Below are 115,343 nucleotides of genomic sequence, written 5' to 3' on the forward strand. Positions count from 1 at the left end.
AGAATTTAGTAATCGTAGAGTCGCCTGCTAAGGCGAAAACTATAGAGAAGTTTTTAGGAAAAGATTTTCAGGTTGAGTCTAGTTTTGGACATATTGCTGATTTACCCTCAAAAGAAATGGGGGTGGATGTAGAAAATAAATTCAAACCTAAATATGAAGTTTCTTCTGATAAAAAAGCTTTAGTAAAAAAACTAAAAGATTTGTCTAAAACCGCTGAAATGGTTTGGTTAGCTTCCGATGAAGACCGCGAGGGAGAGGCTATAGCATGGCATTTAGCGGAAGAGTTAAAATTAGATAGTACAAAGACCAAACGAATTGTTTTTCATGAAATTACTAAAACAGCAATTCAGAAAGCTATTGAAAATCCACGAAGCATTAATTACGACTTAGTTAATGCGCAACAGGCACGTCGTGTTCTAGATCGTTTAGTAGGATATGAATTATCACCGGTACTTTGGAAAAAAGTTAAAAGCGGTTTATCAGCAGGTAGAGTTCAATCTGTTTCAGTACGTTTAATTGTAGAGCGTGAACGTGAGATTCAAAACTTTAAAACTGAAGTAACGTATAGTATTTCTGCTGAATTTTCTAATGAATCAGGAAGAACATTCAGAGCTAAATTAGGTAAACACTTTGTTACAAAAGAAGAGGCTGGAAAGTTTCTAGAACAAAATATAGGAGCTACGTTTAAGGTGGCAGATTTAGAAACGAAACCAACAAAGAAATCACCCGCGGCTCCCTTTACAACATCTACTTTACAGCAAGAAGCAGCTCGTAAATTGTATATGCCAGTAGGGATTACTATGCAAGTAGCGCAGCGTTTATATGAAGCAGGGTTAATTACTTACATGAGAACAGATAGTGTAAACTTGTCTCAAGAAGCAATGATAGCAGCTCAAGACGAAATTTCTAATTATTACGGAAAAGAATTTAGCCAACCACGAAATTATGCAACGAAATCTAAAGGAGCACAAGAAGCGCATGAGGCAATTCGTCCAACAGATATGTCACGCCATAGTGTTCAGCTAGATAGAGATCAATCTCGTTTGTATGATTTGATCTGGAAACGTACAATTGCTTCTCAAATGAGTGATGCGCAATTAGAGCGAACGAATGTAAAGGTAGAGGCAGATACCCATAAAGAAATTTTTGGAGCAACAGGAGAAGTTATTAAGTTTGAAGGCTTCCTAAAGGTGTATTTAGAAGGGAATGATGACGAAGATGAAAAAGAAGAAGGAATGTTGCCTGCTCTTAAAATAAAAGAAATTTTAAAGAATAATTATATTACCGCCACAGAGCGTTTTTCAAGACCATCAGCTCGTTATACAGAAGCATCCCTAGTGAAAAAATTAGAAGAATTGGGGATTGGTCGTCCCTCTACTTATGCTCCTACTATTTCTACCATCATAAATAGAAATTATGTAGAAAAAGGAAATTTTGAAGGAGCTGAACGTAAATATAACCAATTGATTTTAAAAAATAATCAAATAAAATCAGAAGTATTGTCTGAAAATGTAGGATCAGATAAAGGAAAACTAGTGCCGACCGATATAGGGACAATCGTAAATGATTTTTTAGTTAAAAACTTTGAAACTATTCTAGATTATAATTTTACAGCAAAAGTAGAGCAAGATTTTGATGAAATAGCAATAGGTAATAAAGAATGGGAAAACATGATGGATGATTTTTATAAACATTTTCATCCAAATGTTCAAAATGTAGAAAAAAATGCAGAGCGAGAAAGCGGTGAACGAATACTTGGAATTGATCTTAAAACAGGCAAACAAGTTTCAGTTCGTTTAGGGAAATTTGGTCCTATGGTTCAAATAGGAAATGCAGAAGATGATGCAAAGCAATTTGCTAGTTTACGAACAGAACAAAATATAGGAACTGTTACTCTAGAAGAAGCGTTGGATTTATTTCTATTGCCTAAAATGTTAGGAGAGTATAATGGGGAAGAGGTCGAGGTAAATAATGGTAGATTTGGACCTTATGTAAGATTTGGTAAAACTTTTATATCCTTGCCAAAAGGAGAAGACCCTTTGGATGTAACGCTAGAAAGAGCAAAACAATTAATAGATGATAAAAATAAAGCCGATGCACCCATAGGCCAATATCAAGGAATAGATGTTCAAAAAGGAGTAGGACGTTTTGGCCCCTTTATTAAATGGAATGGAATATTTATAAATGTTAATAAAAAATATAATTTTGATCAATTATCATCCTTGGATATTACAGAATTAATAGAAGATAAACTGAAAAAAGAAAGTGAAAAATTAATTCATAATTGGGAAACAGAAGGAATTCGAGTAGAAAAGGCTAGGTGGGGACGTTCCGTGATTCTCAAAGGAAAGATCAAAATAGAATTGAGCAAGGATATTGATGCTGCTCAGTTAACTTTAGAAAAAGTACAAGAAATGATTGAAGCAAAAGCTCCAGTAAAGAAAACAGCTACTAAAAAAGCAACGCCTAAAAAGACAACTATCAAAAAAAATAAGTAATAATGGTGTTTGATTTTTTAAAACCCTTAGATGTTGATTTTTTAATTGATGTTTATAATTTTCCAGAAGCCTCTTTAGGAAGAAAAATCCAATTTAATACACATGAGGAATTTCCCGATTTAAGAAATGTATCAATTGCTATCGTAGGAGTGTTAGAAGAAAGAGGAGGAGGGAAAAATAATACAAACCTTGATTTGTCTTTAATAAGAAAATCCCTATATTCTTTGTATCCAGGGAATTGGAATGTGAATATTGTAGATCTAGGAGATATAATAGGAGGAGCAGAATTAGAAGACACCTATTTTGTGCTAAAAGGAATAGTAGAACAATTGGTAAAGAATAATATTATCCCAATAGTCATAGGAGGATCTCAAGATTTAACGTATGCTATCTATAGAGGTTATGACCGTTTAGAACAAATGGTTAATGTTGTAACAATTGATAGTCAGTTTGATTTTGCTAGAGATAATGGTCTTTTAGCAGATTCTTACCTGACCAAAATGATTGTTGATGAGCCTAATAATCTATTCAATTACAGTAATATTGGTTATCAAACCTATTTTAATTCACAAGAAGAAATTGATTTGATAGAAAAATTATATTTTGATTCCTATCGACTAGGAGAAGTAGCTCATGATCCTACTATTACGGAACCTGTTTTAAGAGATGCAGATTTAGTTTCTATAGATATGAAATCTGTTATGTCCTCTAATTCGGGAAACTTTGTAGATTTTATGCCTAATGGATTTTCAGGAAAGGAAATTTGCGCTTTTTCAAGATATGCAGGGCTTAGTGATAAGGTAACTACTTTTGGGATTTTTAATCATAAATACACTGCTTCTGAATCCGTTTTAATAGCCCAAGTAATTTGGTATTTCATAGAAGGATATCATTATCGCTCTAACGAGTATCCTTTTGGAACCAAAAGCAATTTTATAAAATATATAGTTCCTTTAGAAGAAGAACTTATTTTCTATAAGAGCGATAAAACAGGACGTTGGTGGATAGAAATACCTTTTTTGTCAAATTCTTATAATAAACTAAAAAAAAATACGTTACTACCTTGTACCTATGATGATTATTTAGATGCCTGTGAAGGTATAGTGCCCGAAAGATGGTGGAAAGCACAACGTAAAAATTTGTTGTAGAATTTTTTTTTGTAAGTTTTTTTAACGTTTTTTTGGTAATTAGGAAATAAATAAATAGGTTTACATTCTTAAAGTAAAAGTGAATACATACATAACCCAAATTTATATGAAGAAGTTCATTTTATCAGCAGTACTTGTTATGTTTTTATACAGCTGCGGTTCAAAAGACAATGGCCAGCTTGTTGGTGTTAAGGGAAAAGCTTGGCATCCTGAAAAGCCCTATGGAATGACATTGGTTCCTGGAGGTTCTTTTATCATGGGTAAATCAGATGATGATTTAGCTAATGTTCAAGATGCACCAACTAAAACAGTGACAGTACGTTCATTTTATATGGATGAGACTGAAATATCAAACAGTGAGTATCGTCAGTTCGTGCATTGGGTGAGAGATTCTATTGTTAGAACAAAGTTAGCAATAGCGGCTGATGAGTTAGGTCAAAAAAATGACGCAAAAAAATCCTCAAAAGGTGGTAGCATAGCAGATTATGCTTTCTTAGATGCCGATACAACTAAAATGTCAGTTTATGACAAGTATATGTATGATAATTATTACAGTATTGGTACAGGAGATGATCCATATTCAGGGAGAAAATTAAACAAAAAAGTTCCAATTAAATGGAAAACAAGTGAGTATCCTGATGCTTATTATACAGAAGTAATGGACTCTATGTATATCCCTGCGGCAGAAGCGTACAACGGATTGAGAACTTTGCGCTCTGAAAAATTAAAGTTTAAATACACTTGGATGGATATTCAAGCAGCTGCTAAAGCTAAAGTAGGGAAACGTAAGGAATTTATCAAACAAGAAGAAGTTACTGTTTATCCAGATACAACAGTTTGGATTAAGGATTTTGCTTATTCTTACAACGAACCAATGCACAATGATTATTTCTGGCATCAAGCTTACGGAGATTATCCTGTAGTAGGTGTTTCTTGGAAACAAGCAAAAGCTTTCTGTGCGTGGAGAACATTGTATCATAATGGAGCTAGAAAAAGATCTCATAAAGATAACGTAAACGCTTATCGTTTACCAACAGAAGCTGAGTGGGAATATGCAGCAAGAGGAGGTCTAGAATCAGGAACATATCCTTGGGGAGGACCTTATGCAAAAAATGATAGAGGTTGCTATTTAGCTAATTTTAAACCTTCTCGCGGAGATTATGCAGCAGATCAAGCACTATACACAGTAGAAGTAGACGCTTATGAACCAAATGATTATGGTCTGTATAATATGGCAGGTAATGTAGCAGAGTGGACAGATTCTTCTTATGATCCAACAGCTTATGAATTCTTGTCAACAATGAATCCAAATGTTTCAGACCAAAAAAATATGCGTAAAGTAACACGTGGTGGTTCTTGGAAAGACGTAGCATATTTCTTGCAAGTTAGTACTCGTGATTTTGAATATGCAGATTCTGCTAGAAGTTATATTGGGTTCCGTACTATTCAAGATTATATGGGGACAGAAACAACGGGTAATGTATCAAAATAAGATTTTTTAAATATATATTTTAAACAAATCATAATTATTAACTTAACTAAAAATTTATTATTATGGCAATTTTATCACCTAGAGTAATGAACTTCGCATACGGGTTTGGTGCGGCAGTAGTAATCGTTGGAGCTTTATTTAAATTAATGCACTGGCCAGGAGCAAGTGCTATGCTTATCGCTGGTTTAGGTACAGAAGCTTTAATTTTCGGTTTATCTGCTTTCGAAACTCCAGCTCAGGAGTTAGATTGGACTCTAGTTTATCCTGAATTAGCAGGAGGACAACCAACTGCTAAAAAAGCTAGAAAAGAAGAACCAGTTGAAGCGCAAGGAATACTATCTCAGAAATTAGATGCTATGTTAAAAGAAGCAAAAATTGATGGTGAATTAATGGCTAGCTTAGGGAATAGTATTAAAAATTTTGAAGGAGCAGCTAAAAATATGGCACCGACTGTAGATGCTATTGCAGGACAAAAGAAATATGCAGATGAAATGTTAGCTGCAGCTAATAATATGGCATCTTTAAATAATTTATACAAGTCGCAGTTAGAAAGTGCTTCACGTAATGCAGAAGCAAATCAAGAAATTGCAGAAAATGCAGCTAAATTAAAAGAACAAATGCAATCTATGACGACTAATATTGCAACATTAAACAGTGTTTATGGAGGTATGTTGTCAGCTATGAGTAATAGAGGATAATCTTCTTGTCTTTTTAAATAAATTTAATAACTAAAAAAATTCTAAAAGAATGGCAGGAGGTAATTTAAGTCCTAGACAGAAGATGGTGAACCTTATGTATTTGGTTTTCGTCGCTATGTTGGCAATGAATATGTCAAAAGAGGTCCTTTCAGCATTTGGTTTAATGAATGAAAGATTTGAAGGATCTAATCAATCAGCAAAGTCTACTAATGAGCAAATGTTAGCTTCTCTTGATCAGAAAGCAGCTGAAGCTAAAGGAGAATTTGCTATGGCAGCAGCAACAGCTCATAAAGTAGAAGCTGCCTCAAATAAGTTTTATTCTTTCGTAGATGGAATAAAAGCAGATCTAACAAAAGATATTGAGTTAGAAAATGGGAAGCTGCCTTATGAATCTATGGATAAAGGTGATAAATTAGATGAAACATGGTTTCAAGGAGAAAATTATACAGCTAAAGGAAAAGCCGTATTAGATGCCATAGAAACATATAAATCAGAATTAAAAAGCGCATTAGGATCTGAAAAGAAATACGCGCATATCTTAAATGAAGTTTTAAACAAATTTGATACTAAAGATGTTGTAAAAACAGATGGATCAAAAGATAAATTTTTAAACTATCATTTCAAAGGATTCCCTTCAATTGCATCCTTAGCTAAGTTGTCAGCTTGGCAAAACGATGCTAAAAAAGCTGAATCTGATGTAATTAGTGCAGCACTAGGTAAAGCAGCCGTACAAGCAGCATCTTATAGCAACTATCAAGCAATCGTAGTATTAGAAAAAAATGCTTATTTTCAAGGAGAACAAGTAAAAGGGAAAGTAGTATTAGGTCGTTATGACGAAAATACAAAACCAACATCATTCCAAGGTCCTGGACGTTTAGAAAATGGACAAGCTGTTATTTCAACCACTGCAGGTGGAGTAGGAGAACAAAACATTAATGGACAATTTACATTCTTAGAAGACGGTAAAACAATTCCATTAAAATTTGCAGGCTCTTATGTAGTAGTACCTCGCCCAAATTCCGCTACAATATCTGCAGACAAAATGAATGTAGTGTACCGTGGTGTACCTAATCCAATTTCAATCTCTTTTGCAGGTGTAGCTGATAATAGTGTAAACGCATCAGCTCCAGGTATGACTAAAACAGGAAATGGTAAATATATATTAAAACCAGGTCCAGGTGCATCATTAATGATTAATGTAAGTGCAAAATTACCTGATGGCAAAGTTGTTTCTGATAAAAAAGAATTCCGTATAAAAGGGTTACCTGCGCCTACAGGAAAAGTTCGTGGAGAAGTTTCTGCAAAAGGATCTAAGTCTAACTTAGAAGTGTGTACAGTAACTGCAGAAATGGAAGATTTTGACTTTCCAGTAGATGTACGTGTTACACAGTTTAATGTAAAAGTTCCAGGCCAACCAACCATAGTAGTTACTGGTAATAAAATGGATGCTAGAGCAAAAGGAGCTATTCAAAAAGCACAAAGAGGTGACGTGGTAGTAATTTCTGAGATTAAAGCATCTTTCTCAGGTATAGATCAAGTTGCTAAACGAGTATCATCTTGTACCTACGAAGTACAATAATAATTGCATAAATTTCGTTTAATTTTTAAACGCCTCAAATAGAAAAGTATGAATTGGAGAAATTTAGTATTAGCATTTTTTGTTAGTGGAAGTATATCAACTTTCGCTCAGTCAAATTTGTTGAATGCAAAAAAACCTCAACAAATAGGTTTGAAATCTGCAGCTCAACAAACTAAGGATAATGACAAGGCCTTAGACTATGGTTATGTAGATGATAGAGATATCTTGATGTCTAAGAAAGTATGGGAGATAATTGACTTAGATGAGCGTATTAATTTTTCTTTATACTATCCAATTGATACAATCAGTATAGGTTCTGATCGTCGATCTCTTTACGATGTATTAGTAAAGGGTATAAAATCAGGTAAGATTACTGAAGTGTACGGTGATAGTTATTTTAGAGAAAAGAAAACATTAAAAGACATTAGTGCATCGCTCACTAAGATTGATACTACTGATGCAGGTAGAGAAGAAATGAATTCAGATATCAATGCCTATAGAAGTAGAACTGTAGAAGTACCTGTATATGAAGGAACAGGAAAAAAACGTAAAAAAGTTGGTGTTGAAACAAAAGTAATCCCAGCTTCAAAGTTCATTTCTCCTGAATATATCAATAAAACAGATCTAGCTTCTATTGATGTTTCTGATTATAGAATAGTTGGATTGTGGTATTTTGATAAAAGACAATCCGATTTGCGTTATCGTATTTTAGGAATTTGTCCTGTTATTCCAGATGTTTACACCATTGGTAAATCAGAAGAAGAAAAAGATTATATTGATTTATTCTGGGTATTCTATCCAGATGCAAGGGAAATCCTACATGATGCGAAAGCTTTTAATGAAAAGAATACCTCTATGCCAATATCATTTGATCACTTATTAAATTCAAGAAGATTTAATTCAGTTATTTATAAAGAAGAAAATATTTATAATGATCGTGATATATCTAAGTATATGAAAGATAATTCTTTAATGCAATTAATAGAAGCTCAAAGAGTAAGAGATAAAATCCGTGACTTCGAACAAGATATGTGGACTTATTAATTATAAATTTCTCCAATTACATAAAAAAACTCCTGCCTTAAATAAGAAGGTAGGAGTTTTTTTATATTTTAAACTAAATTACGAATTGAAAATTCAATACAGATAAAAATGATTTTAAATTTAAAGAATACTTCATTTTTTGTATTCGATAAAGTAAAACTATAACTACTAAAAAGAATCCTTGTGTTTTACTTCTCTGTCTTTCTCATCTTCATCATAAAATCTGAGTTTAGATAATTATTTTCATTCCTGCATAAGAGCGCTTTCTTTAGTTTTTTGTTTAAAAATATGTTAAATTTGTTTTTTTATTAAAAAATAATAATCTATACTGTTATAACATATATAAATGAATAAAACTTATTTTTAGAAAAAGAGTTTTTTTATCTTTGTGCCATGATTGATTATTTAATTGTTGGTTCTGGTATAGCGGGTATTAGTTTTGCTGAAATAGTAAGAAATAATGGAAAGTCAGTGCGAGTTTTAGATGATTTTTCTACCAATTCTTCTAGAATTGCAGGAGGACTTTATAATCCTGTTATACTAAAAAGATTTAGCGAAGTTTGGAAAGCAAAAGAACAAATAGATTTTAGTTTACCTTTTTTAAAAACTCTTGAAATTAAACTAAAGACAAATTTTGTTTTTCCAATCCCAATTTTTAGAAAATTTGCTTCAATAGAGGAGCAAAATAACTGGTTTCAAGCTTGTGATAAACCTAATTTATCTTATTTTCTTTCTCCAAAAATTATTCATAAAGAATATGAAGAAATTACTTCTGACTTTGGTTTTGGAGAAGTGCTGTATACAGGTTATGTAGAAATTTCTCTTTTAATAGACACTTACATAAATTATTTGAAAAAAGAAAATGCTTTTATTAATGAGCGATTTGAGTATGATACTCTTGAAATTTTAGAAGAATATGTTATTTATAAAGGAATTTCTTATAAAAATATAATTTTTGCTGAGGGATATGGTTTAATTAATAATCCTTATTTTAATAATCTCCCTTTAGATGGGACTAAAGGAGAATTACTAATAATTAAAGCTCCAAATCTAAAGTTAGATGTAGTTTTAAAATCAAGCATTTTTATTTTACCTATAGGGAATGAATTGTTTAAGGTAGGAGCTACTTATAATTGGAAAGATAAAACAGATACTCCTACAGAAGACGCAAAACAAGAACTAGTTGAAAATTTGAAAGAATTAATTGATTGTGATTTTGAAATAGTTGAACATTTTGCGGGTGTTCGACCTACAGTGAAGGATAGAAGACCTTTGTTAGGAACCCATTGTATTTATAAAAAATTACATATATTAAACGGATTAGGTACTAGAGGTGTTATGTTAGGGCCTTGGTTAGCACATAATTTATTTAATTTTCTTGAAAAAGGAATAGAGTTAGATAGAAATATTTCTACAGAAAGATTTCATAAAAAAAAATTACTTTCATAGCCTGAAAACAAACTAAACTTTTTTATGTCCAAATCAAGTATCCTTATGGCTTTAGAGGGAACTTATCCCTTTCATGGTGGAGGTGTGTCAACTTGGGCGCATATATTATGTAATAAAATCAATAAATTTAATTTTAAGATTTATTCTGTAAATGCCTTCTACGAAACTAAACCTAAATATGTGCTTAATGAATCAGTTTTAGGCGTTGTTCAAGTGCCTATTTGGTACGCATTAGAACCTAAAGAAGTTATTAGGTTTGATGATACATATTATGATTTTATTATAAAAAAAGAGTTTCTTTTTATAGAAGACCTTGAAACAAAGTTTATTCCCCTTTTTAAAAGACTTTTAAAATGTATTTATTCAGAACATATTGATGCAGATGAATTAATAGAAGTTTTTATCGGAATGTGGTATTTTTTTCAAGAAAATGATTACAAACTTGTATTTAAAGATGAAAGTATATGGAATGTATTTAAAAAAGAGATTATCACTTATACAGAATATTATGGTATAAAAGAAATTTCTCTTTTAGATTTAACCTATGCAATGCGTTGGATATATCATTTTTTATTACCTATTTCTATTGATTTTCCAAAAACAGATATTATTCATTTAACGATATCTAGCTTTATAGTTTTACCTGCTATCATACAAAAATATCTCTATGGAACTCCTATTTTACTAACAGAACATGGTGTTTACATAAGAGAAAGAATTTTAGCTATTAGCCAATCTGATAGTTCTTACTTTTTAAAAGATTTTCTAATCCGTTTGTCTGAATGTTCCGCTAGAGCTTCTTATCATCAGTCGGATATTATTATGTCTGTTAATAAATTTAATTTCAAATGGGAATTGATGTATGGTGCAGAAGAAAGTAAATTAAGAGTAGTTTATAATGGAATCGATCATTTGCGTTTTAAACCTCTTGAAAAACCAAAAGAATTTGAAGGGATTCCAACTGTGGTTGCTATGGCTAGAATTTTCGAGTTAAAAGATATTTTAACAATGATTAGATCCTGTAGAGTTGTAGCTGATGTATTACCCAATGTGCAATACCGTATACATGGCGAAAATGATGCAGTACCTGAATATACTTCAAAATGTTTAAAACTAATAGAAGAATTAGGACTTCAAGAGAATTTTTTCTTTTTAGGACCTAATCCTAAACCTGAGGTTGTATTTTGTGAAGGAGATATTTCTATTTTAACTTCTATTTCAGAAGGGTTTCCTTATACAATCATTGAATCAATGAGTTGCGGTATACCTGTTGTATCCACTGACGTAGGTGGGGTCGCAGAAGCCTTAAATGAAGAATGTGGTATATTATGCAAACCTAAAGATCCTGAAGATATAGGGAGAGCCGTTATTAAATTATTACAAGACCATACTTTAAGAGGAAAAATGAAGATAGCTTGTAGAAAAAGAGTAGAAGAGTTTTTTACAATTGACAAATTTATTGATCAATACGAAGAAATATATGAAGAACTATTAGAAATGAGGAAATAATGGAAGAAGGAGTTAAAAGTGATAAAGTAGAACAACTGGTTTTTTTAGTTCAAAAACGAGTAGGGAAACCTATGAGTGTAAATGTTACACAAGCAATAATAGAATCTTTTGGAATTCGAGAAATAGATGTTCAAAATGATTATGGATTTCCTTCAATAGCTAATCTTTCAAAAGTAGTGTATAGCAAAATTTTAGAAAGATATAGTGATAAAGTACAAGTTGAAAAAAATGATATATTGTCAATTAAATTAACTAAAGAAGATATTAAAGATTTTTTTAAAGACTATTTAATAGGAATATTTTATGTATTTCCCATTTTTTTTCAAGTCTTTTGTGTTATAGTTTTTGGATATTCTTTGTGGGTATATTCAGATTTTAATATTTTACAATCTACTTCAGTGGTTATTGGAGTTATAACTAGTTTGGTGCTTACAGGAGGAGTTGTAACAGTTATTAGTAAACAAATTTCTTTTTACTGGAATCATAAAAACAATAAAATGGTTTTTCAAACCACTGTCCATTTAATTAAAATGGGGTTCAAACTTCTATTTTTTGTGAATGCTATATTTGTTTTATTGTCCTATTTATTAGAATTTTTTGCATTTCAGATGGCCATATTGAGTGGTATATATTCCATCTTTATCGGTTCTATGTTATTAATGATAGCACCTTTATATGTATTTAAAGAAAGAATTATAATTCCAGTTGTTATAATACTAGGTTCTGCTTTTTCTCTAGCGTTAAAAGTTTTTACACCTTTCTATATTTATTTTACCCATTGGATAGGATTAGGTTTTGTAGTTTTAATTTTATGGTTATACTTAGTTAGGTTTTTTAAGAAACATAATGCCTTTGATCCAAGTTACACAACAAAAGATATAAAAAGAGAGTTTATTATTTATAATAATTACATATATTTTTTTTATGGAATGTTGTTTTTTCTATACGTTTTTTTAGATCGAATTATAGCTTGGTCAGTACATGAAAAAGAACGTTTTTTATACTTTATATTCTTCGAAAAAGATTATGAAATAGGCATGGATATAGCGTTACTTACCTACCTTTTAGTAGCTGGTGTTTTTGAATTTGGGATTGTTAGGTTTGCAAAATTACTGGATAGATTACAGACTGAGATAACTCTTAATAGAATAGAAAACTATGGAAAAGGATTTATAGATAACTATTTGGGGAATTTTTTGCTATTATTAATTACAAGTTTTGTGGCTTTTGTGATAGAATTATTTATACTCTATTCCCCTCACGGATATGATGCTTTTTTTGAAATTAAATTAAATAACATTAATAAACAAGTTTGTATTATAGGTTCTTTAGGATATTTTTTCTTTTCATGTTCTGTGCTAAATGTTTTACATTTTTTTACATTAGGACAACCACAAATACCACTTAAAAGTATTTTGTATTCTTTTGTAATTAATTTAATTTTTGGATTATTTTTTAGCAGATTTTTCTCTTATGATCTTAGTGTTGTAGGATTTTTGGTAGGAAACATATTTTTTATGTTATTTACATCATACCATTTGTACAAGTTTTTTAAAAAAATGGATTATTATTATTATGCGTCATTTTAAACTCATTATGTTGTTTCTTTGTTTTTCTTTGAACTCTCATTCAAAGACTAAATTTTTAGTTTGTTATGGGAAATTTGATGTAACAAAAGTTTCTGGTTATGATTTACTCATTGTTGAATCCGCTCATTTTACATACAATGAGGTATCTTATTTAAAGAAAAATAATAAAAAAGTAATTGCTTATATAAGCCTTGGAGAAATAAATGAAGGAGCAAGGGACTATAAATTACTTAAAAGTGCTGTAAGTGAAAAAAATACAGATTGGAATAGTTACTATTTAGATATTGGATCATCAAAAATTCAAAAAATTCTTAAAAGCCGTATACAAAACATTTTTTATATGGGATATGATGGTCTTTTTTTAGATAATATAGATAATTATACAGAATATGGAGTACAACGTAATTTACAAGATAATTTAATAGCCTTCGTAAAAGATATTAAAAGAGAATATCCCAATAAAGTATTAGTCCAAAATGCAGGATTGGATTTAATAAAAAACTTATACCGAGAAGTAGATTATGTCTTAGTAGAGTCAGTCTATACAGATTATGATTTTAGAGAAAAAAAATATTTAATACGAAATAATGAAAGTTTTTCAGAACGTTTAGGTAGTATAAAAAAAGCTATGGATAAATACAAAATAAAGCCTTTGTTACTTGAATATGCAGTTGATGAAAATCAAATAAAAAAAATAAGAAAAAGAATTAAAAACCAAAATATAACTTACAGTATATCAGAAATATCCTTGCAAAAAATAAAAGATTAGTATGAATGTTTACACAGCTATAGGGGTAGGAATACTAAAAATTTTAATCATTGTTTTAATAATTTTATTTGCAACACGCAAGTACTTATTGTTGCGTCGTGATTTTAATTACTTACTAGATTGTATTATTAGAAAATATTTTGAGTACTTTAGTTTACTCATAGTAATCCTATTTATAACAATTAATTTAAGAATATACGATGGTTTGGTTGTTACAGGTTTACTTGTAGCTGTTGGATTATGTGATTATTTACGGGTTGTAAATCCTTTAAAATTACCAAGTATAATTGTTAATAAATTTAAAAGACGTTTACTCTTAGTATTAAAAAAAGTAGAAAATAACGAGTTTAATTGGAAGTTTGTTCTATCTAACGCCCATTTAAAATTAGAAAGAAGAAACGTTTATATTATATCGTCTCTTTTATTCTTATTGTTTTCAATTTGTCTTATTTCCTTTTACTTTATAAAGTTTGATCATTATCTTTTTTCAAGTAATTGGTTTGATACACTCGAAAAAGTAAAGGCAAAAGACATGAATAAATGGTTTACCGAAGAAATAAACCCAGAAGGAGTTTATGCTTTTGTAAGCTTTCTTTCTCATATAACAAATTCTTCTCTAGAAATAAGTATTTATGTATACTCTATTTTTCAGTTGTTATCAATGACCATTGTAGTCTTTTGGTTTATTCAAAAGATAACAAAATCTATGATCATTATTCCAATATTTGTAACAGTTTACTATATTTTAGGATTTACATTCCTTCCTTCAGATATTACAAATTTTTATCAAAGTTGCTCTCTTTTATTGTCATTCACACTAATTCTACCATTAGTGATTTATATGACAAAACTAAAGATGTTACCTTACACAAGAAGCGAACAATATTTTAAGTTCTTAATAGCTTTCATCGCTATAGGTTTGTTAGACTTATATGCGTTTCTTTTCTTATTACCTTTTTTAGTGCTTTTTTTAGTAATCGTGTATTTTAAAAAAAACAAATCATCGGTAGTACTTCAGATGTATATCCTTTCATCAATTATAGTTGTTTTTATTTATAAAACATTCTTGATTATGCACCAAGAAAAGTTATCAAATATTGTTAGAAGAACTCTAATTGATGTAGAACTATCCTTTTCAAATCCTTTTATAAGAATAGAAATAGACAGATTAATATTTTATTATCAAATTATATTTATAGTAGGTTTTATACTCAATTTATTATCAGCTATCTTTTTTAAAAAAGGTTGGAGAAAAAAAATTCTAGTTTTTTTGTTTGTAACAGCTATCTATTTGTTGACTCAAATAGATAACGAATGGATAGATAAAGATTTATTATTTAAAGTCTTGTCTATTTTTATCCCTATTTTAATGGGGATAAATATTGCAATTGTTTTAGATTTTCTCAAAATTTTTTCAGAAAATAGATACCATATATACGAAGGAGCATCTGTTGTCGTTTTTTCTATTTTTATTTTTGCTTATTTACAAAAAGCAGTATTGTTTCTACCAATGAATGAAACTAAAAAACTACATCAAGATATTTTGGCAGTCAATGAAATGATTCTTAGAAATTATCTAGATAGAACGTATGCAGTAGTCAATAAAGATGAATATTTTAATCTAAGTAGTGGAAGGCGTTATTTTGTTCCTTATAAAGATTTTCTTGCCGACCATTATATGAAAGTAGATTATATTTACGCTAAAAATATAAAAAGAAATAAATTTTTATTTAAACATCCAGAATTTATTTTACCCTCAAGTATTTTCGTCTTCAAATACAATGCTGACGAATATAAAGAATTAAATGTTGAAATATTAGATAGAATTGAACGTTTGAAATTGAGGAATAGAAAAATAAAAAAAATATTTGATAGTAATCAATTAGAAGTGTATGAAATTATTAATAAACCGTTTTCAAGTCAAATTTCCAATATGGTTTTTTAAAATTCTAATGTTTTGTTTGTCTTTTTCAATATTCTTTAGTTGTAACAGTCTTGACTCGCTTTACAGATTAAAAAATGATTATTTAAGAAACAAACAGCAGCATGATCTTTTATCTCCATACGAATCATCAAGCCTGAGTAAAAAACCTGTCGTAGAATATATATTAGATTCTAAAGACGATTTATCTGTGACCTATTATGAACATTTTCGAAAGATATGTGATTATACTAAGATACCTTTTAATTTTAAAATTGTAGATAGATTTAATGAACAATTAAAAATAGAAAGTTCAGCCAGAATATTAATTATCAATGATACAAAAAGATTAAATAACCAAACCATACCTGTTTTACTAAAATTTGTTAGTACAGGAGGAACTTTAATTTTTCCAAACATAGGAGAAGATCAACGTTTTCTGTTTTTCTGGGGAATGCGTTATGATTCAGATCTAAGTTATGATATTACATCTAAAGGAATCTGTCTGAATACCATTTCTTTAGGAGGTAAGAGACAAGTTAATTTGTATACTGATACCAAACATTTTGCTTTTGCTAAAGTAAACTTTAGAAAAGATTTGAATATAGGAATATGGTCAGATAATCAAATGACTATGCCCATATTAATAGAAAATAATATAGGTATGGGAAAAGTAATTTGCTGTAATTCCTCTAAAATGTTTGAAAAAAGAGATAGAGGGTTACTTTTTACATTTCTTTTAAGAGGGCTCTCAGGTATACCATATCCTTTAGCTAATACAAGTACTGTATTTTTAGACGATTTTCCGTCTCCGCTATACGATTCAAAACAAGAACCTATCAGGTCAGAATACAATTTGACAATGAATGAATTTGTATACAAAAAATGGTGGCCCGATATGAAAAAAATAGCTCAAAAGTATAACATTAAATATACGGCACTACTTGCTTTTGATTATGATGATATTAGACATGCTCCTTTTTCTTTTAAACAATGGGATTTTGCTAAAATGGAAGGAAAAGACAATACTAAAAGAGGAACTTCTAATTTTTTAACCCATGATTTACTTAAAGAAAATCATGAACTAGGATTTCATGGCTATAACCACGTATCTTTGTTAAAAGAAGAATGGAAAGATCCTGAAGATATATTCTTCTCATTAAAAGCAACTAAAAAAAAATGGTTAGTAAATGACTTTGGAGATTTTCCAGTTACCTATGTACCCCCTTCTAATTATATAGACCCTTATGGAATAAGTGAACTCAAAAGAGGAATGCCATCTTTGAAATATTTTTCAAGTTTGTACCTAGGAGACAAAAAGGAAGGAGGAGATAGAGAATTTGATTTTGATCCATATCATAAGGATTTATTTGATTATCCCAGAGTGTCCAGTGGATTTTATTTTAATGATGAAAAATATTATAATATATATTCAACTTATTTGTACACAGGAGTTTGGACGCATTTTGTTCACCCAGATGATGTTTTTCAAATTGGTAATAAAAAAGAAAAGAAAAAGAAAAAATACCATTATGAATTAAGAAATGATCTTGGTCTAAACTGGAAAAGAGGAAAAAAAACACTGTACAGCTGCTTTGATGATTTTTTGAACGAGTTCAAAGAAATTAATCCGCAAAGCGAATTTTATGCAGTAAAAGACGCTGCACCTATAGTTATGAAATGGAGAGAATCTAAATACGAACATTTAATAATAGGTGAAAAATATATAGTTAGAGAAGAAACCGATTTATTTACAGAAAAAGGAAATACTTGGGGGGTATACTTTGATGAATTAACCCCAAAAAACAAAGAAGAATTAGCAACTCAATCTAAAAACTATAGCATAACAGATTTTATGGGAGGCAAATTAGTATCTCTTAAATCAGCTAATAAATTGTCATTTACCCTTGAGAAAAAAATAATGGATGAAACTCAAATTTTTAACAAAGTATTAGAAGAATACAACCAATTTGGGAAAAATAGAGAACTCTTTTTATCTGGGAAATTAGGAGCTGAAGACTATTTTAAAAAATTAGAAGAAGAAAAACGAAGATTATTAGCTTTAATGCTAAGTCAACCAAAAATTAATTATGCTGTATGGAATAAGTATGCCACTTATATGTCTTGGGACGGTAAAGGAGATGAAGTTTGGAAGTTGTTAGAAAAACACTGCGATAAATATCCTTCAAAACATAATATCAATTATTCATTTGAATTATCTAATATATTAGGTTATTCTTCGGAAGAATTACATACAAAATGGATATGCAATCAATACCAGTGGAATAACGAAAAACTATCAGTACTAAAAGAATATCTATCAATTATTACAGCATCAGAAGATTATGATGAAATAAAAAAAGTACTATTCAAAATATTTCAATTAGAACCTAATTGTGAAAATCAAGAAGCCTATCTTTATCATGCCCTCGTATATGCAAAGGACGAAGCTTTTAAATATTTAGAAACATTAGACCCAGCAACCTCTTATTTTAATGAAAATCTAGTTTCAGATATTAGTTGGAGTTATGTAAACGAAAATGAAGATTATCAAAATGCTATTAATTGGTCAGAGTATACATCCCTAATAAGTGCAGATACTCGTCTTTCATGGATGTTTGAATTAAGACAATATGTAGAACTAGAACAATATTATCGCAAATACATAAGTCAAAATCCAAATGATGAATCTATGAAACAAAAAATGTTTCAGATATATGAAATATTAGGAAAATACGATGATGCGTGTGGAGTATTGTTACAAATAAAAGATCAAAAAATATTTGAAGAAATAAAAGAACATTTGAATGAACAAATTCTTTATTTTGATATAGAAACACAAGAAGAATTAATCCGTAAATATCCCACCATTTTTACACCTATCAATAAAGAAAAAATTGTAATGAAATTAAAAGATTTATACGGAGATTATCTTGATGCAAATTCAACCTTGAGTTATTTTGTAAATAAGAAAACTAATTTTCAAAACCATATAAAATACGCTCATTTTGACAAACAAAGAAATTCTCACGATTTCTATGTTAAACATAAAGAATTGTATAGTGTAGATCAAACATCTAATAATTTAGCGACTATCCTAGAACTGGCTTATGAGTTTAAAAGAAAGCAAACAGATCAGATTAATAAATTTTTCTATACTTACGGATTAGGATTAGAAAAAGATTGGAATGGCAAACTCTATTATAATGCAAAAGGAGGCATTAATCTAATAACAAGCAAATACAATCTAAGTACAAACTTAGAATACATCCCAGCTAATTTTTTGGAAGCTTACAAAGAAAACATATATCAGTTTCAATGGAATGGAACTTATAATAGATATTTAAAATTTTTAGAAGTAGATTCTTATTTTATAACTGATTACTATCCAAGTCTTTCAAATTTAAATTTTACATTAAGTTCGAAAATAAAAACAGCCTCAAATAGAGAAAAGAATTTTAAAATAAACCCCTATTTAGAAGTTTTATGTCAGTTTTCAAATATAGATGAGAAAGTGAAAGTATCACCAGTCTATTTGATAAAAAGTAGATACTTTGGAGGTGCCGGTGTAGAAGCAAATCTAGGAGATGATTATTCTAAATTTAAATTGCATACTTCGGGAGCTTACTATTTTGATTCTTTTGAAAATAACTTTATAAATTTCAGAGTAAATTCTCATTATAAAGTAATGAAAAAAAGTTATTTAAAAGTTTCAGCTGATATTAATTTTCAGTCTAAATATAACTTTAATACCTTTGGATTGGGATATAAGTATATCTTTTAAAAAAGGAAACGGTCCTAAAAAAATAATTTAGCTTTTAATTTGTTACTCAAATGCTAGATTGTAATTTTTTAGGACCGTTCATAAATGATTATTTTTTTGAATTTAATTGCCAATTTTTATCATAAGAAACAAAGAAACTAATCCAAATATTTCTAGAAAGTCTCATGATAACAGGCATAAAAATAACAAGAGTTAAACTAATGCCTATAAAAGCTGTTTTTAGGCTAGTTTTTAAAAATACATAACAAATGATAAATGCAGCCACACCAAACGCAACACCTAAGGCGTAACTAACATACATAGAACCATAAAAAAATGAAGGTTCCATTGAATACTGTAATCCACAATGTGAGCAATGTTCATTCATTTTGATTGTATACTTTGGGTTAAACAGGTTGCTTGATTTATACATGCTTTCTTGTTGACATTTAGGACAACTTCCTGTTAAAATGCTATTGATTTTCAATCCTTTTTTTAACATTTGCAAAAATTTTTTATCAAAGGTAGTTTTTTTATGCTTTTGAATATATAATTTAATTAACATTTTATGCTAAATATTCACAATTTATCAATTTCTTTTGGAGGAACTTTTTTATTTGAAGAAGTAACCTTTAGATTAGGCGCAGGTGATCGCGTTGGACTAGTAGGAAAAAATGGAGCAGGAAAGTCCACCCTGTTAAAAATTCTTTCGGGAGATTTTAAACCTGATTCTGGAGATATTGCAACGGAAAAAGACGTACAAATTGGTTTTTTGCGTCAAGATATTGATTTTGTGAAAGGCAGAACAGTATTAGAAGAAGCTTATATGGCTTTTGAAGATATTAAACGAGCAGAATTTGAAATTGATAGAATTAATCAAGAACTAGCCACTCGTACTGATTACGAAACAGAATCCTATACTGAATTAATAGAAAGATTAAGTGATTTTCAACATCGCTATGAAATTTTAGGAGGATATAGTTATGTAGGACAAGCAGAAAAAGTTTTATTAGGACTCGGTTTTAAACGAGAGGATTTTAATAGTCAAACGGATACTTTTTCTGGAGGGTGGCGTATGCGTATTGAATTAGCTAAATTATTGTTACAAACCAATGATATTTTGTTATTAGACGAACCTACAAACCATTTGGATATAGAAAGTATCATCTGGTTAGAAAGTTTCCTGAAAACTTTTCCAGGTGTAGTCGTTATCGTGTCACATGATAAAATGTTTTTAGATAATGTAACCAATAGAACCATAGAAATTTCACTAGGAAAAATATATGATTATAATAAGCCATATACACAGTATTTAGAACTTAGAGAAGAAATTCGTGAAAAACAACTACAAACCCAAAAAAATCAACTCAAAAAAGTTGAAGAAACAGAAAAATTAATTGAAAAATTCCGTGCCAAAGCCACTAAAGCATCAATGGCTCAATCTCTTATAAAAAAGTTAGATAAAATGGAAGTGATTGAGGTAGATGAAGATGATAACTCTGTTATGAATATTTCATTTCCTATTTCAGTAATTCCTGGTCGTGTGGTTATAGAAGCAGATAAAGTTACAAAAGCATACGGCGAAAAAACAATTCTAAAAGATATTTCCTTAAATATAGAAAGAGGAAGTAAGATTGCATTTGTTGGACAAAATGGACAAGGAAAATCCACTTTTATAAAAGCAATTGTCAATGAATTTCCTTATGAAGGAATAATTAAATTAGGACACAATGTACAATTAGGTTATTTCGCCCAAAACCAAGCAGACTATTTAGATGGCGAAAAAACACTTTTAGACACTATGATTGATGCTGCTACAGACTCAAACCGCTCTAAAGTACGCGATATGCTAGGAGCCTTTTTATTTCGAGGTGATGATGTAGAAAAAAAAGTAAAAGTGCTTTCAGGAGGAGAAAGGAATAGATTAGCATTATGTAAACTATTGTTACAGCCTTTGAATGTGTTAGTAATGGATGAACCTACAAATCATTTAGATATTAAGTCTAAAAATGTACTAAAAGCAGCTTTACAAAAGTTTGAAGGAACATTATTATTAGTCTCCCACGATCGTGATTTTTTACAAGGAATGGCAAATACGGTGTACGAGTTCAAAGATCAAAAAATTAAAGAATATTTAGGCGATATTAATTTCTTTTTAGAACAACGCAACGTAGATAATTTTCGTGAAGTTGAGAAAAAAGATGAGATTAAACCCGATTCAGGTCTTAACACTCAAACTAAAAATTTGAGCTATGAAGAACAAAAACTAAAAAAAATACTACAAAATAAGCTGTCAAAAATAGAAAGCCAAATACAAGAATTAGAAAAAAAAATACAAAAAGATGATCTTACACTAGCCGAAAATTATGAAAAATTATCACAAGACGCTTCCTTTTTTACGGCTTATGAAAACAAGAAAAAAGAACTAGATATGCTAATGGAAAATTGGGAAAATATACAAATAGAACTAGAAAGATAGTGCCTTAAATTTTTAGTAAGCAATATGCTGTTTTTATAACAAAAATATTGCTTACTCTTGTAGACTATTTAAAAGGATGACGTTCTTGCCATGAAATTTGAGGTTCTAAACGAGCAAATATTTTATTGATAAAGCGATTGATAATCGCGTTTCTATGATAAATAAAGCCAGACATAACAACGGGTTTTGCTCCTATAGAACTTTTGATCTCTAAAGCTGTTCGACCAAAAATGATCTTCTTAAACTGATTTTTAATGCCAAATTCAGTCATGTTGTACAACATATTTAAATACAACATCTTTTCTTTTTGTACATATTCATCATATCCCAAAAAATAGGTTTCTAATAATTCACCATTTAAAAGTAAGGTATGAAAACCAATTAAATCATCGTTCAAAAAATATCCCGTTAGTTTAAAACCATTACCGCATTGTTTTTTAAAAGTATAAAAATGATGTTTCGATAAGAAAAAGGTATTAAAAGGAGCATTTTTAGCTACATGATGATAAAGTTCATATATTCTTTCTTCATATATTTTAATTTCTTCTAAAGATAATTCGCGGGTAGTAATACCACTAAATTTTTTATGAGAACGTTTGTATTGATCTCGATATTTTTTTGACAAAGCAGCCATGTAATCCTCCTCCGTTTTCCATTCTGGATTTAACTCAAAAATCATGTTAGGTTGAATATTAAATTCAAAAAAATCCTTAAAAAAATATTTTTTCAATTCATTACTGCTACCCTCATAGAAATCTTTAAAAACAATAATATGTATATTGATATTTTGTTTTTTTAAATGTAAGATTACATGATTCTTACATTCTTGTAAAATTTGACTAATACAAGAAAAATTCATCTCTTTGTTAAACGCATATCCATTTTGTCCCGTAATCATATTGTTACCAATAAATAGAACATTAGAAGCAAAATGACGAAGTAAAAAATTTCTTGTGTAAATTCTAAAACATTTATCTCGATCGCCAAATGAAGATAATTGCTGTGATTGGATATATTGAGCTAGGACAACACCTATATGTTTATTGTTTTCATATATAGCAATATAAAAACATTGCATATTAACAGGAGAAGACTCTCCTAAAACAGATAAATAAGACGTTTGTAAAAAAGCATTGTCCTTCGCAATCGTATTCCATGTAACAGGAAGATCTTGGATTGCCTCGTGTATAGTAAACGTAATTGATTCCAAAATAAAAAAATAATCGCCTAAATATAAGGCGATTGTTTTATAAATAAATGTTAATGTTTTATTGTTGCATATAAATAATGATATACTTGATAAATTCTACACAAACTAATAAAAAATATAAATATATTACGGAAAAACGCTTAGAAAAATATCCATGATTAATAGTTTTTAGAACTCTAGAAAGAACCAACTACTCAAATTTTATATTTAATTGAGTTTTAAAAGGAACCCTTAAAATGTAAAAATAAATATTAATTGTTTAAAGAAGTTGATAATAAATTAAAACAAGGAGAAGTAATATCCGTTTTAGTAAAGTTTGGATTAGCAAATTTAGAATTTAAATTAGACGAAGTCCCTATAACAAATGAAAAATAGCCAGTATAACTTGATCCGTTCCAATTAGCATATAGATTATCAATCCCGTCTGGACAATAAAATATATTATCATTAAAATTTAAATTTGGTTGACTTAATTCAGCATAAACTAAATTACTGTTTGAATTTGTGTGAAAAATGTTATTTTTTATGATAGAGTTTTCACTATAAGATAAATATAATTCTCCGTTGCCAGAACTGGTAAAATCGTTTGAAAAACAAGTGTTATTTATAATGATTGAATTAGTAACCTTACCAGATCCATTTGGATAATCAAAACCTCCTAATGCAATTGCACAAACTTGATTGTTATGGAATATATTATTACGAATTATAATCCCATCAGTAGTTTTGCCAATATTTTCACAACCAATTTCAATACCATACCCATTATGATGTGATTCATTATTTTCAACGATGATTTTTTTGCCGCCATCTATATAAATTCCACCAGATCTAGCAGAGGGTGAAATACAATTATAAATGGTATTGTTTTTTACCAAACCATTTCTTGCTTGATCATTCCTAGAAAAAGAACACGTACCTTCATACCCAATTACGTCAATTCCAATATTTGTTAAATCATGAACAGTATTATTTATAACTTTAAAATTATCAACATTACCATTAATAGCAATTCCCTCACTATAACCAAGCCTACAATTGAATAATTGATTGTTTTCTATAACTAAATTACGTATTGCTTTAGTAGGATTGGTACCATAAACAATAATTCCTTGCGCATTAGTCGACGCATTTACAGGAGCATTTGGATTTGAAGAAAAATGAATATCATGAATTATACAATTTTTGATAGTTATTTCATTGCACAAACCCTCTATTAAAATACCTTGGGCATCATTTTGAATATTATTTCTTAATTCTAAACCATCTATTGTAATGTGTTTTTTGTTTAAAATAGAAATGATAGAATTTTTATTGGTAATACCCGTTGCATCAATAATAGGAAGAGTAGAAGTTTGATTTTTAATCGTAATATTATTAACTGGAATTTGAATTTTTTCATTGTAAACACCACTACCAACATTTAGTGTGCTATTAGCAGGCATATTATTTAAACTATGTTGAATCGTTTTCCAAGGGAAATCCTTCGTTCCAGGATTGGCATCATTGCCACTTGGCGATACATAGTAGTTAGTTGGAGATGCACAATAATTAACTTGATAAAAATAATTAATAATAAAAATGATTACTATTAGAGCAAACAATGTTATTGATATTCTTTTCATTTTTTTTTGTTTAAGGTGAAAAAATATTGTTAGATCTTTATTCATGTTCTGTCATTTTATTGATGGTGACAGAACCAATTAGCTTTTGTTTTTATTAAAGATAGTAGTTTGTAAGTAAAAAATCAATTTTAAATTAAGCTGAAATTTAATCCAGTAGACATTTGTTAACCAAAACTTTAGAAGGGGAATCAAACGTTATTTTGTAAAAATATTAAAATGATTAGTATGGTCACAAAAAATATTTAAAAATAAGATAAACAAAATAAAAAAAAGTTTTAATACCATTTAAACTTAAAATATACTGGATTAAAAAGTGAAATTCTCGATCTTTTTTATTTTAAAACAACTCTAACAAACGGTTGAGTATATAATTGAAATGATCGTTAGCTCGAGCGCGAAGCACATCGAGAATCAATACTAATTTCTATTGCTTTTGTAGGATAGTCTCTAAATCAAACATTATGTGATTTCTCCCTTTGGTCGAAATGAAAGATTGCGAACTTTTTGGACAGTTTCAAGGTTAAAAAAATAGTATTATGAGGAAATTTCAAAGTTTAAATGGTATAAAAACAATTATATATTGAAAATTTTACAGATAAAATAATTTTAAATTTTATAATATTAAGAAGAGTAATGTCTCCTGTAATAAAAATGTGTGCCAGAGATTGCACTGTCTCGAAATAGTTAGATACTATTTGGGTACACTTTTATAACTCGTTGATTTCTTTTTCGGATAGTCCTGTTAGCTTTATTATATCAGGAATTGAAAGCCCCATTGTTTTTGCTTGCTTAGCAATTTCAATTTTTCCTTCAATCTTTCCTTCAATCTTTCCTTCTTCTTTACCGTCATCAAAAGCTGTATCAATAATACTTTTTAGGTCTCTGTACACTTTTAAACTACTTTCGTATTTATCTAATTCCCATTGTCCAAAATTAGCTAATTCAGCTTTTTCAAAAGCTTGAGTAAAAACCTCATCTTTGAAAATGGTAGGTATATTTTGGAAGTCTTCTAGGTTTTTAATAAAATACAACCACTTGTCTAAACGGGAGTTTAAGTCGGTTTCCTGTTTTTTAAAGTTGGGCATTTCTAAATAAATATAGGTTAGTTTATCGTAAAAAACTTTTCCATTTTGGTTTTTTAGTTTAATGGTATGTACGACTTCGCTTTTTTCGGGTTCAGATTCGTAATCGTCAAAAGTAAAATCTAAAATACCTATACAGTAAACGGATTTGAGGTTATAGTTCCATTCTCCTTTTTCGGCTTGTTCTCTGATAGGAAAAGTGGCGTAATAAATGGTTCGTTCTTTAAAGAAATTTTGTTTTGCTTTTTGTAGTTCTACGATGAATTTTTCGCCTTTTTCATTTTGGCAATAGATGTCGTATATGGCTTTTCTGTCGAGGTCGGTAATTCCGAGTTGCTCGGTGTTTTTAAAAGAAAGTTCTTTAATTTGGTCGTGTTGAGGCAATAGTGTGTTAAGGAAGTCTATAAGCAAATTTTTGCTGGCTTCTTCCCCAAATATTTTTTTAAATCCAAAGTCGGTAAACGGATTGATGTATTTAGCCTTCATGATTCCAAATGGTTTGATGATTCAAATTTACAAAAAATATTTGACAGAGTGTTTTTAGCTGTCATATAGACAAACGACTAATAGAACTAGATTTTCAGTAGTTTTATGAAAGACTATTTTTAATAGAAATACTAAAAATAAATATTATGATCACAAAAACGTCGAAAAAAATAAGGAGAAATAAAAACTTTATTTACTCAAACAAGAGGTCTATTTTATATTTATTAAATTTTAGAATGGAGTATTTCATTATTGAGTCAGTAAGTATTTTTTAATAATTATACGCGTTATATAGTGAATATGATGCTCTTTTTACTTATTAAAGTAGGTTTGAGTAATTTCAGGATTTTAGTAAAATAACAGCAATAGATAAAAGGAGTTTGCCTATTCATTTTTAAAATTGGGTACCATAGAATATATACAAAAACAAAAATGATAAGCTTAAAGTATAGGGATCTCTTTTTCAAATGCAGAGCCAAAAGAGATGAATGAATCAGTACTTCCAACACCTTCAATGATATGAATTTTTTCGTATAAAATTTTCCTAAACTCTTCATTGTTAGTAGCTACAATTTTTAAAAATAAAGCATATTTGCCAGACACAAAATGACATTCTACAACTTCTGGAATCTCTTTTAGTCTTTCAGCAATAGAATAAGAATAACGAGCTTCTTTAGTAGCAATTCCTGTATAGGTAATAGTTTCGTAGCCCATAGCTTTTGCATCAAGCTTAATAGAAAAACCTTTGATAATACCTGCTTCTTGCATTTTCTTGATTCGTTGGTGAACTAATGAATTAGAAATGTTTAATTCCTTAGCCAATTCAGAATAGGCAAAACGACCATCTAAACTTAGCTTTTGAATTATTTTTTTGTTGATATAATCTATTATTTTATTTAACCCTTGTGACATTTTTATCCTTTTTTAACTTTGGTATTAATGAGAAAATAAGTAAAAAAATAATATTGATCTTTTTGCCTATTTTATATTGTTTTTAAAATGTTAAATTAACATAATTAGGAATCTATAAAAGTCAAATTTTAATAAATTTACTTAGATGTTGTAAATATACTTATAAATACACTAATTTTGTGTCACATTAAAAGAAAACAACACCATGGATAAAGATCAATTATTGTCAAAATTATGGGAGCAATACATCGCTATTACTCCATCTGCTCAAAAAATTCACGCATTATTAGCTGCTGAAGGAGAAATAATAGGAAATGATCATATAGCTATTCGTACATACGATGATAAACGTGTCGATATTTCGGTTTTAGAAAAACCTTTTATAAAAGCAGGTTATGAGCCAAAAGGCGAATATGTTTTTGAATCTAAAAAATTATTTGCAAAGCATTATGAACACGCTACAGATAAAAGCGCGCCACGCGTTTTTATTTCACAATTAGAATTAGCTAAATGTTCGGAATCATTACAAAAAACAGTAAAAGAAACTTTAGATGCTTGTGACCAATCAGTATTTGAAAAAGAAGATTTAATTTTAAGCGGTGCTGTATGGAATAATTCTTCTAACGCAATCTATTCCAATTTATTGGAAGAGTCAGAGTATGCAGCGTGGATGTATATTTATGGTTTCCGAGCTAATCACTTTACAATTAATGTGAATGCCTTAACCCAATTTCCAACATTACAGTCTTTAAACCAATTTTTAAAAGATAATGGTTGGAAATTAAATACTTCTGGTGGTGAAATTAAGGGAACTCCTGCTGAGCTACTAGAACAATCAAGTACATTAGCTGATTTATATACAGTAAACTTTGATGAAGGAGCTAAAGAGATACCTTCTTGCTATTATGAATTTGCGTTGCGTTATCCAATGGCTAATGGAGAGCTTTATTCAGGATTTATAGCTGCTTCAGCAGATAAAATTTTTGAAAGTACAGACGTGAAACTTCAAAATGAAGCAAAATAAGTTTTTATATAAAAAATAATACAGAGTTCTCTTGTGAAAATAAGAGAACTCTTTTTGTTTTAAAACAAAAAATTAAAAGAAACTAGCATGATTAAAAAAATTTTCCTATTGCTCATTTCTCTAACAGCAGGCGCGCAAACTATTCAAATAAAAAACGAAAAAGTAACTATAGATGGCGTTCCAGTTCTTCAGCTAAAAGTAATATCCAATCGCTTCAAATATGATCTATATGATCTGAATAATAATTTGATGCTTCATGCGAAAATGATACCTTGTAGAGGTTGTAAAGAAATAAATGAAATTCAATTTGAATTGATTAGCCCTAACTACTCAGATGTAAAAAGATTAAAAGTTTTAGAAGAATCCTTTAGTCGTTCCAGAGAATTTATCAAGATGCTATGTCAGTACCATGTATTGAATCAAAAAGGACTTGATTTAGAACGTCTTTTTACAATAGATGAAGAAAGATTAAAGTTAGAACCCATTGAAACGAAACCAATTGAAGAAAACATAAGTACTAAAGAATTTAAAATCGTAGCAAATGACTTACTCGTTCACGGAGAAAAAGTTGGTTTTTTTGAACAGAAACAAGAAAGTCTAAAATGTAAAAATTATCAACTAAATTATATTAAATACATCCTATTTGATTTAGATCGTAATTTAATTGCTTCTTATTGCACAATAGAAGATACCCTCCCTATGGACATCCTGATTTCTTCAGGATTTCAGAAGCTTTGCAAATCGATCGATTAGTCGTTCGAAACGGTGTGAATTATGTATATGACACACTGCCAAAAGAAGTAATAATGCAATTTTTAGCGACAAAGGCTTTTCAACAGAATTATCATTTGGGACATTTTATCAATAGGAACTATTCCCCTGTTTTGACCGATTCAGAACAAAATGAAGAAGTGAAATATATTGACAAAAGTTCTGAATATTTCTTGTGTAGACATGAAGATATTGTGGGAATAGGGACTTTTGATCTAGTAAAAGGATTTAATGATGACCCTAGTTTTAAGACTGGTAAACAACACATTTACTTTAAACCATTAGATACAGATTTGAAACCCTATGTTATTCATGGAAAATATGATGAAAAAGTAATTATAGAAAATCATTACGAATCCAATGCCTACATTGCTTTTGATGTAGTTAATAAAGATGTTTTTGAAATTTTTGAAACGATACAAAGTGCACAAGAATTAAGACCCGATTGGTCTGTATTTAGAAAAATAGTATATGAAAATCAAAAATTTTATATTGCATTAGATTTTAAACAATTCATCATAAAAGACAAAAGAAAAAATAAAGGCGTTCGGTTATCCAATAAAAAGGATAAAGCAAATAAACAAATCTTAAAATACTTAGATATAGACCCTCAAATCTTGAAAAAGTACGAATTAAAACATTTAGATGAATTAATTCAGATCGTTTCTGTAGCCAAGTAAATTCTTTTATTAATTTAGTTTTCAAATTATTAAAATACACTAAATCTGTTATGGCACAACGCAAAATCTTTATTTTCGATTTCGATAGTACTTTTATACAAGTAGAAGCACTCGATGAATTGTGTACTATTATTCATGGAGAAACACCTATAGCCGAAACAGTTCTAAAAACCATTCAAGAAATAACCAATCAAGGAATGGAAGGAAGTATTACCTTAAAAGAATCGTTATCAAAACGAATTCATTTATTACAAGCACATCGAGATCATCTAGAAGAATTAATAAAAAAATTAAAAGATAAAATTTCCACATCTGTTATTCAAAATAAAAACTTCTTTAAACTGCACAGCGAAGAAGTGTACGTTATATCAAACGGATTCAAAGAAATTATAGTACCTATTGTCCAAGAGTTTGGAATAAAACCCGAAAATGTATTAGCAAATACCTTCGTTTTTGACCATCATGGAAATATAGTAGGATTTGATGAAAAAGAAGAACTATGTGAAAACAAAGGAAAAGCATTAAAAATACAATCCTTAAAGTTAGAAGGTGAAGTAATCATGATAGGTGATGGCTATACCGATTATGAAACAAAACAATACGGAGTAGTATCTAAATTCTATGCTTTTACCGAAAATATAAAACGTCAAGTAGTATTAGATTTAGCAGAAAAAGTAGCTCCCTCTTTAGATGAGATCTTATACGATTTGTCCGTAAAAGCGTCCGTTTCTTATCCTAAGAATAGAATACAAGTCTTACTATTAGAAAACATTCACCCAGACGCAGTTGCTCAATTCGAACGCGAAGGGTATCAAGTTACAAGTTTAAAAGGATCACTATCAGAAGAGGAGTTGTGTGAACAGATTAAGGAGGTATCCATACTCGGAATTCGTTCTAAGACAACCGTATCAGCACGTGTTTTAGAAAACGCCCATAAACTGCATACAATTGGAACTTTTTGTATAGGAACCAATCAAGTAGATCTACAAGTTTGTAGCCAAAAAGGAATAGCTGTTTTTAATGCCCCTTATAGTAATACACGTTCAGTCGTAGAACTAGCAATAGGAGAAATGATCATGCTAATGCGTGCTACTTTTGAAAAAAGTCAAAAAATGCACCAAGGAATTTGGGATAAGTCGGCTAATGGTAGTGTAGAAATTAGAGGGAAAAAATTAGGAATTGTTGGATATGGTAGTATTGGATCTCAACTTTCTATTTTAGCTGAAGCCCTAGGAATGCAAGTCTACTTTTATGATGTGGTAGATAAACTAGCTTTGGGAAATGCTAAAAAATGCGCATCGTTACAAGAACTATTAGCAGTAGCAGATGTAGTGTCTTTGCATGTTGATGGAAGAGAAAGTAATGAACAACTGATGGATGCAAACGCATTTAGTGCGATGAAAAATGGAGTAGTATTCTTAAATTTGTCCCGCGGACATATAGTAGATATGGATGCACTAATCGTTAATTTAGACAGTGGTAAGATAAGAGGGGCAGCTATAGATGTTTTTCCTTATGAACCTAAAAATAATGATGAGGTATTCCTCTCCGCTCTGCGTGGAAGAGATAATGTCATACTAACACCACATATAGGAGGTAGTACAGAAGAAGCCCAACACGATATAGGAAATTATGTGTCAAGAAAAATAATACAGTATATCAATACAGGAACTACTTTTGGAAGCGTTAATTTGCCCGAAATTCAATTACCTGAATTTGATAATGCACATCGAGTAATGCACATACACGAAAACGTCAAAGGAATATTGGCACAAATTAATACAATATTTTCCAATGCAAATTGCAACATTTTAGGACAATATTTAAAAACAAATGAACAAATAGGGTACGTAATTACAGATGTAGATAGTTTTTATGATCCAGATTTAGAAAAACAATTAAAAATGATACCCAATACAATACGATATAGAATTTTGTATTAATCATTAAAAACATAACGTATCAAAAGAAATTAAAAATTTCTGTTTAAAAAGAATTAAAAAGTGAGCATGAAATTAGATGTTTTAGAACAATCATTACAAGGAAAGTTATACCATGATACAACCATGCGTACACTGTATGCCACAGATGCTAGTGCATACCGTGAAATGCCTATGGCTGTTGCGGTGCCAGAATCAAAAGAAGATATAAAGAAAATAATAGATTTTGCTCGTACAAATAAACTAAGTGTTATACCACGCGCTGCAGGAACTTCCTTAGCAGGTCAAGTCGTTGGGCAAGGTATTGTTGTAGATATATCCCAAAAATTTACATCTATTTTAAGTGTCAATAAAGAAGAAAAATCAGCCTGGGTACAACCAGGAGTCATTCGAGATGAACTTAATTTAGATCTAAAAAAATACGGTTTATTTTTTGGACCCGAGACATCCACCAGTAATCGTTGTATGATTGGAGGAATGGTAGGGAATAACGCTTGTGGTGCTCGTTCAGTTGTCTATGGTTCTACTCGTGAACATTTATTAGAAATCAAAGGATATTTAGCAGATGGAAATGAGGTTACTTTTGGAGAATTAACCAATGAAGAGTTTGAAGCTAAGTGTCAAGGAATAAATGTTGTAAGTGAATTAGAACAAAAAATTTATTTGCAAGCCAAAGAAATACTATCTAACCCCGTAAACCAAGAATTGTTTAATGCCAATTATCCCAAAAAAACAATTCCAAGGCGTAATACAGGATATGCTTTAGATTTATTAGCTGATACAGCACCTTTTGGAAACTTTCAAGAAAAATTTAATTTCTGTAAGCTTATTGCAGGTTCGGAAGGAACTCTATTTTTTGCTACAGAAATCAAGTTAAACTTAGTGAATGCCTTAAAACCTAAAGCGGGTTTAGTGTGTGTGCACTGCGATAGTGTCAATGCTTCTTTAAAGGCTAATTTAATCGCATTAGAATACAATCCAGATAGCGTAGAATTAATAGATCATTACATTCTAGACTGTACTAAAGAAAATATAGAACAAAGTAAAAATCGTTTCTTTGTTCAAGGCGATCCTAAAGCTATTTTAGTGATAGAATTTCTTCGTGATACAGTAGAAGAAATTCAGGAAACAGCTCAAAAAATGGAAGAGCAAATGCGAGCAGCAGGGTTAGGTTATCATTTTCCAATTGTTTACGGAGAAGATACAAATAAAGTATGGAATCTTCGTAAAGCAGGTTTAGGACTTTTGTCTAATATTCCAGGAGACGCTAAAGCAGTAGCCGTAATAGAAGATACAGCAGTAGCTGTAGAAGATCTACCTGATTTTATTGAAGATTTCAATCAGATTTTAGAAAGTAGAAATCTATTTTGTGTACATTATGCACATGCCGCTACGGGAGAATTACACTTGCGTCCTATAATTGATTTAAAAACAAAAGAAGGTACGGCTATGTTCCGTACGATTGCTACAGATATTGCACATTTAGTGAAGAAATACAAAGGTTCATTAAGTGGAGAACACGGAGACGGACGCTTACGAGGCGAATTTATACCATTCATGTTAGGCGAAGAAATTTATCAAATGTTTATCCAAGTAAAAAATACGTGGGACCCATGGGGAATTTTTAATCCAGGTAAAATTGTCAATACTCCTCCTATGGATACTTCCTTACGTTATCAAGCAGGACAAGTAACACCAATGCCAGAAACATATTTTGACTTTTCAGAGTTAAACGGATTTGTACGTTCTGCAGAAATGTGTAACGGTTCTGGAGATTGTCGTAAAACCGAGAAAAGCGGAGGGACCATGTGTCCTAGTTATATGGCTACTCGTAACGAAAAACATACCACAAGAGCAAGAGCCAATATTTTACGAGAAACCATCACACACTCTAAAAAAATGAACCCATTTGATCATGAAGAAATAATAGATGTTTTAGACTTGTGTTTGAGTTGTAAAGGATGTAAATCAGAATGTCCTTCAAATGTAGATATGGCTAAGTTAAAAGCAGAAGCCCTGCAACAGTATCATGATAAAAATGGAATAAAATTTCGTTCTAAATTAATAGGTCATACACCACGAGTAAACAAAATGTTTGCTCAAGTACCCTTTTTGTATAATTTGTCAACCAAAGGATTTTTAGGAACCCTAGTAAAGAAAACAACAGGATTTGCTACAGAACGCTCTCTTCCTGAAATGTATAAAATAACCTTTGAAAAATGGATTGCTAAATTTAATCAAGAAGGAACTTTTGAAAACGGAGAAGTTTATCTGTATAGCGATGAATTTTTAAATTATTTTGATGTAACTATTGGGCAAACAGCTGTTAAATTATTAAATAAATTAGGTTATAAAGTTAACGTTCCATCAATAGGAATCAGCGGTAGAACCTATTTATCGAAAGGAATGGTAAAAATTGCCCGAGAAATAGCCGAAAAAAATGTAGAAAAAGTATACGATTTGCTGCCTAAAGAGGCTGTTTTAATAGGAATAGAACCATCTGCTATCTTAACCTTTAGAGATGAATATCCCGATTTGTGTCGAAATGATTTAAAAAATAAAGCAAAGAAAATTGCTGAAAAAACTTTTTTAATAGAAGAATTTTTAGCACAAGAAATAGAAAAAGGAAAAATAACTTCTGATCATTTTACAGATAAAGAAGAACGTGTACGTATGCACGGACACTGTTTTCAAAAAGCCTTATCTTCCTTAGTGCCCTTGAAACAAATATTGTCATTACCTAAAAATTATACGGTTTTAAATATACCAAGTGGTTGCTGTGGTATGGCAGGTTCATTTGGGTATGAAAAGGAACATTATGAAATTTCAATGAATATAGGAGAATTAGTTTTGTTTCCAACTATTCGTCAAGAATCAAAAGAAACAATTATTTCGGCATCAGGAACAAGTTGTCGTCATCAAATTGCAGATGGAACTGGTAGAGAAGCACAACATCCAGTAGAAATTTTATATAAAGCATTGAAGTAAAAATAAACCGATTATAAAATGAAGAGGAGGGAGCCAAAAATCAACGTTTGGTTTGTTATTTTGGTTTTTTCGGACAGTCTCTTTTTTTGAAAAAAAGAAAACAATATCATTTTAACGATATATAAAACAAGTTGAAACCCAAATTAATCTAAATAATAAAATTAATTTGGGTTTCTTATTTTTGAGAGTCGAAATTTATTAGGATTTACCCTGTTGAATTATTTGTTATTTAGAGATTATTTTTGTATAATAATGTTTCGGTAGATTTAATTTCTAAATATAGGTTTTTTTATAATATAATATTCTGATAATATTATTTTTGTTAAAAAATAAACACAATGAGTAATCCCCATTTAGAAATCTCTCAGCAGTTACAACAATTATTATCACAAGTAGAAGATCGTACAAAATATTTTTTAGGATATCCAGTCTCTAAAGATTTTGATTATTCTGAACTACTTCCTTTTTTGCAATTTCCAATGAACAATTTAGGCGATCCATTTGTGAAATCAACCTACCAAGTAGATTCGCGAGAGATGGAACGAGAAGTCGTTCATTTTTTTGCAGAACTTTTTAGAGCCAATCCTGAAAATGTTTGGGGTTATGTGACAAATGGAGGTTCAGAAGGTAATTTATACGGTTTGTATGTTGCTAGGGAATTGTATCCTAATGCTATGGTTTATTTTTCTGAAGATACTCATTATAGTATTCAAAAAAATGTAACGCTTCTTAATATGGAATATGTTATTGTACGTTCTCAAGAAAATGGAGAGATAGATTATAATGATTTAAAAGAAGCTATCCGTTATAATAGACACCGTCCTGTAGTAGTAGTAGCAAATATAGGTACTACTATGACAGAAGCTAAGGATCATATTCCAACAATCAAGAAAATTGTTACAGATATGGCAATTGAAAAACATTATGTTCATGCTGATGCTGCTCTAGCGGGTGGATTTGCTCCTTTCGTAGAGCCTCGTCCTGCTTTTGATTTTGTAGATGGATGTGATAGTATATCCGTAAGTGGGCATAAATTTATTGGTTCGCCTATGCCTTCAGGAGTAGTAGTAGTAAAAAAAGAGAATCGTGATAGAATAGCTAAAAAAATTGCCTATATAGGTTCTTCAGATGCTACGATTACAGGATCTAGGAATGGGCATAGTCCTTTGTTTTTATGGTATGCCATTAAAAAATTAGGTCTTGAAGGTTTTGCTTTACGTACACAACATAGTTTGCAAGTGGCAGCTTATACAGAGAAAAGATTAAATGAAATAGGCGTAAAGGCTTGGCGTAATCCTAATGCTATTACAGTGGTTTTTTCGTCTCCTTCTATTGAGGTTCGAGCAAAATGGCAACTAGCAACGGAAAAAGGGCAATCTCATATTATTTGTATGCCTAATGTTACTTTTGAGCAAATAGACGAGTTTATTTCAGATGTGTTAAGTTTAAATGATTGATTTATAGTTTTTTAAAAATAAAATAAATTAAAAAAGATAAAAGTGCTTGTAGATGTCAATAAACGTTGTATATTTGCACTCGAAACAGCGCGGGATAGAGCAGTAGGCAGCTCGTCGGGCTCATAACCCGAAGGTCACAGGTTCGAGTCCTGTTCCCGCTACTAAGTTGAAAAACTGAAAATACAAATAGCACAGCGCGGGATAGAGCAGTAGGCAGCTCGTCGGGCTCATAACCCGAAGGTCACAGGTTCGAGTCCTGTTCCCGCTACTAAGTTTATAAAAACTAAAAATACAAATCGCACAGCGCGGGATAGAGCAGTAGGCAGCTCGTCGGGCTCATAACCCGAAGGTCACAGGTTCGAGTCCTGTTCCCGCTACTAAATTTAAGCCATTCAGCAATGAATGGCTTTTTTGTATTGATATGGATGAATTTGTTGTGTACATATTATATTCTGAGAAACATAATAAGACCTATGTTGGTTTTACGTCTAATTTGATTGAGCGATTTAAATCTCATAATTATTTGGGTAATAAAGGCTATACAGTCAGATTTAGACCATGGAAAGTAGTTTGTGTAGAGTTTTTTACAGACAAATCTGAGGCTTTAAAAAGAGAGAAATTTCTAAAAGCTGGAAATGGAAGGGAATTTGTGAAGGAGCTAGTTGCTAAGTTGTAAATTCTGGGTTCATATCCGCCTCGGCGGACACAGGTTCGAGTCCTGTTCCCGCTACTAAGAAGAGAATCAAAATAATTGGTTCTCTTTTTTTATGCTTTATACTTATCTATTCTACAAGGATTTTTTGGGATCAAGTCCAAAACCTGTGGATTTGATAAATTAGGTATATAAATTTGCAAGTCTAAAAAGAAAGAATTCTATATTTCTTATGCCTCTAAATTTACTTCTAAAAGCCTTTATTTTTGCATTAAAAGATTCGGCTGAAGCATTGGTGCTTCTGTTGTCAAAGTAATTTAGTATTGTTTTATAATGATTTGTTATTGTTCTTGATGTTTGTATTAAATGATTTAAAATTTGATTGACTTATGTTTCAATTATATACTCAACCCTTTGTTCGAGTTGTTTTAAAATGAAAAAAACGGATCGAGAACTTTCTTTTTAATCCAGTATATTTTAAGTTTAAAAGGTATGAATTGGTTAGTCTAAAAAGAGGAGCAAGTTTGAAAATTCAATCAACCCAAAAAAGAAAGTATTTGTAATTAAGTCTGAATTATTGATTTTTATTAGTCTGTCCCTCTTTAGGATAAATGAAAATATAAAAAACAAATAATAATAAAATACCTAATCCAAAAGGAAAAGCAGCAAGAGAGCGTCCTTTAAAACCTAATATTAGTACATTTTCGTCAAACTTGAAAAACTCAGACGACATCCACCAAGTATTAGCAACAATCCAAAGAAACACCGCTATATTGTGGCACAACTCAGAAATATTAGCTTTATTTTTAAAAATAAAATAAACACTAATAAAAATAGTAGGAATAGCCATTGTTATGCCTAAAGTTTTAAATTCTAAACACCAACACATATCTTTTATCAACCAAAAAACGATGTGAAGATTTTCTATAAAACGTAGTTTTTTAGAAATCAAAAAATCCCTAGGAGGTTGATGAGTCATTGGTTTTGGTTTTTAAATTCAGGTAATAAAAATAATTTAAATTGATTTAATAAAATCAAACTCTAAGGAAAAAACACCCTAGAAAGTTTATTTTATGGTATCGCTATTTTTTAATAAATTTCTATGATGTGCCTTTTGTATTTGAATAAAAGCGTTAAATATTTTCAATGTTAATACTCGTTAAAGTTTTTCTCTATCTTTGCCTTTTTTAGATTTAAAGTTTCTAATTGTGTTCTATTTGAAAACTTATTGACTTTTTTGAGAAAGAAAAAAGAAGGTTTTAATCTTAATAGAAAAGTAAAAAATCGTTTTATTAGAGTCTTTGTATGTTTTTTTTGAGTTTAAAAACATTTTGGATAAAAAAGGGAATAAAGAAGTCTGTGAAAAAAATCAGTTTTGATTTTATAAAGTCTAGGTTTATATCTGTTTCGGCGGATACAGGTTCGAATCCTGTTCTTTTTACTAAGTAAGGCATTTAGAAATGAATGGCTTTTTATTATAAAAATATGAAAAGAGTAGTAGAGTATCGCAAATTGTTGGAAGTAGATAAAAATGTAACCCTAAAAGAGTTGAAAACAATTTATCGAAATGCGATGAAAGAAGTCCATCCCGATAAATTTGCAAATGATGAAGCAGGGCGTATTTTGGCGGAAGAAAAGAGTAAAGACATTATCAACGCGTATCATTTTTTAGTGAGTATTGCTAATGAAACGAGAGATAAAAATCTTCCAGAGTATCAAGAAATGATTGTCAATTCTCCTATAGTTGATTTTTATCTTGAAAAACAAGTGTTATTTGTAACGTATCATAATGGAATGACCTACGAATATATTGGAGTGCCTAAAAATGTTTATATTAAAATGATTAATGCAGATTCTCCTAATAGATTTGCCAAAAGACATATTTATGGAGAATATATTTATCGTAAATCAGGAGAAGTAGTAGTAGATTAAAAAATAAAAAAGAAGGTGTTCTAAGAAGTAGTGATTTAGCGTCTAGTTTATCACTTCTCTTTTCATAAAAGAGAGAGGGTAACTACTGTATGATTGGGTCTTAACTGTCTACTTCGTTCCAGTGTTCCTTTGTAAATATGATGTGACAAAATTACATCCTCTTAGAACACCTTCTTTAGGTTTTTATATCTTGAAAAATATTTATTCTGATAATATTTTGTTCTAGATAGCCTATTTTATTTGAAATTATTCTTTTCCCTCTACATAATTTTGAAGATATTCAAATTTAGGTGTAAGTTTTCCGTCTTGGCATACAGTGGCTCTTTCCAGTATTTTATCAGCATCATTGTTGTAAAATGAAGGGATTACGTGTTCTAAGAATGTTTTTCCAAATCCTTCGCTTGCATCTTTAGGAAGTTCACAAGGGAGATTGTCAACAGCCATTACAACTATGGCTCTTGGATCTTCATAATGAATTTCACGATGTTCACCTGGTAGATAACCATAAATAGGCTCTGCAATTGTTGATGCTCTAAGTGTACATGCCACAGGGCCTTCTACATCACAAGATATATCTGCAACTACCTTTATTTTGTTATCAGATGCGGCTAGCATTTCTTTTGTAAGGATATAAGGAGCGTTATTCCCGTAAAAATGCCCCGCCATAAAAACATCCGCTACTTTAGTAAAACGCTCAAAGTTAGAAGTGTACTCCTCTGGATGTGTATAAAAGTCTTTTTTATCAAACGGTTTTCCGTCTTTTCGAATATTGTAGTCCTCTAAATCTATATGAGTATACACAGGACGATCGTATGATTTGCTTAAAAAATCTTCGATACTAACTTTTTTCATTTTCATAGCATCTAACATTTCTTTAGCTCCCAGACCTACTTTTCCATGTCCTGTTAGTACTATTTTAATTGGAGGGAGTGTGATTCTTTTTAGTCTATCTATTAGATCCTGTTGGTCTTTTAGTATTTCTGCTTTTGCAATATTATACAAATCATATTTTAATCCAAATGCTCTAATACCGTTATAAGCTCCCACTATACCAGCATAGCGTCCAAAGCCTATCAATCGTTTGTTATTTGTGTCTACTATAGTCTCATGGTCTATTAATCGAATGTTTTTTTCTAAACAAGCTGCTAATAATTTACGGTTATAAGGTTGTTTCTTTATAGTGTGCGAAAAAAAGAAGTAAGTCTTGTTAGGAATTAGGGCATCAACAGGTACTTCTTTTACTCCTATTAGAATATCACAATCAGTTAAGTCTGTATCTACTGAAATGCCTAAATTACTATACTCCTCATCTTTGAAGATTCGAATATTAGAAGTTTCAACTTCAAAATTAGCTTCTGGAAAAATTTCTTTTACTTTCAGTAATTCTTCTGGTGAAAAAACAACGCGTCTATCAGGTGGGTTTTTTCTCTCTTTAATAATACCAAATTTCATCTGTTTTAGTAGTTTAAAAGTATGGATTTATAACTTAAGAGTTTAAGTTTGTTGCAAATATAACATTTAAAAGATATTATACAATTTTAAAAAAGAGTTGTTTGTATGAAAAGTATAGAGGTTTCGTTATATTTGCCGCCCACTTTGAAGAAGATTAATAGAAGAGAATTAAGATGAGCGATGAATTTTAAAAAGGGAGTTGTTTTTAAAAAAAAGTTATGAGATTAGTTAGAGTTTTGATATGTGGTATAGTGATTTCGTTTTTTTTCTTTGCTTGTACTGATAAAAAAAAGAAAACAAAAATCAAAGATGAATATAAAATAGGAAAAATTTATACTATGAAGCCTTATCAAGGGGTTTTTTCTATTGTTGGTTCAAAAGAAATTAAAATGGTACAAGATAGTATGGACTATCTGTACAATAAAGAATTTTTTAGTAATGATTTTTCAGGAGGTATATTAGTAGCTAAAAACGGAAAAATTTTATATGAAAAATATAGTGGTATGAGTAATTTTGAAAAAAAACTTCCCATAACCGTTGATACCCCTCTTCATATAGCATCAGTAAGTAAAGTTTTAACAGCTACAGCAGTATTATTATTGATTGATTCTAATATGTTAAAACTCGATGAAAAAGTAAATACTATTTTAGATGGTTTTCCATACGAAGATATAACAGTTCGAATGCTGTTAAACCACAGAAGTGGTTTGAGAAATTATAGTTACTTCATAGAAGATAAAGGGGTCTGGGAAAGAGGAAAAACATTGCATAACAGTGATTTAATATCCGTTATTAAGAACGGAAATATAGGTTTGGAGTTTAAACCAAATGCTCGGTTTAGTTACTGTAACACCAATTACGCATTACTTGCATTGATTATAGAAAAGGTATCTAAAATGGATTATCGCACAGCTATGAATAAAATGATTTTTGAGCCATTAGGAATGAAAAATACCTATGTTTTTGATTTAAATAAAGATGCTGACACAGCTAGTTGTTCCTATAAAGGGAATTATATAAAATACCCTTTAAACCATTTAGATGATATTTATGGTGATAAAAATATATACTCAACACCTCGTGATTTATTAAAGTTTGATATAGCAACATATAACTCTGATTTTTTAAACAAAAAACTACTGGCAGAGGTCTATAAAGGATATAGTTATGAAGCCAGAGGAATTAGAAATTATGGACTAGGAATTAGACTCTTAGAATGGAAAGATGGTAAACAAATGTTTTATCATAATGGATGGTGGCATGGAAACACTTCTGCTTATATCACATTAAAAAAAGAAAAAGTAACCTTGATTGCTTTGTCTAATAAGTATACACGTAAGGCTTATTATATGAAGTTGGCAACGGGACTATTTGGTGATTATCCTTTCCATATACACAAAAAAGGAGATGAGTTAATAGAATAATTTATTTTAAAATCAACTTTGTATTTTCTAAAATGTTTTTACCTTTGCAGGACTAATTGGGGTCGACTGGTTTTGACAGCGAGTGGAATTGATTAGTAAGCATGTCGAGCCAAGTATGGTAGGCTCGTAAATATCTGCTATACGAACATTACACGGCGAAAATAATTACGCTTTAGCTGCTTAATCCGAATTATAGTACGATTTGCCTAGTTCCTACAAGGTAGGAAAGCTAGATTCTTCTCAAAAGCCTTGGTTTGTGGCGGTTGGAAAAGAAGAACCGTAAAAATAAACCTAGAAAAGGTAAAGCTTTAAACCCTTTTTGACACGAATAAAGCTAAGCTAAGAGTGGTCGTTTTCAACCTTGCTTTTAGTCGAAAATTTAAGTGAAAACTAAACATGTAGAAAGCTCTTTGATTGCTTGTTTGGACCCGAGTTCGATTCTCGGCGACTCCACGAAAAGCCTTGTTTTTCAAGGCTTTTTTTTTGAACTTATGCTGATAATTTAATTTTATGTATTTTAAAAAAAAACAAAAGTGTTTTTAAAAATAATAGATAAAATATATAATTAGTATTTAAAAATTACATCTTATTTGCAGCTTCTCTACAGTACTCTTTTACTTTTTGAACATGATCAGTGTTTATATAATGTTTTTCCTGTTTGTCGTTTAGTATTTGGGATACTGCGTTATAGCTTAATCTTAAAATTTTGACCGTTTTAACTTTTAACATACCTAGGTCAAAAAATAAAATTCGTCTTAAAGATTCATTTTTTGAGAGGCTTTTTTATTTGCTTTATAAAAGTGGTTCGTCTATTTTTTAAATGATTTGTTCTTCTCTTAAATTTAGATTTAAAATTTCAACTGATTCTTTTGAAATAGTAATATTTGCAATAGTGTGTTGTTTTTATTAAAAAACGAGTATTTTATAATTAGAAATGAGGGACTCTTTTTAAATATGTCTAATACCTATATATAAAGGCATTAATGTTCATTCCAGCACCTACCGATGCAAAAATGATTACGTCTCCTTTATTAATTTGTTGATTTTTGATTTTTCCTTTAATAATTAAGTCGAATAATGTAGGAACAGTTGCTACACTAGAATTGCCTAATTTGTGAATGCTCATAGGCATAATGTCTGCTGGGGGAGTTTGTTTGTATAATTTATAAAAGCGATGAATGATAGCTTCATCCATTTTTTCATTAGCTTGATGAATTAACACTTTTTTTACTTCGTTAATATTTATACCGCTTTTGTCTAAACATTCCTTCATGGCTTTTGGAACATTGTTTAAGGCAAATTCATAAATTTTTCGCCCGTACATTTTAATGTAACGAACATTAGGATCGTGGTCTTTATTAAAAGAATTTCCAAAAAATAAATAATATGCTTGATCGTAAGTAAAGCTTGCTGATTCATGTGCTAGAATGCCGCCTTTATCTTTTGATGATTCAATAATGGTAGCGCCAGCACCATCAGAATAAATCATGCTGTCACGATCATGTAAATCAACAACTCGTGATAAGGTTTCGGCTCCAATTACCAAACATTTTTTTGCCATTCCAGCCTGAATAAAAGCTTTTGCTTGAATGACACCTTCTATCCAGCCAGGACAGCCAAAAAGCATATCGTAAGCCACACATTTAGGATTTTTAATGCGTAAATTATGTTTTACACGAGTTGCTAAACTTGGTAAAATGTCCGTTTGTATAGCTGCATGTTTTACGTTTCCAAAATTATGCGCAAAAATAATATAATCTAGTGTTTCTGGATCTATAGCTGCATCTTCTATTGCTTGTCTAGCCGCTATGGTGCCAATGTCGGAAGTTAATAAATCATTTGTAACGTATCTACGTTCTTCAATTCCAGTAATATCGTGAAATTTTTCTGTAATAGTCTCATTGGGTAGAGGAAAAGGTGTACCATCGTCATTTAAAAAAACATGCTTGGCAAAATCTAAATTGCTTATAATTTCAGTAGGGATATAGCTTCCTGAACCAGTTATCTTAATACTCATTTTGTATTGGGTTTTGAAAACTACTAATTTAGTTAAACAAATCTTTGGATTAGCTATAAATTGAATTTAAAGTTTTTTTTGTGGAATATCTAAAAAAAACTAATTTAAAACTAATATAATTTTTTTTACTGAGCTGATTTGTGATAATGATTAGAGAATGTTTAGTAAAATAAAAAGAAAATTAAGAAATAGATAAAAGTAATAATGCTAATTTGTTGTAAAAGTAGGTATAGAATGAGGAGAATATTGTTTTAAAAAGTTGTTTTTTATATCATTGTTGATTTTTGACTTATACCATTTAAACTTTGAAATTTCCTCATAATGCTATTTTTTTAACCTTGAGACTGTCCAAAAAGTTCGCAATCTTGTTATTTCTACCAAAGGGAGAAATTACATAATGTAGATTATGATACTCCTCCTTACGTCAGAGTGATAAACTACATGTTGATTTAGGCACTATCCTACAAAAGCAATAAAAATTAGTATTGGTTCTCAATGCGCTTAGCGATCGAACTAACGATGGTTTTCAATTAGATACTCAATCGTTTGTTCGAGTTGTTTTAAAATGGAAAAAACATATCGAGAATTTTACTTTTTAATCCAGTATATTTTAAGTTTAAATGGTATTATTTCTTGTACCTTTTAAAACGATAGATTCTTTTGTTGTAGTATTTTATTTATAATAGAATAACTCTTCTTTTTTTATTGAATTTTAGAAGATTTAATAGTAAAATAGTCTTGTTAAAAATGATAAAGTTGAACTTTGCATAATCGTAAATTATGTGTTAAACTTTGTGATAAAGATAAAAAAGGTAAGCAGGCAAAAATACACAGTAATTTTTCAACCTGGTTATAGATTTGTTATGATTGAGTAAAAAAGAGAGTGTTTATTAAGTTTAAAGTTGTTTTTATTTGTAATAAATTTCTAATGTGTAATCTGGGTTTAATTATGAGTATTTACGGATGGTGAGGTTATTTAAAGAGTCTTTGTTAGTTTGATAATAAAAAGAGAGGCTGTCCGAAAAGGTTGTAATCTTGCCATTTCGATCAAAGGGAGGTTTCGAACGGACTGAACTGAACGATCAAAAAATCATATAACCTTGATAATTTGGTTTCTCCTATTGTCAAAGTGAGAAACTAGACGTTGAGTTTTGACTTTTCGGACACCCTCTTTAAAATTATAATGCGAAATAATAAAAAGGTTTTTATATTAGCTTTCTATATACGCTTCAATAGGTGCACATGAACAAACTAAATTTCTGTCTCCATAAGCATCATCTACACGACGCACTGTAGGCCAGAATTTGTTTTCGGTAATATACTCTAATGGGAATGCTGCTTTTTCTCTTGAATAAGGTAAATCCCAAGTATCAGCTGTTAACATACTTAAAGTATGCGGTGCATTTTTTAAAGGATTGTTAGGATTGTCAATAGTTGCCTCAGCAATTTCTTTTCTGATGGAAATCATAGCATCACAAAAACGATCTAATTCAGCTAAATCTTCTGATTCAGTAGGTTCTACCATTAAGGTTCCGGCTACTGGGAAAGATACTGTAGGAGCATGGAAGCCATAATCCATCAAGCGTTTGGCTATATCACCTACTTCAATCCCGTTTTGTTTGAATTCACGACAATCTAGAATCATTTCGTGAGCTGCACGTCCCATTTCGCCTGAATATAAAACTGGGTAGTGTTCTTCTAAACGTGCTTTCATATAGTTTGCATTTAGAATAGCGTGTTCTGTAGAAGCTTTTAAACCTTCAGCTCCTAACATAGAAATATAGCCATAAGATATTAAGCATACTAAAGCGGATCCAAAAGGAGCTGCAGAAATAGCAGAAATAGCATCTTTACCACCAGTTGCTATCACAGGATTGGTAGGTAAGAAGTTAACTAGCTTTTCGTTTACACAAATTGGTCCAACACCTGGTCCACCGCCACCATGTGGGATAGCAAATGTTTTGTGTAGGTTTAAGTGACAAACATCAGCGCCAATGGTAGCTGGATTCGTTAAGCCTACTTGTGCATTCATGTTAGCACCGTCCATATAAACTAAACCACCATTTTCGTGAATTAGGTTTGTAATTTCAATAATGGTAGATTCATAAACTCCATGTGTGGAAGGGTAAGTTACCATTAAACAAGATAAATTGTCTTTGTGTTCAATAGCTCTTGCTTTTAAATCGTCAACATCTATATTTCCTTCAGGAGTTGTTTTAGTAACGATGATTTTCATCCCTGCCATAGCTGCTGAAGCTGGATTTGTTCCATGAGCAGAAGAAGGGATAAGACATACATTACGATGTCCTTCATTACGTGAAATATGATAAGCACGAATAGCCATTAAACCTGCGTATTCACCTTGAGCACCTGAGTTTGGTTGTAATGAAGTACCTTTAAAGCCAGTTACTGTATTTAATTGTTCTTCTAGTTTTTTCAACATCGTTAGATAACCTTGCACTTGATCAGCTGGAGCAAAAGGGTGAATGTTATTCCAATTTGGTAATGAAAGAGGAAGCATTTCAGCGGCAGCATTTAATTTCATAGTACAAGAACCTAATGAAATCATAGAATGATTTAATGATAAATCTTTGCGCTCTAGTTTTTTAATATAACGCATCAGTTGACTTTCAGAATGATGATTGTTAAATACATCATGTTGTAAGAAAGTAGAGGTTCTAATTAAGTTAGAAGGAATATGATTTTCTGTTGCTAGTTCTGAAACATGAATTGCTGATTTTCCAGTTGCTTCGGCAAAGATGGAAAGAATGGTATTAATATCTGCAATTGAAGTGGTTTCATTAAAAGAAATAGCAACACAGTTATTATTTGGATAAAAGAAGTTAAATTCATTCTTTTCGGCAATTTCTTTTATTTTAAGACTATCTGCTTTTACTAAAAGTGTATCAAAGAAAGAAGAATTTACTTGATTAATTCCTAAAGATGCTAATGCTTTTGAAGTAGTTACTGCGGAAGCATGTACTTTATTGGCAATATACTGTAATCCTTTTGGACCATGATAAACAGCATACATACCAGCCATAACGGCTAATAATACTTGTGCTGTACAAATATTAGAAGTGGCTTTTTCACGTTTAATATGTTGTTCACGAGTACCTAATGCCATACGTAAGGCACGGTTTCCGTTTGCGTCTATAGAAACGCCAATAATTCGACCTGGCATCGAGCGTTTATATTCTTCTCTAGTGGCAAAGTAGCCAGCATGAGGACCTCCAAATCCCAATGGGATTCCAAAACGTTGCGTCGTTCCTACTACAACTGCTGCTCCTAATTCGCCAGGAGGAGTTAATTTTGCTAAAGATAAAATATCAGCAGCTACCGCTACTTTAATATCATTTTTAGCAGCATTTGTTATAAATTGACTATAGTCATATACTTGACCATATTTTCCTGGGTATTGTAATATAGCTCCAAAAATATCAGTCGAAAAATCAAACGTTTCATGGTTGCCAATTACCAACTCAATGTTTAATGGAGTTGCACGGGTTTCTAAAATAGATAGCGTTTGTGGTAATATTTCTTCTGAAACGAAAAATTTGTTTACATTGTTTTTCTTTTGATCTCGTGTTCTAACATCAAAAAGAAGTGTCATTGCTTCAGCCGCAGCAGTTCCTTCGTCTAATAAAGAGGCATTTGCAATTTCCATACCAGTTAACTCTATGATAGTAGTTTGGAAATTTAATAAGGCCTCTAAACGACCTTGAGCAATTTCAGCTTGATAAGGAGTATAAGCTGTATACCATCCTGGGTTTTCAAAAATATTTCTTTGGATAACAGGAGGAACAATTGCAGGATGATATCCCATTCCAAGATATGATTTAAAAACTTTGTTTTTGCCGCCTAACTGTGTGATATGAGCTAAGTACTCATATTCAGTCATAGGATCGTCTAATGTAATGTTCTCCTTTAAACGAATTCCATCTGGAAACGTTTCGTATAGTAATTGGTCAATGTTTTCTACACCAATTGTTTTAAACATGTGTTGAAGGTCTTCTTCTCTTGGACCAATGTGTCTTAAAGCAAATGAATCTGTTCTCATTCAATCAAAAAATAATGTGTTGTTTTGAGTGCATCAAAATTACTACTATTTAACTGATATTTGTAGCTGTTTAACGAAATTAATTTTTATGTGATATTTCTATGTATTAAAAACTGTACATTTACGTTAATTATTCAAGTAAACAAAATTTTAAAAACATGAAATTATCTAGGCTTTTTGCGTTGTTTTGTGCAATTTTATTCCAATTTTCTTGCTCCAAAAAAACATCTGATTTTGATTCTAATTTTGGATTGTTTAAAGGGTATATCTCGGCTTTTACTTCTGGATTTGTTTCAGTTAAATCGGATATTCGGGTTCAATTAGATTTTAATAATCCCACTTGGAAAGTAAATCAAGAGTTAGATTCTGATTTATTTGATATAACCCCTAGTGTAAGTGGAAAAGTTGTGGCACTTTCTTCTAATACAGTAGCCTTTGTTCCGAAAGATAAATTAGATCAAAACACGTTATATCAAGTGACTTTAAACCTTGGGAAAATAAAATCAGTTCCAAAAGAATTAGAAGAGTTTAAATTTTCTTTAAAAACAATCAAACAAGATTTTGTTGTCAAAACAGATGAATTGCAATCATCAGATAAAGAAACCTACTATTTAGTAGGTACAGTAAAAACTGCTGATGTGGCTGATTTTGACGACGTAGAAGATTTGTTAGAATGCTCACAAGAGGGAGATGATTTAGCTATTACTTTTGATAAAGAGGAAAGTACCAATACTGAATTTAAGTATCGCGTAGAAGGAATTAAACGTTTTGATGAAGCCAGTGAAATAGTACTTGAATGGGATGGTGATGAAATTGATGCAGAAAACGAAGGGAAATCTAAATTAGCAATACCTGCAAAAAATGATTTTAAAGTAATGAGTGTTGAGGTAGGAGATGAAAACAATCAGTCATTACTAATTAATTTTTCAGATCCCTTAAAAAAAGACCAAGATTTTAATGGTTTAGTAAATATTCAAAATACAAATGGAGTCAAATATGCTACTACGGGCAATGTTTTGAAAGTATTTTTTAATAACTATAAACCCGAAAAAGAAGAAGTTATCATAGCAGAACCTGTTCAGGTAACAACAGTTGCAGATGTGGATACCACAGCTACTGCTGTAGACTCAGCAGCAACAGTTGTTGAAGAAGAAGTCCTAGATTCAGTAGAAACCGCTTCTGTATCAGATGAAAGTCAAGAATCTTATGTTGAAGAAGAAACGGAGCAAGAAACGGAAGAAATTCAAACAACGGAACTAAATGGATCTAAATTAGTAGAGATTTTTCAAGGGATTAAAAATATTTATGGTGATGAACTAAAAGAAAATTACTCAAAAACAATTGATTTTGAATCTATAAAACCAGCTGTTAGACTAATTAAAAACGGAACTATTTTACCAAGTTCTAACCATTTACAAATAAATTTTGAAGCGGCTAATTTGAAAAAAGTAAATGTGAAAATATATAAAATATATGAAAATAATATTTTACAATTTTTACAAGATAATGAGTTGAACGGTAATAGAAACCTTAAAAAAGTAAGTCAACCAGTTGCCAAAACAACCCTTGAATTAAAACAAAATGAGCTTTTAGATTATAGCAAATGGAATACTTATGCTCTTGATTTATCAAAAATTATAGAATCAGATCCCGGTTCTATTTATAGAGTAGAGTTTTCATTTAAAAAAAGTGACGCATTATATAAATGTTCAGGCGATAATGAAGAAATCGTAGAGGAAGAGGAAATAGAAGAAGATGATGTAAACTATAGTGGGGAAGATTATGATTACTATTATGAGGAAGACTACGAATGGTTACAAAGTCAAGATCCGTGTACGGATTATTATTATAACAACACAAAGGTATCAACAAATGTTCTAGCTACTGATTTAGGAATTATAGCTAAGAGGGGGAATAATAAAAGTATAACGATTGCAGTAAGTGATATTGTATCAACAGACCCCGTAAGTGGTGCAACAGTAGATTTATACACTTATCAACAACAAAAATTAGCCACTTCAACTACTGATGGTGATGGAATCGCTAAATTTGACTTAAAGAAATTTGCTTATTTTGCTATAGTAAAACAAGGTAAAAACACAACTTATGTTAAATTAGATGATGAACTGTCTTTATCATTGAGTAATTTTGATGTAGCAGGAGAATCTCTACAAAAAGGATTAAAAGGATATATTTATGGAGAAAGAGGTGTTTGGCGTCCTGGTGATTCGATTCATTTATCATTTATTCTAAATGATAATGCTAATAAAATTCCTGTAAATCATCCTATCAAATTTAGATTGAATGATCCAATGGGGAAAACCATTTACCAGTATATTCATAAAACAAATGAAGCAAATCATTATCGTTTTGATTTAGTAACGAATACTTCAGCTCCAACAGGTAATTGGGAAGCAATGATAAGTGTAGGAGGAGCTAATTTTTATAAGAGTATAAAAATTGAAACGATCAAGCCTAATAGACTAAAAATTAAAAACAGTTTTAACAAAGATATACTTTCTGCTTCAAAAAATAACAACAATACCGTTAAAGTTACTTGGATGCACGGAGCTGTTGCTAAAGATCTAAAAACAGAAGTACAAGCAAAGTTTACACAACAAGTTACCTCTTTTAAAGGATATGATAAATTTGTATTTGATGATCCTACAAGATCTTTTTCAACAGAAGAAATAAATGTATACTCAGGAAAAATTAACCAACAAGGTTTAACCCGTTTTTCTATAGATCCAACTTTACATGGACAAGCACCTGGAATGTTGAATGCTGCGTTTATTACCAAAGTGTATGAAAATGGAGGCGATGTAAGCACTGATGTAAGTATGGTAAAATATTCGCCATACCCAACTTATGTAGGAATTAAAACACCAGAGCCTAACAAATACGGATTGTTAGAAACAGGAAAAAATAATCGTTATGAGTTTGTAACACTTAACGAAAATGGACAACCCAAACCTGTTAAAGGATTACAAGTAAGGATTTATAAAATAGATTCTAGATGGTGGTGGGACGAGTCTTCCGATAATTTATCAAATTACAGTACCAGTACCTCAACAACCGCTTACAAAACGTATGTAATTAATACCAATTCATCAGGACGTGGAGAAATAGCATTCTCTGTTCCCGAAAATGATTGGGGACGTTATTTGATCAGAGCTATTGATCCAAATGATGGTCATGCAACAGGAAATACCGTATTTTTAGATTACCCTTATTGGTCTGAACGTTCTAAAAATACAGATGGAAAAGAGGCTGCTATGTTGCGTTTTTCTACGGACAAAAAAGAATACCACGTAGGCGAAATAGCCAAAATATTTTTCCCATCAAGTGAAGGGGGACGTGCTTTGATTTCTGTTGAAAATGGATCAAGAGTAATAAAAACTTTTTGGGAAAAAACATCAGACGGAGAAACGCAAGTAGATTTAGATATTACGCCAGATATGGCTCCTAATGTATATATTAATATTACTATGTTACGTCCGCACGCATCTACCAAAAATGATGCCCCTATTCGTATGTATGGTCTTGTTCCGATTAGTGTAATAGATAAAGAAACCATTCTAAAACCTAAAATAGAAATGCCCGATGTAGTGCGACCTGAAAAAACAGTAGATGTAAAAGTAAGTGAAGAAAACGGTAAGCCAATGACCTATACAATTGCAGTTGTTGATGAAGGACTATTAGATTTAACCCGATTTAAAACCCCGAACGCTTGGGATAGTTTTTATGCTCGTGAGGCATTAGGTGTTCGTACTTGGGATATTTATGATAATGTAATTGGGGCGTATGGAGGACGAGTAAATCAAATTTTTAGTATAGGAGGTGATGCCGAAAGAGGAGGGGCTAATGCTAAAAAAGCAAATCGTTTTAAACCTGTAGTCATGTACTTTGGTCCATTTAAATTAGATGGAGGCACTAAAACGCATACAATTAAATTACCAAAATATATTGGTTCAGTCAAAACAATGGTAGTAGCGGCTAACGCTGAAAAAGGAGCGTATGGTATGGCAGAAAAAAGTACCGCGGTAAAAAGCCCATTAATGGTATTAGCTTCCTTGCCTAGAAAAATTTCACCTTCTGAAAAAGTAACCTTGCCAGTTACGCTCTTTGCTACTGAAAACCATATAAAAAATGTAACAGTTCAAGTAAAAACAAACAATGCAGTTAAGTTAATCAGCCCAGCTATACAAAAAATATATTTTGCAAATCCAGATGAAAAAATGGCTTATTTTGACGTAAGTGTAGGCAATACAACTGGTATAGGAAAACTTCAAGTAATAGCAACCTCAGGGAACGAAAAATCAATATATGAAGTAGAAATAGATGTAATAAATCCTAATCCAGTTACAACTCTTACAACGGATGCTTTATTAGCCGGAAATGCTAAAAAAACAATGACATGGAAAGCCTTTGGTGTTACAGGCAGCAATCATGCAATGGTAGAAATAGCATCAATTCCTACTATTGATTTTGGAAGGCGTTTAGATTATCTTATTCAATATCCTCATGGTTGTGTAGAACAAACCACTTCTTCTGTATTTCCACAATTATATTTAACCGATGTAATAGATGTAGATTCCGATAAAAAGAGTCAAATACAACGTAATGTTACAGCAGGGATCGAACGATTAACTAGTTTTCAATTATCAACAGGAGGAATGGCTTATTGGCAAGGAAATACCACTCCAGATGATTGGGGAACGAGTTATGCGGGTCATTTTATGTTAGAAGCTGAGAAAAAAGGATACCATTTACCATTAAATTTTAAATCTAAATGGATTGGCTATCAACAAAAAATAGCTAAAAATTGGCGAATGGAATTAGATTATAACACGGATTTAAATCAAGCATACCGTTTGTATACTTTAGCTTTAGCAGGAGTTCCAGATTTAGCATCAATGAACCGTTTAAGAGAAACAAAAGGAATTACAAATGAAACAAAACTTCGTTTGGCAGCAACTTACGCTCTAGTAGAACAAAGCAGTGCCGCAAATGCCTTATTGTTAAAATCAAATATTAATGATACTGCAAGTCAATATTATTATAGCTATGGTTCAGAGGACAGAAATAGGGCGATGACTTTAGAAAGTTTAGTATTGTTAGGACAAAAGCAAAAAGCTTTTACAATGGCAGTCAAATTAGCTAAAAATTTATCATCAGATCAATGGATGAGTACACAAACTACAGCTTACTCATTGTATGCAATGGCAAAATTTGCTAAGTATAACGGTGGAAAAGGAATTAGCATTGAGTTGACAAATGGAGGTAAATCAGTATCTATAAATACTTCAAAAGCCATTATACAAAGGACTCTTGTTCGTGGAATGCTAGATATTAAAAACAATAAAAACAATACTTTGTTTGTTAGAATTATTAATAGCGGAATTTTACCAGTAGGAAAAGAACAACCTACTTCTAACAATGTTTCTGCTTCAGTAGTGTTTAAAGATAAAAAAGGAAAAATAGTTACGATTTCTAAAATAGCTCAAGGAACAGAATTAATAGCTGAAATAATATTAAAAAATCAAAAGAATGAAATGGTTCCTAATATAGCATTAACACAAATAGTACCTTCAGGGTTTGAAATTGTGAATACTCGTTATACTGATTTCGGTAATGCAACAGAAAATACGGCAGATTATATTGATATGCGAGACGATAGAGCCAATTATTATTTTAGTCTAAAATCAGGAGAAACCAGAGTATTTAAAATGCTTATTAATGCGTCTTATTTAGGAAACTATTATCTGCCAGGAGCACAGTGTGAAGCCATGTACGACCACAGTTTTATGGCTCGTACCAAAGGACAATGGGTTCAAATTGTTAAGTAAAAATTGAATTTAGCACAGTAACACAAAGTCTCACAGAGTTACACAAAGCTTCGTGAAACTTTGTGTAACTCTGTGAAACAAAAAAATCCGAAAATATTTAATCATAAATGGATTTAAAAAATAAATTTCATAATCTAAATTTCTTTAAACGAATAAAAAACTGGATTATTTCCAATAAAAAGAAATCGGTTATTGGTTTTATAATCTTAATTATTTATTATTTCTCATTACCACGTACACTTTTTGCAGAACCTTATTCAACGGTCATAGAAAGCAGTACTGGAGAATTATTAGGAGCAAAAATTGCAAGCGATGGTCAATGGCGTTTTCCAGAGCAAGACTCTATTCCTGATAAATTCAAACAATGTGTGGTCTATTTTGAGGACGAACACTTTTATCATCATTTTGGATTTAATCCTGTAGCTATGGTTAAAGCAGTAAAACAAAATAAAACTGCGGGAAAAGTGGTTCGAGGAGGAAGTACAGTAACACAACAGGTCATTCGCTTGGCTAGAAAAAATAAAAAACGAACCTACTTCGAAAAAATTATTGAAATTATTCTAGCCACTCGATTAGAATTTAGATACTCAAAACAAAGAATCTTAGAATTATATGCTGCACATGCCCCTTTTGGAGGAAATGTAGTAGGATTAGAAATGGCTGCTTGGCGTTATTTTGGAGTGCAACCACACCAATTATCATGGGCTGAAAGTGCTACTTTAGCAGTGCTGCCTAATGCTCCACGACTTATATATCCAGGTAAAAATCAGCAATTATTACTAAGAAAACGAAATCGGTTACTTAAAAAATTATTAGATAATAAAGTAATTGATCAAATGACCTATGATTTAGCACTAACAGAATCTTTGCCTCAAAAGCCTTACGATTTACCTCAAATAGCACCGCATTTATTACAAAAAGTAGCGAAAGAAAATTCACAACAAAAAATTGTAACAACAATTGATGTTTCCCTGCAAAATAGAGTAAACCAAATAGTACGACAATATTATAGTCAGTATAGCCAAAATGAGGTTCATAATATGGCTGTTATTATATTAGATGTAAGAAATAGAAACATACTCAGCTATGTAGGAAATACCCCTACAGATGCTAATCATGATAAAGATGTTGATATCATTACAGCTCCTCGAAGCACAGGAAGCATTTTAAAACCTTTGCTTTTTGCTTCTATGTTAGATGATGGCGAGTTGTTGTCTAATACTTTAGTACCTGATATTCCTATTCAAATATCAGGGTATATACCTCAAAATTATAATTTAACTTTTGACGGAGCTGTGCCTGCGCAACGAGCACTTTCAAGATCATTAAACATTCCAGCCGTATTAATGTTACAAGAACACGGAGTTCATAAATTTTACGAAACATTAAAACAATACAAGTTAAAAAATATTAATAAACATCCTGATCATTATGGATTATCGTTAATATTAGGAGGTGCTGAAAGTAATTTGTGGGATTTGAGTAGAACCTATGCTAATTTAACTTCAACCTTAAATTATTATAATGAATTTAAACAATATCGCAAATATGAATTTAGCGAACTCAATTATAAAAAAGATTTTCAACCAAATTTTGGAACGGAACAAGACCAAAAAGAAGTAGTAGGAGCAGGAGCAATATACCTTACTTATGAAGCTATGAAAGAAGTCAATAGACCAGCAGAAGATGAGGCTTGGCGTTTTTATGATTCCTCTATCCAATTAGCTTGGAAAACAGGTACTAGTTTTGGAAATAGAGATGCTTGGGCTATAGGCACAAATAGTGATTATGTGGTAGGTGTATGGGTAGGAAATGCGTCAGGAGAAGGACGACCACAATTAACAGGTATTGATAGTGCAGCACCTGTTCTATTTGACGTATTTAATTTATTGCCTAGAAAAAAATGGTTTAAACCACCTATTTCTGATTTAGTTGAAAAAGAATGTTGTGCTCAAAGTGGTTATTTAGCCAAGACAGGATGTCCTAAAGTAAAGCAAATGATTCCCAAAAACGGAACAAAAACAATAATATGCCCTTTTCATAAAACCATTCATTTAGACATTACAAAACAGTTTCAAGTAAATAACACTTGTGAAGATGTCGATAAAATAGTAACCCAATCGTGGTTTATACTGCCCCCCGTTATGGAATGGTATTATAAAGGATTACATATAGATTATAAACCATTACCCCCATACCGTCAAGATTGTCAGGGAGCCTCTCAAGGCACTATGGGATTTATTTATCCTAAAGCTAATAGTAAAATTTATCTAACAAAAAATTTTCAAGGAAAAATACAACCTGTAATTTTTAAAATAGCCCACTCTAATCGAGAATCAAAGCTATATTGGTATATTGATAAAGAATTTGAAGGTACCACACAAACTTTTCACGAAATGCCAATTATAACATCTACAGGAAGACATCTTATAACGGTAGTAGATGAAAAAGGAATGGAACTTAAGCAATATGTAACCATTGAAAATGAGTAGATTTTTAAAAAACATTTTTGATTTTTATATAAACAGTAGCATTCATGTTGCTTTAGCTGTTTTTGCCTTTGTGCAAATTAGCTGTATTGAATTTCATATTTCAAATACTAATAATGTTAGAGAGTTTGCATTCTATGGTACGATTGTAGGTTACAATTTTATTAAATACTATGAATTAACCAGAGTTAGAAAACAGGTTTGGCATAAGCAATTAAAATGGATCGTTTCGTTAAGTTTTGTTTCGGTATTATGCTGTGGTTATTATTTCTTTCAGCTCAACAGCATAACTCAAATTACAGCAATAGGAGTACTTTTACTTACGGGATTTTATACCTTGCCCATAGTACCTAAAAAAACTAATTTTAGAAACTGGAGCGGAGTAAAAATATATTTAGTGGCTTTGAGTTGGGCTATTGTAACCGTTTGGTTACCCATTTTTAATACTGAATTAGTTATAAAATATGATGTTGTTTTTTATTTCATTCAAAGATTTTTTGTTGTGTTTGTTTTGATGCTTATTTTTGAAATCGTTGATTTGTCAAAAGACAAATTAAGTTTACAAACTATTCCGCAGCAAATAGGAGTGAGACAAACAAAATGGTTAGGGTATGTTTTGTCGGTTATTTGTGTATTATTGGAAGTTTTTAAATTCAACAGCAATGGCAATTTCAATAATCAATTAGTAGCATTGCAATTGATATTGCCATTTTTTATTGCTATTGCATTATTTTTTGCTACCCCTAATCGTTCTAAATACTATACGTCTTTTTGGGTGGAGGCAATACCTATTGTTTGTTGGGTTTTATGTCTGATTCAACTTAAAAATTATTAAAGGAAAATGAAAAAAATATACATTTTACTGCTTTTTATGATTACTTTAAGTTGCAAGCAAAAAAATGATTCCAAACAAGAAGTTTGTAAATGTAACTCTAATTTATTTTCTAGATATTCTTTGTTTATAACCAATGTAGTTGTAATTGATACTTTAGATAATTATGAATTAACTTATAATTGTGCATCGGTTAATTTTAACATTAAATCAATTTTTAATTCAAAAGAAAATAATGAATCATTTAATACTGATTGTATTTCAGAAGAGGTAAATAAACTAAGATTGACTAAAGATTTTAGTTACAGTACTGAAGAAATGAAATATATGGAAATAACAGTTGAAGGAGCAAGATTAGATTTTTTTGAAGAGGTGAAAAATAATAAAAAAGCAATGTTTATGGTTAGATTGAATGAAAAGAAAGAGATAGATTTAATTGAAAAGATTTAAGTTTTAATTTTCAAGAATGTTTGATTAATTGCTTTCCTGTTTGTGATTTTAAAAAACTCGTTCATTTAACAACCTTTTCTCAACCAAGAGATTGGAAAATTTCTTTTTGATTCTGTAAACACTTGATTGTTAGGTGCTGTTAATTGTTTGGAATCAATTCACAAACAAAATACTCTTGTGTATCATTTATAGTTACTTTATACCAAAAAATACCTCTCTTATTCCCAAATAAAATTTCTCTCTCTTTAAATGGAGTAAATTATACCATTTAAACTTAAAATATACTGGATTAAAAAGTGAAATTCTCGATCTGTTTTTTTTATTTTAAAACAACTCTAACAAACGGTTGAGTATATAATTGAAATCATCATTAGTTCGAGCGCGAAGCGCATCGAGAATCAACACTAATTTTTATTGTTTTTGTAGGATAGTGTCTAAATCAACATACAGTTTGTTACTCCTACGTAAGGAGGAGTCTCATAATCAATAGTATGTGATTTCTCCCTTTGGTCGAAATACAAGATTGCGAACTTTTTGGACAGTCTCAAGGTTAAAAAAATAGTATTATGAGGAAATTTCAAAGTTTAAATGGTATTAGACTTAGAAATAAAAACAAATACTTTAGTTATTTGTTACACAGTGTAGTGTCACACAAAGTTTTTTTAGCGAATGTTTCGACTACTTTGAGTTCCTTGTGGTGAAGTTCAATTATTGCTTTATACGAATTTTTCTTTGTGAAACTTCGTGCCTACTTAGTGGGACTTTGTGTAATTATTTTTATTCAATAATTCTTTAAACGCCATTTCCAAATTCTCATATTCAAAACTAAATCCTTCTTGGATTAATCGTTTCGGAATTACATTTCTACTTTTTAAAACCAATTCGGTCTCAGTACCAATGATTTTTGCGCCAAATGCTAACATTCGTTTGCCAAGTGGGGTTCCAAAAGGTACTTTCATTTCTTTACGAAGTGTTTTCATGAAGGTTTTGTTTTGGATTGGTTCGGGAGATGCTAGGTTTACTTTTCCTGTAATTTCTTTCTCAATGATGAAAACTATCGCTCGAGTAAAATCTTTTTCGTGTATCCAACTTATAAATTGGTTGCCATTTCCTTGTTTACCTCCAAAACCCATTTGCACAAGATTTTTAATAGGAGGAAAGGCACCCCCTTTTTTGCCTAAAACAATAGAGGTTCTCAAAGCTGTTTTCTTTGTTTGTGGGGTTTCGGTTTTAAAAAAGGCTTTTTCCCAACTTTGAGCGACATTCATCGAAAAATCATTGCCTATCTCTCCAGTGTTTTCGTCCATTTGCTTGTCTTCAGAATGACGATATATGGTCGCAGTTGAAGAATTCAGCCAGTGTTTAGGCGGATTTTGACATTGTAAAACGGCTTCGTTTAGGATTCTTGTAGTTCTAATTCTAGAAAGTAAAATTTCTTTTTTATTTTTCTCATTATATCTGCAATCAACAGATTTGCCTGCCATATTAATCAATACATCAGCATTCTCTAATGCAGTTTCCCATCCGCCTAAACTTTTAGCATTCCAATGTACATAACGTATGTTATTTTCTTGTCTTGATTTTCCTCTAGTTAAGACGATGATTTCAGTGCATTTTTGTTGGAAATAATCTATAATGACATTTCCTAAAAATCCTGTGCCAGCGGCAATGACTAATTTTTTCATAATTATATTGTTTTGCCTGTCAAACAAAATAGCTGACAGGCGCTTTTTTATCAGGGCATTTGCTTTTAAAAATATTTAAAAAATTTTAGAGGAATAACCACAGATGCACAGATTTTATAATCATTTTTCTAGTAAATTAATTTTTAAATTGTCCGCTTTGCGGAAATAAATATCAAAAAATTTATATTCTATAGGTTATTTTAATCTGTGCATCTGTGGTTATTTTTATATGTGAATGTCGTGTTTTTTATGCTGTTGTTGGATTATTCAAACTCGTTTCTTTAGATTTTCTTTTTCCTCTAAAAAATAGATACAAATTGAAGAACATCATCACACCCAAATAAATTGAAAATCCTCCTATTTGATAACTCAATTCTTCGATTAGTTCTTGGTAGGTGTTTTCATAAAGATTGATTTCTAGAATCATTAATGCGTAACCTAAGTTGAGGAGGTAGAATCCTGTTTCAAATAGCTTGTTGGTCGCAGTGGCAATTTCTTCTCTACCTCTAAAAATATCGTGCATAAAGGTTTTACCATTTTTGAATAATGTTTTTGATACATAAAAAGTTAAGACAATTACAATAGGTAAATAGATTGCATAACCGATTAAAATTTTTGAAGTTTCCATAATGATTTTATTTAATTAATTTTTGAACGTAATTTGTTAGTATATAAAGATTTGAGTAATGTAAGAAGGATAGTATAAAGGCAATAGTTGCAATTTTTAGGGCAAGGGTTTCGATGAGTTGTTGGATGGTGATAATCTCATTCCACCAAATAAGCGTCATAGCACTGTACCCTATGTTTACAAGATAGTAACCAACTAAAAGTGTTTTATTTATTTGAACACATAAATCGGCGTGGTTTGGAATTAATTCGTTGACATACACATTCCCGTTTTTGTAACATATTTTGCCTACGACAGCTATGATAAAAATGATTATGATTAAAAAAAAGGTATAACCAATCAGATTATAATTAAAAGGGATCATAAATATTCATTTTTCTTTTGTTTTTTACGGTAATTACAGAACCTTTGGCTAGATAGACAGAACTTGGTTTCATTGTATTTAAAAAGCGAAACTCCTTTCCGTAATTTTTTTCAAAATCTACTCCAATGATGTAGTTCTTGATGGTATATTGTTCCCATTTAGGATGCTGTACTTCGTATTCGTAAGTAGTGTTTATAGCATATTTGGTGTAACCATAATAATGCTCCATAATAAATTCAGCTTCGCTGTTTGGATCTAATGGAGATAAGAAATCATAAGCATTTACTTCGATTTTGTTAGTGCTGCTTTTTTGATTCCAGTTATAGCATACATGTAAAATCTCAGCTTCTAATTTTATAATATGATTCATTGTTTGGGTTTCATAATGCTCTTTATATAAAGTGTTTGCTACCAAAGTAATGGCGCTTTTAGGAACAATTTCTTTAATGAAAACCACACCACGTCTCCACTCGCCGTTTTCAAAACGTTTTACATAAAATCGAAGATTTACTTCTTCGAAATGGGTGTGATTGGGGATTTTTACGCCTAAAACTTTAGTATCTTCAAACATAAATCCAATCAGACTCACATAACAGTTACCATTAAAATAATCCAATTCGGTGCCAGCTGGAAGGTATTTTTGTAAGACATCTGGTTGGACAATATAATTTGCCATTACCAAGTTTTTCCATTGTGCGGTTAAGAAGTTCATAGTGTTAATAATTATTTATAAATTTTAAACTTTCAGAAAAAAATGAAAGTTTTAATTAAATTTTTTTTGAAAATGAATGATATAAGTCAAATAGAATATCAGTAAAATAGGTAGCGTGAAAAACCAATTAAAAGTTCTATCCCAAAACGCAAAGAAAATAATGACAAGAGCAAAATAACTATATATTAATTTGTTTTTTGGAAATGCAATCAAGTATAAAGTTGCTGCTAATACTTATAAAAATCCTGTTATTGCTAAACCATATCCGCCTAGGACTAGGAAAAGTAAAGCGATGATGTTTATTATTTTGCTTGCTGTAAATATTGTTTTCACAATATTTGTATTTATTAAACTTTCAGAAAAAAATGAAAGTTTTGATTAAAATTTTTTATTTCATAAATTTAACTAACAATTGAGCCAACCAATTGTCTTTGTATTCTGTGATTTTGTCCAAAACATTATCAGCTTTGAGTACAAAATCATATAGTTTTGTGGTTTGTTCTACAAAATGTTTTTCTTCAGCAGAGGTGTTAGCGTCAATAGAAGACACTTCTTTTAGTACTTTTAAAGCTGGTTTTATTTCTCGCTTACTTCTTTCTCTAGAAATTTTAACGGCTAGTTCGTCTAAGTCCTTTTCGGCAGTAAAAAACTCACGTCTTTCACCTGCTTTGTATTCTTTGTATACAATGCCCCAATCCATTAAAGCACGTAAATTCATACTAGCATTTCCACGAGAAATTTGTAGCTCTTCCATAATGTCTTCCATAGAAACAGCTTCGTTAGATACCATCAACAAGGCGTGAATTTGTGCCATTGTTTTGTTGATACCCCACTGAGAACCTAACGCCCCCCAGGTTTGTACAAACTTATTTTTTGCTTCTTTGAATTCCATACCCCAAAGGTATAAAAATGTTTTTAAACTTTCAAAAAAAAATGAAAGTTTATTTTAAGAGGCAATTTTAAAAGTTACCTCTTATCTTCTTTGCTATAATTTGAAACGCCATCTATAGGTATTTGAGTTCCTGAAAATTTAGGTTTTCTATTTCGTAACACGTCTATAAATGCTTTGAATCTTGAAAAATATTCTCTAAAGCAAACATATTTGTATCCTTTGTACAGACCTTTATTGGCAGAGTAACCTATGGAATTAATTCCAATTTGGTTACCAATATAAATAGCTCTGTTTAGATGGTATTCCTGAGATATTAGCACAGCATTTCTAATTGAAAATATTTTTTTCGCTCTATACAAAGTCGAATAACTATCAAAACCCGCATAATCAATGTAAATTTTAGTGGTATCCACCCCGTGCTGATAGCAATAATTTTTCATCACAGTTAGTTCATCATATTCTTCTCGACCGTTATCTCCAGAGAGTAGAATTTTTTGTATTTTGTTTGCATTGTAAAGTTGTATGCCTGCATCTAATCTGTCTTTTAAATATTTACTTGGATTATTACCATTTATTCCAGCACCGAAAATAATCCCCACTTTAGTGGTGGGGATGTCTCTTTTAGATTTGTAAATATTTTTTTCTGTAATTGAATTGATATAGAGGTTTACTGTTACTACAGCTACCATAAATAGCGTAAAACTGTAGAGCGCTATTTTTTTATATTTTTTGAAGATCATGAGTGTTAAATTATAAAAGTCCCGCTCTCTTCAACAAAGCTTCGGGTTTAGGTTCTTGTCCTCTAAATTTTTTGTATAACGTCATAGGATGATCTGTACCTCCTTGTGATAAAACATAGTTTTTAAATTTATCCGCTACTTCTTTGTTGAAAATACCATTTTCTTGGAAATAAGCAAAAGCATCAGCGTCTAGGACTTCTGCCCATTTATAACTGTAATATCCTGATGAATAGCCACCTTGAAAAATATGAGAGAAAGAAACACTCATACAGTTTTCTGCTACATCAGGATAAAGCATTGTATTTGCCATAGATTGTTTTTCAAATTCTTTTACCGACTTGATTTCAGATGGATTTTGCCCGTGGAAATCCATATCTAGAAGACCGAAACTCAATTGTCGTAATGTTGCCATTCCTTCCAAAAAGCTTGCACTTTCTTTAATTTTATTTACATATTCCTGTGGGATCACTTCTCCAGTTTCATAATGTTTAGCAAAGAGAGCCAAGGCTTCTGGTTCATAACACCAATTTTCCATTACCTGACTTGGTAGCTCTACAAAGTCCCAATAAACAGAGGTTCCTGACAGACTTGGGTAAGTTGTGTTTGCTAACATGCCATGTAAAGCATGTCCAAATTCGTGAAATAGGGTCGTAACTTCTTGAAAAGTGAGCAATGAAGGCTTGGTAGGGGTAGGTTTAGTGAAATTGCACACAATGGAAACATGAGGGCGTTCATTTACTCCGTTTTGAATATATTGGTGTTTAAAAGAGGTCATCCATGCCCCATTTCGTTTTCCTTCTCTAGGGAAATAATCAGAATAGAAAACAGCGACTAAGTCCCCTTTTTCATCCGTAACTTCAAAAGTATGAACTTCATCATGGTATTTGTCAATATCGAAGACTTCGGTAAAAGTTAAGCCAAATAATCGATTCGCAATTTCAAAAGCACCAGCTTGTACTTTTTCCAATTCAAAATAAGGTTTTAGTTTTTCATCATCCAGATTAAATAATTCTTGTTTTAATTTTTCTGAATAATAGGCACCATCCCATTTTTCTAATTGATCAATGCCGTCCATTTTTTTTGCAAAGGCCATCAATTGTGCAAACTCTCTTTCTGCGGCAGGTTTTGCTTTGGTTAATAAGTCATTCAAGAACGATTTTACTTTTTCAGGATTTTGCGCCATGCGTTCTTCAAGGACAAAATCAGCATGCGTTTTATAACCTAATAAATTAGCTCGCTCATGTCTTAGATTTGCGATTTTAATTGCAATAGCTTCATTATTGTTTTCATTTTTCTGAAAGCATTTTTTTCCATAAGCTATGGTTAATTCTTTTCGTAATTCTCTATTCTCAGCATAAGTAACAAAAGGTAAGTAGCTTGGTATATTTAGAGTAAAAAGCCAACCTTCTTTGTTTTTACTTTTAGCTAATGCCTGAGCTGTTTCGATAGTATCTTCTGGTAGTCCTTTTAAGTTTTCTGGATTAGTGATGTGGAGTTCATAATTGTTGGTTTCAGCCAAAGCGTTTTCTCCAAAAATTAGTTTTAATTTAGCTAATTCAGTATCTATTTCTCGTAAACGTGTTTTTTTATCTTCAGCTAGTAAAGCACCATTTCTTGTGAAAGATTTATATTTTTTATCCAGTAAAGTATTTTGTTCTACAGATAAATTTAAGTTGTCTTTTTGATCGTAAACTTTTTTAATACGTTCGAAAAGTTCAGCATTTAATGTGATGTCATTGCTTAATTCTGTTAATAAAGGGGAAACTTCTTGTGCTATTTTTTGCATTTCTTCAGAAGTTTCGGCAGAATTCAAATTAAAAAAGATGCTGGTAATTCTGTCGAGTGTTTGTCCAGAGAATTCTAAAGCTTCTATTGTGTTTTTAAAAGTAGGCGTTTCCTGGTTTTTAATAATCGTGTCAATTTCTTTTTTAGTTAGCGCAATACCTTCAATAATGGCAGGTTTGTAATCTTTCAATTCAATTGAATTAAAAGGAGCTGTATTGTGTTTTGTTTCAAATTTATTAATGAGAATTTTCATAAAATTATGTGTTTTGTCTAATTTTTGTGTTATATAGTAAAAGGTTATATGTTTGGTGTCTTGATTTTAGAGATAAGTGTTGAAAATCTAATGATGTTTAAAATTTGAATATTGATTTAACACAATCGGTATTCATGTTACTTTAAATTTCTAAATACTACTGGATCTTTTTCTTTTTGCTAAAATAGAAAATATCCTAAATAAAAAATCCCGATTTACTCGGGATTCTATTATTTTTTTAAATTTTCTGAGGCATTCAAAACCGCTTGTTTTAAACCTTTTTTATAATCAATTATTCTTTTTAAAATGTCTTGATTTTGTGCACCAATAATTTGTGCTGCTAAAATACCTGCATTTTTAGCTCCATTTAAGGCTACTGTGGCAACAGGAACCCCGCCAGGCATTTGTAAGATAGATAAAACAGAATCCCATCCATCAATTGAATTGCTTGATTTTACGGGTACACCTATCACAGGTAGTGGACTCATCGAAGCGACCATGCCTGGTAAATGTGCCGCTCCACCGGCACCAGCAATAATTACATTGATTCCTCTTTTGTGTGCATTGCTACTAAAATCAACCAACTTTTCAGGGGTGCGGTGAGCCGAAACGATGTCAACTTCTGTCTCGATTCCAAATTCTGCTAATATGTTTATGGCATCCTGCATCACTGGCATGTCAGAAATGCTTCCCATTACGATGGCTACTTTCATAGTGTGTTGTCTAAATTATGTATTATTTTATGGTTGTGGAATCATTTTCCAAATGTCTATGTTGAATTCAATCTCTAAACTTCGTATAAATTGAAGGTGGTTTATGTTTTTTTGAATTATTTTTTGGAAATAAACTGTTGGATTTTCATAATGTTGTATTAATTCAAAACATAATTCAATATATTTTTTTCTTTCAATAGATAAGTCGTAATCGTCTAGTTTTAAAAGTTTTACTAAATTTACAGCTTCTCTGTCTTCTCTGTCAGTTGCTTCAAAAAGTTTTAAATCTTGATTGTAAGAAATTCTCTTTTCAAAATTTTCTTCAAGCGGATATAAAATAGGTTGATATTTATCCCACTTGTTTGATTTTTCTCTATTCCATTGAGCTTTACAAAGAAAAAGATTTTGGTACTTATTTCTATCTGTAAAACTTTTAGACGGATTAAAATGGTCAATATCTTTTTGATCAGTTCTGCCTAAATAAGTTTCAGTATAAGCACAAAATCCTTTTTGTTCATTGAATAGAATTTGGCAAAGTTTCGAATTATCCCCATCTATTATATAACTCAAATCTTTGGCTAAAGAATCTGTAAATTTAACTTGCTTTCTCATTAAAATTTATATGCTTTAGCAAGAATTAGAATTTCGTCTAATAATTTATCTTTTTCCTCTTCATTCTCTACCGTAGCAATTTCCCTCTTTAATTCTCTAAATCTCTCAAAAGCTCTTCTGCCTTTTTCGTTCATTAAAAATTCTAATTCAAAATCATTTTTTAAAATATCATTCGGGTCATCACCTATAGGAGACGTTCCTTGTCTTACAGCCACTTTTCCTTCTTCATCGAAATATAAAATAAATCGTTCACAAGGTTCAAAAGAGGCTGCAATAAATGGAGAGTGGGTTGCTATTATAAACTGAGCATTTTGTGCTAGCCTTTGATAATGATCCATCAGTTCCATTTGCATATCAGGATATAAAGAACGTTCTGGTTCGTCTATTAAGACGATTGATTCATTGGTTTCGAGTTTGTAAAGAGGTAAGGAGTTGAGTAAAAGTTGTTTGGTTCCCGTACTGATGTTTTTTATATCAACATTCTCTCCTGTGTTTTTATTTTTTAAAGGGATAATGTTTTTTGCATTTGTTAAATCAACTTCTAATTGAATTTTCTCTAAGATGATATTGAATTTTTCTGAAAAATCTATTAGAGGATTTATATTTTCTGATTTCCAAGCATCTATTTTGTTTTGAGAGGAATTGTCTAGTACATTTCCGCTATTAATTAATTCTGTTGCAAATTGTAAAAAGTTTTGTAAATAATTTATACTTGAATTTAGTAATCTGATCCAAATTTCTTCTTCAATATTGTCATTGAAAATTATGTTTTGATTTTCATTTACAGCAAATTGATCAATAAAAGAAAAAGTTCTAGATTTTTCTATTAACAAAATAGGTTCTTTTTCGAAAAATTCTAAATTTTTAGTTGATAGTAGTTCAGCTGTAAAATAAAATAGACTTTTTGCTTCTTTTATAAGTGTGCTAGTAAAAGTTGATTTATTCGAACTTCTTTGTATAATGTTTCCATTTAGGTAGTAATTGCCTTCTTTAAAACTAAAGTTATTTTCGTTTATCTGTAATCCAATAGTACTATCATATTTATTGAAATTTATCCAGATTTTGCTATCTTCATCTAATTCAGTACTCAGTAGATTGCTAATATCTTTGTGTATTAGTTCTAATAACTTCGTTTTTCCTGTTCCACTTTGCCCAATAAAACATATTTTGTTTAAAGGTTTTCCACGCATTGTTTCATCGTGAAAATCCATAGGATAGGTAAAGTCAAAATCTAAATTTTCTAAATGTCTGTATTGGTCTATATGTAACTTTGAAAGTTTCATTTATTTTTAATTACAAATTTATAACTTTTTATGAATTTTTAAATTCCCCCTTTGGGGGTTAGGAGGCTTTTCTATTGACTAATCACTCTAATATTATTTTTTACTTCTTCAGCAATTCTTCTTGCTTCACTCATGTTTTCATTTACTATCGTTACATGTCCCATTTTACGGAAAGGTCTTGTTTCGCGTTTTCCATAAATATGAGGAGTCACACCTTCTATTGCCATTATTTGTCCGATATTTTTATAGACTACTTGTCCAGAATAGCCTTCTTCTCCGACTAAATTTACCATAATACCAGCTACTTTACTATTTGTATTGCCTAGAGGTAAATCTAAAATAGCCCGCAGGTGCTGTTCAAATTGTGAGGTATAACTTGCTTCAATACTATAATGACCTGAATTGTGTGGGCGAGGCGCAACTTCATTTACAAGAATATCATCATCTTCTGTTTGAAACATCTCTACCGCAAGCAAGCCCACGTGGTTCATCGCTTCAGAAACCTTTAAAGCCACCTCGCGTGCTTTTTGTGCTACAGTATCGTCAATCCTAGCAGGACAAATGGTGTATTCTACCTGATTGGCTTCTGGGTGAAATTCCATTTCAACTACGGGATATGTTTTTATTTCTCCTTTAGGATTGCGAGCAACTATTACCGCTAACTCATTTTTAAAAGAAACTAAGTCTTCCGCTAAACATTCTACTTCAGGTAAATCAAGTAAATCCATGCTAGAACGAACAATTTTTACGCCATTCCCATCATAACCACCTTGAGCTGATTTCCAGACAAAAGGAAATTCTAATTCATTTTTTTTAATAGCTTCTTTTAGATCAGTAATGTCAAAAAAACGTTGGTGTACTGAAGTAGGAATATTGTTTTTTGAATAGAAATCCTTTTGTTGTCCTTTGTTTTGAATTAATCGTAAGGTTTTGGGCGATGGATAAATAGCTAAGCCTTCTTCTTCTAGTTTTTCTAAAGCTTCTAGGTTTACATGTTCTATTTCAAGAGTTAATAAGTTAACTTTTTTTCCAAATTGATAAACGGTGTCAAAATCTAGTAAATTACCTTGGTAAAATTCATCGCATCCTGTTCTTGCTGGAGCTTCTTCGTTAGGATCTAGAACAAATGTTTGGATGTCAAATTTTTGTGTTTCCCATAGAAGCATTTTTCCTAATTGACCACCTCCTAATATTCCCAATTTAAAATCGGAAGAAAAATAATAATTCATTGTAGTTGTTGTGTTGTGTGTAGAGCAAATATACTATTTTTTCAAAAAAACGAATGAAGATGAGGTATTAATAAAAAAAAATACCCCGTTTGGGAAGGGTATTTTAATGAAAGACGACTTTGGGTTAAAAGTACGCTTTGAAATAAGTAGGGTGTTTATTTATAGTTTTTTAGTTTGTTTTGCTTGATTCAAAATTAGAGAAAATTCTGTTAAAAAATATACGGTTTTTCCGTATATTTTGTTAAAGTCTGTTTTTTTTATTTTTTATTGGTTAACTATTTGTTGTTGAGCTTGTTGTGTTTTGTTTATTGTCTTGTGTTTTAGTTGTTTTATCTCTATGTTGTAGTCTTTGTCTTATATGATGCGAATTTTAGAGTAAAAAGTTAAACTTTGAAAGTTAAATTTTGATAGGTTAGAGGGGGATTTTTTTTATTTCATAAACTAACTAGAGTTTTAACGCTGTTTTGTGAGCAATATTTTATTTTATAGCGAACTACATAATGATAAAGAGAATGAAATAAATAATGAGAAATATTATTTATTTGATCATCAGAGTTTTTAAATTGGTTTTATAATTTAAGGAAACGAAAATCTGATGAAATAATTATTTTTTACTGAATTTGAATGAAAAAATAATTTTCTACAAGATTATTTTTTTAAAATAGAGTTCCAAAAAGTAAATAAAAACTTAAGAACTTAAAACTAATATCTAAAATCTTTATGTTATCTTTGCTGTTTATTTTTTTAAACAACACAAAATGGAGATTAAGTTACACGATAAGTATTTTAAACCGTTTATAGGGTCTGAAGAGCTTGATTTCGCTATAGGTAATTTAGCCCAGCAAATCAAAAATGATTTTGAAGATGAAATACCCGTTTTTATAGGAGTACTCAATGGATCGTTTATGTTTTTGTCAGATTTGATGAAGCATTATGATTCTTCTTGCGAAGTTTCGTTTATAAAATTAGCTTCTTATGAAGGGATCAGTACGACTCATGAAGTGAAACAGTTAATTGGTTTAAATCAAGATTTACAAGGGAGAAGTGTGGTAATCGTAGAAGATATTGTAGATACAGGAAATACAGTAGAAGAACTAAAAAATATTTTTAAGAACCAAGGGGTTAAAAGACTTAAAATAGCTACTTTGTTTTTTAAACCAGAGGCTTATACTAAAGAGATAAAGCTAGACTATGTAGGAATTAGAATTCCAAATAAGTTTATTGTAGGGTATGGCTTAGATTATGATGGTTTAGGACGAAACCTGAGGGAAGTATATCAGTTAGCAGAATAATAAAAATAAGATTAACAAAATAAAAATTTTAGAATAAAATGATTAATATCGTTCTTTTCGGAAAACCTGGAGCGGGAAAAGGGACTCAAGCTGAATTTTTAACAAAAAAATATAATTTAACTCATTTGTCAACTGGAGATATCTTTCGTTTTAATATTAAAAATAAAACGGAATTAGGAATGTTAGCTAAGACATATATTGACAAAGGTGATTTAGTGCCAGATGATGTTACCATTAAGATGTTGGAATCTGAAGTTGAAAAGAATTCTAATTCATTTGGTTTTTTATTTGATGGATTTCCTAGAACTATTGCCCAAGCAGAAGCTCTTGATCTTTTTCTGACCAGTAAAGAACAGATAGTTACAGCAACGATTGCTCTAGAAGCAGATGATGAAATTTTAGTACAACGATTACTAGAACGTGGTAAAACATCAGGACGTACAGATGATCAAGATGAAGAAAAAATAAGAAACCGTTACGAAGAATATAATGAAAAAACAGCCCCTTTAATTGGGTATTATCAAAATAAAGGAAAATTTCATGCTATAGATGGTATTGGTACAATTGAAGAAGTTACACAACGATTAAGTTCAGTTATAGAAAAATTATAAGATTTGTTTGTAGGGTTTAAATTAAAAAGGCGAAATGTTATATTTTTGTGTAAATTAAATCAAATAAAACAAATGATTTATAGTTTAAAACTTACCCAAATCAAACGAAGATAATTAATGGAAATAGTCATAATATTCTTGTTGATACTGTTAAATGGAGTTTTTTCTATGTCAGAGATTGCACTCATATCAGCAAGAAAAAATAGGTTAGAAACCGCAGCCAAAAAAGGCAATACGAGTGCAAAAACAGCATTAGATTTAGCCAATTCTCCCAATAAATTTTTGTCAACGGTACAAATAGGGATTACCTTAATAGGAATCTTAACAGGTATTTACTCTGGAGATAAAATAACGCATGATGTACAAGCGTTTTTTGCAAGTTATCCTGTAACAGTTCCATATTCTAAAAGCTTAGGGACAGGAGTTGTAGTGGTAATGTTAACTTTTTTTTCTTTAGTGTTAGGAGAGTTATTACCTAAAAGAATTGGTTTAAATTACCCTGAAACAATTGCTAAAGCGGTAGCTGTACCTATGAAAATGATTTCCGTAGCTACAGCTCCTTTTATTTGGTTATTAACCAGTTCTACTGAGTTTATATTGAAAGTTCTTAATATAAAACCAACAGCAGACGGAAAGGTTACTGAAGAGGAAATAAAGGCTATTATTAAAGAAGGAACTGAAGGAGGAGAAGTACAAGAAATTGAACAAGACATAGTAGAACGTGTTTTTCATATTGGTGATCGTAAAGTTAATTCCTTAATGACACATAGAAAATCAGTAGTTTATCTTTCATTAGAAGATCATGTGAATGATTTAAAATCACAAGTATTAGAAGAATTACACTCTGTATATCCTGTTTGTGAAGATAATTTAGATAATGTTGTAGGAGTGGTCTTTTTGAAAGATTTATTTGCAAGTTTTGAAAATAGAGGAAATTTTGATTTGCGTTCAATAACGAAAGAACCTGTTTATTTTATCGAACACACTTCGGCCTATAAGGCTTTAGAAATTTTTAAGAAAACAAAGGTACATTATGCTTTTGTAACAGATGAACATGGCGTATTACAAGGTATTATAACTCTTAATGATATTTTAGAAGCATTAGTAGGTGATGCTTCTGAGTTTTATGAAGAAGAATTTCAGTTAATATCAAGAGAAGATGGAAGTTGGCTTGTAGATGGACATTATTCTTTGCATGATTTCCTAACTTATTTTGATATGGATGATCTGATTAATGATTACGAAGTTACAACAGTAAGTGGATTAATTATGACAGAATTAGGTTCCATTCCCAAAGTAGGAGAAAAACTTATTTGGAATAGAATGGAACTAGAAGTAATAGATATGGATGGAGTAAAGATAGATAAAGTGATTGTTCGTTCATTAAGAGAAATAAATTAAAATTAAAAAAAATAGCTGAAGATCAAGCTAATGGTTGGGGAGAGAGAAGTAAAAGAAGGTTGTGAGTAAAGAAGAAAGCAATAACCTGTTCTTGAATACTTTTGATTTATATATAAAGCAATAAAAAAGAAAAGATGACAGAGGGTAACTTTGTAGATTACGTAAAAATATATGCAGCTTCAGGTAAAGGAGGGAAAGGTTCTTCTCATTTACACCGAGAAAAATTTATTGAAAAAGGAGGTCCTGATGGAGGAGATGGAGGTCGCGGAGGTCATGTTATAGTAGTAGGAAATAAGAATCTATGGACATTATTTCATTTGAAATTTTTAAGACATATTAAAGCAGGTCATGGAGGAGATGGAGGTTCATCTCGTTCTACAGGTCATGATGGAGAAGATAAGTTCCTAGAAGTGCCTTTGGGAACTGTAGTAAAAGACAAAGATACAGATGAAGTATTATTTGAAATTACAGAACATGGACAAAAAGAAATATTGGTAAAAGGAGGTAAAGGAGGATTAGGAAATTGGCATTTTAGAAGCGCAACTAATCAAACACCAAGATATGCTCAACCAGGCATGCCGAGTAACGAAATGGATATTATTCTAGAATTAAAGGTACTAGCAGATGTGGGTTTAGTTGGTTTTCCTAATGCAGGTAAATCTACATTATTATCTGTACTAACCTCTGCTAAGCCTAAAATAGCTGACTATCCTTTTACAACATTAAAACCTAATTTAGGAATTGTAGCATACCGTGATTTTCAATCTTTTGTAATAGCCGATATTCCAGGAATTATAGAAGGAGCAGCGGAAGGTCGTGGGTTAGGACATTATTTTTTACGTCATATTGAGCGTAATTCTACCTTGCTTTTTTTGATTCCTGCTGATGCGGATAATATTAGAAAGCAATACGATATTTTAATTGATGAATTACGTAGATATAATCCAGAACTTTTAGATAAAGAACGATTAGTTGTAATTTCTAAATGTGATATGTTAGATGATGAGTTAAAGACTGAAATGAAAGTACAATTAGATCAGGATTTTAAAGGTATTGAATATTTATTTATTTCTTCTGTAGCGCAACAAGGAATGCTAGAGTTAAAAGATAAGTTGTGGAAAATGCTTAACACGGTAAATTAAAATTTTAAAAAACTAATATATTATCTAAGTGATGAAAATAATTTTTAAGTTGTTTTTAGTAATTTCTGTCTTAGGGTTTGCTCAAGATAGAAAATGTGGTACGGAATCCTATATGCAGGAATATTTAAAAGATCCAAAAAACAAAATAGATCATTATAAATTACAAACTAAATTTAAGGAAAGACTTTTAAAAAATACTAGAGAAGGAAAAACAGAAGATAAACTAGCTGAACCTATAAAAATACCCGTAGCAGTTCACTTTCCAATGTTTACATCTCCTACTGAAAACGATAAAAAATGTATAGCAGGATTAGTACAAAGCCAAATAGATATATTAAACGCGGATTATAATGCGGAGAATAAAGACCTTTCAAAGTGGAGCGTTGATGCGCGTATGTATCCTAATACTTTGAACGGAAAAATGAATGTTCAATTTGTTTTAGCTACGAAAAATCATCCCAAAGAATCAGGATTAGTAGATGGCGTTCCAGCGATTACATTTGGTACAGATTTTTTAAATAATTCTGATTCAGATCCTACATGGAAGGGATATATGAATTTAGTAGTTCGTCAAATCCCTGAAAAAGATAATTCGCAAATATTAGGCTATTCTGTTTTGGGAGGAAGACCATCACAAGGTCATACTGTAGTCATAAATACTTTTTGTTTTGGTAGTGGTTTAGGATGTCCAGGGTATGTACCTGTGAAAAATAATGATTTAGGAAGAACATTGACGCATGAATTAGGACACTTTTTTAACTTAAGACATACTTTCGGTGATGGTAAAGGTTGTGCAACTAGTGATGATGGTATAGCAGATACACCAAAAGTGGGTTACGCAAGTTTTGGTTGTCTTAAACCAGGATCAGTTCCTGGTTGTGAGCCAAATGAAAAAGCTTTAACCATGAACTATATGGATTATCTAGATGATCCTTGTATGTATATGTTTACACAACAACAAGCCGCTGCTATGAAAACCTATTATGATTTGATATCATCTCAATTTGTTAAAGATGTATTTGATAAGGGGCCTGTAGTTGTAACGGATCCTAAGCCTAAAAAAGATTTTAATATTTACCCAGTTCCATTTAATGATATATTAAATATAACCTTTGAAAAGGCACCCTCTTTATATACCCTTCAAGTAGTAGACCGTATAGGTAGAATTGTTTATGAAATAAATGATACCCAAGTAGAAATAGAAGAAAAGCACGATTTGTCTTTCTTAGATTCTGGAGTTTATTTTATAATTATGAGATTTGATAATGAAGAAATAATAAAGAAAGTAAACAAACGATAAGATACATTAAAAAAAAGAGGCTGTCCAAAAAGTAATAAATCAAAATGCAGTTTGTCACTCCGGTAAGGAGGAGTTTCATAATCAATATTATGTGATTTCTCCCTTTGGTCGAAATGAACAAGATTGCGAACTTTTTGGACAGTCTCGTTGTATAAAACTATCGTTCAAGTTTAAAGTTATCAAGAAGTTTTGGACGTTTAGGTTCGTTAGCAACTTTCCATGAAGTTCTGTACATCCACTCCGTCATTTTATATAATTTTTTAAAATTGATATTTTCTGATTCATCTTGCGGTGTGTGATATTGATGATGTAAAACAGAAGTAAAAAAAATAGCAGGTATCCCCATTCGAGCATAAGGAGCATGATCACTTCTAAAATAAAAATATTCAGGATGCTCAGGTAAATCCCAATCTTTTAAAAATTTAAAACGGGTACTTTCGTTGTTAGCATCAATAGCCATTTTAACTAAATCATCAGAGTTTTTATGAGGACTTTCTCCTCCTAATAAAGCCGCCTCATCTAAATTATTACGCCCAATCATATCGCCGTTTAATACAGCCACTATTTTGTCTTTAGGAACCATTAAGTGTTGAGTATGATATCGAGAACCTAATAATCCTCGTTCTTCTGCACCATGAAATACAAATAAGAGGCTGCGTTTTGAAGGTTGCTTTTGATACGCTCTAGCTATTGCAAGCATAGCAACACAAGTGCTTGCATTATCATCCGCTCCATTATATATACTGTCATTCATTACTACGTGTCGGATACCATCGTGATCTTGATGACCGCTAATTAATACATATTCGTTTTTTAGCAGAGGATCTGTTCCGTCTATTTTTCCGATTAGGTTAACGGATGGATATTGATACGTTTCCGTTTCTAGACGAATTTCTATTTCTGGATTTTGAGTTAACCATTCTTTGTTGGATCTTTTAATCCAAAATAAAGGAAGAGTGTTTTCAACTTTATCTCGTAATCCCTCTATACCATATATACCTCGTGTCATTTGAGGGAGTACTTCTGTCCAACTTTTTTCGGAAATGGCGTCTGTTATAAATATAATTCCTTTAGCACCTAATTTTTTTACTTGATTGTAATATTTTGTTTTAATAAAACCAGGGTAACGGCGTTCAAACAAAGTCATCTCTTTGTCTATATTGGTGTCAGAAATTTCAATTGCAACGATTTTGTCTTGAATGTTCTTCGTAGCTAATTCATCGGGTTCCGCCTTGCCTACATATACAATAGCCGTTTTAAAATCAGCATTTACCACATCCGCTACTAATATGTCTTTCCATATATTAAGACTTTTATTACCTATCTTTATATAACTATTCGGACTTATTTGATGACGATACATGTCAAAAAATTGATAATAAGTGCCAAATTCTCCAGCTGGTTGCATACCTGTTTCTCTCATTTTATTAACAAACCAAGTAGATACTTTTAGTTCATCTAAAGTACCAGCCTCTCGCCCCAAAAATTGATCCCCTGCTAATTGGTACATATCAGTTCGAAGATCTTTTTCTTTAAGGGCTTCTACTAAGGGCTTCTTATAATCTTGTGCCTGTGCCGTTAAAGCGGCTAAATAAATCAATAAGATTTTTTTCATCTCTATTTGTAATTGAATTTAAAGTATATGTTTTTTAAATAATTCTGTTAAACCGTTAAATATTAGATCAAGAAAAGATCGTTTTTAATGTCTAAATGTAATTAGAAATAAAACACAAAAGAATTATTTTTTAATACAAGCCTGTAATTAAGTCTTTTCAGTTGCCGATCGTTAAATCTAAATGGTTTTTATTAAACTGCGTTTTGCTTTTTTAAAGATTATTTACTGAAAACACATATTTGTTGTTATAAAAGAAAGTTCTAGTTGTGTTTTTTGGTAAAAAATAAATATTTGGTTTTATTTATTTAAACAATAAGTATTTTTTGTTTATATTGCTTTTGAATTAAATATTAAATATATGTTAAAAGAATTATTATTTTCTTGTTTATCTCTTGTTTTTTTAGGGATCAACGAAAAAAAGTAAATTGTCAAAAAAAGATTTATCAATTGGATAAATCTTATCTGAAAAAAAGTAGAGTTCTAGGAGTTTTTGACCTAAATCTAGAACATACTGTTTATAATTCTAATATTCAAAATATTAGAGATGCTTTTAGAGGAAATGCAAATGTTCCGAATGTTTTACAAGTTAAAGTAAAGATTAATGAAGCCAGTTGCCTTCTGTACCTTAATGCAGCTTTTGAAAGTAGGGCTTGCATACCCGCCCCAAACGCTTCATTGTATGTCATAGGATTTAAGGGAGGAGATGGAAGAGATTATTTATTCAATATAGAACCTTTCCCAAATCCTGAATTGAAAGGGATCAATAGTATCATTCTTTCGATAGATGGTTCTTATAGAAGTTTAGGTCATGCTTCCTCATTGCCAATGATTAATAAAGCTGAGTTAGAGACTTTAGTTAGAACAATAAGTAATTTTAAAGGTACAATAATATCTTCTGCATTATCTTCTGCATTAACTAAAATCATCATCATGACTTGTGAAACTTCCCGTTTTAAGTCTGTTGAAACAGATGTATATAATATGTTAAGAACTTCTACTCCATTTGATGCGTCAACTCGTTATGATATGATAAAAAGATGGAATACAACTTTGTTAGGAGATAATAATTTTTAATTTTTTAAATCTATGAAATTTTATATACTGTTTTTGTTTTTTATAAAAGGATTTTCACAAGATCCTTGTAGTCGTTTTGCTATTGTATCTTCCAATTTGCAAACGGAACAGCAAAAGGAAGAGTTAAGGCAATATCTAGACAGAGCAAAAGATGCAATAAAAGAATTTATATCCACTAATGGAGGGGCATGTGTTGATGTTATACGTGTTAAAATGCTATTATCTTCAAAAGGTTTTTCAGTTGGTGAGGGGGCTACTTTTGCTTATTGGAAATGGCGTTATCCTCAATACGAATCATTTAATCACACTGCTGTAACAATAATTTTTAAAGGAAAAGAATTGGTATTAGATCCAACTCATAAACAATTTAGAGGAGTAGATCCACTAGATGAAGATATTATTTGTCTTCCAGCCAAAGATTGGATGAATGAGTTAGTAACTAGAACTAAAGGTCAAAATCCTGTTTTGGATCACCAACTTCGGAGTGGTGAGTCATTGTATACTTTTGTGTGTCCTGACTGTACAAAACCCAAATTAAGTGAACAGCAAAAAAAAGCTATTGAGGAATTTGATAAACTAGATGATATACGATTAAAAGTAGATATTAGAAGAGAGGTAAGTGATAGAAGGAGAGAACGCTGTATTATTTTTTAATTTTTACTATGTATAATTTTATGAAAAAGTTTATTACTACTTTGTTTTTCTTGTTCTTTTCTTTTTTGGGGTTAGGACAAAAAGGTTTTTATCCTGTTATGGATCCCATAAAGTCAACCAATAGTTATTGTTTAAATGAAAATTGTTATTACTGTTCTACTGCAGCATTGCTAAACACAACAGTTACAGATTTAGTTGCATCAACAGGTATAATGCAACAAGATACTGCACAGATAGATGAAATTATAGATTTATTTAGAAATGCAGGAGTTAGTGTTCGGTGTATTACAGGTTTAGATGAAGCTACTGCTTATTGTCTTCTTTCTACTTTACCCAATGGACAAAGTGTAGGATTAGCTTATACACGTCAAGGAGGTAGTGGTCACATGGTGGTAGTTACCCGTGATAGTGGATATTATAATAACGGTATCAATCCAAGTTTAAAATGTGTAGATTATCAATCAAATCCCCCCAGAATTACCGGTTTTCCGTATGAAGGGGGAAATTTAATATACAATATATTTATTAAAAATTGAACTATATTATAAAGAATTTTGATTTTTTAGATAATATAGAAATAATTATGAGATTTTATTTGTAGATATTTAAAATCAATTATAACTTTATAATATTATGTTAAAAAAAATATAAAATGAATCAAATTTTACCTAAATCTACAATTCCCTTGTTTTTAGGGAGTGTTTTTTCTCTTTTTGCATTTAAAAATGTGTGCAAAAAAGAAGTTATAGATCCAGAAGTTCAACGTGATATACGCGTTTTGAAAAGCCATAGTTTTGCGGTTTCAAATCCGTATTTAGCTATTGCTATCAAGGATGCTTTACGAAATATTGAATTAGTTACTTCTTTAAACAGAGAAGATACAAGACAAGGAGGATCTACAATTTGTAAATACGATACCGAAATAGGATTACCTAAAAGTTATGCCATTGGTTATTCAAAAAACAGTGCGGGTACTCTTTTACATGAGTTAATACATGTTTCAGTTAATCAAAACTTACTTCAAGATTTTGTTAACTACAAATCACCTATAAAAGATAATCCAGTTGCTCCTCAGTACGTTGCTGATGGAGTAAGATTAAATGAAAATTTAAGACAAGCCAAATGGATGGATCTAGCAGAAAATACTAAACGAACAGAACAGATGCAAAAAATTGTTAGTTTAACTGATGTTTGCACTAAGTTGAAACCTGAGGTAAAAGCCTATATAAAGGATAAATGCAGTTATGCTTCTATAAATCCCCATATTGAATATTCAACTACTGTTGTTCAACTAGCCTACTATATGTTTTTACAAGGCTTTCCTGTAAAAAACGCTCCTGTAAATACTCCAGAAAACAATTTGTATGTAGAAATTGATAAAGCATTGATAGAAGATTTAAAAGCGCGTAATGTAATATCAAACACATGCTCCTTAAACTAACCCCAATAAACTAAATTTAACCTAATTTATATGCAATTATTTTTTCATTTATTTTTTATTCTTACAGGGTTTATATTGCAAGCCCAGTCAAGAATTCCAGTGGTGTACGCAACCGCTACCATTGAAGAAGAGTCCGTTCAAGCTCCAAATAATTTAGATTATGCTTATGATGAAGATGTAAATTCTGCCTATCATTCTAAATGGTCCATTAGTGGAGTGCCTAATACCTTACAATTTTATTTGAGTAACACCTGCTCTAGTGTTAGTAAAGTAATTTATAAGCCTAGGCGTTTAGGATTAAATGGAATTTTTACCAAAGTAAATATATCCTATAGCCTTGCAAATGCTCCTACCGTTTTTATCCCTTTACCAGGCGGAAATAACGGAGAATTTATTTGGATTGCAGATAATACGGATAAAGTTATTAATTTATCACAACCTATTAATAATCCCGCAATTTTTAAATTTGAAGTAACTCAAGCATACGGTAATTTTACTAGTTGTGCTGAAATGGGGTTTGAAGGAGTAGTGATCGGTTCAGGAATTAAAACATGTAATTAAATATGAGACATAAAATTCTATTTTTCTTACTGTTTAATGTGTCTCTTTTTTCTCAAATACAGACTAATACATTAGAAACAGGTTTTTTCGGACCTTTTATACCACAGCAAAATATCTTGTGGAATTCAATTCAAACTAAAAAAGAAGCCTTTGATAAAAAAATACAAAAAGAGTACGATTTAATAAAAGATTGTCCAAATAAAACTAATTTGGATACACTTAATGGAAAATTGATCTATGAAGAACTTATTAATAATACAATAAAAGCTAATAAGGCTTCACGATTTGACGCACTAGGACACGATTATATAAACGAACAAATAGCTAAATACATTAATGGTGTTAAATCATTTGGTTCGATCATTATTTCTGAAATAGGTGGTTTTGCTAATATGACCCGAGATTATTTTAAAAATTTTAAAGATAATTTTCGGGAAATAGGAGGTGTGCATGCAATAGATGAACACGCTGAAGATGTTACAGCTGTAATGATCGGGGGAGACCCCACAAAATTTCAGCGTGGTGTTTTTGTAGGTAAAAACCTAAATAATAATGTAATAGGTCAGTATTCAGTTAGTGGAGGAATCGGTTCATTAAGAGACTATAAAGAGGAATTGAAAAAAGATCCGTCTAAATTTTTTGCCATTAATTGTTCATGGGGAGCTCCTTTTCAATGGACAGTAACCGAAGGAATACCTTATTGGCGAGGAGGTTTTAATGGAGATGATTATCTAGATAGACTAAAAGATATTTCTTATAAAGAAAAAGAGTATAATCAATTTTCTTATTTAAATAATAACCAAGCGGTTCTGTTATTTGCAGCTGGAAATCACGGTCATAGAGGATCGGAAGAAATTGACTCAAAAATACAGTTGGGCTCCGATATTTATGTAGATGACCAAAATGGAAAGAAAATTAAAATCCCCTACGGAAGCAATGGCGTTTTATACCCAAAACCTTCCCAAATAAATGGTTCTATTAATTCTTATGCTGGGGGGAAAAACCTAATAACTGTAGGTGCTACAAGTATGCTGAATGATGCTGGAAATTATTCTGTAACAGAATATACCTCTATTGGACCTACTACAGATGGACGTATAAAACCTGATATTTGTGCAGAGGGTCAGACTATTGATTTTAATTTTAAAAAAGAAGAAGGGACATCCTTTGCAACCCCATTAGTAAGTTCTATTGTCTCGGCATTTTCTGAAGAATATAAAATAAATAATGGTCAATATCCTACAGCTACAACAATTAAAGCCTCTTTAATAAATAGTGCATTGGATATAGGCGATCCAGGTCCTGATTATATGTCAGGTTGGGGGCAATGTAATGGAGAAGAATTATTTAGATACGCTGCTAAAAACGCCTTAGTTATCCAAGATGTAAAAACACTAAGAGCTAGTTCTGAAATAATATATAAAATTCCGTTGTATTATCCAGGAGGAGATGTGCCTAAAATAACAGCAGCATGGATGGATGAAGATTTTGGGTTTGGGTTGAATGCAAATATAGATTTAAGTTTACAATCACAGCAAGGAGATATTTATCAGCCCTATATATTAGATGCTAAAAATCCTAAGAAACCAGCTATTAATGGTATAGATAAGATTAATACAGTAGAACAAATTTCTCCAGAATACTTATCAAAAGGATATTACACCCTTATTGTTAAAGGAGAATCTCTAAAAGGGAATCAATTAGCCTGCCCCTTGAGTATTGTTATGTCTGGTTTTCTGCCTTATGTTACTATTGATATGGATGTAGCTAATGCACAAGGTAATGTAGGAGACCTATTTAAAATAGGTTTTGTACAAGAAGCAAACCCGCTAGACAATAAAGTACAAACGGTAGAATTTGTAAAAGCTATTCTGACAAATAAAAAATCAGGTAATAATTATGAATTAAGTAAAGATTCTGGTTTATGCCTTTTAGGGGATGTTTGTTTTTTTAAAGGGTTAAATGAAATAGGACAATATGATGTAGAGGTTTTTGTGAAAATTATCAATACAGATGGTTTGGTTGTTGAATCTTCTCAAAAATTTAGAAGAGTATATGAAGTGATTGGTAATTTTACCATGCCTACTGTAGATTTTGACGTTCCTGACTTAGAGTTAGTACCAGGGCAATTTGAACCCGCTTATATAAACATTCAAGCGGAAGATACAGACTCAAATAATTACCCACAAAAGTTTGATTTAGTTTTAAACTATAATGGAAAAGAAATTACATTAGGAGGGCAAGAACTAAAATGCAAAGGAGATTTTATAAGTAAAAAAATAGAAATAAATTTTCCAGGAACTTTTTATTTTACAATAAAAGATAAATTAAACAATAGAAAGCTAGATTCAAATAAGGAAACGTTATCTTATGCTTTTACAGTTGCAGATAAAAAAATAACACTAGATTTTACAAAGCCTGACTGTGAGGATAATTTTAAAGTTCTAGTTAAAAATCCTTCGCCTGATGTTGTTGATTATGAATGGACTAAATTTACTAGCTCAGGAGGGACAGTCGCCGAAAAAACAATTACTACAGAATTACCTCTTAAAAACAGTGAATATATAGCTGTAAAAGTTAAAGAAAATTCAAAAAATAATTATTTCGTTATATCAGATCAGACTTTTAAAAAGTTTTTACGTTATAATGATACTAATGGAACAAACTTTAAGCCAACGGTAGAAGAATACAAACAAGATCCAACCGTTTTGTTACCAGGAGATTTTGTTTTTTATTATGATACAACCAGCAGAAAAATTATTTCTAAGTCTAATAAAAACTATGGCTTAAAATTTGTTGGGGGGCTGTTGTTTGTTCTACAATGGATCAAGCCGATCTTTTTGATCTGAGTAGAGACAGTAATAAAAATGTATTATATACAGTAAAAAACGTTACCACAAATAGCTATTTAAATATTACTAAAGAAGGAACAATAGAAATTTCATCTACTGAAAAAAAACTAATGTTATCCATGGGATTAAAATCTACACCTAGTAATTCAGATAAAGTAGATTTACCAAATTCAGAAATACCTGCGATTAGCTTAACAGAAAGTACTGCTGAATTTTGTCCAGCTAAAGGAACCAGTTCTTTTACGCTAACGGCTCAAGCTACCGATCCTAGTAAACAAAACGTGTTACAAAATTTATTATCATCAAATCCTAATGCAACTGTCCAGTTTATAAAAGATGGAGTTGTTCAACAAAATAGCAAATCTTTAACAACTACAGGAACCAGTTCAGGTATTTATCAAGCAGTTGTAACCACAGGATCTTGTTATAAACGTTCGGAAGCGGACTTTGTAAAATCATGTAATCAGGAAGAAAACGAATCTTATGATAATACGCCTAAACCAGGTCCAGGGGGAGGGGCATTAGTTGCAATAGCAGGAGCCGCAGGAGCCACTATAGCAGGTTCAGGTCAGTTTGTAGTAGGGGTGTTAGGAGGCTTATTTGCTATACCAAGTGGTTTTGTTTCTTACACACCAAGTGGAAATTCTCTAAAAACACGCTTCAGTACTGTGAAAATTGAAGATAACACCAATGTCTTATTTACTAATTCATACACTGAATATAAAGATTATGATTTAGGTACTACTTCACAAGTGAGCTTGACATCAGGTGTAGATTATTATTTTTCAGCTGCTCAAAGTAATAACGATGGGACAACAAGTTTTAACAAACCTAAATTTTTTATAGACTTAAATAATGATGGTATTTTAGAAGCTAGTGAAGATGTTTTGTTCAAATCCGTACTAGTATCAGGACGATACAAATTTACATTACCAACTAATTTTAGAGTTAATGCTTCAACTAAAGCTCTTCTTTATGCTTCATCTAATAGTGCAAAACAAGAAATAATATTAAAAATACAATTAGAAGTTAAGACTAGATTTACAAAGGTAGAAGTAAAGGAAACTGCAGGTACAGTTCTATTTACATATAATTTTCCAAGTCCATATAATGGATATGCAAATTATGACATTAGTTCAGCAGCCCCAGTGGCTATTTATACAGCGGGTCAAAATTATCAGTTTGTTCCTACTCAAAACAATAGCGATGGTAGCACATCTTATGGGAAACCTAATTTCTTTGTTGACTTAAATGGTGATGGAATTTTACAAAATTCAGAAGATCTGTTATTAAGTAGTAATTTGGTAGCAGGACGTTATGATTTTCAAATTCCTTCCTGTTGTGTAGGTACAGGTTCTGTTTTAGCTAAGTACGTAGCTATTGCTGGTAGTGCAAAACAAGAAATCCTATTCAGAGTAGGTTTATTAAAAACACGTTTTAATCAAATTACCATTACTGATTCTTCTGGTTCAAAAATTTATGACAAACGTTTTGTAGGTTTTTATGGATCATATTCAGATTATGACATGATGTCTAAATCTAGTTATACTATATTTAAATCAGGAGAAACCTATACATTCAGTTCAACTCAAACGAATAGTAATGGATCATCTGTTTTTGGGAAACCTAAATTTTATCTAGATTTTAATAAAGATGAAAATTTTACAGAAGATGAAAATGTGTTGAAAGATGCAATACTCAGAAATGGTAATTATGATTTTGTTATAAATTCAAAAAATACTACAGGAAGTTATAACGCTATGTACGTAGCCATAAGTGGAAAAGCACAACAAAAAATTAAATTTAATACCAATTATAAGTTTGTTCCCAACTTTTCTACTACAATATCAGGCAATCCTAAGTTATGTGCTAATGATACTCAAAGATATTTAGTAAATATCACAGGAGATACAACGATTGGATATAAATATATATGGTATCTTAATAATATTCGTCAATCCACAAATAGTTCCGATATTACTTTTACAGGAGCTGTTTTAAATACAGGAGACACATTAAAATCAGTTGTATTTACGGATTTAGATCCTACTACTACAAAAGAAGTTTCTCTTGTAATAGAAAAACAAACCTCTCCTTCGAATATAGTTATTAACGGAGTACGCCCTTTTTGTTCAAATGATGATAATTTAACTTTAAGTTTGAATGTTACAGGAGGTAGTGGAACATTTATATACAAGTGGTATAAGAATGGGATTAAGTTAGTAGAAGGTACTGATATGTCGGCTTTCGCTCTAATTCCTATGGAATGGTCAAATAACGACCGTATAAAAGCATCAGTATCTTATCAATGCACATCAGGTAGCTGGATTGAAACATTTTCAGAAGAACATACAGTTGTTAAAAATACTTCACCAAGTGCTGTTGCAGTAACTGGATTACGAGCATTTTGCAATTCAGATTTGATTTCTTTATCTGCTAATATAACAGGAGGCTCAGGAAGATTCTTTTATTACTGGACAAAAAACGGGACACGCGTATCAGAAGGCTATGATAAATCCACTTATATTTTAGAAGGAAATCAATGGAGTAATGGTGATAAACTAAAATTAGTGGTTAGCTATCAATGTATTTCAGGAAGTTGGGTAGAAACACCTTCACAAGAATATACTGTAGAGAAATACACGTCCCCAACTTCATTAGCTGTAAACGGTTTAGCTCCTTTTTTAGCAAGTGATAGCTTAAACTTAAGTTTAACACAAACTGGCGGTACAGGAAGTTACTATTACTATTGGACAAAAAATGGGACACGAGTATATGAAGGATATGGTCTATCAACCTACACTTTACAAGGGTCTCAGTGGTCAAATGGCGACAAATTACGAGTAGGAATAGCTTATCAATGCGTAGCAGGTAATTGGATAGACATCCTATCGCCAGAATATACAATAGATGAACGAACAGCACCTACTTCCGTTTCGTTTTCAGGATTAGGAACTTTAAGCGGTTGTGAAACTTCCTACCGTGTATCCGCAAATACAGTAGGAGGAGTAGGATGTGATAGACTATATTATATATGGTATAAAAATGGACAACGTGTTACAGAAGGATTCGATAAAGCAAATTATACAGTAGATAATGCAAATTGGTCTAACGGAGATAAATTGAAATTACAAGTCGATTATTTAACTCGTATAGGAGGATCATGGTCTAATTTGTACTCACAAGAATCAACAATAGTAAAAAACAGTTCGCCAAGTTCACTTGCAATTTCAGGATTAAAACCTTTCTGTGATTCAGATGGTATCTCTTTATCTGCTAACATAACAGGAGGCTCAGGAAGATTTTTTTACTATTGGACAAAAAATGGAACACGCGTATCAGAAGGCTATGATAAATCAACCTATACCTTACAAGGAAATCAATGGAGCAATGGCGATAAATTAAAAATGGTTGTGAGTTATCAATGCGCATCAGGTAGTTGGATAGAAACAGCTTCACAAGAGTATAGCGTCAATAAAAATATTCGCCCATTGAATGTTTATGTAAATGGATTAAGAACTTTAGGAACTTGTGAATCAGGACTTGATTTGAATATTGTTACAGAAGGAGGAAATGGATCATTTTATTACGTATGGTTAAAAAATGATATGCGTATTGCGGAAGGATATGACAAGAGAAATTATAGATTGAATAGAAATGATTGGACGAATGGTGATAAACTAAAAGTATTAGTTCAAGTTCAATGTGCAACAGGTTTTTTTGATGGTACAATTACTTACGATTTGCCAATAACCATATCTAATATACCTAATATACCTATTGTAAACAAAGAAATTATACAACTTTGTTCTAATGAAGAAACCTCAGTTACCGTTTCTGGTTTTGATTCAGGAGATCAAATAAGATGGTATAAAAACAACGTACTTACACAAGAAACAAGCAAAGATTTTTACTTGCAATCTAACAGTTGGAATAATGGTGATGTGATAAGTGCCGAATTTGTTCGTAATAATTGTGTTAGTCCAAGAAAAAATATAACGGTTTACAAAAATACTTCACCAAGTGCTATTGCAGTAACTGGATTACGAGCATTTTGCAATTCAGATTTGATTTCTTTATCTGCTAATATAACAGGAGGCTCAGGAAGATTCTTTTATTACTGGACAAAAAACGGGACACGCGTATCAGAAGGCTATGATAAATCCACTTATATTTTAGAAGGAAATCAATGGAGTAATGGTGATAAACTAAAATTAGTGGTTAGCTATCAATGTATTTCAGGAAGTTGGGTAGAAACACCTTCACAAGAATATACTGTAGAGAAATACACGTCCCCAACTTCATTAGCTGTAAACGGTTTAGCTCCTTTTTTAGCAAGTGATAGCTTAAACTTAAGTTTAACACAAACTGGCGGTACAGGAAGTTACTATTACTATTGGACAAAAAATGGGACACGAGTATATGAAGGATATGGTCTATCAACCTACACTTTACAAGGGTCTCAGTGGTCAAATGGCGACAAATTACGAGTAGGAATAGCTTATCAATGCGTAGCAGGTAATTGGATAGACATCCTATCGCCAGAATATACAATAGATGAACGAACAGCACCTACTTCCGTTTCGTTTTCAGGATTAGGAACTTTAAGCGGTTGTGAAACTTCCTACCGTGTATCCGCAAATACAGTAGGAGGAGTAGGATGTGATAGACTATATTATATATGGTATAAAAATGGACAACGTGTTACAGAAGGATTCGATAAAGCAAATTATACAGTAGATAATGCAAATTGGTCTAACGGAGATAAATTGAAATTACAAGTCGATTATTTAACTCGTATAGGAGGATCATGGTCTAATTTGTACTCACAAGAATCAACAATAGTAAAAAACAGTTCGCCAAGTTCACTTGCAATTTCAGGATTAAAACCTTTCTGTGATTCAGATGGTATCTCTTTATCTGCTAACATAACAGGAGGCTCAGGAAGATTTTTTTACTATTGGACAAAAAATGGAACACGCGTATCAGAAGGCTATGATAAATCAACCTATACCTTACAAGGAAATCAATGGAGCAATGGCGATAAATTAAAAATGGTTGTGAGTTATCAATGCGCATCAGGTAGTTGGATAGAAACACCTTCGCAAGAATACACAATTGTTAAAAATACTTCACCAAATGCTGTTGCCGTAACTGGATTACGAGCATTTTGTGATTCGGATGGTATTTCTTTATCTGCTAATGTAACAGGAGGCTCAGGAAGATTCTTTTATTACTGGACAAAAAACGGGACACGCGTGTCAGAAGGCTATGATAAATCTAATTATACATTGCAAGGAAATCAATGGAATAATGGAGATAGATTGAAATTGATTGTGAGTTATCAATGTGTTTCAGGTAGTTGGATAGAAACAGCTTCACAAGAGTATAACCTAGATAAATATACCTCTCCAAGTACTGTTGCAATAGCAGGATTACGCTCATTTTGTAATTCAGAAGAATTGTCTTTAACAGCTAATCTTACAGGAGGAACAGCTAATTTTTATTATTACTGGACTAAAAATGATGTGAGAGTACATGAAGGATACGGAAGATCTACTTACACATTAAAGGGATCAGAGTGGTCAAATGGAGACAAAATAAGATTAGTAGCTAGTTACCAATGTATATCAGGAACTTGGATTGAAACCTCTTCGCAAAGTTATATAGTAGAAAAAAATACTTCACCAAGTTCCGTTGCAATATCAGGATTACGGATATTGTATGGTTCAGGAGATGCCTCATCATTAAGCGCTAGTCTTACAGGAGGGTCAGGAAATTATTATTACTACTGGACTAAAAACGGAGTACGAGTTTATGAAGGATATGGTAGATCTAGTTATACACTAAAAGGATCTGAATGGGCAAATGGTGATAAAATAAAATTAGTCGCCAGTTACCAATGTTTATCAGGGGTTTGGATAGAAACCCATTCTCAAGAATACACGGTTCAAAAAAGAGAAATACCTAATTTAGTGTATGATTATAATTATAATTGGCCAGGTTTTCATGTGTTTATATGGAAATATAATAATGGAGAAGTAGTGAAAGGAAAAGATGTGGCAGAAGTAACGTGGAGTTGGGATCAGATGGGATTCCCAGATCAAAATTTTTCTAGAACGTATTATCCAGGTGAAACGGATGGAATAACGGAAAGTAGAAGTACTTTTTTGATGAATTGTCTTTTTGGTAAAAGAGGGAATGTGACTTCTAAATTAAAAATGAGAGACGGTAGAGTATATGTTATACAAATTTACATACCATGTTATGGAGGTGACAATCCTGTTGTAGTTGCTTCTTCTAGATTAGATCAAACTCAAGTAGTTTCTACTAATAATAATAAATGTAAAGTGTATCCAAACTATATTTCACAAAATGAAGAAGTAATTAATTTAGATTGTGAAAGTTACGAAGATATTAAAGAAGTTGTTTTAGTTAATACCATAGGACAACGTTTTGAATTGAAATTTGATAAAACAGCTAAGAAAATTTATTTACCAATCAATATGAAAAATGGTATGTATTATATAAACTTAGAGAGATATCAGGCAGAAAATTCAGTTTACAAAATATTAGTTAAATAAATTGTATAAACTTTTCTTATAAAAATCAGGCTTGAAAATTTTCAAGCCTGATTAATTTTAAATGTTAAAGATATTAATTTCAAGATGGTATTGAATTATTCTTAAAATATCCTTTATATTCGCAACAAAAAAGATTATAATTAATATTATGAAAAAATTAGTTCTATCTCTAATTACGGCTATTATACTTATACCCACAAGTGTAAAAGCAGATGAGGGGATGTGGTTTTTAATGTTTATAGAACGTTTAAACCACCGCGATATGCAAAAAATGGGACTTCAGCTGACTTCTGAAGAAATTTATAGTATCAATAATAATAGTTTAAAAAATGCTATTGTTCAGTTTAATGGAGGCTGTACAGCTGAAATGATATCTAAAGAAGGTTTAGTTTTAACTAACCACCACTGTGGTTATGATGCTATAGCTGAATTGTCTAGTGCTGAAAAAAATCATTTAAAAAACGGATTTTGGGCTAGTTCTAAAAAAGAAGAATTAAAACCATCTAGTTTGTTTGTTCGTTTTTTTGTTCGTATGGACGATTGTACAAAAAGAATTTTAGCCGTTGTGAATGATTCAATGACCGAAGCTGAACGTGAAAAAGCAATCAACGCTGAAATTGCAAAAATTGAAAAAGAAAATAACGATGGCGGTAAATATGTAGTTTCTGTACGTCCTTTTTTTCAAGGAAATGAGTACTACTACTTTGTTTACCAAGATTATAAAGATGTACGTTTAGTAGGAACACCGCCAGAAAGTTTAGGTAAATTTGGTGGTGATACGGACAACTGGGAGTGGCCACGTCATACAGCGGATTTTTCTATGTTCCGTGTATACGCTGATGCTAATGGTAATCCTGCAGAATACTCTGAAAACAATGTGCCTTTAAAACCGAAACACCATTTACCAGTTAATTTAGGTGGTGTTAAAGAAGGTGATTTTGCAATGATTATGGGATATCCAGGTCGTACAAATCGTTGGATGCCAGCAGGAGGAATTGAGCAAAACGTAAAATATGCTTATCCAGCTTGGGTTGAAGGAGCTAAAACAGGTATGGATAATATGAAAAAATATATGAATCAAAGTGATGCTTTGAATCTAATATATGCTTCTAAATTTGCTTCTACAGCCAACTATTGGAAAAATCGTCAAGGAATGATCGATGCTTTGACTAAGTTTGGTACAGCTAAAACAAAAGCAGCTCAAGAAGCTAAATTCAATATTTGGGCAAATAAAGCAGAAAACAAAGCACAGTATGGAAATGTGGTTGAAACTATCAACAATTTCTATAAAATGACAAATGAAAAAGCACGTCATGATAACTATATGATGCAAATGTTCCGTACCTCTAACTTTGCTTCTATTGGTAGAACTATTGGTAAGCAATTAGAAATGTATGCTAAAGCAGATGCTGCCAAACGTGCACAATTAGCTCCAGTTATTTTAAAAATGACAGATGAGTTGTATAAAGAAGTACATATTCCTGCTGAAAAAGATATTTTAGCTGCGCAATTAAAATTATATGCTACTAAATCTACAGGTTATTCTATTGCTCCTAAAGTGGCTGAATTAGCTAAAACAAATAATAATGACTTTACAGCCTATGTAAATAAAGCTTTCGATTTGAGTTTATTTACATCTAAAGAAAAAATTACAGAATTCCTTGCTAACCCAAATGAGACAGCTCTTCTTACTGATCCTTTGTATGTATTATCTAATGATATGTTAACGCATTTTTCATCTAAATCAGATGCGATTGCAAAAGCACAAAACGATTTTGGTGTGGCATTTCGTAAATTAGTACAAGGATTACGTGATTCTAAAATTGGAGATATAAAATATCCAGATGCTAACTCTACTTTACGTTTAACCTATGGTAAGGTGCGTGCATTGCCAGCAGATAAGCGTAATGAAGCAACTATCAATAACTACACTACTTTAGCAGGTCAAGTTAAAAAATACAAAAAAGAAGATGCAGAGTTTGATTTGCCAACTCGTGTGTTAGAAATGAATAAAAACAAAGATTTTGGTCGTTATGCCGATAAAGATGGAACTTTACACGTGAATTTCTTATCTGATAATGATATAACAGGTGGTAACTCAGGTTCTCCTGTCTTAAATGGTAAAGGAGAATTAATAGGTCTAGCTTTTGATGGAAACATTGAAGCAATGGCAGGAGATGTAATCTTTGATAAAAAATTACAAAGAACAATTAACTGTGATATTCGTTATGTATTATGGGTAATAGAGAATTTCTCAGGTGCCAAACATATTGTAGATGAAATGACATTAGTAAAATAATACGTTTATATAATGACATGTAGTGTAAAAGCTGGACTCAATTGAGTTCAGCTTTTTTATTTACAATATTATTATATTTTTGATGTATGAAACTACTATTAGAAGTTAGACACTAATACGATCAACTAATAAAAGTAATTTCAAGAGAAATTAATGACCTATAAAATTTAAATAAATGAAAATATTTCAAATACTAATACTGTTTTTTTGTTATTTATTGAATGCTCAACAACCGTTAGAACAAGCATTAGAATTATATAAACAAAAGAAATACCTTCAGGCTAAACCCATTTTAGAAACAATACTCAAAACAAATCCTAAAAATATAGAAATAGTCTCAAAATTAGGAGAAATAGCCTTTTACCAAAAAGATTGGAATTATATGGTACATTATGGACAAGAATTAGTACGATTAGAACCTCAAAAAGCCGATAGTTGGTTTAAATACGGAAGTGCTTTAGCCATGAAAGCGAAAAATTCTAATAAATTGAAAGCATTAACAATGATAGGAAGTATAGAAGAAACGTTTCTAAAAACCTTAGCTTTAGATCCCAAACACATAGGAGCTCGCTGGGCATTGATTATGCTATATTGTGAGTTGCCCAAATTTCTTGGAGGAGGACAAGAAAAAGCAGATCAATATGCTAAAGAATTGATAACCTTTTCACCTATAGATGGTTATTTAGCACAAGGGTATATAGCAGTTCAATTTGATGCTTATAAAACTGCAGAGTTTTGGTTTAAAAAAGCCTATCAAATAGGTCACTCTAAAATAACCTTTGAAAAGCTATATGATTTATATACAAATAAAATAAAAGACAAAGAAAAAGCAGAACAATTAAAAAATGATTTCAAAAAGTAATTATTCTTTTGTCTCCATATTTTTATAAATGAATTAACACGTTTTTAAATAACTATAAAAAAAACAAGGTTTAAAAGGACTAATATAAAGAAATTGATAATGAATAATTTAGAGCTTATTTTAAGTTGTTATATTTATTTTATATAAGAGAAAATATTTAGATGACCTTTTTATAAAAAAGAAAAGACTAGATTTTTCAAAGATAATTTAACCAAGGCTATTTCCCATAAAAAACGGATAGCTTATATTTGAACAAAATAAAATCAGGTTACGATTTATTGGGTAAGCTATTAAATACCTATACTTCTAAACCTTTAAATTTCTAGACTTGCAAATGAGAACACACTTTATAGCCATAGGCGGTGCAGCTATGCACAATTTAGCATTAGCATTGCATAATAAAGGATACCAAGTAACAGGTAGCGATGATGCTATTTTTGAACCCTCTAAATCACGATTAGAAGCTAAAGGATTATTACCATTTGATCTAGGTTGGTTTCCTGAAAAAATTACAACAGATATACAAGCTATCATTTTAGGGATGCACGCCAAAGCGGATAATCCAGAATTATTAAGAGCACAAGAATTAGGATTAAAAATTTATTCCTACCCAGAGTTTTTATACGAACAATCCAAAAACAAAACCCGAGTAGTTATAGGAGGAAGTCATGGAAAAACTACCATTACCTCTATGATTTTACATATAATGAATTATCATAATATAAAGGTAGATTATATGGTAGGAGCTTTGTTAGAAGGTTTTGATACGATGGTACATTTAACAGAAGAAAATGAATTCATTGTTTTAGAAGGTGATGAATATTTAACCTCTCCTATTGATTTACGCCCAAAATTTCATTTATATAATCCTAATATAGCATTGATTTCAGGAATAGCTTGGGATCATATTAATGTGTTTCCAACGTATGAAAATTATGTAGAGCAATTTGATGTTTTTATTCAAAAAATTACAAATGGAGGAATCCTAATTTATAACGAAAATGATTCAGAGGTAAAACAAATAGCAGAAAAAGCAGAAAATCCTATTCGTAAGATTGCTTATTCTACTCCTGAATATACTGTAGAAAAAGGAATCACCCTATTACATACGCCCGAAGGAGAAATGCCTATAGAAATTTTTGGCGAACATAATTTAAATAATTTAGCAGGAGCTAAATGGGTATGTCAATGTATGGGAGTAGATGAAGCAGAATTTTATGAAGCAATAGCCTCCTTTAAAGGAGCTTCTAAACGCTTAGAAAAAATAGCAGAATCAGATAATAAAATAGCTTATAAAGATTTTGCTCATTCACCAAGTAAAGTATCTGCTACTACAAAAGCTGTAAAAAAGCAATACCCTGATCGTAAATTGATAGCTTGTTTAGAATTACATACATACAGTAGTCTAAATGTTGAATTTTTAAAACAATACGAAGGTGCTTTAGATGCAGCTGATATAGCGGTTGTGTTTTATTCACCCGATGCTGTGAAAATTAAAAAATTAGAGGAAGTTACTTATAACCAAATAGCACAATCCTTTAAACGTGACGATTTGATTATTTATACCAATCCAACGGATTTTAAAAATTATTTGTTTAACCAAGAATTAAATAATTCCGCTTTGCTTTTGATGAGTTCAGGAAACTATGGCGGATTAAACTTTGATGAGGTTAAAGGATTGATTCAGTAATAAATCACAAAATCAATCTTTTTAAGACATTATTTCAAAAATCAAAAAATAACATTTAGTTTATTCATTCCGACAAAAGGAGGAATTTCATAATTTGTATTGTGTGATTTCTCCTTCTGATCGAAATGAGAGGTTAGTTAACTTTTCAGATGGCCTCTTTAATAAATAATAACGCAAGTTTCTTTTACAAATCAATCCTGTGTTGTTATGCTATTGGCTAAATTTTTCCATAAGGCACCATAAAGCAAACAAAGTATTGTTTCGGTAATAGGAATCAATCCAATAGCATAAAAATAATTACTTTTTTGTATATCAATTAGATAATAAGCAAGTGGTATCTGGAAAATCCAAAAACCAAGAAAATTAACTAATGTAGGAATTTTAGTATTACCAGCTCCATTAAATAGATTATTTAAAATCATTGAAATTCCATAGGAGATATAACCTAAACTGATAATTTTCATAGACTCCTTTGCTTGTGCTATAGTTTGTATGTCATTAGTGAAAAATAAGCTAATACCCTCTGCAAAAAAAATATTTATTAGTGTAATCCCTAAGCAAAGTATAATAGTGTATTTAAGTACAATTTTAGTTAATACTTTTACTCTTATACTATGTTGTGCGCCTAAATATTGACCTGTAAGAGTGGCAACAGCATTACTTAAACCCCAAATAGGGAGTATAAAAAACATCATAACTCTAACAGCTATCTGAAATCCTGCTGATCCATATTCGCCACCACTTTTAGCAATTAATTGAGCTAAATAAATCCAACTTAAAGAGGCTAATACATATTGTAATATACCAGGTATAGCAATAGAAGTAATAGATTTTATGATAGGATAATGAAACTGTATACCGTTCTTTTGAAAACCTATAGATTTTCGGATTTTGAAAATAGAATATAATTGATAAAAAACGCCTATTGCTCTACCACTGACTGTTGCCCAAGCTGCTCCCTCAATCCCCATAGCAGGAAAAATTCCCCAGCCATTTATGAGTAAAGGACATAATATGAGATTAAAACCATTTGCTATCCAAAGACTTTTCATAGCGAGTAAAGGATTACCTATACCTCGAAATATTCCATTAATTAAAAACAATAATAGAATAAAAATACTATTGCTGAAGATAATTTTAGGATAACTTATACCATAAACAATAGCCTTTTGAGAAACATTTAAAGAAGCAAAAATATCAGTAGCATAAAAATAACCTAGTATACTAATTATTAAAGAAAGTAAGCAAGAGATGATTAATGCTTGAATGATAATTTTTCCTGTTCTTTCTATTTTTTTTTCACCAATAGAAATAGAAATTAGAGCAGTAACAGCTACGCTAAAACCTACCGCTATTGAATATATTATGGTGTTGATAGATTCTGTAAAACCTATAATTTGAATGGCTAAATGACTATCTGGCAAATGCCCTACGAAGTACAAATCTACCAAAGAAAAGACTGATTCAAGGATTAACTCTAAAATCATAGGGATAGCTAATAACCAGATTCCTTCTTTAAGTCCAATAGAATTAAAATCAACAACATCATGATGTTGAAGAAATTTTAATTTTGCTTTAATAGTTTTTACCATACGGGTTTATATTGATGAATAGGATTTTCTAATGTTCCTACAAATTGTAAACTAGAAGCAGGATCAGCAAGATTCAGCATTTGTTTGTTGTTTTTAAGCTGTAAACGATTTAGACAACAAGAATCAAACGTTTTACTAAATAAATCGTATTGTATAAATAAATCTTTGAGTTGAGGATTTTGTAATTGATATTGGGCAATAGAGCTTCCTACGCTTTCCCAAAAATCAGACTCACTTAAAATACCATATTGATCTAAAATAGCAGATAGAAAACGGAAGAAATGTTGGAAAATATCATTTTGAATACTTAATATCTTTAATTTTTCGGGTAGATTCATTCGTATTCTTTCAGCCTTTTCTGGCAAAGGAGTTGTGTGGTTAAAGAGCATAATTTCTTCTGTGATGTCTTTTATTAAAACACGTTCAACGATATGGTCTTTTACTACTAGAATAAGATTTTCTCCATGTGGCATAAATACTAATTCATGGGTATAAAAGCAATGAATTAAAGGTATTAAATAAGCTTGTAAATAATGATCTATCCACAGTTTAGCATTAATCCCAGATGCTTCAATGAGATGTTTGATAAAAGGTTGACCTTCATAGTCTAAATGAAGTAATGCAGCCATGGTAAAACAATCTTCATCTTTTTGAAGTTTTGTAGCGGGGCTTTCTCTCCAAAGTGTTGCTAACATTTTGTTATGAGGAATGGTTTTTCCAAGACTTTCCCATAAAATATTACGATATCCTAAAGTGGCTACTTCTCCTAAAACAGTAAATCTTTTTGATTGTAAGAAAGCATCAGCTTGTACAAGGTTTTCTAACCAAGTAGTAATAATAGGGGTACTTTCCATATAATATGGAGAAAGACCCCGCATAAATCCCATATTGATTACAGAGAGAGCTGTTTTTGTAAAATGCTTGTTTGTATTAGAAAGATTATAGAAGGTACGTATAGATTGTTGAGCGGAGTGTTTATCAGGAGCAAACCCTAAAGGGATTAATTTTTTTTGGGCAATATCATGAGTAAAAATCAAGGTCAGTTTATTATCCCATTGCCATGGATGTACAGGGAACCAGAAGTATTCATTAGGATTTATTTTTTCAGTTTCTAGTACTTTTTGAAATATAATTTGGGTGTCGGGATCTAACTCTGTTTTGATTAGTAAGTCATAACTGAGAGAATCAATACAAGAAAATTGAGCATTACTTTTATGACCTGCTACCCATAATAATTGAATAGGGTTATTAGCTTCAGGCGAAAAAAAATTAAAATCAATGCTGCTAAAACCATTTTTACCACTATTTGCTAAAAAACAAGGATGCCCCTCGGTAACAGAATGCTCTATAGTTTGATAATCTGCATTAGGAAGTTGATTAGCACTGATTTTTTCATTTGAAATTTTATAAGCAGTGCTATAAAGAGTTGCATTAATTTCTTCTAAGTAAGTAGGCAGTAAATCAGTTGGAATTTCAAGTACGTCTTTAAATTCAAGAATAAAACTAATCAGACATAAAGGAATATTATTGCCGTTAATATCTTCTTTTACAATGCTTTCATAAGGAATATGCCAATGGTTGAGTGTTTTTAAATGAGCAGAAAATGTATAATTGTATTGATTATCTATCGTGTTTAGTCGATATTTATTTATGTTTTCATCATAAATGGGATGAATAAGTGTTTCATGCGAAAATTCTGAAATAGCTTTTCGGGTAAGAAGTCTATTTGCTTTTTCCCAATGGGTTAATTTTAGGTGTTTTATATTTTCTGCAAGAGTAGGAGCAGTAGATGTTTTTGTATTCATAATGTTATTTTATAAAGAGGCTGCCTTAGATAGTTAAAGATAAAAATTTAGTTTAGGAACTCTTACTTCAAGTAAGAGTCTAATTTTACTTCGTTTGTTATAGAGTAGACTCTATTTTTATTTTAGGTTGACTAAAAGAAAACCTTTATACGAAGCTAAGAAACAGGTTAGATAACTCTTCAGGCAGCCTCATTTTTAGAAAAGTTCAATACTAATTTTTATCTATGAGAGCATTGTAGTATTGTTGTCTTGCACAAAATTCTAATCGTGCTTTTTTATGTGGTAAATCAATGAATTTTTGAAAAACAAACCCTGCTTTTTCATTCAAAATGTGTATTTTTTCATTTTTTGCATCGGGTTCTACAACTACACGATTAATTGATGAATCACTAAAGATAAAGTCTAAGATAAACTTGAAAATGTGCCAAGTAAAACCGTTTATTTTTTTGTCAGGAGGGGCTACTAAAATATGCATACCCATATCTCCTTTTTTTACTTCATAATGTTCCTTAATAATATCTTCTTGAGGATCATAACATTCTAATAAAAAAGCTACTTTCCCTTGAAATAAACCAATGTATATATGAGTGTTTTCTACTAGTTTTTGATAAATGGTTTTCACTTCATCGTAGTTTAAACCCATCATACCCCAATAAATAGCATATTCTTTTTGAACCCACTGATAAATTATAGGTAGGTCTTGGGTTAGGTTAAATTTTCTTAGTTCAAAAAAACCTATAGACTCTATTTTTTTACTAAAACAGATCGGGTTTTCTATATTTTGATTGGATTGCTGTGTACTGTTCATACTTTCTTGATTTAAGCTATTACTTTTTTGTACGGAGCAATAGGGTTAGAAATTTTACCTTGAAATTGTAATAAGGCAACAGGATCGTCTAGATCTATCATAGTCTTATTATTATTCAGTTGTAATCTGTTTAAACAAGACAATTCAAAATCAGTAGTAAATAGATCATATTTTTCAAATTTTGCTTCTAAATGAGGTTGTGTTTGTTGGTATTCTTGAATACTTTCGGCTACTAATTCCCAAAAACGATTTTCGTCGTACTGTATTTGAGATACTAAAATGCCAGACATAAAGCGGAAGAACCCATCAAAAACGTCTATAAATATTGAAAGTAATTTTACATCCTCAGGGACTTCAGCATACATTCTTTCTAGATTTATAGGAAGTTTAATTTCTGGATTTAGAATAACGGCTTCTTCTGTAATGTCTTTCATAAATGAACGTACAGGAACATGTTCTTTTAATCCTAAAATTAAGTTTTCTCCATGTGGCATAAACACTAAATCATATTCATAAAAACAATGAAGGAGTGGTGTAAGATAAATTGAGAAATAAGATTTTAACCATTTGTCAGTAGTAAGTTTTGACGCTTTTATTATTTCGGTTAAAAAAGAGTTTCCTTCTTTATCTATATGTAATAATGCAGCCATTGTCATTAATTGTTCTCCTTTTTGAAGGTATTTTACAGGACTTTCACGCCATAGTGAGGCAATCATTTTATTGTATGGATTATGTTTCCCATAGCTCTCAAAATAAGGATTAATGTAGCTAATAGATGCTACTTCACCAAGCATACCAAATCGAACTTGTTGTAAATAACGGTCATTTTTTAATAAATCTTCTAACCATTTTGCCATTTCAGGCGCGCTACCTAAATAATAAACTGGAAGTCCTCTCATGAATCCCATATTTAAAATAGATAAAGAAGTTTTTGTATATAATTTTTGTGGATGACTTACGTTGAAAAGTGTTCGGATAGATTGTTGCGCTTGATGATAATCGGTTCCGTAACCTAAACAAATTAGATTTCCTTGAGCTATTTCAGGAGAAAAAATAATGGCGAGTTTGTTAAACCATTGCCAAGGATGTGTTGGCATAAAGAAATAATCCGATGGATTTTTTCCTTGTTCTTTGATCATGATATTGAATATTTCAATGGTTTCGTCTCCCAATTCTTGACGAATTAGAGTTTCATAATCTAGTTCTTGTGTGCCAGCATAAACTGTTCGGTCTTTTTTACCTGCTAACCATACTAATTGAAAATGATTACCTGTTTCAGGGGTATAGGCTTGATAATCAGTGCTGTTAAAGCCTATTCTTCCATTATTAGCAACAAAACCAGGATGCCCTTCGTTCATAGATTGCTCAATGGTTTGGAAATCAGCATGTACTAATTGGTGAGCGTTTAAACTATCTTTATTTAATTTAAAGATGCTGCTTTGTAAGGTACTGATTATTTCTTCTATATAAGAAGGGAATAAATCATCTGAAATTCCGATGGTGTTTTTATACTCGTTGAAAAATAAAACAGCATCTATTTTTTCTTCGGGATTGTGATTTTTAATAATAGAACTTTCATTAATCAACCAGTGATTAAGAGCTAATTTTTTTGCTTTAAAGGAGTATGAAATTTCACTATTATCGCTGATAATTTGATAAATATCTTCTCCGTTTTCTCTAGAAATAAAAGTAGGAGTAAAAATGCTTTCATGAGAAAATTCACTAATTGCTTTTTTAACCAATAATTTATTAGCGAGTGCCCAAGAGTTTTCTGTTATATGATTCGTAGCTGTTTCAGGATTTTCAATTTGGCTAAATAATTGGGATATATTTAGTGTGACAGAATTTTCAGAATCCATTTTCTTAATGAATTGTCTTCTTGTACAAAAAGAAAGGCGCGCTGTTTTATGAGGTAATTCTACGATTTTGTCATCTTTGAAACCAATTCGATGGCATATTTTAAACATTTTTTCATTTCGAATATCGGGTTCTACTACAACTCTTTCAATAGTAAGATCAGAGAAAATGAATTTCATTATAGAGGAGAAAATATTCCAAGTAAATTTGTGGATAGGACGATTTGTAGGAGCTACAATTACGTGAATACCACAATCATGATCTTTTACTTTATAGTAATCAGAGATAGGGTCATTTTTAGGATTGTATTTTTCTAGAAGAAAGGAAATTTCGCCATTTACTTGTCCTAGAAAAACCTCTGAATGTTGTATGATTTTTTCATATTCGTTTTTAATTTCTTCACTATTTTTACCTATCATACCCCAATATTGAGCATATTCTCTATTTACCCAATCGTGGATAATAGGAATATGAGTTTGGATATTGAGAGGTATAAAATCGATGGTTCCTAATCCTTTTATTAAGGTAGAAAAGACAATTTCTGATGCTATATCGGTTATATTTTTTTCCATTGTTTAAGTACTTATTGATTGTTTTCAAATTGTATGATTCTTCGTGACTTTAATTTTCTGTATAAAATATTGACACAAAGCGTTAATGCTGTAAATAAGATTATTAGTGCTAAAACATTCCATTGATTGAGGCTCCAAAATCCAAAAACATACATTCCCCAATTAATTAAAGTCCATTGAATAAAATAGATACTAGTTGTATTTTTACTTAAATAGATTATGTAACTAAAAAATTGTGTGCTAGGATTTAAAAAAATAATTAATTGATTTGATATCCAAAAAGAGAGCATCATAATTCCTAGTAAAATAATACTTCCTCCAGGACCTAGATGATAATAATCTCCAAAATGGTATTTATAATTTGTAAGGACAAGTGAAAGACCTAGTACAATTAGTCCCAAACTCTGGATTGCTAAGTTTCTAAAGAAGATTTGAGTATCATTATTGATTTCTTTTAATTGTTTACCCAAAAAGACCCCCATAAAAATAAAAGCACTCCAAGGGAATACAGGAAAATAAACATTGTATTGATTACTAAAAAATAAGTCGCATATATATTGAAGACCTAAAATATTTATTTTTAATCCGCTTAATTCTTTGGATACTATTATTATCAATAATCCTAAAAAGAAGTATATCCATTTATTATTTGTTATTTGATTAATAAAGGCTATTAACAATAAGGTTATTCCTGCTAATTGTAATATATCTCCAAGACCTAAGAAAAATAACGTTGTTTCAAGTGTTTGTGTTTTTAAATGATAAGCATTTAAAAAACGATAAGGTAATCCACCGAATATAAATTCGGGGATTATAAATTTCACAAAATTTAAAGAATAGCCTATATATAATATATATAAAGCTCTTTTTGTGATAGCATAAAAGGATTGTCTTCTGGAAAATGTAAATGATATTCCCATAGCAATAAGATACATAGCAGCTCCACGTCCTAGCCAAATAATAATTTGTCCTATCGTTGTTTCTGTTTGAGTTTCGAGTGTTCCGTATATGAGCATTGTATGCACAATAATTAAAAAGAAAACACTTATACCTCTAGTAAAATCTATTGCAGCAATTCTATTGTTTGTCAATCCCATTATGCTTTTAGGTTTGATTTTTGTTTTTCCATTTCGGTAACGCCAAATTGTTGGAAAGCAATTTGTTTTTCAATTGGATAAATTTCTTTACCTACCATTTCTTTAATGATATAAGAGTTTCTATAACAAGCCATTCCTAAGTCAGGAGTTACAAAACCATGTGTGTGTAGCTCTGCATTTTGAACAAAAATTTCAGAACTTTCTATATCAATTGTATAGTTACGATTCGTTGCATAACGACCTTTGTTATCCCAGTTAATTCTGTGGTTAATATCATTAATAAAAGAAGGGATAGTACTTGAATATCCAGTAGCTAGTACTAAGGCCTCAGTAGTATGTTCGAAGTTTTCGTCTTGTTCGACGTGATGTAATTCTAATTCAAATTTTTGAGTAATTTCATTATATTTTGAATTAATGCAAGCAGCATTTGTTCTTAAATTTACATCAATAGGATGAAGGACTTTTTTGTAATATATTGTATCAAAAATACTACCTATTAAATCTTTGTTGATTCCTTTGTATAATTCTTTTTGATTATGAATTAAATGATCTCGTTTGGCTTCTGGTAAATTATAAAAATAGTCAACATACTCAGGAGAGGTCATTTCAAGAGTTAATTTACTGTAATCCATCGGGAAAAAACGAGGAGAACGTGTAATCCAGTTAAGTTGATAGCCATGAATGTCTATTTCCTGTAAAAGGTCATTAAAAACTTCTGCTGCGCTCTGACCACTTCCTAAAACAGTTATTGATTTTTTGGATTGAAGTTGTTCTTTATTAGTTAAGTATTCTGAAGAATGAATGGCTCTGTTTTTAAGTGAATTACATGATTTAGGAATATAAGGAGTAGTCCCTGTACCTAAAACAAGTTTACGACAAGCGTAAATATTTACTTTTTTACTTTTTGTATCTTGTACGGTAACTAAATAAATTTTTTCTTGTTCATTGTAATCTATTGTTGTAACCTCTTTACCAAAATGAACATTAGCTAGTTTGTTTATAGCCCATTGGCAATATTGATTGTATTCATTACGTAGTAGTAAGAAATTTTCACGAATGTAAAAAGAATAAATTTTTCCTTTTTCTTTAATATAGTTTAAAAAACTAAAAGGACTGGTAGGATCAGCTAGTGTAACTAAATCAGCTAGAAAAGGAATTTGTAAAGTAGTGTCCTGTAATAACATACCAGGATGCCAGTCAAATGTTTCATTCTTATCAAAAAACAAACCATTTAATTCTTTAATAGGGTTTGTTAAGCAAGCTAATCCAAGATTAAATGGACCTACGCCAATTGCAATGAAGTCGTATGTTTTATTTTCCATAAAGTTTTAATTTTTAATTGAATATTGTTGACCGTGATGGATGATTAAATCAATTATTTCATCAATGTCATTTGTGGTTGTTAAAGGATTTAAAAGGGTGAATTTTAAGAATACTTTTTCGTTTACCTTTGTACTTGTTATGATCGCTTTTCCTTCGTTAAAAAGAGCTTTTCTTATGTATGAGTTGAGGTTACAATATGAATTATATTGATCTTGAAAAGGAGTATATCTAAAAACGATTGCGCTAATTTCAGGTTGATGGATAATTTCAAAATCATTTCTGTTTTTTAATAAGCTGGCTGTATAAAGAGCATTTTCTATAGAAGTTTCTAAATAAGAACTCAAGCCTTTTACGCCTATACAACGAAGAGTAAACCATAATTTAAGAGCATCAAATCGTCTGGTTGTTTGAATAGATTTTTTAACCATATTAGGAATACCTTCATCTTCTTGTTCCTTAGAGTTTAGATAATCAGCATGGTATTTAATATAATCAACAAATGATTTGTCACGCATAAAAAAGCCACTTGAACTTACAGGTTGATAAAAAGTCTTATGGTAATCTATTGTGACAGAGTCTGAAAGTTCAATTCCTTTTAATTTGTTTTTGTGTATATCACTTATTAGTAAACCTCCACCATAAGCAGCATCAACATGAAACCAGATATGGTTTTCTTTTGCTATAGAAGCTATTTCTTCGAGTGGATCTATAGAACCGAAATCAGTAGTACCTGCTGTTCCTATGATGGCTATAGGGATATCACCATTAGCTTTTAATTCCTCTATTTTATTTTTGAGTTCCTTGATATTCATTTTAAAATTTTTATCAACAGGAATTTGTACTATAGCATTTTGTCCTAATCCTAATAAGCTAAGATTCTTTTTTAAACTAAAATGGCTGACTTCGGAACAAAGTACTTTAAATTTTGATGCCTCTGCTGGTAAACCTTCCATTACAGGGTTTATATTGTATCTTGTTTTGATATAATGATCTCTTGCTAATAAAAGGCCCATTAAATTAGATTGTGTACCACCACTTGTAAAAATACCTTCACCATTTTTAGGATAATTTAATAATTGAAGAGTCCATTCAATTAATTTTAATTCTATGTAGGTTCCTCCTGTACTTTGATCCCAGGTATCCATAGAAGAATTTAAAGAAGATATAAAGGCTTCTGCTACAAGAGTAGGGGTAAGAATTGGACAGTTTAGATGCGCAACGTATTTTGGGTGATGAAATAGTATGCAGTCATCAAGATATATTTTTTGAATTTCGTTTAAAACCTTTTTTAGAGGCAAACCATTTTCATTGTCATATAAATCTATTTTATCAATTAAATTTTGTAAAGAAGAAATGCTCTTACCAGTATAAGGAGTGGTTCTCTTTTCGTTATTTTTAATGATTTGTCTTATGGCTTTTTTCATACTTTTCTTATAGAGATTCAAGTTTTCTCTCTCGTCAGAAAAGATATATATGTTATTGTTTAGCAGCTTTTTGTAACCCTTTTTAGGTTTAGTTTTGATAGTTGAAACTAATTCGCTCATGATTTATTTAGATTAAATAAAAATTATGAAACAAAGTAATACTTACAAATTGGATTAATCAATACCTTAAATATTGTCTTTTTTTTAATATTATAATAGTATTTAAGTACCTAATATGAGGTATATTTAGATCTGATGGTTTGATTAAGTTTAAATTATGAGAGGGGTATTTATGGTATAAAAAATGAGTTTAAAACTAAAAAATATCTATTTTATTTGTTTTTTGATTTTCATAGTAAGAATTAATACCATTTAAACTTTGAAATTTTTTAATAATACTATTTTTTAGCCTTGAGACTACCCAAAAAGTTCGTAATCTTGTTATTTTGACTAAAGGAAGAAATCGCATAATGTTAATTTAGACACTATCCTACAAAAGCAATAAAAATTAGTGTTGGTTCTCGATGCGCTTCGCGCTCGAACTAACGATGATTTCAATTATATACTGAACCGCTTGTTTGAGTTGTTTTAAAATGAAAAAAACAGATCGAGAATTTTACTTTTTAATCCAGTATATGTTAAGTTTAAATGGTATAACATGTAATTTGGATTAAAGAAAAGACTATATGATTTATAAAAAAAGCCTTCTTGCCTATCTCAAGAAGGCTTTATAAAGGAATATTTATATGTTAATGATTAGCAATGTCGTTCTTTAGGCTGTATAAAATTAGATCAGTAGTAGTATTGACACCTACTTTTTTCATAATATTTTTTCTGTGTGTGCGAAAGGTATGAATACTGATACAAAGGTTATTGGAAATTTCTTCGTTACTCTTACCTTCCGTAAGCATTTTTAAAATACAACGTTCTTGTTTTGTTAAATTAAAATCAATTTGTTTGTGAATACTTTTTGACGGGAAAAAATATTCATCTTTGTCTATATAATGAAATAATTCTATGATTTGGGATTCAGAACAATCTTTACTAATAATAGAATCAACAAAGTTTAAAATGTTTGATTTTAATGCTAAATGATTTTTGAGATAGGTTTCATTAGAAGTTATAATAATTAGTTTTATTATTCTTTTTTCTTTTTTTAGATTAAGAATTTGATCCAGTAAGTCTTCGTTAAAATTAGTGGGATCAAAAAAAAGATAATCTATTACCGCTTTATTAATTAAGTTTTCTAATTGATAAAAAGTATCTAGCTCATAATTTTTAGACTTAATTAATAATTTGAGCATAAAGGAGCTCAAAGCCTTTCTGAACAAAGTTGGAGAATCTAGTATGGCTGTTGTTTTCAAGCATTAAGTAAGTTTATAGTTTGTTTAAAAAAAGTTAATTCCAGTTGATAGATAAAATTTGGTTTTCAACTAATTTAAAAAATTCAGTTTTATTTGGTTTGGTCAAAACAAGAAGTTCAAATAATTCTATTCTATTTATCATAATAATGAAATTATCCTGAAGAGTAGGAATAGGAATCTTTTTTTCATACACTGATTGTTCATATTCTTTTTCCCAATAGGTAGGATTCATTCTTCTTAAATACTTGTAAAAAGCATCCAATTCTTCAGCAGACATACTAAAGTTTAAATTATTAAAAGTTAGTTGATATTTCTGGCAGCCTTTTAAAAAAATAAGCATACCATTATTGGTTTGATTAATGATTGAAAAATTACAACACATAAGCTATTTGTTTTTGCGCCCCCACCAAATTAAAAAACCTGTTATTGGTAATGATGCGATTAGAAGACTTATTAAAAAAGCGAAAGTTTTTCCTGCTAACCCAGCAATAGCACCCGTATGTATATCATAATTCATACGTAGGATTTTATCTGAATTATCAGCATTTTTAAATTGTCCCCATAAATGTTCAACTTTTTTTTCTTCTAGAGTATATTGATCAAAATAGCGATAATCTGTTTTCCAAAGAGTATGACTTTCTGGATTTGAATTGCACGCTATAGAAGTACTGTCATTTGTTGGAGGATGAATTTCAATTGATTTAGATTTTGGATATTCTGATTTCATAATAAACCAAGCTTTGTCTATAGAAAAAGAATTATCCTTAGTATTGATACTTTTACGTGAAGATGTGGGTTCTTGATAAATCATTGATTTTTCTCCGCCTACTGCTTTGTAGTATAAATATCCAAACCAAGGAAATCCCCAAACTAATCCTGTAATAATGAAAATTAAAGCAAATAGGGAAGTATATAAACCTATTATATTGTGTAAATCAAAATTTTTTCTTTTCCACTTTATTCCTTCTTTCCATTGAAACCATACTCTTTTTTTTATTTCTTTACTTTTTTTAGGGAGCCAAAGTATAAGACCTGTAATAACTAGGAATAGGAATAAGAATGTACCTGTTGCGACTATAATTTGTCCAATAGCGTGAGGTAGCCATAGATACATGTGACCTTCAAATATAAAATGGAAAAAGCCTGTATTTAGATCGCTTATTTTAATGATTTTACCATTATAAGGATTTAAATATAGGATAATATGATAATTAGGAGTATTTTTATAGAATATGATTTCAACTGCGTTATCATTTCCATTGTATTTTATAGCATGTATTTCTTTGTTGGGAATTTTTTTTGATGCTATACTTCGTAATACACTAGGGATTAATAAGGGTTTGTTTTGTATTTCAATTTTTGGGTGTTCTTGATTCCAAGCTTGAATTTCTTCTTTAAAAGTATATAAAGCACCTGTAATTGCTACTATGAAAACAATAATACCTGAGGTTAACCCAAGCCAAAGATGTATTTTTCGTGTTTTTTGTTTAATACTTTTTATTTCCATTTTATTTAATAGAGCATTAAGAAACTCTCAAATTAAAGTTTCTTAATGCTTTTGAATTTTTAAAATTTATAGGTTAGCATAGCTCTCCAGTTTCTACCAGGTTCACTTTGCCAATAAGCAACGGTTCCTGCTATTCCTCCAGAATAAAGGTATTTGTTTAATAGATTATTAACATTTAGAGCTAGATTTAATCCTTTATATTTCCAATTAATACCTGCGTCTAATCGTAAATAATCAGGTAATATAGTTTTGTTATCGGCTCCCCAATTAGATGTAGAACGGTCTACTAAATATTGGTATCCTAACATAGTTCCAAAACCTTTTAAAAAAGTGTCTTCTTTAAAATTGTAGTTAATCCAACCATTTGTGGTATGTTTAGAATGACCTTCAATTCTTTTACCAATATTTAATGGATTTATGTCTTCAATTGTTTTTACTTCTGTAAAGGCATAGTTTAAAACAATATTTAATTCAGGGGATAATTGACCTTGTATATCAAATTCTACTCCTTCTGATTGTACTTTACCTACTTGTAATCTGTTAATAATGTCGTTAGGATCAGTTACTAATACATTCTTTTTTGTGATTTGATAAACAGATAATGTTGTTTTTAATTTGTCTCTTAAAAAAGATTTTTTTAATCCTATTTCAATATTACGAGCATATTCTGGATCAAAAGATTTACCTTCTTTATCTGTGCCATAATTAGGCATAATTGAGTTGTCATACTGAGAGTATAAGGTAAAGTTTTTGGTAATATCAAAGCTCACACCTACTCTTGGTGTTATTTTTTTTATAGTAACTTTATTTTTGTAATCATCGTTGGTTTTTCCATTAAAATAACGTCCCGCAAGAGTTACTCTAAATCTATCATTTAAAAGCCATATTTCATCTTGTGCATAGATAGAAGCATATTCAGTTCCACTACCAATATTTGTTAATCCCGATTCCCTGTTAAATGTAGGATAAACAGCTTTGTCATAAGTAGGATCGAAAAGATTGAAAGGAATTATATCATAAGTAGCTGTATGTGACCAATCATACTTACTGCTAAGTTTTTTATAGTCAATACCAGTTAATAATTTATGCGTCATGCCTAAAAAATTTATTTCCCCGTTAACATATATTTGTGCTAGTTCATTTAATGATTTTGTGTCAAAATTATTAAGCATTCTATGAGTATATCCAAGAGGATGTATTTGATAGACCCAATTCGTATAGCCCAGTTGTTTATATTGCATAATCATATATTGGGAGTTGATAGACCATTTATTATTAAAATTATGGTTAAAATCTATAAATAGGTTAACTTCCTCTATATCAGAGCTAGGATAATTTTTGTCTATATGAGAAATATCTCTATCTAAACTTCCTAGTCCTTTTTCTACAGGAGCAAATACGTATGAAGCACTCAACATTTGTTTTGCTTTTTGGTAAGTGAATTCAGTTGTTATTGATGTATTATCATTAAATTCATATTTAAAAGATGGAACGATACTATATCTCGAATTTTTTTCAAATAGTCTATTGGTTTCTGAAAATTGATACATAGCATTAAAACGATATTGTAACTTGCCATCATCAGTTAATGCACCACCAGAATCTAAAGTTCCTCTGTAAAAATTAAAACTCCCACCTGAAAAACCTATTTCATTAATTGATTTTTTAGTTGGTTTTTTAGTTACCACATTATAAATACCACTTGGGGCTCCTGCTGAAGTCATAAATCCAGAAGGACCTTTTACAAATTCAATATTTTCAACCATTGAAAGATCCGTTGCTAATGGCCCATATCCAATGTCTATGTTCATACCATTTCTAAATGAAGGGAGTTTAAAACCTCTCATGTTGATATTTGCATAATTACCAAAATGCTCATTCATTTGAGCACCACTTATATTACGCGTTACATTTTCCATCATCGTGGTAATGTTTTGACTTTTTAGGAGCTCATTTGTTACGATTTGAATATTTTGAGGAATTTTTGTAATTTCTGTTTTCAATCTTAAACTGCTGGAAACTTTATTAGAGGCAAATTTATTTGCAGTTCCAGATATAGAAATTTCTTTTAGACTATTTATAGAATCTTTTTTGATTCTCTTTTTTTGACCATGTAGATGTATTGACATCGTTGCTAATAGAATAATTAAAATAGACTTATTCATATTTATTTAGATTTATTAAAAATAATAGCAAAGTAATTTATAAAAAGAATAAAAAACAAATTTATTTAGAATAAATAAAAATAAAAAACATTTGATAATTTTTCGAAAAAAAGGTATTAAATTGTAATTCGTTAAAAGCCAGGTAAATATGTATACACCAATTAATAAGTGGGCCAAAGATGATCGTCCACGTGAAAAGTTCTTGAACAAAGGAAAAATAGCCTTATCTGATTCTGAATTACTTGCTATTCTTATTGGTTCAGGATCTCGTAATGAAAGTGCTGTACAGCTTTGTCAGCGTATTTTGGCCTCTACTAATAATAATCTTAATCAATTAGGAAAACTTTCTATTCAACAACTTCGAGAATTTAAAGGAGTAGGAGAAGCAAAAGCGTTGTCTATAGCAGCTGCATTAGAATTAGGTCGCAGGAGGAAGGAAGAAAATATAAAAGAATTTTTTAAAATTACATCAAGTTCACAAGTTTATTCATTAATGCAGCCTCTAATAGGAGAATTACCTCATGAAGAATTTTGGGTATTATTTTTAAATAATTCAAATAAACTAATTCATAAAACACAGATTAGCAAAGGAGGCATCACGGGAACTATTGTAGATGCTCGATTAGTTTATAAATTAGCATTTGAGTATTTCGCTACTGGGATAATCCTGTTACATAATCATCCATCAGGCAAACTTAAGCCCAGTGATGCTGATATACAACTAACAAAAAAAATAATAGAAGCAGGGAAATATTTAGATATTTTGGTATTAGATCATTTGATAATAACAGAAAAGGCGTACTTTAGCTTTGCTGATGAAAATTTGTTATAAATAATGATACAAATCAAACAATTACAGTATAGTTATGCTAATGATAAAATACTTTTATTTCCTGATTTTACCTGTCTAGAATCTCAAGTATTATTGCTTACGGGAAGCTCAGGAATAGGTAAGACGACTTTATTACACTTATTAGGAGGGATGTTATTACCTCAATCAGGAGAAATTATAATTAATGGATGTGCGTTACAATCCTTAAATGAAAGAGAAAGAGATCACTTTAGAGGGAAATATATAGGAGTTGTTTTACAACAAAATTATTTTATTGAGTCCTTAAATGTATTAGAAAATGTGTTAATGGCTTCCTACTTAGGAAAAGGAAAAACAAGAATTATTAAAGCAAAAGAAATTTTAACGCATTTAGGTTTAGAAGATTATCTTTATAAAAAAACCTATCAATTGAGTGTGGGACAACAACAGCGTTTGTCCATTGCAAGAGCTCTAATAAATGAACCAAAAGTCATTTTAGCGGATGAGCCCACTTCTAGTTTAGACGATGGAAATGTAGTTATAGTAGCCAAATTGTTAGAAAATATTGCAAAAGAATACAAAACAGCGATGGTAGTGGTTACACATGATTCTCGGTTAAAAGAACGCTTTGTAAATCAAATTCAATTAGTATGATTATAAAATTAGCTTGGCGAAATATTGTGTTTAAGCCTTTAAATACTTTTTTAAGTATCTTGCTTTTAACTAGCAGTATAACAATTATGACACTTTTAATATTGTTAGAAAAGCAGTTTGAAGAACAATTTTCATCCAATGCAGATGATATAGATTTAGTTCTAGGAGCACAAGGAAGTCCGTTGCAATTAGTCTTATCTTCAGTTTATCAGATAGATACGCCTACAGGTAATATAAATTATGATTCAGCAAAAGTATGGATGAAACATCCTTTCGTACAAAAAGCAATTCCATTGGCTTTTGGAGATAATTATGATAGTTATAAAATTGTAGGAACAACAGGAGATTATCTGAAAAAATTTGATGCTCAATTCATTGAAGGAAAAGAATTTTTAGCCGATTTTGAAGTAGTTGTAGGTTCTACCGTTGCTCAGAAAAAGAATTTAAAAATAGGAAGTACTTTTTATAGTATACATGGTGACGCAAAAGAAGGCGAAAAACACGAAACAAAACCATTTAAAGTTGTAGGAGTACTACAACCTACAGGTAAAATGATTGATAATCTAATAATGTGTTCCATAAAAAGTGTTTGGAATGTACATGAAGAAATTAGTGATGAAGAACATCATTATAATCATTCTAGAGAAATAACTTCAGTACTATTAAAATTTAGAAATAAGATGGCTATTATGATGTGGCCAAGAATCATTGCATCTAATACAAAAATGCAAGCCGTTTCCCCTGCAATTGAAATCAATAGATTATTTACACTTTTTGGAGTTGGAATAAAAGCATTATCTTATTTAGGATATGGTATTATGTTAATTTCAGGACTAAGTATTTTTATAATGCTCTATAACCGTTTGAAAGAACGTAAATATGAGTTTGCCTTATTGCGTTTACAAGGAGCAACAAAAAATCAATTAATCCTATTGGTTCTGTTAGAAAGCATATTTTTGTGTATAGTAGGTTTTTGTTTTGGAACGATAATTGGTAGATTTGCCCTTCAAATAATTTCCAAACTCTCAGAAGAAGATTTAAAAATGATCTTTGATCCCTTTGAAGTTATTTGGGAAAAGGAAGGAGCTTTGTTATCAGTAACTTTATTATTAGGAGTTATTTCAGCCTTAATTCCTGCTTTTAAAGCATATAAAATGAATTTATCAAAAACCTTAGCAAATGCGTAAATGGATTATATTGATTACTTTGGTAAGTTTAACCTTAGTAAGTTTTAACAAAATAGAAAAACGAATAATTTCAGAACATTTTCATCAAAAAATAATACTTAATGATACCTTAAATTGGAAAAAATTAGGGTATATAAAATTTGTTAAAAAACAACATAAAGACTATGGTATGATTGATTACCCCGTAATCAGTCCTGAAATTAAGATGCGAAATAATAAAAGAGTTATTATTTCAGGTTTTATTGTACCTATTGATAATGTAAATTATGCCATTAGCAAAAATGTATTTGCTTCCTGCTTTTTTTGTGGAAAAGCAGGACCAGAAACAATAGCAGGTTTAAAATTTAAAGAAGGAAAGAAAAAACTTCGTACAGATCAATATGTAACTATATCAGGTACATTAAAATTAAATGAGACAGATGTAGATAATTGGATGTATAATTTGATAGATGTAGTAATTTTAAAAGGGGAATAAATACAACTCTTTGTTACAAGCAATTTTTACAAAAAGAAACTCGTGATAAAACTCGAAAAATAAAACCTAATTAATAAGTCAAAAGTATTTATAAAAAATAGTTATCATATTGAAATATAATCATGTACAACATATATTTTTTGATTTAGATCATACTCTTTGGGATTTTGATCGAAATTCAGAAAAGACATTTGAAGTTATTTTACAACCTTTATTTCCAGAACTATCTATTCACGATTTTGTGAAAATTTACAATCCAATCAATCAACGATATTGGAAATTATATCAGTTAGATAAGATAACGCATGAAGAATTGCGTTATAAAAGATTAAAAGAAACCTTTGATATATTAGATATTTTGATTTCAGATCAACTAATTTGTGAAATTTCAGAAGATTATGTGAATTGTTTAACAAACAATAATTATTTGATTGAAGGATGCGTAGAGGTACTTCAATATCTTTATCCAAAATATAAATTACATATTATAACAAATGGGTTTAAAGAAGTACAATTAAAAAAAATGCGTAATTCAAATCTTTATCGTTTTTTTGATACAATTACTAATTCAGAATTAGCAGGCGTTAAAAAACCAGATAAAATGATTTATCAGTACGCATTAGATAAAGCAAAAGCTAGGAAAGAAGAAAGTATTATGATAGGAGATTGCGTACAAGCAGATGTTGAAGGAGCTTTAAATTTTGGTATTGAAGCTATTTTTTTTAATCCAAATTATCAACAAGTGGAAGGAAAAATTAATCAAATCAATACTTTAATCGAATTAAAAAATATATTTTAAACATGAATAAAAAGTTAATTATGGGATTAATGAGTTTATTTTCATTAACGAGTTTAGGCCAGTCTTTAAATGATTATAAAATAGCATTTATTCCATCAAAATTTTCATTTCAAAATGAAGATAATCAATACCGGATTAATACTACTATAAAGATGTATTTAAGACAAAAAGGAATTGAAGCGTATGTTTCTAACGAAAAATTACCAGAAGACTTTTTAGATTATAATTGCAATAAACTCTTTGTAAATGGAGTGGAAGAAAATACAATTTTTTCAACAAAAATTAAATTTGAATTTAAAGATTGTAAGGGGAATATTTTGTTTACAACAGATTTAGGAGAAAGTAGGGAAAAAGATGTAGCAAAAGGTTATAATTTAGCTACTATTGATGCCTTAAATTCATTTAGTAAAGCAAATTATAAATTTTCAGGTAAGGATTTTGATGAGGAAATTATTCAGTCAAAATTAAAAGAAATGAACAAAGAAGAAATTACAGAAACGAAAATAGTAACCGTAAAAACAGAGCTTTTTTATGAAGTAAATGATAAAATTACCGGAGAAAATTTAATTTTATTTAAAACTTCATCTCCTTCCGTTTTTTTAACCTCTTTTAAAAAACGTAACGGAATTGTAATAAAAAAAGAAAATACTTGGTTTTTTGAATTTTTAGAAGAAGAAAGAGTTAATAGAGAAAAAATAGATATTAGTTTTTAAAAACTATTTTAATAAGAAGCTAAAAGGCAATTAATTATTTATAAGGAGAAGTCTCGTAATCAGAAAAAGAGATTTCTCCTTTTTGGTTAATAAAAGAGAGTTCTTTTAGGTTAGTACTATTATGATAAGGTTATAATTTAGAACGTTCTTTTATGTTCTCAATAATTTTATCACTATAAGGATTGAAATTATCCCATATTTTCCAAGTATTGTTTATTTTTTTTATAAAATAAACTTGTTCATTCGAAAAATTTACTATTTGTGTATTTGTTCCGTTACGATTAGTAAGAGTTAAATTCCAGTATTCATTGGTTGAAATGATGGCTGTTTTTTCTTCTATATCAATGGTTTTAAAGTTAAAAATTTCATAATTAGAATGATTGTTTTCCTTATGATAAACATATCCTTGTTTTGATAATTCATTTAAATTTCTTGTGATTCTTTTTAAAATAGGACTTTGAATATCCAAAACGTTATAAAATTCTTCCATTTTAAAATTAGGAATTCTTTTTATAGAATCTAACTCAATATGACAAAAATCTTTGATAATATTGTAGAGTGTGCTTTCAGAAATAGAATTTTTAGCGTCTATTTTTATTATATTCTTATTGGTATTCTCAGAATTAATAAAATTAGGATTTGTTCTTTTTTTTATAAAATCATCAAGACTTTGAAAACCTAAAAAAAGAGCTAATTTATCTAAGGTTTTGATGAAACGAATATCATCTGTATAGACTTTGTTTTTGTCAATTTCGAAAATTCTTTTTAAAGTTGTAGCGGATATAGTGGTTCCGATTTCTATTTTTTTCTTTTCGTTAATTAAGTTGGTTTTTTTTAATTCAAATTCAATTATTTCTGAAAGATAGATATAATGAGCTCTCTTCCAAGATTTAGTGTTGTTTAAAAAACTATTAGTAATCTTAGGGTCTTTTAAAATCGAAAAGATTAATATTTCTACTACCTCTTTCATATTCTTAAGTTTTTTGGTTGGATTATAGGGTTGTTTTGTAAAAATAATACATTTATGTGTACCTAGTCTTACGTTCGGTATTTTTTTGATTTGTAGGTAATTTATGGTGAGTTTATGTTCAGTTTCTGTTTTTTTTTATAATAGGCTTCTTCTTTTATTTGTATCGTTATTAACCATAAAAATTAAAAAATGAACAAGAAAAAAAATCTAAAAAATTTCAGAAACCCTATTTATTTATTCGTTTCTATTTTTTTGTTTGGAGCTTGTCAAACAGAGAAATTGGATGTAAATGAAAAAAGAGAAGAATTATCTAGATTAGGAGTGCCAGAGTTTTCAGAATCCTATCTGAAATCAATAGATCCGTTAACTCCTCAAGAGTATGAGAATGATTTAATGAAGTATCGTCCAGATTTGCCACCTTCTAATGCTAGATCACTTCTAGCAATGCCAACCACTTTTGAGTTGCCTGCAATGCCTATAGGAAATCAAGGAAGAGAAGGATCATGTGTTGGATGGGGAGTAGGTTATGCAGCGCACAGTATTACAAGATATATTAATAATCCTGTTCATAATAAAAACTGGAGAAGTGCCTCAAGGAGTGCAGCGTTTATATACAATCAAATTAAAATTTCAGATTGTGCTAAAGGATCTTATCCTGATAACGCTATGAATCTTT

Annotated in this window: 82 protein-coding genes, 3 tRNA genes and 1 other RNA gene (2 of these 86 only partly in view); 52 read left to right on the forward strand and 34 right to left on the reverse strand. The window is 30.6% G+C overall.

The window, feature by feature from the left end; all coding sequences use genetic code 11:
* The 12 genes from topA to ACUXZJ_RS06685 form a co-directional block, all read left to right on the forward strand.
* On the forward strand, positions 1-2,498 hold the 3' portion of the coding sequence (gene topA / locus ACUXZJ_RS06630) for a type I DNA topoisomerase (protein WP_063743690.1). It extends 7 nt beyond the left edge of the window; only the last 2,498 of its 2,505 coding nucleotides appear in the window; its start codon lies beyond the left edge, outside the window; it ends in the stop codon at positions 2,496-2,498.
* 2 nt (positions 2,499-2,500) lie between these two features.
* On the forward strand, positions 2,501-3,646 hold the full coding sequence (locus ACUXZJ_RS06635; RefSeq protein WP_060383263.1) for a formimidoylglutamase: 1,146 nt from the start codon (positions 2,501-2,503) through the stop codon (positions 3,644-3,646).
* Positions 3,647-3,752: 106 nt separating this feature from the next.
* Positions 3,753-5,138, forward strand: a complete 1,386-nt coding sequence (porK, locus tag ACUXZJ_RS06640; protein WP_060383262.1) for a type IX secretion system lipoprotein PorK/GldK — start codon at positions 3,753-3,755, stop codon at positions 5,136-5,138.
* A gap of 62 nt (positions 5,139-5,200) precedes the next feature.
* A complete protein-coding gene (gene porL / locus ACUXZJ_RS06645) occupies positions 5,201-5,836 on the forward strand; it encodes a type IX secretion system motor protein PorL/GldL (protein WP_060383261.1) in 636 nt (211 codons plus the stop codon).
* A gap of 49 nt (positions 5,837-5,885) precedes the next feature.
* Positions 5,886-7,415 (forward strand): type IX secretion system motor protein PorM/GldM, encoded by a 1,530-nt coding sequence (gene porM / locus ACUXZJ_RS06650; RefSeq protein WP_060383260.1) that lies wholly within the window; start codon positions 5,886-5,888, stop codon positions 7,413-7,415.
* Positions 7,416-7,463: 48 nt separating this feature from the next.
* Positions 7,464-8,459, forward strand: a complete 996-nt coding sequence (gene porN, locus ACUXZJ_RS06655) for a type IX secretion system ring protein PorN/GldN (RefSeq protein WP_060383259.1) — start codon at positions 7,464-7,466, stop codon at positions 8,457-8,459.
* Between the two features lie 393 nt (positions 8,460-8,852).
* Positions 8,853-9,908: an NAD(P)/FAD-dependent oxidoreductase gene (locus ACUXZJ_RS06660; protein ID WP_060383258.1), complete on the forward strand. Its 1,056-nt coding sequence runs from the start codon at positions 8,853-8,855 to the stop codon at positions 9,906-9,908.
* A 24-nt stretch (positions 9,909-9,932) separates the two neighbouring features.
* Positions 9,933-11,417, forward strand: a complete 1,485-nt coding sequence (pelF, locus tag ACUXZJ_RS06665) for a GT4 family glycosyltransferase PelF (RefSeq protein ID WP_235588314.1) — start codon at positions 9,933-9,935, stop codon at positions 11,415-11,417.
* Positions 11,417-13,006, forward strand: coding sequence for a hypothetical protein (locus ACUXZJ_RS06670; protein WP_060383256.1), 1,590 nt, complete (start codon positions 11,417-11,419; stop codon positions 13,004-13,006). Before pelF ends, ACUXZJ_RS06670 begins: the two co-directional genes overlap by 1 nt.
* The gene (locus tag ACUXZJ_RS06675; RefSeq protein WP_063743691.1) at positions 12,993-13,775 is read left to right on the forward strand and encodes an endo alpha-1,4 polygalactosaminidase; all 783 of its coding nucleotides are present in this window, start codon (positions 12,993-12,995) and stop codon (positions 13,773-13,775) included. The genes ACUXZJ_RS06670 and ACUXZJ_RS06675 overlap by 14 nt, the downstream gene beginning before the upstream one ends.
* 1 nt (position 13,776) lies before the next feature.
* Positions 13,777-15,720 carry a hypothetical protein gene (locus tag ACUXZJ_RS06680; RefSeq protein WP_060383254.1) on the forward strand — a complete coding sequence of 648 codons (1,944 nt, stop codon included), beginning with the start codon at positions 13,777-13,779 and terminating at the stop codon, positions 15,718-15,720.
* A complete protein-coding gene (locus ACUXZJ_RS06685) occupies positions 15,668-19,480 on the forward strand; it encodes a DUF2194 domain-containing protein (protein WP_088466430.1) in 3,813 nt (1,270 codons plus the stop codon). The genes ACUXZJ_RS06680 and ACUXZJ_RS06685 overlap by 53 nt, the downstream gene beginning before the upstream one ends.
* 88 nt (positions 19,481-19,568) lie before the next feature.
* Here the strand turns inward: ACUXZJ_RS06685 and ACUXZJ_RS06690 are convergent, their stop codons facing one another.
* Positions 19,569-19,961 (reverse strand): DUF983 domain-containing protein, encoded by a 393-nt coding sequence (locus ACUXZJ_RS06690; RefSeq protein ID WP_060383890.1) that lies wholly within the window; start codon positions 19,959-19,961, stop codon positions 19,569-19,571.
* Between the two features lie 66 nt (positions 19,962-20,027).
* Between ACUXZJ_RS06690 and ACUXZJ_RS06695 the strand changes: the two genes are divergently transcribed.
* Complete coding sequence (locus ACUXZJ_RS06695; protein ID WP_063743694.1) at positions 20,028-21,938, forward strand: ABC-F family ATP-binding cassette domain-containing protein; 1,911 nt, start codon at positions 20,028-20,030, stop codon at positions 21,936-21,938.
* Positions 21,939-22,002: 64 nt separating this feature from the next.
* On the opposite strand, the gene ACUXZJ_RS06700 is transcribed toward ACUXZJ_RS06695, so the two are convergent.
* The 4 genes from ACUXZJ_RS06700 to ACUXZJ_RS06715 all read right to left on the reverse strand — a co-directional run bounded on the left by ACUXZJ_RS06700 (position 22,003) and on the right by ACUXZJ_RS06715 (position 27,253).
* The gene (locus ACUXZJ_RS06700; protein ID WP_205729635.1) at positions 22,003-23,148 is read right to left on the reverse strand and encodes an 8-amino-7-oxononanoate synthase; all 1,146 of its coding nucleotides are present in this window, start codon (positions 23,146-23,148) and stop codon (positions 22,003-22,005) included.
* 251 nt (positions 23,149-23,399) lie between these two features.
* Positions 23,400-24,773, reverse strand: coding sequence for a right-handed parallel beta-helix repeat-containing protein (locus ACUXZJ_RS06705; RefSeq protein WP_063743695.1), 1,374 nt, complete (start codon positions 24,771-24,773; stop codon positions 23,400-23,402).
* Between the two features lie 707 nt (positions 24,774-25,480).
* A complete protein-coding gene (locus tag ACUXZJ_RS06710; protein WP_063743696.1) occupies positions 25,481-26,341 on the reverse strand; it encodes an Rpn family recombination-promoting nuclease/putative transposase in 861 nt (286 codons plus the stop codon).
* A 441-nt stretch (positions 26,342-26,782) separates the two neighbouring features.
* Positions 26,783-27,253, reverse strand: coding sequence for an Lrp/AsnC family transcriptional regulator (locus ACUXZJ_RS06715; RefSeq protein WP_060383248.1), 471 nt, complete (start codon positions 27,251-27,253; stop codon positions 26,783-26,785).
* Between the two features lie 205 nt (positions 27,254-27,458).
* Here ACUXZJ_RS06715 and ACUXZJ_RS06720 point away from each other — a divergent pair, with 205 nt between their 5' ends.
* From ACUXZJ_RS06720 to ACUXZJ_RS06765, 10 genes are all read left to right on the forward strand, one after another.
* Positions 27,459-28,277, forward strand: a complete 819-nt coding sequence (locus ACUXZJ_RS06720) for a DUF1338 domain-containing protein (RefSeq protein WP_060383247.1) — start codon at positions 27,459-27,461, stop codon at positions 28,275-28,277.
* Positions 28,278-28,364: 87 nt separating this feature from the next.
* The gene (locus ACUXZJ_RS06725) at positions 28,365-29,030 is read left to right on the forward strand and encodes a hypothetical protein (RefSeq protein WP_063743697.1); all 666 of its coding nucleotides are present in this window, start codon (positions 28,365-28,367) and stop codon (positions 29,028-29,030) included.
* 53 nt (positions 29,031-29,083) lie between these two features.
* Positions 29,084-29,728 carry a hypothetical protein gene (locus ACUXZJ_RS06730; protein WP_145915588.1) on the forward strand — a complete coding sequence of 215 codons (645 nt, stop codon included), beginning with the start codon at positions 29,084-29,086 and terminating at the stop codon, positions 29,726-29,728.
* A gap of 50 nt (positions 29,729-29,778) precedes the next feature.
* Positions 29,779-31,671, forward strand: a complete 1,893-nt coding sequence (serA, locus tag ACUXZJ_RS06735; RefSeq protein ID WP_063743699.1) for a phosphoglycerate dehydrogenase — start codon at positions 29,779-29,781, stop codon at positions 31,669-31,671.
* Positions 31,672-31,737: 66 nt separating this feature from the next.
* Positions 31,738-34,656, forward strand: coding sequence for an FAD-binding and (Fe-S)-binding domain-containing protein (locus ACUXZJ_RS06740; protein WP_060383244.1), 2,919 nt, complete (start codon positions 31,738-31,740; stop codon positions 34,654-34,656).
* Between the two features lie 338 nt (positions 34,657-34,994).
* Positions 34,995-36,113, forward strand: a complete 1,119-nt coding sequence (locus ACUXZJ_RS06745) for a histidine decarboxylase (protein ID WP_063743700.1) — start codon at positions 34,995-34,997, stop codon at positions 36,111-36,113.
* A gap of 88 nt (positions 36,114-36,201) precedes the next feature.
* Positions 36,202-36,274 (forward strand) — tRNA-Met (locus ACUXZJ_RS06750).
* A gap of 34 nt (positions 36,275-36,308) precedes the next feature.
* Positions 36,309-36,381, forward strand: a tRNA-Met gene (locus ACUXZJ_RS06755).
* Positions 36,382-36,417: 36 nt separating this feature from the next.
* Positions 36,418-36,490 (forward strand) — tRNA-Met (locus ACUXZJ_RS06760).
* 44 nt (positions 36,491-36,534) lie between these two features.
* Positions 36,535-36,789, forward strand: a complete 255-nt coding sequence (locus ACUXZJ_RS06765) for a GIY-YIG nuclease family protein (RefSeq protein WP_088418841.1) — start codon at positions 36,535-36,537, stop codon at positions 36,787-36,789.
* 159 nt (positions 36,790-36,948) lie between these two features.
* Here the strand turns inward: ACUXZJ_RS06765 and ACUXZJ_RS06770 are convergent, their stop codons facing one another.
* Positions 36,949-37,143, reverse strand: coding sequence for a transposase (locus tag ACUXZJ_RS06770; protein WP_081248791.1), 195 nt, complete (start codon positions 37,141-37,143; stop codon positions 36,949-36,951).
* Between the two features lie 196 nt (positions 37,144-37,339).
* Entirely contained in the window at positions 37,340-37,744 is a 405-nt protein-coding gene (locus ACUXZJ_RS06775; protein WP_063743713.1) for a hypothetical protein, read from the reverse strand.
* Between the two features lie 506 nt (positions 37,745-38,250).
* Between ACUXZJ_RS06775 and ACUXZJ_RS06780 the strand changes: the two genes are divergently transcribed.
* Positions 38,251-38,697, forward strand: a complete 447-nt coding sequence (locus ACUXZJ_RS06780; protein ID WP_060383889.1) for a KTSC domain-containing protein — start codon at positions 38,251-38,253, stop codon at positions 38,695-38,697.
* A gap of 246 nt (positions 38,698-38,943) precedes the next feature.
* Here ACUXZJ_RS06780 and ACUXZJ_RS06785 read toward each other — a convergent pair whose 3' ends face one another.
* Complete coding sequence (locus tag ACUXZJ_RS06785; protein WP_060383224.1) at positions 38,944-40,149, reverse strand: NAD(P)-dependent oxidoreductase; 1,206 nt, start codon at positions 40,147-40,149, stop codon at positions 38,944-38,946.
* A 218-nt stretch (positions 40,150-40,367) separates the two neighbouring features.
* On the opposite strand from ACUXZJ_RS06785, the gene ACUXZJ_RS06790 reads away from it, so the two are divergent.
* The gene (locus tag ACUXZJ_RS06790) at positions 40,368-41,573 is read left to right on the forward strand and encodes a serine hydrolase domain-containing protein (protein ID WP_063743714.1); all 1,206 of its coding nucleotides are present in this window, start codon (positions 40,368-40,370) and stop codon (positions 41,571-41,573) included.
* A gap of 58 nt (positions 41,574-41,631) precedes the next feature.
* Positions 41,632-42,029: a transfer-messenger RNA gene (ssrA, locus tag ACUXZJ_RS06795) on the forward strand.
* A gap of 502 nt (positions 42,030-42,531) precedes the next feature.
* On the opposite strand, the gene ACUXZJ_RS06800 is transcribed toward ssrA, so the two are convergent.
* Together ACUXZJ_RS06800 and gcvP are read right to left on the reverse strand one after the other, a co-directional pair.
* Positions 42,532-43,590, reverse strand: coding sequence for a 3-oxoacyl-ACP synthase III family protein (locus tag ACUXZJ_RS06800; protein WP_060383222.1), 1,059 nt, complete (start codon positions 43,588-43,590; stop codon positions 42,532-42,534).
* Between the two features lie 1,210 nt (positions 43,591-44,800).
* Positions 44,801-47,650: an aminomethyl-transferring glycine dehydrogenase gene (gene gcvP, locus ACUXZJ_RS06805; protein WP_243826024.1), complete on the reverse strand. Its 2,850-nt coding sequence runs from the start codon at positions 47,648-47,650 to the stop codon at positions 44,801-44,803.
* Between the two features lie 158 nt (positions 47,651-47,808).
* On the opposite strand from gcvP, the gene ACUXZJ_RS06810 reads away from it, so the two are divergent.
* The 4 genes from ACUXZJ_RS06810 (at position 47,809) to ACUXZJ_RS06825 (ending at position 57,270) form a co-directional block, all read left to right on the forward strand.
* Entirely contained in the window at positions 47,809-53,499 is a 5,691-nt protein-coding gene (locus ACUXZJ_RS06810) for an alpha-2-macroglobulin family protein (protein WP_063743716.1), read from the forward strand.
* Between the two features lie 107 nt (positions 53,500-53,606).
* Complete coding sequence (pbpC, locus tag ACUXZJ_RS06815) at positions 53,607-55,991, forward strand: penicillin-binding protein 1C (RefSeq protein WP_063743717.1); 2,385 nt, start codon at positions 53,607-53,609, stop codon at positions 55,989-55,991.
* A complete protein-coding gene (locus tag ACUXZJ_RS06820) occupies positions 55,984-56,823 on the forward strand; it encodes a hypothetical protein (protein WP_063743718.1) in 840 nt (279 codons plus the stop codon). Before pbpC ends, ACUXZJ_RS06820 begins: the two co-directional genes overlap by 8 nt.
* Before the next feature lie 6 nt (positions 56,824-56,829).
* A complete protein-coding gene (locus tag ACUXZJ_RS06825) occupies positions 56,830-57,270 on the forward strand; it encodes a hypothetical protein (protein ID WP_060383217.1) in 441 nt (146 codons plus the stop codon).
* A gap of 752 nt (positions 57,271-58,022) precedes the next feature.
* On the opposite strand, the gene ACUXZJ_RS06830 is transcribed toward ACUXZJ_RS06825, so the two are convergent.
* The 11 genes from ACUXZJ_RS06830 to ACUXZJ_RS06880 form a co-directional block, all read right to left on the reverse strand.
* A complete protein-coding gene (locus ACUXZJ_RS06830) occupies positions 58,023-58,955 on the reverse strand; it encodes a TIGR01777 family oxidoreductase (protein ID WP_063743719.1) in 933 nt (310 codons plus the stop codon).
* Between the two features lie 247 nt (positions 58,956-59,202).
* A complete protein-coding gene (locus tag ACUXZJ_RS06835) occupies positions 59,203-59,583 on the reverse strand; it encodes a hypothetical protein (RefSeq protein WP_063743720.1) in 381 nt (126 codons plus the stop codon).
* Positions 59,584-59,590: 7 nt separating this feature from the next.
* Complete coding sequence (locus ACUXZJ_RS06840) at positions 59,591-59,947, reverse strand: hypothetical protein (RefSeq protein ID WP_081248763.1); 357 nt, start codon at positions 59,945-59,947, stop codon at positions 59,591-59,593.
* Complete coding sequence (locus tag ACUXZJ_RS06845) at positions 59,934-60,659, reverse strand: DUF2071 domain-containing protein (protein WP_063743721.1); 726 nt, start codon at positions 60,657-60,659, stop codon at positions 59,934-59,936. The genes ACUXZJ_RS06840 and ACUXZJ_RS06845 overlap by 14 nt, the downstream gene beginning before the upstream one ends.
* A 388-nt stretch (positions 60,660-61,047) precedes the next feature.
* Entirely contained in the window at positions 61,048-61,551 is a 504-nt protein-coding gene (locus ACUXZJ_RS06850) for a GbsR/MarR family transcriptional regulator (RefSeq protein WP_060383212.1), read from the reverse strand.
* A gap of 74 nt (positions 61,552-61,625) precedes the next feature.
* Positions 61,626-62,240 (reverse strand): SanA/YdcF family protein, encoded by a 615-nt coding sequence (locus ACUXZJ_RS06855; RefSeq protein WP_235588313.1) that lies wholly within the window; start codon positions 62,238-62,240, stop codon positions 61,626-61,628.
* A 61-nt stretch (positions 62,241-62,301) separates the two neighbouring features.
* Positions 62,302-64,329 carry a M3 family metallopeptidase gene (locus tag ACUXZJ_RS06860; protein ID WP_060383210.1) on the reverse strand — a complete coding sequence of 676 codons (2,028 nt, stop codon included), beginning with the start codon at positions 64,327-64,329 and terminating at the stop codon, positions 62,302-62,304.
* Between the two features lie 230 nt (positions 64,330-64,559).
* On the reverse strand, positions 64,560-65,042 hold the full coding sequence (gene purE / locus ACUXZJ_RS06865) for a 5-(carboxyamino)imidazole ribonucleotide mutase (protein ID WP_060383209.1): 483 nt from the start codon (positions 65,040-65,042) through the stop codon (positions 64,560-64,562).
* Between the two features lie 27 nt (positions 65,043-65,069).
* The gene (locus ACUXZJ_RS06870) at positions 65,070-65,654 is read right to left on the reverse strand and encodes an HNH endonuclease domain-containing protein (RefSeq protein ID WP_060383208.1); all 585 of its coding nucleotides are present in this window, start codon (positions 65,652-65,654) and stop codon (positions 65,070-65,072) included.
* Complete coding sequence (locus ACUXZJ_RS06875; protein WP_060383207.1) at positions 65,654-66,937, reverse strand: AAA family ATPase; 1,284 nt, start codon at positions 66,935-66,937, stop codon at positions 65,654-65,656. Before ACUXZJ_RS06875 ends, ACUXZJ_RS06870 begins: the two co-directional genes overlap by 1 nt.
* Before the next feature lie 71 nt (positions 66,938-67,008).
* Positions 67,009-68,166 (reverse strand): 5-(carboxyamino)imidazole ribonucleotide synthase, encoded by a 1,158-nt coding sequence (locus ACUXZJ_RS06880; protein ID WP_060383206.1) that lies wholly within the window; start codon positions 68,164-68,166, stop codon positions 67,009-67,011.
* Positions 68,167-68,924: 758 nt separating this feature from the next.
* Between ACUXZJ_RS06880 and hpt the strand changes: the two genes are divergently transcribed.
* The 5 genes from hpt to ACUXZJ_RS06905 all read left to right on the forward strand — a co-directional run bounded on the left by hpt (position 68,925) and on the right by ACUXZJ_RS06905 (position 73,912).
* The gene (gene hpt, locus ACUXZJ_RS06885) at positions 68,925-69,458 is read left to right on the forward strand and encodes a hypoxanthine phosphoribosyltransferase (protein WP_060383205.1); all 534 of its coding nucleotides are present in this window, start codon (positions 68,925-68,927) and stop codon (positions 69,456-69,458) included.
* Between the two features lie 38 nt (positions 69,459-69,496).
* On the forward strand, positions 69,497-70,069 hold the full coding sequence (locus ACUXZJ_RS06890; protein WP_060383204.1) for an adenylate kinase: 573 nt from the start codon (positions 69,497-69,499) through the stop codon (positions 70,067-70,069).
* A 168-nt stretch (positions 70,070-70,237) separates the two neighbouring features.
* Positions 70,238-71,470, forward strand: coding sequence for a hemolysin family protein (locus ACUXZJ_RS06895; protein WP_060383203.1), 1,233 nt, complete (start codon positions 70,238-70,240; stop codon positions 71,468-71,470).
* A 134-nt stretch (positions 71,471-71,604) separates the two neighbouring features.
* The gene (obgE, locus tag ACUXZJ_RS06900) at positions 71,605-72,612 is read left to right on the forward strand and encodes a GTPase ObgE (protein WP_060383202.1); all 1,008 of its coding nucleotides are present in this window, start codon (positions 71,605-71,607) and stop codon (positions 72,610-72,612) included.
* 31 nt (positions 72,613-72,643) lie between these two features.
* Positions 72,644-73,912 (forward strand): M43 family zinc metalloprotease, encoded by a 1,269-nt coding sequence (locus ACUXZJ_RS06905; protein WP_060383201.1) that lies wholly within the window; start codon positions 72,644-72,646, stop codon positions 73,910-73,912.
* A 157-nt stretch (positions 73,913-74,069) separates the two neighbouring features.
* Here ACUXZJ_RS06905 and ACUXZJ_RS06910 read toward each other — a convergent pair whose 3' ends face one another.
* The gene (locus ACUXZJ_RS06910; RefSeq protein ID WP_060383200.1) at positions 74,070-75,527 is read right to left on the reverse strand and encodes a M28 family metallopeptidase; all 1,458 of its coding nucleotides are present in this window, start codon (positions 75,525-75,527) and stop codon (positions 74,070-74,072) included.
* A 447-nt stretch (positions 75,528-75,974) separates the two neighbouring features.
* Here ACUXZJ_RS06910 and ACUXZJ_RS06915 point away from each other — a divergent pair, with 447 nt between their 5' ends.
* The 10 genes from ACUXZJ_RS06915 (at position 75,975) to ACUXZJ_RS06960 (ending at position 93,544) form a co-directional block, all read left to right on the forward strand.
* Positions 75,975-76,601 carry a ribosome-inactivating family protein gene (locus tag ACUXZJ_RS06915; protein ID WP_060383199.1) on the forward strand — a complete coding sequence of 209 codons (627 nt, stop codon included), beginning with the start codon at positions 75,975-75,977 and terminating at the stop codon, positions 76,599-76,601.
* 12 nt (positions 76,602-76,613) lie between these two features.
* A complete protein-coding gene (locus tag ACUXZJ_RS06920) occupies positions 76,614-77,255 on the forward strand; it encodes a hypothetical protein (protein WP_060383198.1) in 642 nt (213 codons plus the stop codon).
* Positions 77,256-77,275: 20 nt separating this feature from the next.
* On the forward strand, positions 77,276-77,791 hold the full coding sequence (locus ACUXZJ_RS06925) for a hypothetical protein (protein ID WP_014166321.1): 516 nt from the start codon (positions 77,276-77,278) through the stop codon (positions 77,789-77,791).
* 116 nt (positions 77,792-77,907) lie between these two features.
* Entirely contained in the window at positions 77,908-78,696 is a 789-nt protein-coding gene (locus ACUXZJ_RS06930; RefSeq protein ID WP_063743724.1) for a hypothetical protein, read from the forward strand.
* A 30-nt stretch (positions 78,697-78,726) separates the two neighbouring features.
* Positions 78,727-79,257, forward strand: a complete 531-nt coding sequence (locus ACUXZJ_RS06935; RefSeq protein WP_063743725.1) for a discoidin domain-containing protein — start codon at positions 78,727-78,729, stop codon at positions 79,255-79,257.
* A 2-nt stretch (positions 79,258-79,259) separates the two neighbouring features.
* Positions 79,260-82,106 (forward strand): S8 family serine peptidase, encoded by a 2,847-nt coding sequence (locus tag ACUXZJ_RS06940; protein WP_446196124.1) that lies wholly within the window; start codon positions 79,260-79,262, stop codon positions 82,104-82,106.
* On the forward strand, positions 82,079-88,693 hold the full coding sequence (locus ACUXZJ_RS06945; RefSeq protein WP_446196126.1) for a hypothetical protein: 6,615 nt from the start codon (positions 82,079-82,081) through the stop codon (positions 88,691-88,693). The genes ACUXZJ_RS06940 and ACUXZJ_RS06945 overlap by 28 nt, the downstream gene beginning before the upstream one ends.
* Before the next feature lie 148 nt (positions 88,694-88,841).
* On the forward strand, positions 88,842-90,992 hold the full coding sequence (locus ACUXZJ_RS06950; protein ID WP_063743727.1) for a S46 family peptidase: 2,151 nt from the start codon (positions 88,842-88,844) through the stop codon (positions 90,990-90,992).
* Positions 90,993-91,167: 175 nt separating this feature from the next.
* Positions 91,168-91,854: a tetratricopeptide repeat protein gene (locus ACUXZJ_RS06955; RefSeq protein WP_060383193.1), complete on the forward strand. Its 687-nt coding sequence runs from the start codon at positions 91,168-91,170 to the stop codon at positions 91,852-91,854.
* A 334-nt stretch (positions 91,855-92,188) separates the two neighbouring features.
* Positions 92,189-93,544: a UDP-N-acetylmuramate--L-alanine ligase gene (locus tag ACUXZJ_RS06960; RefSeq protein ID WP_060383192.1), complete on the forward strand. Its 1,356-nt coding sequence runs from the start codon at positions 92,189-92,191 to the stop codon at positions 93,542-93,544.
* A gap of 191 nt (positions 93,545-93,735) precedes the next feature.
* Here ACUXZJ_RS06960 and ACUXZJ_RS06965 read toward each other — a convergent pair whose 3' ends face one another.
* From ACUXZJ_RS06965 to ACUXZJ_RS07015, 11 genes are all read right to left on the reverse strand, one after another.
* Positions 93,736-95,136 (reverse strand): MATE family efflux transporter, encoded by a 1,401-nt coding sequence (locus tag ACUXZJ_RS06965; protein ID WP_060383191.1) that lies wholly within the window; start codon positions 95,134-95,136, stop codon positions 93,736-93,738.
* Complete coding sequence (locus tag ACUXZJ_RS06970; RefSeq protein WP_060383190.1) at positions 95,130-96,941, reverse strand: IucA/IucC family protein; 1,812 nt, start codon at positions 96,939-96,941, stop codon at positions 95,130-95,132. The genes ACUXZJ_RS06965 and ACUXZJ_RS06970 overlap by 7 nt, the downstream gene beginning before the upstream one ends.
* Positions 96,942-97,152: 211 nt before the next feature.
* Positions 97,153-97,749: a GNAT family N-acetyltransferase gene (locus tag ACUXZJ_RS06975; RefSeq protein WP_446196131.1), complete on the reverse strand. Its 597-nt coding sequence runs from the start codon at positions 97,747-97,749 to the stop codon at positions 97,153-97,155.
* A gap of 11 nt (positions 97,750-97,760) precedes the next feature.
* Positions 97,761-100,178: a GNAT family N-acetyltransferase gene (locus ACUXZJ_RS06980; protein ID WP_060383189.1), complete on the reverse strand. Its 2,418-nt coding sequence runs from the start codon at positions 100,176-100,178 to the stop codon at positions 97,761-97,763.
* 11 nt (positions 100,179-100,189) lie between these two features.
* Positions 100,190-101,275: a heparan-alpha-glucosaminide N-acetyltransferase domain-containing protein gene (locus ACUXZJ_RS06985; protein WP_063743729.1), complete on the reverse strand. Its 1,086-nt coding sequence runs from the start codon at positions 101,273-101,275 to the stop codon at positions 100,190-100,192.
* The gene (locus ACUXZJ_RS06990) at positions 101,275-102,597 is read right to left on the reverse strand and encodes a lysine N(6)-hydroxylase/L-ornithine N(5)-oxygenase family protein (RefSeq protein WP_063743730.1); all 1,323 of its coding nucleotides are present in this window, start codon (positions 102,595-102,597) and stop codon (positions 101,275-101,277) included. Before ACUXZJ_RS06990 ends, ACUXZJ_RS06985 begins: the two co-directional genes overlap by 1 nt.
* A 6-nt stretch (positions 102,598-102,603) precedes the next feature.
* Positions 102,604-104,022 (reverse strand): pyridoxal phosphate-dependent decarboxylase family protein, encoded by a 1,419-nt coding sequence (locus tag ACUXZJ_RS06995; protein ID WP_235588312.1) that lies wholly within the window; start codon positions 104,020-104,022, stop codon positions 102,604-102,606.
* Between the two features lie 749 nt (positions 104,023-104,771).
* Positions 104,772-105,326, reverse strand: a complete 555-nt coding sequence (locus ACUXZJ_RS07000) for a helix-turn-helix transcriptional regulator (RefSeq protein ID WP_060383185.1) — start codon at positions 105,324-105,326, stop codon at positions 104,772-104,774.
* Between the two features lie 94 nt (positions 105,327-105,420).
* Entirely contained in the window at positions 105,421-105,768 is a 348-nt protein-coding gene (locus tag ACUXZJ_RS07005) for a DUF6686 family protein (RefSeq protein WP_060383184.1), read from the reverse strand.
* A 3-nt stretch (positions 105,769-105,771) separates the two neighbouring features.
* Positions 105,772-106,893 (reverse strand): PepSY-associated TM helix domain-containing protein, encoded by a 1,122-nt coding sequence (locus tag ACUXZJ_RS07010; protein WP_060383183.1) that lies wholly within the window; start codon positions 106,891-106,893, stop codon positions 105,772-105,774.
* Between the two features lie 59 nt (positions 106,894-106,952).
* The gene (locus tag ACUXZJ_RS07015; RefSeq protein WP_063743731.1) at positions 106,953-109,058 is read right to left on the reverse strand and encodes a TonB-dependent siderophore receptor; all 2,106 of its coding nucleotides are present in this window, start codon (positions 109,056-109,058) and stop codon (positions 106,953-106,955) included.
* A gap of 148 nt (positions 109,059-109,206) precedes the next feature.
* Here ACUXZJ_RS07015 and radC point away from each other — a divergent pair, with 148 nt between their 5' ends.
* From radC to ACUXZJ_RS07045, 6 genes are all read left to right on the forward strand, one after another.
* Complete coding sequence (gene radC / locus ACUXZJ_RS07020) at positions 109,207-109,890, forward strand: RadC family protein (RefSeq protein ID WP_060383181.1); 684 nt, start codon at positions 109,207-109,209, stop codon at positions 109,888-109,890.
* 3 nt (positions 109,891-109,893) lie between these two features.
* Entirely contained in the window at positions 109,894-110,523 is a 630-nt protein-coding gene (locus ACUXZJ_RS07025; protein ID WP_060383180.1) for an ABC transporter ATP-binding protein, read from the forward strand.
* Entirely contained in the window at positions 110,520-111,710 is a 1,191-nt protein-coding gene (locus ACUXZJ_RS07030) for an ABC transporter permease (protein ID WP_063743732.1), read from the forward strand. Before ACUXZJ_RS07025 ends, ACUXZJ_RS07030 begins: the two co-directional genes overlap by 4 nt.
* Positions 111,703-112,185 (forward strand): hypothetical protein, encoded by a 483-nt coding sequence (locus tag ACUXZJ_RS07035; protein ID WP_060383178.1) that lies wholly within the window; start codon positions 111,703-111,705, stop codon positions 112,183-112,185. Before ACUXZJ_RS07030 ends, ACUXZJ_RS07035 begins: the two co-directional genes overlap by 8 nt.
* Positions 112,186-112,294: 109 nt before the next feature.
* Positions 112,295-112,984 carry a YjjG family noncanonical pyrimidine nucleotidase gene (locus ACUXZJ_RS07040; RefSeq protein ID WP_063743733.1) on the forward strand — a complete coding sequence of 230 codons (690 nt, stop codon included), beginning with the start codon at positions 112,295-112,297 and terminating at the stop codon, positions 112,982-112,984.
* A 2-nt stretch (positions 112,985-112,986) separates the two neighbouring features.
* On the forward strand, positions 112,987-113,697 hold the full coding sequence (locus ACUXZJ_RS07045) for a hypothetical protein (RefSeq protein WP_235604478.1): 711 nt from the start codon (positions 112,987-112,989) through the stop codon (positions 113,695-113,697).
* Positions 113,698-113,827: 130 nt separating this feature from the next.
* Here the strand turns inward: ACUXZJ_RS07045 and ACUXZJ_RS07050 are convergent, their stop codons facing one another.
* The gene (locus ACUXZJ_RS07050; RefSeq protein WP_063743734.1) at positions 113,828-114,667 is read right to left on the reverse strand and encodes a hypothetical protein; all 840 of its coding nucleotides are present in this window, start codon (positions 114,665-114,667) and stop codon (positions 113,828-113,830) included.
* Between the two features lie 189 nt (positions 114,668-114,856).
* Here ACUXZJ_RS07050 and ACUXZJ_RS07055 point away from each other — a divergent pair, with 189 nt between their 5' ends.
* On the forward strand, positions 114,857-115,343 hold the 5' portion of the coding sequence (locus ACUXZJ_RS07055) for a C1 family peptidase (protein WP_060383175.1). It continues 458 nt past the right edge of the window; the window shows 487 of its 945 coding nt (coding positions 1-487); its start codon is at positions 114,857-114,859; its stop codon lies off the right edge, out of view.

It is taken from the genome of Flavobacterium sp. TN-1, assembly GCF_052828645.1.

Excerpts from the sequence above, each read along its gene's own strand:
- ACUXZJ_RS06635 (WP_060383263.1), top strand. The coding sequence starts at position 2,501 with ATGGTGTTTGATTTTTTAAAACCCTTAGATGTTGATTTTTTAATTGAT.
- porK (WP_060383262.1), top strand. The coding sequence starts at position 3,753 with ATGAAGAAGTTCATTTTATCAGCAGTACTTGTTATGTTTTTATACAGC.
- porL (WP_060383261.1), top strand. The coding sequence starts at position 5,201 with ATGGCAATTTTATCACCTAGAGTAATGAACTTCGCATACGGGTTTGGT.
- porM (WP_060383260.1), top strand. The coding sequence starts at position 5,886 with ATGGCAGGAGGTAATTTAAGTCCTAGACAGAAGATGGTGAACCTTATG.
- porN (WP_060383259.1), top strand. The coding sequence starts at position 7,464 with ATGAATTGGAGAAATTTAGTATTAGCATTTTTTGTTAGTGGAAGTATA.
- ACUXZJ_RS06660 (WP_060383258.1), top strand. The coding sequence starts at position 8,853 with ATGATTGATTATTTAATTGTTGGTTCTGGTATAGCGGGTATTAGTTTT.
- pelF (WP_235588314.1), top strand. The coding sequence starts at position 9,933 with ATGTCCAAATCAAGTATCCTTATGGCTTTAGAGGGAACTTATCCCTTT.
- ACUXZJ_RS06670 (WP_060383256.1), top strand. The coding sequence starts at position 11,417 with ATGGAAGAAGGAGTTAAAAGTGATAAAGTAGAACAACTGGTTTTTTTA.
- ACUXZJ_RS06675 (WP_063743691.1), top strand. The coding sequence starts at position 12,993 with ATGCGTCATTTTAAACTCATTATGTTGTTTCTTTGTTTTTCTTTGAAC.
- ACUXZJ_RS06680 (WP_060383254.1), top strand. The coding sequence starts at position 13,777 with ATGAATGTTTACACAGCTATAGGGGTAGGAATACTAAAAATTTTAATC.
- ACUXZJ_RS06685 (WP_088466430.1), top strand. The coding sequence starts at position 15,668 with ATGAAATTATTAATAAACCGTTTTCAAGTCAAATTTCCAATATGGTTT.
- ACUXZJ_RS06690 (WP_060383890.1), bottom strand. The coding sequence starts at position 19,961 with ATGTTAAAAAAAGGATTGAAAATCAATAGCATTTTAACAGGAAGTTGT.
- ACUXZJ_RS06695 (WP_063743694.1), top strand. The coding sequence starts at position 20,028 with ATGCTAAATATTCACAATTTATCAATTTCTTTTGGAGGAACTTTTTTA.
- ACUXZJ_RS06705 (WP_063743695.1), bottom strand. The coding sequence starts at position 24,773 with ATGAAAAGAATATCAATAACATTGTTTGCTCTAATAGTAATCATTTTT.
- ACUXZJ_RS06710 (WP_063743696.1), bottom strand. The coding sequence starts at position 26,341 with ATGAAGGCTAAATACATCAATCCGTTTACCGACTTTGGATTTAAAAAA.
- ACUXZJ_RS06715 (WP_060383248.1), bottom strand. The coding sequence starts at position 27,253 with ATGTCACAAGGGTTAAATAAAATAATAGATTATATCAACAAAAAAATA.
- ACUXZJ_RS06720 (WP_060383247.1), top strand. The coding sequence starts at position 27,459 with ATGGATAAAGATCAATTATTGTCAAAATTATGGGAGCAATACATCGCT.
- ACUXZJ_RS06725 (WP_063743697.1), top strand. The coding sequence starts at position 28,365 with ATGATTAAAAAAATTTTCCTATTGCTCATTTCTCTAACAGCAGGCGCG.
- ACUXZJ_RS06730 (WP_145915588.1), top strand. The coding sequence starts at position 29,084 with ATGCAATTTTTAGCGACAAAGGCTTTTCAACAGAATTATCATTTGGGA.
- serA (WP_063743699.1), top strand. The coding sequence starts at position 29,779 with ATGGCACAACGCAAAATCTTTATTTTCGATTTCGATAGTACTTTTATA.
- ACUXZJ_RS06740 (WP_060383244.1), top strand. The coding sequence starts at position 31,738 with ATGAAATTAGATGTTTTAGAACAATCATTACAAGGAAAGTTATACCAT.
- ACUXZJ_RS06745 (WP_063743700.1), top strand. The coding sequence starts at position 34,995 with ATGAGTAATCCCCATTTAGAAATCTCTCAGCAGTTACAACAATTATTA.
- ACUXZJ_RS06765 (WP_088418841.1), top strand. The coding sequence starts at position 36,535 with ATGGATGAATTTGTTGTGTACATATTATATTCTGAGAAACATAATAAG.
- ACUXZJ_RS06775 (WP_063743713.1), bottom strand. The coding sequence starts at position 37,744 with ATGACTCATCAACCTCCTAGGGATTTTTTGATTTCTAAAAAACTACGT.
- ACUXZJ_RS06780 (WP_060383889.1), top strand. The coding sequence starts at position 38,251 with ATGAAAAGAGTAGTAGAGTATCGCAAATTGTTGGAAGTAGATAAAAAT.
- ACUXZJ_RS06785 (WP_060383224.1), bottom strand. The coding sequence starts at position 40,149 with ATGAAATTTGGTATTATTAAAGAGAGAAAAAACCCACCTGATAGACGC.
- ACUXZJ_RS06790 (WP_063743714.1), top strand. The coding sequence starts at position 40,368 with ATGAGATTAGTTAGAGTTTTGATATGTGGTATAGTGATTTCGTTTTTT.
- ACUXZJ_RS06800 (WP_060383222.1), bottom strand. The coding sequence starts at position 43,590 with ATGAGTATTAAGATAACTGGTTCAGGAAGCTATATCCCTACTGAAATT.
- gcvP (WP_243826024.1), bottom strand. The coding sequence starts at position 47,650 with ATGAGAACAGATTCATTTGCTTTAAGACACATTGGTCCAAGAGAAGAA.
- ACUXZJ_RS06810 (WP_063743716.1), top strand. The coding sequence starts at position 47,809 with ATGAAATTATCTAGGCTTTTTGCGTTGTTTTGTGCAATTTTATTCCAA.
- pbpC (WP_063743717.1), top strand. The coding sequence starts at position 53,607 with ATGGATTTAAAAAATAAATTTCATAATCTAAATTTCTTTAAACGAATA.
- ACUXZJ_RS06820 (WP_063743718.1), top strand. The coding sequence starts at position 55,984 with ATGAGTAGATTTTTAAAAAACATTTTTGATTTTTATATAAACAGTAGC.
- ACUXZJ_RS06825 (WP_060383217.1), top strand. The coding sequence starts at position 56,830 with ATGAAAAAAATATACATTTTACTGCTTTTTATGATTACTTTAAGTTGC.
- ACUXZJ_RS06830 (WP_063743719.1), bottom strand. The coding sequence starts at position 58,955 with ATGAAAAAATTAGTCATTGCCGCTGGCACAGGATTTTTAGGAAATGTC.
- ACUXZJ_RS06835 (WP_063743720.1), bottom strand. The coding sequence starts at position 59,583 with ATGGAAACTTCAAAAATTTTAATCGGTTATGCAATCTATTTACCTATT.
- ACUXZJ_RS06840 (WP_081248763.1), bottom strand. The coding sequence starts at position 59,947 with ATGATCCCTTTTAATTATAATCTGATTGGTTATACCTTTTTTTTAATC.
- ACUXZJ_RS06845 (WP_063743721.1), bottom strand. The coding sequence starts at position 60,659 with ATGAACTTCTTAACCGCACAATGGAAAAACTTGGTAATGGCAAATTAT.
- ACUXZJ_RS06850 (WP_060383212.1), bottom strand. The coding sequence starts at position 61,551 with ATGGAATTCAAAGAAGCAAAAAATAAGTTTGTACAAACCTGGGGGGCG.
- ACUXZJ_RS06855 (WP_235588313.1), bottom strand. The coding sequence starts at position 62,240 with ATGGTAGCTGTAGTAACAGTAAACCTCTATATCAATTCAATTACAGAA.
- ACUXZJ_RS06860 (WP_060383210.1), bottom strand. The coding sequence starts at position 64,329 with ATGAAAATTCTCATTAATAAATTTGAAACAAAACACAATACAGCTCCT.
- purE (WP_060383209.1), bottom strand. The coding sequence starts at position 65,042 with ATGAAAGTAGCCATCGTAATGGGAAGCATTTCTGACATGCCAGTGATG.
- ACUXZJ_RS06870 (WP_060383208.1), bottom strand. The coding sequence starts at position 65,654 with ATGAGAAAGCAAGTTAAATTTACAGATTCTTTAGCCAAAGATTTGAGT.
- ACUXZJ_RS06875 (WP_060383207.1), bottom strand. The coding sequence starts at position 66,937 with ATGAAACTTTCAAAGTTACATATAGACCAATACAGACATTTAGAAAAT.
- ACUXZJ_RS06880 (WP_060383206.1), bottom strand. The coding sequence starts at position 68,166 with ATGAATTATTATTTTTCTTCCGATTTTAAATTGGGAATATTAGGAGGT.
- hpt (WP_060383205.1), top strand. The coding sequence starts at position 68,925 with ATGGAGATTAAGTTACACGATAAGTATTTTAAACCGTTTATAGGGTCT.
- ACUXZJ_RS06890 (WP_060383204.1), top strand. The coding sequence starts at position 69,497 with ATGATTAATATCGTTCTTTTCGGAAAACCTGGAGCGGGAAAAGGGACT.
- ACUXZJ_RS06895 (WP_060383203.1), top strand. The coding sequence starts at position 70,238 with ATGTCAGAGATTGCACTCATATCAGCAAGAAAAAATAGGTTAGAAACC.
- obgE (WP_060383202.1), top strand. The coding sequence starts at position 71,605 with ATGACAGAGGGTAACTTTGTAGATTACGTAAAAATATATGCAGCTTCA.
- ACUXZJ_RS06905 (WP_060383201.1), top strand. The coding sequence starts at position 72,644 with ATGAAAATAATTTTTAAGTTGTTTTTAGTAATTTCTGTCTTAGGGTTT.
- ACUXZJ_RS06910 (WP_060383200.1), bottom strand. The coding sequence starts at position 75,527 with ATGAAAAAAATCTTATTGATTTATTTAGCCGCTTTAACGGCACAGGCA.
- ACUXZJ_RS06920 (WP_060383198.1), top strand. The coding sequence starts at position 76,614 with ATGAAATTTTATATACTGTTTTTGTTTTTTATAAAAGGATTTTCACAA.
- ACUXZJ_RS06925 (WP_014166321.1), top strand. The coding sequence starts at position 77,276 with ATGAAAAAGTTTATTACTACTTTGTTTTTCTTGTTCTTTTCTTTTTTG.
- ACUXZJ_RS06930 (WP_063743724.1), top strand. The coding sequence starts at position 77,908 with ATGAATCAAATTTTACCTAAATCTACAATTCCCTTGTTTTTAGGGAGT.
- ACUXZJ_RS06935 (WP_063743725.1), top strand. The coding sequence starts at position 78,727 with ATGCAATTATTTTTTCATTTATTTTTTATTCTTACAGGGTTTATATTG.
- ACUXZJ_RS06940 (WP_446196124.1), top strand. The coding sequence starts at position 79,260 with ATGAGACATAAAATTCTATTTTTCTTACTGTTTAATGTGTCTCTTTTT.
- ACUXZJ_RS06945 (WP_446196126.1), top strand. The coding sequence starts at position 82,079 with ATGGATCAAGCCGATCTTTTTGATCTGAGTAGAGACAGTAATAAAAAT.
- ACUXZJ_RS06950 (WP_063743727.1), top strand. The coding sequence starts at position 88,842 with ATGAAAAAATTAGTTCTATCTCTAATTACGGCTATTATACTTATACCC.
- ACUXZJ_RS06955 (WP_060383193.1), top strand. The coding sequence starts at position 91,168 with ATGAAAATATTTCAAATACTAATACTGTTTTTTTGTTATTTATTGAAT.
- ACUXZJ_RS06960 (WP_060383192.1), top strand. The coding sequence starts at position 92,189 with ATGAGAACACACTTTATAGCCATAGGCGGTGCAGCTATGCACAATTTA.
- ACUXZJ_RS06965 (WP_060383191.1), bottom strand. The coding sequence starts at position 95,136 with ATGGTAAAAACTATTAAAGCAAAATTAAAATTTCTTCAACATCATGAT.
- ACUXZJ_RS06970 (WP_060383190.1), bottom strand. The coding sequence starts at position 96,941 with ATGAATACAAAAACATCTACTGCTCCTACTCTTGCAGAAAATATAAAA.
- ACUXZJ_RS06975 (WP_446196131.1), bottom strand. The coding sequence starts at position 97,749 with ATGAACAGTACACAGCAATCCAATCAAAATATAGAAAACCCGATCTGT.
- ACUXZJ_RS06980 (WP_060383189.1), bottom strand. The coding sequence starts at position 100,178 with ATGGAAAAAAATATAACCGATATAGCATCAGAAATTGTCTTTTCTACC.
- ACUXZJ_RS06985 (WP_063743729.1), bottom strand. The coding sequence starts at position 101,275 with ATGGGATTGACAAACAATAGAATTGCTGCAATAGATTTTACTAGAGGT.
- ACUXZJ_RS06990 (WP_063743730.1), bottom strand. The coding sequence starts at position 102,597 with ATGGAAAATAAAACATACGACTTCATTGCAATTGGCGTAGGTCCATTT.
- ACUXZJ_RS06995 (WP_235588312.1), bottom strand. The coding sequence starts at position 104,022 with ATGAAAAAAGCCATAAGACAAATCATTAAAAATAACGAAAAGAGAACC.
- ACUXZJ_RS07000 (WP_060383185.1), bottom strand. The coding sequence starts at position 105,326 with ATGCTCAAATTATTAATTAAGTCTAAAAATTATGAGCTAGATACTTTT.
- ACUXZJ_RS07005 (WP_060383184.1), bottom strand. The coding sequence starts at position 105,768 with ATGTGTTGTAATTTTTCAATCATTAATCAAACCAATAATGGTATGCTT.
- ACUXZJ_RS07010 (WP_060383183.1), bottom strand. The coding sequence starts at position 106,893 with ATGGAAATAAAAAGTATTAAACAAAAAACACGAAAAATACATCTTTGG.
- ACUXZJ_RS07015 (WP_063743731.1), bottom strand. The coding sequence starts at position 109,058 with ATGAATAAGTCTATTTTAATTATTCTATTAGCAACGATGTCAATACAT.
- radC (WP_060383181.1), top strand. The coding sequence starts at position 109,207 with ATGTATACACCAATTAATAAGTGGGCCAAAGATGATCGTCCACGTGAA.
- ACUXZJ_RS07025 (WP_060383180.1), top strand. The coding sequence starts at position 109,894 with ATGATACAAATCAAACAATTACAGTATAGTTATGCTAATGATAAAATA.
- ACUXZJ_RS07030 (WP_063743732.1), top strand. The coding sequence starts at position 110,520 with ATGATTATAAAATTAGCTTGGCGAAATATTGTGTTTAAGCCTTTAAAT.
- ACUXZJ_RS07035 (WP_060383178.1), top strand. The coding sequence starts at position 111,703 with ATGCGTAAATGGATTATATTGATTACTTTGGTAAGTTTAACCTTAGTA.
- ACUXZJ_RS07045 (WP_235604478.1), top strand. The coding sequence starts at position 112,987 with ATGAATAAAAAGTTAATTATGGGATTAATGAGTTTATTTTCATTAACG.
- ACUXZJ_RS07050 (WP_063743734.1), bottom strand. The coding sequence starts at position 114,667 with ATGAAAGAGGTAGTAGAAATATTAATCTTTTCGATTTTAAAAGACCCT.